The sequence below is a fragment of the Leptospira biflexa serovar Patoc strain 'Patoc 1 (Paris)' genome (genome assembly GCF_000017685.1).
Classification (GTDB): Bacteria; Spirochaetota; Leptospiria; order Leptospirales; family Leptospiraceae; genus Leptospira_A; species Leptospira_A biflexa.
In genome coordinates, this window is the sequence record NC_010602.1 from 1257501 (window position 1) to 1372843 (window position 115343).

General features: G+C 39.5%; 104 protein-coding genes (2 of these 104 cut by a window edge). 68 read left to right on the forward strand and 36 right to left on the reverse strand.

The genetic code is table 11. The features are described 5' to 3' along the window. The 6 genes from LEPBI_RS05910 to LEPBI_RS05935 form a co-directional block, all read right to left on the reverse strand. Positions 1–831, reverse strand: the 5' portion of a protein-coding gene (locus tag LEPBI_RS05910; protein ID WP_041769706.1) for a tyrosine-type recombinase/integrase. Its footprint begins 60 nt before the window's first position; the window shows 831 of its 891 coding nt (coding positions 1–831); the start codon lies at positions 829–831; the stop codon falls past the left edge of the window. A 78-nt stretch (positions 832–909) separates the two neighbouring features. Next, positions 910–2187 carry an ankyrin repeat domain-containing protein gene (locus tag LEPBI_RS05915; protein WP_012388201.1) on the reverse strand — a complete coding sequence of 426 codons (1278 nt, stop codon included), beginning with the start codon at positions 2185–2187 and terminating at the stop codon, positions 910–912. Between the two features lies 1 nt (position 2188). Continuing rightward, positions 2189–3715 carry a parallel beta-helix domain-containing protein gene (locus tag LEPBI_RS05920; protein ID WP_012388202.1) on the reverse strand — a complete coding sequence of 509 codons (1527 nt, stop codon included), beginning with the start codon at positions 3713–3715 and terminating at the stop codon, positions 2189–2191. Continuing rightward, the gene (locus LEPBI_RS05925; RefSeq protein ID WP_012388203.1) at positions 3715–4953 is read right to left on the reverse strand and encodes a cytochrome-c peroxidase; all 1239 of its coding nucleotides are present in this window, start codon (positions 4951–4953) and stop codon (positions 3715–3717) included. Before LEPBI_RS05925 ends, LEPBI_RS05920 begins: the two co-directional genes overlap by 1 nt. Positions 4954–5151: 198 nt before the next feature. Continuing rightward, positions 5152–5502, reverse strand: coding sequence for a hypothetical protein (locus LEPBI_RS05930; protein WP_012388204.1), 351 nt, complete (start codon positions 5500–5502; stop codon positions 5152–5154). Positions 5503–5508: 6 nt separating this feature from the next. After that, positions 5509–5955, reverse strand: a complete 447-nt coding sequence (locus LEPBI_RS05935) for a hypothetical protein (protein WP_226992894.1) — start codon at positions 5953–5955, stop codon at positions 5509–5511. 154 nt (positions 5956–6109) lie between these two features. Here LEPBI_RS05935 and LEPBI_RS05940 point away from each other — a divergent pair, with 154 nt between their 5' ends. After that, positions 6110–6784, forward strand: a complete 675-nt coding sequence (locus LEPBI_RS05940; RefSeq protein WP_012388206.1) for a TMEM175 family protein — start codon at positions 6110–6112, stop codon at positions 6782–6784. A gap of 157 nt (positions 6785–6941) precedes the next feature. Here the strand turns inward: LEPBI_RS05940 and LEPBI_RS19450 are convergent, their stop codons facing one another. Both LEPBI_RS19450 and LEPBI_RS05945 read right to left on the reverse strand, forming a co-directional pair. Next, positions 6942–7082, reverse strand: coding sequence for a type I restriction enzyme endonuclease domain-containing protein (locus LEPBI_RS19450; protein ID WP_012388207.1), 141 nt, complete (start codon positions 7080–7082; stop codon positions 6942–6944). A gap of 221 nt (positions 7083–7303) precedes the next feature. Then, positions 7304–8251 (reverse strand): DUF1554 domain-containing protein, encoded by a 948-nt coding sequence (locus LEPBI_RS05945; protein WP_012388208.1) that lies wholly within the window; start codon positions 8249–8251, stop codon positions 7304–7306. Positions 8252–8585: 334 nt separating this feature from the next. On the opposite strand from LEPBI_RS05945, the gene LEPBI_RS05950 reads away from it, so the two are divergent. Then, positions 8586–9149 carry a dihydrofolate reductase family protein gene (locus tag LEPBI_RS05950; protein WP_012388209.1) on the forward strand — a complete coding sequence of 188 codons (564 nt, stop codon included), beginning with the start codon at positions 8586–8588 and terminating at the stop codon, positions 9147–9149. 102 nt (positions 9150–9251) lie between these two features. Here LEPBI_RS05950 and LEPBI_RS05955 read toward each other — a convergent pair whose 3' ends face one another. After that, positions 9252–10535, reverse strand: a complete 1284-nt coding sequence (locus tag LEPBI_RS05955; protein WP_012476210.1) for a Kelch repeat-containing protein — start codon at positions 10533–10535, stop codon at positions 9252–9254. A gap of 308 nt (positions 10536–10843) precedes the next feature. On the opposite strand from LEPBI_RS05955, the gene LEPBI_RS05960 reads away from it, so the two are divergent. Together LEPBI_RS05960 and LEPBI_RS05965 are read left to right on the forward strand one after the other, a co-directional pair. Then, positions 10844–11110: a transposase gene (locus LEPBI_RS05960; protein WP_012388211.1), complete on the forward strand. Its 267-nt coding sequence runs from the start codon at positions 10844–10846 to the stop codon at positions 11108–11110. Positions 11111–11139: 29 nt separating this feature from the next. After that, the gene (locus LEPBI_RS05965) at positions 11140–11913 is read left to right on the forward strand and encodes an IS3 family transposase (protein ID WP_264365934.1); all 774 of its coding nucleotides are present in this window, start codon (positions 11140–11142) and stop codon (positions 11911–11913) included. Between the two features lie 15 nt (positions 11914–11928). Here LEPBI_RS05965 and LEPBI_RS05970 read toward each other — a convergent pair whose 3' ends face one another. Together LEPBI_RS05970 and LEPBI_RS05975 are read right to left on the reverse strand one after the other, a co-directional pair. Then, positions 11929–12492, reverse strand: coding sequence for a PAS domain-containing protein (locus LEPBI_RS05970; protein WP_012388213.1), 564 nt, complete (start codon positions 12490–12492; stop codon positions 11929–11931). An 87-nt stretch (positions 12493–12579) separates the two neighbouring features. Next, positions 12580–13626, reverse strand: a complete 1047-nt coding sequence (locus tag LEPBI_RS05975) for a PAS domain S-box protein (protein ID WP_012388214.1) — start codon at positions 13624–13626, stop codon at positions 12580–12582. A gap of 1258 nt (positions 13627–14884) precedes the next feature. Here LEPBI_RS05975 and LEPBI_RS05985 point away from each other — a divergent pair. After that, positions 14885–15982 carry a LamG-like jellyroll fold domain-containing protein gene (locus LEPBI_RS05985; protein WP_187148071.1) on the forward strand — a complete coding sequence of 366 codons (1098 nt, stop codon included), beginning with the start codon at positions 14885–14887 and terminating at the stop codon, positions 15980–15982. Positions 15983–15988: 6 nt separating this feature from the next. Here the strand turns inward: LEPBI_RS05985 and LEPBI_RS05990 are convergent, their stop codons facing one another. Together LEPBI_RS05990 and LEPBI_RS06005 are read right to left on the reverse strand one after the other, a co-directional pair. Continuing rightward, positions 15989–17413 (reverse strand): 7TM diverse intracellular signaling domain-containing protein, encoded by a 1425-nt coding sequence (locus LEPBI_RS05990; protein ID WP_012476211.1) that lies wholly within the window; start codon positions 17411–17413, stop codon positions 15989–15991. A 612-nt stretch (positions 17414–18025) separates the two neighbouring features. Then, positions 18026–19483: an HD-GYP domain-containing protein gene (locus tag LEPBI_RS06005; RefSeq protein WP_041769715.1), complete on the reverse strand. Its 1458-nt coding sequence runs from the start codon at positions 19481–19483 to the stop codon at positions 18026–18028. A 403-nt stretch (positions 19484–19886) separates the two neighbouring features. On the opposite strand from LEPBI_RS06005, the gene LEPBI_RS06010 reads away from it, so the two are divergent. After that, positions 19887–21206 (forward strand): LA_0442/LA_0875 N-terminal domain-containing protein, encoded by a 1320-nt coding sequence (locus LEPBI_RS06010; protein ID WP_012388222.1) that lies wholly within the window; start codon positions 19887–19889, stop codon positions 21204–21206. A 30-nt stretch (positions 21207–21236) separates the two neighbouring features. Here the strand turns inward: LEPBI_RS06010 and LEPBI_RS06015 are convergent, their stop codons facing one another. Then, positions 21237–22139: a LysR family transcriptional regulator gene (locus LEPBI_RS06015; protein WP_012388223.1), complete on the reverse strand. Its 903-nt coding sequence runs from the start codon at positions 22137–22139 to the stop codon at positions 21237–21239. A 91-nt stretch (positions 22140–22230) separates the two neighbouring features. Here LEPBI_RS06015 and leuC point away from each other — a divergent pair, with 91 nt between their 5' ends. Next, positions 22231–23634 (forward strand): 3-isopropylmalate dehydratase large subunit, encoded by a 1404-nt coding sequence (gene leuC / locus LEPBI_RS06020; RefSeq protein ID WP_012388224.1) that lies wholly within the window; start codon positions 22231–22233, stop codon positions 23632–23634. Beyond that, on the forward strand, positions 23631–24257 hold the full coding sequence (gene leuD, locus LEPBI_RS06025) for a 3-isopropylmalate dehydratase small subunit (RefSeq protein WP_012388225.1): 627 nt from the start codon (positions 23631–23633) through the stop codon (positions 24255–24257). The genes leuC and leuD overlap by 4 nt, the downstream gene beginning before the upstream one ends. Positions 24258–24299: 42 nt before the next feature. On the opposite strand, the gene LEPBI_RS06030 is transcribed toward leuD, so the two are convergent. From LEPBI_RS06030 to LEPBI_RS06045, 4 genes are all read right to left on the reverse strand, one after another. Beyond that, positions 24300–25187, reverse strand: coding sequence for a hypothetical protein (locus LEPBI_RS06030; RefSeq protein WP_012388226.1), 888 nt, complete (start codon positions 25185–25187; stop codon positions 24300–24302). Positions 25188–25306: 119 nt separating this feature from the next. Further along, positions 25307–26860, reverse strand: a complete 1554-nt coding sequence (locus LEPBI_RS06035; RefSeq protein ID WP_012388227.1) for a methyl-accepting chemotaxis protein — start codon at positions 26858–26860, stop codon at positions 25307–25309. A 157-nt stretch (positions 26861–27017) separates the two neighbouring features. Next, the gene (locus LEPBI_RS06040) at positions 27018–28484 is read right to left on the reverse strand and encodes an ankyrin repeat domain-containing protein (protein ID WP_226992896.1); all 1467 of its coding nucleotides are present in this window, start codon (positions 28482–28484) and stop codon (positions 27018–27020) included. Then, positions 28447–28872, reverse strand: coding sequence for a hypothetical protein (locus LEPBI_RS06045; protein ID WP_012388229.1), 426 nt, complete (start codon positions 28870–28872; stop codon positions 28447–28449). The genes LEPBI_RS06040 and LEPBI_RS06045 overlap by 38 nt, the downstream gene beginning before the upstream one ends. A 197-nt stretch (positions 28873–29069) precedes the next feature. Between LEPBI_RS06045 and LEPBI_RS06050 the strand changes: the two genes are divergently transcribed. The 4 genes from LEPBI_RS06050 (at position 29070) to LEPBI_RS06065 (ending at position 32382) form a co-directional block, all read left to right on the forward strand. Beyond that, a complete protein-coding gene (locus tag LEPBI_RS06050) occupies positions 29070–30062 on the forward strand; it encodes an alpha/beta hydrolase (protein WP_012388230.1) in 993 nt (330 codons plus the stop codon). Between the two features lie 11 nt (positions 30063–30073). Beyond that, entirely contained in the window at positions 30074–30430 is a 357-nt protein-coding gene (locus LEPBI_RS06055) for a YciI family protein (RefSeq protein ID WP_012388231.1), read from the forward strand. 26 nt (positions 30431–30456) lie between these two features. After that, positions 30457–31683, forward strand: coding sequence for an RNA polymerase sigma factor (locus tag LEPBI_RS06060; protein WP_012388232.1), 1227 nt, complete (start codon positions 30457–30459; stop codon positions 31681–31683). Positions 31684–32091: 408 nt separating this feature from the next. Continuing rightward, positions 32092–32382, forward strand: a complete 291-nt coding sequence (locus LEPBI_RS06065; protein ID WP_012388233.1) for a hypothetical protein — start codon at positions 32092–32094, stop codon at positions 32380–32382. Between the two features lie 88 nt (positions 32383–32470). On the opposite strand, the gene LEPBI_RS06070 is transcribed toward LEPBI_RS06065, so the two are convergent. Next, positions 32471–33025, reverse strand: a complete 555-nt coding sequence (locus LEPBI_RS06070; protein WP_012388234.1) for a dihydrofolate reductase family protein — start codon at positions 33023–33025, stop codon at positions 32471–32473. Positions 33026–33318: 293 nt separating this feature from the next. Then, on the reverse strand, positions 33319–33681 hold the full coding sequence (locus LEPBI_RS06075) for an ArsR/SmtB family transcription factor (protein WP_012388235.1): 363 nt from the start codon (positions 33679–33681) through the stop codon (positions 33319–33321). Positions 33682–33802: 121 nt separating this feature from the next. Here LEPBI_RS06075 and LEPBI_RS06080 point away from each other — a divergent pair, with 121 nt between their 5' ends. After that, on the forward strand, positions 33803–34354 hold the full coding sequence (locus tag LEPBI_RS06080) for a hypothetical protein (protein WP_012388236.1): 552 nt from the start codon (positions 33803–33805) through the stop codon (positions 34352–34354). 106 nt (positions 34355–34460) lie between these two features. Here the strand turns inward: LEPBI_RS06080 and LEPBI_RS06085 are convergent, their stop codons facing one another. The 5 genes from LEPBI_RS06085 to LEPBI_RS06110 form a co-directional block, all read right to left on the reverse strand. Continuing rightward, a complete protein-coding gene (locus tag LEPBI_RS06085) occupies positions 34461–34865 on the reverse strand; it encodes a TIGR04452 family lipoprotein (protein WP_012476214.1) in 405 nt (134 codons plus the stop codon). A gap of 270 nt (positions 34866–35135) precedes the next feature. Continuing rightward, positions 35136–35681, reverse strand: coding sequence for a hypothetical protein (locus LEPBI_RS06095; protein ID WP_012388238.1), 546 nt, complete (start codon positions 35679–35681; stop codon positions 35136–35138). A 5-nt stretch (positions 35682–35686) separates the two neighbouring features. Continuing rightward, positions 35687–36199: a hypothetical protein gene (locus LEPBI_RS06100; protein ID WP_012388239.1), complete on the reverse strand. Its 513-nt coding sequence runs from the start codon at positions 36197–36199 to the stop codon at positions 35687–35689. 34 nt (positions 36200–36233) lie between these two features. Then, on the reverse strand, positions 36234–36545 hold the full coding sequence (locus tag LEPBI_RS06105; protein ID WP_012476215.1) for a hypothetical protein: 312 nt from the start codon (positions 36543–36545) through the stop codon (positions 36234–36236). Beyond that, entirely contained in the window at positions 36546–36872 is a 327-nt protein-coding gene (locus LEPBI_RS06110; RefSeq protein WP_012388241.1) for a hypothetical protein, read from the reverse strand. It abuts the gene before it with no gap. Positions 36873–37213: 341 nt separating this feature from the next. Here LEPBI_RS06110 and LEPBI_RS06120 point away from each other — a divergent pair, with 341 nt between their 5' ends. The 6 genes from LEPBI_RS06120 (at position 37214) to LEPBI_RS06140 (ending at position 42966) form a co-directional block, all read left to right on the forward strand. Beyond that, a complete protein-coding gene (locus LEPBI_RS06120) occupies positions 37214–37795 on the forward strand; it encodes a hypothetical protein (RefSeq protein WP_012388242.1) in 582 nt (193 codons plus the stop codon). Between the two features lie 105 nt (positions 37796–37900). Beyond that, the gene (locus LEPBI_RS19030) at positions 37901–38137 is read left to right on the forward strand and encodes a hypothetical protein (protein ID WP_012388243.1); all 237 of its coding nucleotides are present in this window, start codon (positions 37901–37903) and stop codon (positions 38135–38137) included. 66 nt (positions 38138–38203) lie between these two features. Then, complete coding sequence (locus tag LEPBI_RS06125) at positions 38204–39094, forward strand: LBF_1199 family protein (RefSeq protein ID WP_041769721.1); 891 nt, start codon at positions 38204–38206, stop codon at positions 39092–39094. Positions 39095–39362: 268 nt separating this feature from the next. Beyond that, positions 39363–40628: an SGNH/GDSL hydrolase family protein gene (locus tag LEPBI_RS06130; RefSeq protein ID WP_012388245.1), complete on the forward strand. Its 1266-nt coding sequence runs from the start codon at positions 39363–39365 to the stop codon at positions 40626–40628. A 12-nt stretch (positions 40629–40640) separates the two neighbouring features. After that, positions 40641–41318, forward strand: a complete 678-nt coding sequence (locus LEPBI_RS06135) for a hypothetical protein (RefSeq protein WP_012388246.1) — start codon at positions 40641–40643, stop codon at positions 41316–41318. Positions 41319–41403: 85 nt separating this feature from the next. Next, on the forward strand, positions 41404–42966 hold the full coding sequence (locus LEPBI_RS06140; protein WP_012388247.1) for a HEAT repeat domain-containing protein: 1563 nt from the start codon (positions 41404–41406) through the stop codon (positions 42964–42966). Positions 42967–43055: 89 nt separating this feature from the next. Here the strand turns inward: LEPBI_RS06140 and LEPBI_RS06145 are convergent, their stop codons facing one another. Together LEPBI_RS06145 and zigA are read right to left on the reverse strand one after the other, a co-directional pair. Continuing rightward, entirely contained in the window at positions 43056–43583 is a 528-nt protein-coding gene (locus LEPBI_RS06145) for a hypothetical protein (protein ID WP_012388248.1), read from the reverse strand. After that, positions 43580–44830 carry a zinc metallochaperone GTPase ZigA gene (zigA, locus tag LEPBI_RS06150; protein ID WP_012476217.1) on the reverse strand — a complete coding sequence of 417 codons (1251 nt, stop codon included), beginning with the start codon at positions 44828–44830 and terminating at the stop codon, positions 43580–43582. The genes LEPBI_RS06145 and zigA overlap by 4 nt, the downstream gene beginning before the upstream one ends. 287 nt (positions 44831–45117) lie before the next feature. Here zigA and LEPBI_RS06160 point away from each other — a divergent pair, with 287 nt between their 5' ends. The 9 genes from LEPBI_RS06160 (at position 45118) to LEPBI_RS06200 (ending at position 55133) form a co-directional block, all read left to right on the forward strand. Continuing rightward, a complete protein-coding gene (locus LEPBI_RS06160) occupies positions 45118–46650 on the forward strand; it encodes a methyl-accepting chemotaxis protein (protein WP_041769726.1) in 1533 nt (510 codons plus the stop codon). Between the two features lie 128 nt (positions 46651–46778). Further along, positions 46779–48536: an acyl-CoA dehydrogenase family protein gene (locus LEPBI_RS06165; RefSeq protein ID WP_012388252.1), complete on the forward strand. Its 1758-nt coding sequence runs from the start codon at positions 46779–46781 to the stop codon at positions 48534–48536. 64 nt (positions 48537–48600) lie between these two features. Beyond that, complete coding sequence (locus LEPBI_RS06170) at positions 48601–49536, forward strand: amidohydrolase family protein (protein WP_041769984.1); 936 nt, start codon at positions 48601–48603, stop codon at positions 49534–49536. 53 nt (positions 49537–49589) lie between these two features. Next, complete coding sequence (locus LEPBI_RS06175) at positions 49590–50342, forward strand: hypothetical protein (protein ID WP_012388254.1); 753 nt, start codon at positions 49590–49592, stop codon at positions 50340–50342. A gap of 60 nt (positions 50343–50402) precedes the next feature. Then, a complete protein-coding gene (locus LEPBI_RS06180; protein WP_187148083.1) occupies positions 50403–51722 on the forward strand; it encodes a TonB-dependent receptor in 1320 nt (439 codons plus the stop codon). 15 nt (positions 51723–51737) lie between these two features. Next, positions 51738–52700 (forward strand): metal ABC transporter substrate-binding protein, encoded by a 963-nt coding sequence (locus LEPBI_RS06185; RefSeq protein WP_012388256.1) that lies wholly within the window; start codon positions 51738–51740, stop codon positions 52698–52700. After that, on the forward strand, positions 52678–53391 hold the full coding sequence (locus LEPBI_RS06190; protein ID WP_012476221.1) for a metal ABC transporter ATP-binding protein: 714 nt from the start codon (positions 52678–52680) through the stop codon (positions 53389–53391). The genes LEPBI_RS06185 and LEPBI_RS06190 overlap by 23 nt, the downstream gene beginning before the upstream one ends. Beyond that, positions 53384–54238, forward strand: a complete 855-nt coding sequence (locus tag LEPBI_RS06195; protein WP_012388258.1) for a metal ABC transporter permease — start codon at positions 53384–53386, stop codon at positions 54236–54238. The genes LEPBI_RS06190 and LEPBI_RS06195 overlap by 8 nt, the downstream gene beginning before the upstream one ends. A 7-nt stretch (positions 54239–54245) precedes the next feature. Beyond that, positions 54246–55133 carry a class I SAM-dependent methyltransferase gene (locus tag LEPBI_RS06200; protein WP_012388259.1) on the forward strand — a complete coding sequence of 296 codons (888 nt, stop codon included), beginning with the start codon at positions 54246–54248 and terminating at the stop codon, positions 55131–55133. Here LEPBI_RS06200 and tmk read toward each other — a convergent pair. After that, on the reverse strand, positions 55130–55741 hold the full coding sequence (tmk, locus tag LEPBI_RS06205; protein WP_012388260.1) for a dTMP kinase: 612 nt from the start codon (positions 55739–55741) through the stop codon (positions 55130–55132). The genes LEPBI_RS06200 and tmk overlap by 4 nt on opposite strands. 79 nt (positions 55742–55820) lie before the next feature. On the opposite strand from tmk, the gene LEPBI_RS19115 reads away from it, so the two are divergent. The 3 genes from LEPBI_RS19115 to LEPBI_RS06215 all read left to right on the forward strand — a co-directional run bounded on the left by LEPBI_RS19115 (position 55821) and on the right by LEPBI_RS06215 (position 59410). Further along, the gene (locus LEPBI_RS19115; RefSeq protein ID WP_167530795.1) at positions 55821–55991 is read left to right on the forward strand and encodes a hypothetical protein; all 171 of its coding nucleotides are present in this window, start codon (positions 55821–55823) and stop codon (positions 55989–55991) included. Between the two features lie 195 nt (positions 55992–56186). After that, positions 56187–57446 carry an EAL domain-containing protein gene (locus tag LEPBI_RS06210; protein WP_012476222.1) on the forward strand — a complete coding sequence of 420 codons (1260 nt, stop codon included), beginning with the start codon at positions 56187–56189 and terminating at the stop codon, positions 57444–57446. A gap of 44 nt (positions 57447–57490) precedes the next feature. After that, a complete protein-coding gene (locus tag LEPBI_RS06215) occupies positions 57491–59410 on the forward strand; it encodes a B12-binding domain-containing radical SAM protein (RefSeq protein ID WP_041769729.1) in 1920 nt (639 codons plus the stop codon). Between the two features lie 14 nt (positions 59411–59424). Here LEPBI_RS06215 and LEPBI_RS06220 read toward each other — a convergent pair whose 3' ends face one another. Beyond that, positions 59425–60582 (reverse strand): DUF1577 domain-containing protein, encoded by a 1158-nt coding sequence (locus LEPBI_RS06220; RefSeq protein ID WP_012388263.1) that lies wholly within the window; start codon positions 60580–60582, stop codon positions 59425–59427. Positions 60583–60679: 97 nt separating this feature from the next. On the opposite strand from LEPBI_RS06220, the gene guaB reads away from it, so the two are divergent. Genes guaB through LEPBI_RS06235 form a run of 3 tightly spaced genes read left to right on the forward strand, consistent with a single transcriptional unit; the run spans position 60680 to position 63679 of the window. Next, positions 60680–62206 carry an IMP dehydrogenase gene (gene guaB / locus LEPBI_RS06225; protein ID WP_012388264.1) on the forward strand — a complete coding sequence of 509 codons (1527 nt, stop codon included), beginning with the start codon at positions 60680–60682 and terminating at the stop codon, positions 62204–62206. A 9-nt stretch (positions 62207–62215) separates the two neighbouring features. Beyond that, positions 62216–62986: an outer membrane lipoprotein-sorting protein gene (locus LEPBI_RS06230; RefSeq protein WP_012388265.1), complete on the forward strand. Its 771-nt coding sequence runs from the start codon at positions 62216–62218 to the stop codon at positions 62984–62986. A gap of 12 nt (positions 62987–62998) precedes the next feature. Further along, positions 62999–63679, forward strand: a complete 681-nt coding sequence (locus LEPBI_RS06235) for a 16S rRNA (uracil(1498)-N(3))-methyltransferase (RefSeq protein ID WP_012388266.1) — start codon at positions 62999–63001, stop codon at positions 63677–63679. Between the two features lie 7 nt (positions 63680–63686). Here the strand turns inward: LEPBI_RS06235 and LEPBI_RS06240 are convergent, their stop codons facing one another. Next, the gene (locus LEPBI_RS06240; RefSeq protein ID WP_012476223.1) at positions 63687–63956 is read right to left on the reverse strand and encodes a hypothetical protein; all 270 of its coding nucleotides are present in this window, start codon (positions 63954–63956) and stop codon (positions 63687–63689) included. Positions 63957–64050: 94 nt separating this feature from the next. Here LEPBI_RS06240 and LEPBI_RS06245 point away from each other — a divergent pair, with 94 nt between their 5' ends. The 6 genes from LEPBI_RS06245 to carB all read left to right on the forward strand — a co-directional run bounded on the left by LEPBI_RS06245 (position 64051) and on the right by carB (position 78932). Next, on the forward strand, positions 64051–65526 hold the full coding sequence (locus tag LEPBI_RS06245; RefSeq protein ID WP_012388267.1) for a hypothetical protein: 1476 nt from the start codon (positions 64051–64053) through the stop codon (positions 65524–65526). Next, positions 65527–66711, forward strand: coding sequence for an LIC10775 family protein (locus LEPBI_RS06250; protein WP_012388268.1), 1185 nt, complete (start codon positions 65527–65529; stop codon positions 66709–66711). A gap of 12 nt (positions 66712–66723) precedes the next feature. After that, a complete protein-coding gene (locus tag LEPBI_RS06255) occupies positions 66724–67509 on the forward strand; it encodes a hypothetical protein (RefSeq protein ID WP_012388269.1) in 786 nt (261 codons plus the stop codon). Between the two features lie 187 nt (positions 67510–67696). Continuing rightward, positions 67697–73300: an alpha-2-macroglobulin family protein gene (locus LEPBI_RS06260; RefSeq protein WP_012388270.1), complete on the forward strand. Its 5604-nt coding sequence runs from the start codon at positions 67697–67699 to the stop codon at positions 73298–73300. 41 nt (positions 73301–73341) lie between these two features. Continuing rightward, positions 73342–75603 (forward strand): sulfatase-like hydrolase/transferase, encoded by a 2262-nt coding sequence (locus tag LEPBI_RS06265; protein ID WP_041769734.1) that lies wholly within the window; start codon positions 73342–73344, stop codon positions 75601–75603. A 17-nt stretch (positions 75604–75620) separates the two neighbouring features. Further along, positions 75621–78932, forward strand: coding sequence for a carbamoyl-phosphate synthase large subunit (gene carB, locus LEPBI_RS06270; protein ID WP_012388272.1), 3312 nt, complete (start codon positions 75621–75623; stop codon positions 78930–78932). A gap of 106 nt (positions 78933–79038) precedes the next feature. Here the strand turns inward: carB and LEPBI_RS06275 are convergent, their stop codons facing one another. From LEPBI_RS06275 to ispG, 4 genes are read right to left on the reverse strand one after another with little or no spacing between them, the layout of a single operon-like run. Beyond that, positions 79039–79494 carry a DUF1499 domain-containing protein gene (locus tag LEPBI_RS06275; protein WP_012388273.1) on the reverse strand — a complete coding sequence of 152 codons (456 nt, stop codon included), beginning with the start codon at positions 79492–79494 and terminating at the stop codon, positions 79039–79041. Positions 79495–79518: 24 nt separating this feature from the next. Then, positions 79519–80772 carry a hypothetical protein gene (locus tag LEPBI_RS06280; protein WP_012388274.1) on the reverse strand — a complete coding sequence of 418 codons (1254 nt, stop codon included), beginning with the start codon at positions 80770–80772 and terminating at the stop codon, positions 79519–79521. Beyond that, positions 80769–82457, reverse strand: a complete 1689-nt coding sequence (locus LEPBI_RS06285; RefSeq protein ID WP_012388275.1) for a DUF2339 domain-containing protein — start codon at positions 82455–82457, stop codon at positions 80769–80771. The genes LEPBI_RS06280 and LEPBI_RS06285 overlap by 4 nt, the downstream gene beginning before the upstream one ends. Positions 82458–82500: 43 nt before the next feature. Continuing rightward, complete coding sequence (gene ispG, locus LEPBI_RS06290; protein WP_012388276.1) at positions 82501–84528, reverse strand: (E)-4-hydroxy-3-methylbut-2-enyl-diphosphate synthase; 2028 nt, start codon at positions 84526–84528, stop codon at positions 82501–82503. Between the two features lie 140 nt (positions 84529–84668). On the opposite strand from ispG, the gene LEPBI_RS06295 reads away from it, so the two are divergent. The 23 genes from LEPBI_RS06295 to LEPBI_RS06405 all read left to right on the forward strand — a co-directional run bounded on the left by LEPBI_RS06295 (position 84669) and on the right by LEPBI_RS06405 (position 106009). Then, a complete protein-coding gene (locus LEPBI_RS06295; RefSeq protein WP_012476224.1) occupies positions 84669–84953 on the forward strand; it encodes a hypothetical protein in 285 nt (94 codons plus the stop codon). Then, a complete protein-coding gene (mutY, locus tag LEPBI_RS06300) occupies positions 84950–86011 on the forward strand; it encodes an A/G-specific adenine glycosylase (RefSeq protein WP_012388278.1) in 1062 nt (353 codons plus the stop codon). The genes LEPBI_RS06295 and mutY overlap by 4 nt, the downstream gene beginning before the upstream one ends. A gap of 30 nt (positions 86012–86041) precedes the next feature. Further along, entirely contained in the window at positions 86042–88747 is a 2706-nt protein-coding gene (locus LEPBI_RS06305) for a HAMP domain-containing sensor histidine kinase (RefSeq protein WP_012476225.1), read from the forward strand. A 15-nt stretch (positions 88748–88762) separates the two neighbouring features. Then, on the forward strand, positions 88763–89179 hold the full coding sequence (locus tag LEPBI_RS06310) for a response regulator (protein WP_012388280.1): 417 nt from the start codon (positions 88763–88765) through the stop codon (positions 89177–89179). A 21-nt stretch (positions 89180–89200) separates the two neighbouring features. After that, positions 89201–89476 (forward strand): Smr/MutS family protein, encoded by a 276-nt coding sequence (locus LEPBI_RS06315; protein ID WP_012388281.1) that lies wholly within the window; start codon positions 89201–89203, stop codon positions 89474–89476. Further along, positions 89473–91008, forward strand: a complete 1536-nt coding sequence (gene cimA / locus LEPBI_RS06320) for a (R)-citramalate synthase CimA (protein WP_012388282.1) — start codon at positions 89473–89475, stop codon at positions 91006–91008. Before LEPBI_RS06315 ends, cimA begins: the two co-directional genes overlap by 4 nt. Next, positions 91005–91571, forward strand: coding sequence for an aminoacyl-tRNA hydrolase (pth, locus tag LEPBI_RS06325; protein WP_012388283.1), 567 nt, complete (start codon positions 91005–91007; stop codon positions 91569–91571). Before cimA ends, pth begins: the two co-directional genes overlap by 4 nt. 65 nt (positions 91572–91636) lie before the next feature. Further along, positions 91637–92221 (forward strand): YqaA family protein, encoded by a 585-nt coding sequence (locus tag LEPBI_RS06330; protein ID WP_049755998.1) that lies wholly within the window; start codon positions 91637–91639, stop codon positions 92219–92221. 1 nt (position 92222) lies between these two features. After that, positions 92223–92444 (forward strand): hypothetical protein, encoded by a 222-nt coding sequence (locus tag LEPBI_RS06335; protein WP_012388285.1) that lies wholly within the window; start codon positions 92223–92225, stop codon positions 92442–92444. Position 92445: 1 nt separating this feature from the next. Then, a complete protein-coding gene (locus LEPBI_RS06340; RefSeq protein WP_012388286.1) occupies positions 92446–93705 on the forward strand; it encodes a replication-associated recombination protein A in 1260 nt (419 codons plus the stop codon). Between the two features lie 115 nt (positions 93706–93820). Next, entirely contained in the window at positions 93821–94198 is a 378-nt protein-coding gene (locus LEPBI_RS06345) for an NADH-quinone oxidoreductase subunit A (protein WP_012476226.1), read from the forward strand. After that, positions 94189–94749, forward strand: coding sequence for an NADH-quinone oxidoreductase subunit B (locus tag LEPBI_RS06350; RefSeq protein ID WP_012388288.1), 561 nt, complete (start codon positions 94189–94191; stop codon positions 94747–94749). Before LEPBI_RS06345 ends, LEPBI_RS06350 begins: the two co-directional genes overlap by 10 nt. After that, a complete protein-coding gene (locus LEPBI_RS06355; protein WP_012388289.1) occupies positions 94746–95267 on the forward strand; it encodes an NADH-quinone oxidoreductase subunit C in 522 nt (173 codons plus the stop codon). The genes LEPBI_RS06350 and LEPBI_RS06355 overlap by 4 nt, the downstream gene beginning before the upstream one ends. 16 nt (positions 95268–95283) lie before the next feature. Further along, complete coding sequence (locus LEPBI_RS06360; protein WP_012388290.1) at positions 95284–96504, forward strand: NADH-quinone oxidoreductase subunit D; 1221 nt, start codon at positions 95284–95286, stop codon at positions 96502–96504. Next, the gene (locus LEPBI_RS06365; protein WP_012476227.1) at positions 96504–96992 is read left to right on the forward strand and encodes an NADH-quinone oxidoreductase subunit NuoE family protein; all 489 of its coding nucleotides are present in this window, start codon (positions 96504–96506) and stop codon (positions 96990–96992) included. Before LEPBI_RS06360 ends, LEPBI_RS06365 begins: the two co-directional genes overlap by 1 nt. Position 96993: 1 nt before the next feature. Beyond that, on the forward strand, positions 96994–98265 hold the full coding sequence (gene nuoF / locus LEPBI_RS06370) for an NADH-quinone oxidoreductase subunit NuoF (RefSeq protein ID WP_012388292.1): 1272 nt from the start codon (positions 96994–96996) through the stop codon (positions 98263–98265). Between the two features lie 15 nt (positions 98266–98280). Beyond that, a complete protein-coding gene (nuoH, locus tag LEPBI_RS06375; RefSeq protein ID WP_012388293.1) occupies positions 98281–99351 on the forward strand; it encodes an NADH-quinone oxidoreductase subunit NuoH in 1071 nt (356 codons plus the stop codon). Continuing rightward, positions 99330–99947, forward strand: a complete 618-nt coding sequence (locus LEPBI_RS06380; RefSeq protein ID WP_041769742.1) for an NADH-quinone oxidoreductase subunit J family protein — start codon at positions 99330–99332, stop codon at positions 99945–99947. Before nuoH ends, LEPBI_RS06380 begins: the two co-directional genes overlap by 22 nt. Next, positions 99944–100264 carry an NADH-quinone oxidoreductase subunit NuoK gene (gene nuoK, locus LEPBI_RS06385; protein WP_012388295.1) on the forward strand — a complete coding sequence of 107 codons (321 nt, stop codon included), beginning with the start codon at positions 99944–99946 and terminating at the stop codon, positions 100262–100264. The genes LEPBI_RS06380 and nuoK overlap by 4 nt, the downstream gene beginning before the upstream one ends. A gap of 4 nt (positions 100265–100268) precedes the next feature. After that, complete coding sequence (gene nuoL / locus LEPBI_RS06390; RefSeq protein WP_012388296.1) at positions 100269–102197, forward strand: NADH-quinone oxidoreductase subunit L; 1929 nt, start codon at positions 100269–100271, stop codon at positions 102195–102197. 1 nt (position 102198) lies between these two features. Next, positions 102199–103938: a complex I subunit 4 family protein gene (locus LEPBI_RS06395; RefSeq protein ID WP_012388297.1), complete on the forward strand. Its 1740-nt coding sequence runs from the start codon at positions 102199–102201 to the stop codon at positions 103936–103938. A gap of 3 nt (positions 103939–103941) precedes the next feature. Beyond that, positions 103942–105384 (forward strand): NADH-quinone oxidoreductase subunit N, encoded by a 1443-nt coding sequence (locus tag LEPBI_RS06400; RefSeq protein WP_012388298.1) that lies wholly within the window; start codon positions 103942–103944, stop codon positions 105382–105384. Between the two features lie 91 nt (positions 105385–105475). Then, positions 105476–106009 (forward strand): cupin domain-containing protein, encoded by a 534-nt coding sequence (locus LEPBI_RS06405; protein ID WP_041769985.1) that lies wholly within the window; start codon positions 105476–105478, stop codon positions 106007–106009. Between the two features lie 71 nt (positions 106010–106080). Here the strand turns inward: LEPBI_RS06405 and recJ are convergent, their stop codons facing one another. Continuing rightward, a complete protein-coding gene (gene recJ, locus LEPBI_RS06410) occupies positions 106081–108102 on the reverse strand; it encodes a single-stranded-DNA-specific exonuclease RecJ (protein WP_049755978.1) in 2022 nt (673 codons plus the stop codon). After that, positions 108090–108410: a bactofilin family protein gene (locus tag LEPBI_RS06415; RefSeq protein ID WP_012388301.1), complete on the reverse strand. Its 321-nt coding sequence runs from the start codon at positions 108408–108410 to the stop codon at positions 108090–108092. Before LEPBI_RS06415 ends, recJ begins: the two co-directional genes overlap by 13 nt. Positions 108411–108563: 153 nt before the next feature. On the opposite strand from LEPBI_RS06415, the gene LEPBI_RS06420 reads away from it, so the two are divergent. The 5 genes from LEPBI_RS06420 to LEPBI_RS06440 form a co-directional block, all read left to right on the forward strand. Further along, positions 108564–108890, forward strand: a complete 327-nt coding sequence (locus tag LEPBI_RS06420) for a hypothetical protein (protein ID WP_012388302.1) — start codon at positions 108564–108566, stop codon at positions 108888–108890. Between the two features lie 73 nt (positions 108891–108963). Further along, complete coding sequence (locus LEPBI_RS06425; protein ID WP_012388303.1) at positions 108964–112254, forward strand: efflux RND transporter permease subunit; 3291 nt, start codon at positions 108964–108966, stop codon at positions 112252–112254. Continuing rightward, complete coding sequence (locus tag LEPBI_RS06430) at positions 112255–112878, forward strand: inorganic pyrophosphatase (protein WP_012388304.1); 624 nt, start codon at positions 112255–112257, stop codon at positions 112876–112878. After that, a complete protein-coding gene (locus LEPBI_RS06435) occupies positions 112875–114200 on the forward strand; it encodes a TolC family protein (protein ID WP_012388305.1) in 1326 nt (441 codons plus the stop codon). The genes LEPBI_RS06430 and LEPBI_RS06435 overlap by 4 nt, the downstream gene beginning before the upstream one ends. 6 nt (positions 114201–114206) lie before the next feature. Continuing rightward, on the forward strand, positions 114207–115343 hold the 5' portion of the coding sequence (locus LEPBI_RS06440; protein ID WP_012388306.1) for an efflux RND transporter periplasmic adaptor subunit. 45 nt of this gene lie beyond the right edge of the window; only the first 1137 of its 1182 coding nucleotides appear in the window; the start codon lies at positions 114207–114209; its stop codon lies off the right edge, out of view.

The following is a 115343-nucleotide window of genomic DNA, read 5'->3' on the forward strand; positions in this document are numbered from 1 at the left end:
TTTGATATTACCTATCTTTTCTAACGGACTTGTAATTTGCAAAAGAGAGTCTGGACTCACATGCAAATATATCATTGTACTTTTGATATCAGCATGACCTAATAGTTTTTGGATGTATACCAAACTATAACCATCCTCCAAAAGATGGGTAGCGAATGAATGCCTAAGAGTATGTACTGTAGCATATTTTTGTATTTTTGATAAGTTTCGAATTTTTTGAAAAGCAGCTTGGATCGTGCGAGGACTGATGGGAATATTTTTTCCCTTTTGTGAAAAGAATAAATACGATTTTGGATTATAAATTTCTAGGTATTGTCTTAAAAGCAAAGCTGTTTTATCGGCTAAAATTGCATACCTCCCGTGACCACCTTTCCCCGAACGAATAAAGATAGCCTTTCTTTCAAAATCTATATCACTTAACTGTAGGCTAAGCCCTTCTCCAATTCGAATCCCAGAAGAATAAAGTAAGGTAAAAATAGACTTTTCACACACAGACGTACAATTTCCGAGAAAGTTTGTAACTTCTGTTTGACTAAATACAGCAACAGCTTTGCGTTTTCGTTTTGGGAAGGGAACTAATTCCAACATATCTTTTCGATCACGAAGAGAATAAAAAAACAAAAAAGCACAATAAAAGAGCACTAAAGTAGAATCTGTTTTGTTTGATTGTCGTAAATTAAGAAAAAAATTATATATGTCAATTGGTTGCAAATCCAAAGGAGATTTTTGAAAGTATCTTACTAACCTAGACATACACAACGTATAACTTCGTATTGTCTTTTGTGCATAACCATGCACTATCATATCGGAAATCATTTTATCTTTTAACATACCCATAAGTACAAAGGACAGAATGTACAGGAGAATAAAAAGAATTTAAAATGATTTTATGGTATATCTAGGTTGTTATCATTTTTTTAGTAAATCGACAATTTTTTGATGTCCATTTTCTATAGCTAAACTTAAGGCAGTTTCTCCCTTTTTATTTTTGAGAAGGGGATTCGCCTTATTTTCTAATAAAATTTTTACTATTTCCAGACTTCCATCTCTTGCGGCTAAAATCAAGGGAGTTTGGCCTTCCATAGAATCTCCTCGATCGATGTCACATCCTAGTGAAATTAATTCTCTGACGATTGTTTCATTTTTGACTAAAACAGCCACAATCAAAGGAGTTTGGCCAAATTCATTGGATGCTTCTAAATTTGCTCCATTCTTTGTGATGGATTTTACAAAATCCAAAGACCCACCTTGGATTGCCCAAAAAAGTGGAGTATATTTATGTTCGTCTACTTCATTAACGTCCACACCCGTTAGGCGGAGTGCATCAAATAGAAAAATATGGTTTTCTCTTGCTGCGTAAATCCAAAGTAATTTTTTCCTTCGTGTATAATCTAAGAAGAATAAGGAAATCAAAAGAAATATTAATAAAAAAATAGTGAAGGCCCTTTTGGCAGCGTATTTTGTATCAGGATGGAAGAAAAAAGTAGAATTCTCTCCCAAAATACTGAGAACAGATTTGTATTTTTTAAGAATTAAATACACCAAAATCAAGTTAGTCGGTAGTGTAAATGCTATCAAATAAGGTATGTTTACAATTTTTCCATTCCCGGCATATAAAACAAAATAAATAGGGAAAAGTAAGATCAGAAATCCATAAATCGTTATACTCTGTGCAATGTATCCTTTTGTGGATCCACCTTTGGTAAGCAAAAGCCCTCTATGGAAACTCATTAGTTGCAACAATAAAGAGGAAAGGATAGCCCAAATGACCGAACTCAAAATTTGTAAAGAAGGAAGTGGTATGGGCATGTCCCAACGATTTTTAGTCATACCAACATAAAGACCCGCGAGGATGGCAACACCACCAACGAGCCAAAGAGAAAAGAAAACACGAATCGAATGTCTTGCCCTTCTCATTCTTAAGGTTTTATCTTCAACGATGTCTTCTTCGCCAAGGATATCTTCTACGGCAGAGGCAGCACGTAAGGTTCCAAAAACAGAGACCGCAATATAATAACAAAGAAACGAAGCGGCTAGGAGATTTCGTTTCCAAGAAACATCACCGGATATATAACGAACAAAAACGATCACAAGAAAAGCCAAAATTGGCGGAGTAAACAAACGAATGATGGAAATCAATCCGCCGCGAAATGGGTTCATCTCAGGAAGGTTTTTGTCTCTATTCATATTATTTTGCCACCCCTTTGGCACCTTCGTCTTTTAAATTCAAAATATAATTTGCAACAGCTGTTAGCTTTTCGTTACCCAAATACTTTTGAGAAGGCATTTCAATAAATCCTTCTCTTACTTTTTTGGGCATGGAAGCGAAAGAAACGACTCCATAAACATCCTTCTTATACTTTTCTTGAATTTCTTTGATTGGAGGACCCACGGTACGTAAAGTCATTGAGTGACAACCAGAGCAAACAGCTCCAAACACTTGTTTCCCGAGTTCGCGTTCATCCGATTTTGATTCTCCAAGCTTCGGGTCACCGATCATAGTTTTAATTTTTTCGGTAGTGTCTGTCGGCTTACAAATTCCGTAAGAACTTGTTCCAATTTTTGTAACAGAATCAGGAGAATTCAAACAATTGTCTTTACCTTTCCCCGAAGCCACAACATCGTATCCTTCCGGAAAAATCCCCACCTTCCCACCATTAGGTGATTCCGGAATCGGGTTCCCAGAAAAGACAACTCTAATCACATAAAAAAGCCAGGAGATAATATCATTCCACTTCCGTTTCCCATTATCGATAAAAACGTTTTCTAACACTTTATTTCGGTCTGGATTTGGTTCTACATCTGGATCCGGTGATTTTGAATTAGGAAGTAAGTTGTTATCACCAATTCCAATTCCGGCAAAACTATTTCTGCGAATGATATTTCCCTCAATCGTAACTTCGTCCCCTGCCATTACACCAATTCCGATTCCAGGAGGAACACCGGCAACAAGGGCACCCGGTTCCGCAAAATTTCTATGGTTGTTATCAAATATAAAGTTCTTTCGAATGATTACGTTTTCTACTTTTTTTAGTGGTAATCCTGGTAATGCAAAAGCAACAATTCCTGCTGAATTATCGTAAACAGTATTTCCTTCAATTAGCACATTCGTTGAGTTTTCGATTTCGATTCCAATGACACTTCCGTATACTTCATTTCGTCTAACATCAACATTGTGACACATCCCAATATAAATGGCCGCATCAGCAATTCCTAAACTAACCGTATCCTCCACAACTACATTCGTTCCCATTGTTGGATAAATTCCGTAAATACCAGTATTTTCTACGATGAGTTTTCGCATGGTAATATTACCGGCACCTTGGGTCATCACACCATTTGCTTTATAATTTTTAATATGGAAGTTTTCAATTAGAAAGTTGGCACCAGATCCAATCACACCATCATTTAACTTTCCTTCTCCATCTAACACAGGCCACTTGCCATTGAGAATCACACCGGATAAAGTAAAATGAGTTTTATCTACGAACAAAAATTCATTGTAAACGCCGGGATATACTTTGACAGTATCTCCTTTTTCTAGGGAATCGATTGCCTTCTGAATGGACTCTCCTTCATGAACTTCCAAAGTACGAGAAAAAACTTGTGTAGACAAAAAGAAGAAAAAGAGAATCACAAAGGAGAATGGCAAAGTATTCTTTTGATGAAAGATCTTAAAAACACTAAAGGATAGAAACTTTTTTTTAAAACTCATTATTTTATAGAACTCCGATTTTGAAATGATTCAAATTCTAGTGCAACTGGTAGACCCGAAGGGACCGACTTAGGAAATTTTGGCATACTAGTTTCATCAGTCAATGTATTCAGAAAAGAAATGATTGAGCTAATCTCTTTTTTACTGAGTCCCATTTTTCTGACATGCCAATGAATTCTGAGATCACTCGGTGCTCCGTTCCCTCTTCCCCCACCCTCATTATAAAAACGAATCACTTCTTCTAAAGTATTCAAATTTCCCGCATGCATATAAGGGGCCGTTTTAGCTATATTTCTCAAACTAGGAACCCGGAAGGCTCCTCTGAGTAAGTCTTGGCCAGTAATGGTTTCTCTTCCAAAGTCGCGTTCTTTCGAATCCAAAACACCAATCGTTGCAAAAACATTATTAGTAAACATAGGAGGAGGATGGCATTCGGCACAGCGGGCCACAAAAGACCGGAAAACATTATAACCCAACAACTCTTCTGTGTTCAATGCTTCTTTATCTCCTGTAGACCACTTGTCAAACCGACTACTGAAAGAGACTAGTGACCTCTCAAAAGTGGATAAAGCGTCAATCACAAGTGATGCTGAAATTTTTGATCCCTTTTCACCATAAGCTTGTCTAAACATTTTTTTATAATCAGAATTTTCGTTTAACCTTGATTCAATGATTTCTGGCGAACTCCCCATTTCATCAGGCGAATAAAGTGGTCCTTCTGCTTGGTCTTCTAAGTGGGAAGCTCTTCCCTCCCAAAACAAATTCTTCATATAAACCACATTCCACAAACTTGGGGCCGATCGTTTGAGTATAACTCCATTTTTTCGCATCGGTCCATAACCAATACCGCCTCTCCCTATACTTTGTTTCTGTCCGTCAGAGAGACTATAGGCTGGGTGGTGACAATGAGCACATGACAATTGTTTATCGCCAGAGAGAATGGGATCAAAAAATAAATACCTTCCCAAGTCAATGACTTTGGGATCTAACTTAACTAAGGGAAGAGTTTGACCAAGGCCCCCATTTTTTTCCAAAGAGGGAACATAGCGATAGTCAATCGCACAAAAACCTTTTTCAAGTTTTAGTCCCGAAGGGCAAACAGTCGAAAGGTGGAAATCTAAAGGAGGTTCCACTACTTCAAATTTGGATAACTCTGGAATGATTCTAGTCTCAGCCTTTGAACAATCATAAAGGATGAGGACAGAGGTTATGAATCCAAAAACAAACCAATACTTCACAAGACAAAGGAAACATAATGAGAAAAAGTGAAAAATCTTTTTAATTTAAGATCAAAAAAAGAAAATAAGACATTTTGCCATAATAAATATCAATATGCGGAGACACATTGATATTTATCAAGTGATCAAAACCCACTCCCTCTTTCCTATCCTCTACTCACCGACTCAAAGGATTCTCCCTCTAACTAAAATCAGATATTAGATTGTATTTTCTTCCATTTTTGCTTGGAACAAAAGAAAACCTAAAGTGGAGATGACTCCTCCAAAAAATATAAACAACTCTGGCCCAAAACCTTTTGTTTCCCAATTGGTTCCGGCAATTAACAAATAGATGACGGGAGCAATGTATTGGTTGATAAACAAAGCAGCAAAGGTCAATTGGTTAGCCAGTCCCCCTTTTAAAAATTTCCAAAGAAACAAGTTGGGATTTGATAAAATTGTAGAAAGAGCAAGAGTCGCCATAAAAACCATCTCGAGTGGGGATATGCCAACGCGAGGATCCATTGCCATACTGAGATACGTTGGATTTTGGAAGATATGTCCTATCAAACTAATTCATCCAGGAACAAGCGCTAGGTGGATCAAAATATCATCAAGAATCCAAATGCTTTTGGGAGTTTTGCGGAGATACAAAAGGATCTCATAAATACTAAAAAACACAAGACCAATGGATGTAAAAACAGAAGTCATCACTAGAGTAGACTTAGGATTGATATGAACCGCTGGAGCCGATAACAACATCAAAATGGAAGAAATATTGCCACCACCCACAATCATTAAAAAGGCAAGATTGGCTGTAAAAGGCCAGAGATGGAAATGTCTCGTGGAAAGTCGCAAACCCACAATCACGAGTAGCGAAATGGCTGTAAAAATAGACAATACGGGACCATCGGTTCTATAAAACAAAGGAACACCAAAAACCCAAGCACCTAACACAATTAAAGTCCCTATCAAAATCGTAATATCAAGAATTTCGGCCCAGGTCCCAAAACGTTTTTCCATACAGCTCTCCTTCTCCTCTAAACTGCATTGATTGGCCTTGGTTTTTCTTTTTTTGCAATTCAAATTTTGCCTTCAGAATCTTTGAAACAAAAGAAGGGAAAGATTTGAATTTCTTTCATAAGAATTTCATCGTAGAAAAACGCTTAGGTGGTCTATGACAACAAAGAAAAAGGTTCCGAAAATTCCTTCAAAAAATACAAACCCGACTCCCGTTCTCACTGAATCAGGAAGGATGGTGGCTTATAGCGACGCTACTTTTTCTATTGCTCTCACTCTCATGGCTTTAGAAATCAAAATCCCTCATCCCGAAGAAATTGGGGGAAGTAGTTTACTCTTTGCTCTTTTAGAAAGATGGCCAAGTTTTTTAAGTTTCTTTATTAGCTTTATGATCATCACTGTGGTCTGGACAAACCATCATACCATCTTTCGGCACATAAAATACGTAGATCATAACCTAATGATCTTAAATAACCTGCTTTTGTTAAACGTAATTTTCATTCCTTTCTGTTCCGAAATGCTCGGCGAATACATGTTACAAAACAATGCAAATGCAAAATTTGCAGTTTTTCTTTATGGAGCTTGGATTGCCATCGGAGGGATCCCGTTCAATCTAGTTTGGAGGTATGGAGTCAAAAAGAAAGAACTACTCAATCCCGAATCCAACCCAATCGAAATCAAAAAAATCACTTCGCATTTTATCAAAGGCCCTTATATCTACGCCTTCGTCACCATATTATCCTTTTTGAATATATGGCTTAGCATCATTGGATTCGGAATTCTCATTTTATTTTTTCTCGTCCCTACCGCTTGGTTATTGCGAAAGAAGTAAGAGAGCTGGCATGAGGGCGTTCCCAATGGGATTGGAGTTTCATTGATTGAAAGTTTAAGGGTCGGGCTACTCCGGGGTGCGCTGACGCTCCCGTCTCCCGCCATCTAACTATGGCAGGCGACCAAGCCCGCCGTATCCCTAACGCGGGGAGGGTGGATTATTTGTGACTGTATTTATCTGACACTAATTCGTTCGCGATACGCTCTGCTTGCTTCAGCACAGTTTCCGTTGCTAACATTTGCATATCGGGCGGATAACCATACTGCCTTAGAATTCTTTTATCACTTAGGAACTTCATAAGAGTTTTTCCAATACGAAGTCCCCATATCCAGAAACGATTCCTAATATTCGAGACAGATTCCCCATTATAGGAAGCCAGTGAGCTTAAAGGCGACTAAATTTACAACTCAAGCACGACCCCTTGTGCTAAATAATTAGATTGAAGGTGGAATAAACAATAAATCATTCTCCGATCAAATGATAAATAAAGATGGAAGAAATAAAATCCAAGATAAGGTATTATTGCTCAACGCAGATCAACTGTTGATTATACAAATTGCATGCATCAGGAGTCCAACCTGCTGTAATGTCGGCAATCAGAGTTGAATTACCTTGGCCCATACCTCCCGTAAAGGATCCAGAATTACTCCTCCATAAATCACAGGTATTGCTCGTATTGGTTGTCCAATTGCCATTCAATCCAGTCCAATACTTTGAATTGGCAGAAAATCTCAATGATAGTGCAGAAGTGAATAATCCGGTCGAATTTGTCGTTCCAATCACTCCTTCAAATTGGCGATATGTACGATTCGGCGCGAAAACCCAATCAATTTGTCCGTCACCGAGATTGGCACTAGTAGATGCGCTTCTCGTTACACCGTCCACAACCATTGCTTTATAGTTTCCTGTTCCAGGATAATTCCCATCAGCCATGCAGGAAGTATCAAAATTTTTCGCACTTCCTGGGTTCGGAGGGTATCCAGAATTTGTAAGAAAAAGATTACATGGATTACATGTGGGAGAACAAATAACGGAAACTGCATCCACATCAGAATTTTTTACGAAACCATCACCATTAGTGACAGAACAGAAAAAACCCGCAGGTTGATTGAAAACTTTTACGGAATACGAAGATCCACTCGTTAATATGTTCATAAAGTAAAAATTTTTACTGCCACTTTCAACAGATAACAGAACAATTCCATTGAGAGAAAGTTTCAATCCTGAACTGATTAAACCGGTGACAGAACCAGAGATTGAATAAAGGATAATCGTTGATATATAATCTTTACTACAAACAGGAGAAATATCTTTTGCAATGATCTTAGAAACCTGAACTTCTTTAAAGGCATCTGAACGTGGATCGCATATATTATTAATTTCTAATTTTTGGCAATCTATTAATATTAAGATCAATAAACAAAATACTGAGACAAAAATAAAAATCCGTTGTTTCTTTGCGTTCATTTCGAAGCCTCTTTTAGAAGATTTTTGAATTCCTATTTAGTAAGCAACAATTTATTGCTTACTAAATAGTGTAATTGATATGGATTTGTGTTGAATTTATCACTTAGGAACTTCATAAGAGTTTTTCCAATACGAAGTCCCCATATCCAGAAACGATTCCTAATATTCGAGACAGATTCCCCATTATAGGAAGCCAGTGGGCTTAAAGGCGACTAAATTTTTCCGTGCGCAGTGTTGATTCAACATCAAAAGTGAAACTGAAAATTTTCCAAAGTGACAAAATATCTGATCAAAATATTCTTTCACACTCAAACGAAATCCGTATAACAAGGCCATGAGAAAAGTTATTTTTGCAATCAATGCCACAGCTGATGGGTTTTATAGTCACACGGATATGGTGGCTGATGATGATTTACACCAATATTTCACCAACATATTAAAGAACGCAGATCAAATTCTCTATGGTAGAACCACCTACCAACTTATGGTTCCTTTTTGGCCGAATATTGCGAAAGATAAATCTATGTCAAAAGTCAGTAATGAATTCGCAAAAGTTTTCACTTCACTCGAAAAAATTTTATTCACAAGAACATTAAAACAAACAGAAGATCCCAATACCAGAATCGCCAAAGATCCGTTAATAGATGAGATCGTTGTATTAAAGGAAAAACAAGGAAAGGATATCTGTATAGGAAGTTTGAGTTTAGCCTCTCAACTTTCGGAAGCTAACCTCATCGATGAATACAGATTTGTCATCCATCCTGTTGTCGCAGGGAACGGACCAAGGTTATTCGAAAATCACAACTTGGAAAAATCAGTATCCTTACATTTTGTTAGTTCTGAAAAATTTCCTTCCGGTGCTATGGCACTTCACTACAAAAAACAAGGTAGATTATAGATATGGAACCATCTGACAAAGTTACAGTAATAATATATTCATTCTTTATAAAAAGTCATACAATTCTTTTAGCAAATAATTCAGACTTTTTAAATATCTGAATTAAAACTTATTCAAATATGAAGATTCTAAAATCGAAGGGCAAAATGAACCATTAGATTTTGGATCAAGTATCAAAACCGAATTTGTTGTCGTAGAAAATGGAATTCCATAGATTTTTCCATTCGGTGCAAGAGTTCCACCATTCCATTTATTAACTCCGACTAATCCGGTTATTGTTGTGGTGTCTACCGAATTATTCGATGGATCAATAATAAGGACTACATCACTCGATGCTGGAATCCCATAAATTTTCCCATTGGGAGCTAAAACTCCGCCAATCCATTTTGTGGTACCAGAGATAGTCGCAATAGACGTTGTCTCAGCAGTATTTTTTAATGGATCAATGATAAGGACATTTGTTGTATCATTAGGGATTCCGTATATTTTTCCATTGGGAGCTAATACACCAGATGACCAACGGTAAGACCCACTAAGTCCTGTAATTGTATTAGTGTTGGCGGTATTTGTAACCGGGTCAATGATGAGTACACTGTCAGTAACATTATAAGGTATCCCATAGATTTTTCCATTCGGTGCCAATACACCAGATGACCATTTATTCCCTCCCGCTCCTAAACCAGTAATTGTTGTCGTATTAGCTGTATTCGTAACTGGATCAATGATGAGAACACTATCGCTTTCCGAAGGAATCCCATAAATTTTCCCATTCGGTGCTAATACTCCACCATTCCATTTACTGCCAGTTCCTAAGCCCGTAATTGAAGTTGTATCAGCAGTATTTGTTTTTGGATCTATAATTAGCACACTCGTACTAGAAAAGGGCATACCATAGATCTTGCCATTCGGTGCCAATACACCACCATTCCATTTATTAGATCCAGTAAGACCAACAATAGAAGTAATATCAGCCGAATTGGTAACTGGATCGATGATAAGAACTGATGTTGCTTGATAGGGTATGGAATAAATTTTTCCATTCGGTGCAAGAACAGAACCTGACCACCTAAAAGAGGCTGCGGGTACAGAAATCGATGTAGAATCATAAGTTGGATTTGCTGAGGATCCTTGTTGAGATTGAAAATTTAATTCATGCAGAAATTGTTGTGAATTTTCAGTTTGGATCACGGAAGGAAAATCTAGATCGCAAATATTAGTTGTGATTTTTATTCCACAGTGCGGAGAAATATCACCTCTCATAGTTTTAACTACTAACGATTGTAAAAACAAATTTGAACTAATATCGCATGAATTTTCAAAATTAGAAGGTTTGCATGCAAGAAGAACCAAAAATATTCCAAACATTACTTTCATTGTTGCGATCATATAATTTAAACCAAACGAGTGCTACCTTTTTTCAAATTCCATTCAAAAAAATAATTTATAGAGTTTTTAAATTAGGATTTATTCTAATTTATAGTGGAAAGATTAAAATTGTATGTCCAAATATTTCTTGCTATCCAATAAAAATCATTCAAGATTGATTTTTATTTCTTAAACTATTGAACCATCTGACAAACATAACGAAAAAATGGCTCAAATGACTTTTGGCACAGTTTACCCACTGTTGACCTGCTCCCCAAAAATTGGACCACTTGATAAGTTAGTTTTCCTCCGATATTAAGGAGTAAAGCATGGCAAAGAAAAGAATCGAAGAATCTAAAATATTCCAAATTTTGAAGGAAGCAGAATCGGGTATTCCGATCAAAGAATTATCTAGAAAGTATGGAATCACGGAACAAACCTTTTATAGATGGCGTAACAAATACAATGGACTTGAGCTAAGTGACATCAAACAAATGAAGGAACTCGAGCGAGAGAATTCTGAATTAAAGAAGATCGTTGCAAACATGGCTCTGGAAATCCAGGCGATAAAAAATGTACTCGGAAAAAAGTTTTAGACAGACCGAGTAAATTAAGAGCGATCGATCTGTTAAACGAGGAAGGTATTTCAAAAAGGCGAGGCCTGAAGCTCTTAGATTTTCCGAAGTCTACGTACTACTTCAATCCGAAAAAAGAAGATGAGACAGTTGTAAATGAAATCCGTAGACTTGCCTTCAAACGCAAACGAGCAGGATATATAATGATTTATAAATCCATGCGTAAAGCTGGATGGAGAATTAATCATAAAAAAGTATGCAGATTATACTCGCAAGAAGGCTTAAAAATAAGGACAAAACCAAGGAAGAAACGGAAATTAGCTGATAGTAAACCTATTCCAATTCCAACTCGACCGAATGAAGTTTGGGCAATAGATTTTCTTCATGAACGAACTATAGATGGTAGGAAGGCACGAATTCTATCTGGGGTCGATCTATGCACCAGAGAAAATGTTGTTTTATCAGCAGACTATTCTATTTCTTCTGAAAGATTAATTCGATTCTTAGAATCATTGCCTGAACTTCCAAAATCGTTTATCACTGACAATGGTCCTGAATTCACTTCAAGAGTCTTTATTAATTGGTTATCCAAGAATAATATAGGAATATCCTATATTGACCCAGGTAAACCAACACAAAATGCATTCGTTGAAAGCTTCAATGGTAAGCTAAGATCTGAATGTTTGCAATTGAGCTTCTGTCGGGATTTGACTGAACTTAGAAATGAACTTTCTAAATTCCAAAAGGACTACAATGAAGAACGTCTACATTCTTCTTTAAATTATTTGACTCCCTTAGAGTTCAAAGCGAAGTATGGAAATTAAATTATGAGGATTTAACTAACTTAATATTTGGTCCAACAAACGGGGGCAGGTCATTTTATGTGCTTTGTCCTCTTGTGAATTTGCCTCTATTTTTAACAGACTATAAATTGTATTCATGTTGTTTTTGATTCGATGATGCACCTCGATTAAGATTAGAGCCTTTTCTTTTAAAAGTGATTTTATTTTCTCATCTGCTTCTTTAATTTCCGTTATATCGGTTCTTATTGAAAGATATTTCTCAATTTCTCCACGCGCATTTTTGATTGGAGCAATTGTTGTTGCTACCCAGTAGAAACTTCCATCCTTAGCTTTGTTTCTAATCTCTCCATGCCATGTTTTACTGGACTTGATCGTTTTGTACAAATTCTTAAAAAAATCAGCTGGATGGTATCCTGAATTGATTATGCGATGATTTTTTCCAATTAATTCATTTCGCGAATACTTACTGATTTCACAAAACTTTCGATTAGCATAAATTATATCTGCATTCAAATTCGTAATCGCAACAATTGCATGTTGATCGATTGCAAACTGTCTTTGTCCTAATTCAAAATAAATTTCCTCAAGTTTATTATCCAAGGTACGTTTGAAAGTAAAATCGTTGGCAGTACCATGGGAACCTATACAATCCCCTTTCTCATTAAAGATGGGCGTTGGGTAAAAAATTTAATATTTTCTATCTCCATTTTTTGCGAGAAACGATGTTTCGTATCCCATTTTCGCGATTTCACCATCTAAGCTGAACTTTCTGAAAGCTTTTTGATCACGAATGGAAATATCGCTAGGTTGAAAATCGGAAAAAGGTCGATTCACCATTTCCTCTTTTGAGTATCCAAGTGATTTTTCCCATGCTGGATTTAGAAAATTAAAATGTCCGTACTCATCTAAGCTCCAGACTAAGCTTGCTGTATTTTCCACCAGATTTGAATAATTTTTTTCACTCTCTTGGAGATGAATTTCCAACTCTTTTTGTTTGGTGATTTCTTGGCATGTACCGATGGATTTTATAGGTTGTTCGAATGGATCAAAAATCGAATAACATGTTTCTCTGACCCACTTTATGCGTCCGTCTCCCATGATAAGTCGATGTTCGATTTCATATTCTTGTTTGTCTATAAGGGACTTCGAGTATGCTTGATTTACATGTATACGATCTTCAGGGTGTATGACTGCTAAAAACGTCTCATAACTAGGTTGAAAATCTGCTGGATTCAATTCGAAAATTTCATAAATTTTATTAGACCAATTTAATTTTTCGGTGATAAGATCTAATTCCCATCGACCCACTTGGGCTACATTAGAGATGTCTTCAAATTCTTTTTTGTAAGAATAATTTGATTCTGTATCGGTTGAAGATTCGATAGCGATAAGCTGAATGTTTTCTTCATGAATCAAATATTTTCCATACAGTGACAATTTTTTAATAGAATCTTTGCTTGTGCATACATCTATCAAACAGGGTTGAGTTTGTCGTTCAAATTTTAAGCGATTTAAAAAATCATAAAAAATCTCTTTTGAGTTTTTATCTAGAATTAATTCAATTGGTTTCATCACTAGATCTGAATTGGTTATACCTAGTAATTTTTGGCCTTCTAAATTGATAAATTTGACAATTCCATCTGTGGAAATTCTAAATAACGCGACTGGTAACGAATCAAAGATTTCTGTAGGTAATTGATTCATTGCATTATCCAAATATTTAATTTGATTCATTTTGATTTAAATATTGTCGTTATATTATAAATTTCGAAACCAATTGATATTATTCCTGGATAAAAATGCTAGTAGAAATTAGAATTTAGCGATTAATTTTTTGGGTGAGTCATGAATCACTATGAATTTTTGCATTTATAATCGGGAGTTATTTGGAAGATAATTGATTTTTCTCGAATCATTAGAATTTCAATATTTGTAATTGTGATAGAGGAGAGGTTTGTTGGTTCCATTGTAAAGATTTGAATTATTATAATTCTAATATATTGGCACACGTATTCTTTATCACACTGCTTCTTTCCTTATCACTAAATTGTAAATAATTGCTTCCGGTATTTGATATTTTGTATCGATTGGATCAGAATCAACTCTTTCTAATCCTTCGCTGATCGGTGAATGTATTCATATTTGGAGACGGGTGAAAAGAATATAGTAAATGGATCGTAATTAAGAAGAATCCATTCGATTCAATGGCTAGAATGGAAATATTTTTTCGGAGGGGAATACATAAGAATCTACAATCCCTCACTCGAGTTAGGCCATTCGGAGATTGGTTTGTGGTTAGGAGCAACTCCTTCTCCTAACAAAAATCCTTCGTTCGATAAAGTGACTTTCTGAATTCACTGATTATATTTTTAAAATGTTCGCAGTTCTGATTAAAACATAGTCGTCTTGGATTCTGACTCATTTGGCATGTGAAAAAATCGTCTTTTTTCGCCTGGAGAAGAATCCATTTCCAGAAACGAAATGATTTTCGAATTTATTTATCCTCTGACACTGATTTCGCTTCACAATCAGGTTTATTCATGGTGAACCTTCAAAACCAAAAATTCATTGCCGTTGCCTTAAATTTCTTTTTTCCTCCTCTTGGCTTTTACTTTTTATGATCTATTCGGATTTTTGGGGGCTCGCCCAAAAAAGAAATTAGCTGTTAGTTGGGGTGATTTAAAGTGAGACCTCGTGAAGAGGGTGAAGTTACAGAATATTCTCAGTAAGAAAACATTCTAGAGGTCAAAGATTTTGATCTAGAAATTCTAGAAACTGTCCCGCGGTAAGTTTCTGTGGCTGGATCACCTCCTTTTACTAAGGAAACCAATCCTTTCGCTAAAGTTTGTTTTTCCTAATTGGAAAAATAGGAAACTTTTATACCATCCTTAGTTTCCTTTTTCCTGGTGTGGAATAAATTTTGATTCATTAAGTTCTGAAATATATATTGGAACGACTGCTTGGCACAAATCCTTTATACTCTTGTACCAAGATGAAAAAACAAATATGCGACCAAATTCATTTTTTTGCCCAGTTTAGTAAATTTATCAATACGATTCTATTCCTTTTGTTTTTTATTTTGAATTGTAACCCCTCCGATTTACAAAATCCTAGCGACGTTCATAGTCGTGAGTTCAACGAAACTCAAATACTTGCTTGTATTTTGAAAGGTAAGGACTGTTTACCTTGTCCCGGCAATACTTCCTTGTCTTATCCACAAAACACTTACCTGTTAGGTCAAAATTTTCCAGTTTCTATTAAAACAAATTTATGCGGTCAAATCATATCTTGTAAGGTATCACCGGCTCTGCCAACGGGACTAACGTTACAGAATGAAACATGCGAAATCAGTGGTTCCCCTACGACTATTTCAAGTTATACGGATTATTCGATCACTGCGACAACGAGTAGTGGGGACACTAATACGAATTTACGAATTGGTGTTGAGATCGGATCACTTGTTCATTTGAGATTTACGAATGGTTCTTTTGAGAATTCAGGAATCCAACCCTTAACACTAACAGCAGGTGCATCACTTACGATCATTGATGGATCGGAAGGAGACACAAACGGAGCAATCCATCTTAATAATACAGATATAAGTTCCCAAATTGGGGGAGATAGTATGTTGCCAAGCGGGACCTTACCTAGAACCATTTGTATTTGGTTAAAACCAGATGCTCTCCTTGGATCTGGAGTACAAGAATTGATTTTTAGTTATGGCACACTTTTTAGTAATGCTTGTGGGTTTGGTCTGCAAAATACAGCGGGAGTGACTGGGTTGTATTTTACTCGAGCCAATTTTAGTGCGAAACAAACTTATGCCCCGTCTGCGGGTGTATGGACCCATATCTGTATTGTTTTTGACGGAACCAATTCCTCCTTTTATGTCAATGGAAGTTTTCTCGGGACACCAGCTACAACTGGTTCAGGTGCAGTTGATACGATCTTACAAAGAATTACTTTTGGAAGTTGGGGCGGTGGGTATCCTTACCACGGCGGCATTGATGGATTTCGTGTTTTTGGCTCGGCTCTCAGCGCCACAGCGGTAAATCAAGTGTATCTTGGGTCACTAGTATTAGGCCCCTAATAGATGTTAGATTTTATTTTCACCACCGGATTGTCTATATTGTACGGGACTCTGACCTGTTGCTTTTTTAAATTCAACATTGAAAGCAGTTTTGGAGCCAAAACCTGTCGCATATGCAATCGAAAGGATAGACATATCCGGTTTGTCTTTTAAGATTTTTTTGGCATCGGCAATCCGAAATCCATTGAGATAACTGCGGAAACTAACTCCTAGTTTGGAATTGAGCAGTTCCGATGTTTGTTGGACAGTTAAACCAATGGCAAGTGAGGCAATTTCTAAATCTAACTTTTCATCCAAATAGGGTTTGGTTACTCGCATCCAGGATTCCAATTTCGCAAGCGATTCTTCGGTATTGACTGAGTTGAGTTTTGATTTCACATAACGAGCATTTTGTGTATTGTTTAAAGTGACAATCCGGTGAAGGATTTCATTTCTTTCGCCTTCAAGTGTTTCATATTTTTGTAAGAGGTTAAACAATAAGAAAAATAGATCGATAGGGAAAATGAATACTGCAGAATAGAGTAGGGGAGTGGAATATGGTAGGATTCCCAAAAAATAAAACATCGTATTGTAACTCACAATAAAATAAGATCCCCAGCTTAAGAGAAAGAAAAGGATTTGTTTTTCCCCTTTGATATAATTTTTTAAGGCAGTTCCCAGAATGATTGGAATGGAAATTAAATAAATATAGGTAGCGATCCTAGAAAAAATTTTAGTTGTATAGGATGTAAGAATCGCTGGGATACAAAACATTGCGATGATTCCCATAATCAGTAAAATTTTATCAATCCGAGGATTGTTTACTTTTGTATTTAAAAACATTCGCACAAATTGGAAGGAAAAAGGTATGCCAAGAGTAGAAAATACTAAGATCGCTTTGTTTTGCCACCAAGGAGATTCAGGCCATAATACATCATATGCGTTTCCATATTGTCCATTGTACCAGAGGACAGTGCAAACAACATAACCTGCATAAAAGAAAAATTCACTTAAGCCAAAAGCAAAAAAATAGAATAATGCAAATACAATCATAACTGCGCAGACTCCTATGATGAGCCAAGTGATCGCGGTTTCGACAATCATTCGTTTGTTAAGTGATCTTTCGCTTAGAGAGCGAATGGGAAAAGAAATTAAGGACTTTGATTGGATTCGGATATAGAAGTAATCTCCTGAATTTTGTTTTGGAATTGGAAAACTAGGATAAAGTGATTCTGGTAAAATCCATTTTGATTTAGGGATTGTGTCTCCTGTATCAATGAATTTGAATTCTTTACTTTGTTCTGAATAATACAATCTAGCAAAGTCTAGGGCTTTCCATTCCAAAGAAAGGATCCTTCCTTGTGCAAACCCATCGTCATTTGTTTTCCCTCGAAGCCAAATGACGTCATTTGTGAAAATAAAGATAGTTGGTTCTTTGAAATCGGATTCCAATTTTTTAATTTTCGAATTTGTTCAAAGGGAATTTCTGTAGATGGGTCTTGGATAAATTCGAAAAGATTAGTTACGTTTTGATCTTCATATCCGTTGGGTGCACAAGAGGTTACTATCATCAAAAGGATCCAAATATACATCCGGGAAATTTTTTGCATTAGACGTAATCATTACTCTCTGATTGTGGGACTGACAAGTCTTTTTGTGAAAATGGAGGGAATCAGTATGTGAAAATCAGAAATTGAATATAGTTCTCATACGGAACTATGTGAAAGAGTTTGCATAAGTTAAGTAATCACTTGATAGGGAGCCACTTTCAATCCGATTGTTTAAATTTGTTGTCAAATTGATGGAATGCAATCTGTAATTGGAAGAGTTAAGTTCGATAAAAAATGTCCAGGAATCAGGCATCTCGCTAATTTCAGTAGCAGTTACTGCGGAGGAAACTTTTGTCAAAGTTCCAAAAACTAACAGTTTATACCGGGTGTCAGAATCAGTATCAGCCCATCAGCTCTTCCATCCTATATTTTATGAGTCACATATAAGAGAGGAAAACTCTTCTTAGAAAATTTGAATGTCTGTATGGATGAATCAGTTTTTCGAAGGATTCGTTTAAGCTATGTCCATCTTCTTTACTGCATCGAATAGTGGGCCATTCATTTCTGGATCAATGATGTAAATGATCCTTTGGGTACTAGAAGTTTGTCCTGCAAGGTCAATCACTGCTTTCCGTTTGTCCATACGAATTTCGTTGATATCAAAATCGGCGATGCGATACTTAATGCCTTTTTTAAACAAAGGTTTGATGGTGCATAATCTTTGGATTTTGGGACGAGTTTGGAAGCGATCGACTTCTAAAATTTTACAGATATCAAAATGTACCTGTTTTTCTGAATCAATCGAGGCGGTGATGACGTAATCACCTACATTGATGATATTTTGATTATTGGTTAAACTGGCGCCTACATAATCGAGTAAGTGACGAATGTTTCGATTGCTATAAGAAAAGAAGGAATCATTCACGATCATTTTTAATGCTGTTGCTGAGCTGAATGCAGGGCGCCAAGGTTGGTTTGTTGTCAAACTTGCATACTCGCTGGCGAGTGACAAAATGGCGATATCCTCTTCAAAATTGACAGAGTTTACATTTGACTCTTGGATTCGAAGTTGTGCATCAATATCAGCCACAAACATTTTTTTACTTGGATCTTTAAGGAACTTATCCCGAATCACCATCAGCTTTCTAAATACGGTATTATTGTCAGGAAAGTTATTGTTAATTGAATTCCCACGAAAGGGTCTGTGGTGGTTCAGAACTAGTGTTCGAATCTCTTGCGTAATTTCTGGTGCTGCAAGAGTCATCAAATAACTGATGATGGGATGTTGTTGGATCGCGTTGTATTCTTCTTTTGTCAAATTCGGTTTGTCGGGGAGCACTAGTTTCGAATAACCGATATCCGCAAGAAAACTTGCTGTCATCACTGAGAGATGGTCTTTTTTATTCGGTTTGTTATCCTCACCGACACCTATCTTTTTGGTTCGGACTTTCATACCCATGGCAACTATCGTACGTTTGGTCATGAGTTCCGATTCCACTGGCACACCAGCATGATTCAAAATCTCTAAAATGTTAAATAATCCTGATTCAAAATCAGGATTGTTTGTGAAATCATCTAAAACTTTTCCAATGGATTTGTGTACTCGGAGAGCATGATCCGAATTGAATGCTTCTTTTTTTAGCTCTTGAATCAATGATTCTGTTTGTTTTGCAAATTCGGTCGTTTTGTCTGGATCAAAAAGTTTTGTTTGGCGAGGGTCTGCCATGTCTCCGGACATGACTCGCAGATGTTTTATATCAGAGTTTAGACAATAAGCACCTTGCAACTCGATCTTTAAAAGTTTACCAAAATCCTCTTCCGTCGCATTCTTTTTTTTTGACATGATGAGTTTGCCATTACGATCATAAAGATCGAGAGGAATATGTTTACTCTTTCGATAGCTACTGAGCAGATCATCATTGAATTCAAATTTTGTTAGTTGGTCAGTGGGAATTAAGGGAGTATCGCTCAAATTTTGTTGTCCGGTTATGGTATGCTTATCTATCGATATGAGACGAGAAAAATTTTCATTCTCCAACAAGAGACATCATTTTTTATTTTAAATACTGCTCCTATTTTAGCTAAAAAAGAGGCTGATTCAGAGCAAAAAAATTTCAGGCAAACAAATGAGAAAATTTTCCAAAATCATTACTGAACGTGTTTGTTTCACTTGGGGCCAATCTTTCTTTTAAAGATAAAATTCTAGGAAAAATCCAACGAATGTCTCAATACTCACATTATGAAATTTTTAAGAATCATTCTATATGTTTCCATTCATATTTTCTTTCGAATTGTATTTTTATCTGCTTAATCAGTTTGCAGTAGAATGCCATCCTGATAGGATACTCAAATTGCAGTGGTGAACAATTGAATTTATGAATAAAATAATACCTTACCTATGTGTTCTCTTTCTTTTTTTCAGTGGATCTCTCCGTAGTGAAACAATTCTTCTCAAGTCAGGAGAAAAATGGGAAGGTACAGTCCTCACTCAAGATAAGGATATAGTGACGATCAAACTCGCTGACGGTAATACAAAACGGATTCCAAAGTCAGCGATCCGTAAAGTTTCTTTTGCTAAAAAGGCTGAATCCAACCCTGTTAAAGTGGAACCTCAGATTTCGGAGAAGGAAAAGAAACTCAATGAAGAAAAAGAACTCGCTGAAAAACAAAAAAAGGAAGATGAAAATTTCAAATCCAAAGAAACAAATCAGAAAAAAAGAGAGGATGAACTTTCGAGTGCGAAACGACATTATCTAGAAGGTTCCTTTGGTATTGGAAGTGGTGAGAGCCAATCAGAGCTCCGTCCTTTTTATCAAACCATACAAGTGGCTGGACTTCTTTTTAACAGTGGTGGTCAAGCTGAGATACAATCCACGCCATACAAAACGAAAAATCAAAGTGCAACAACGCGTTTGTTTTACGCTTGGAACCGCCTCACCATTGAGATTCGCGGAACTGAAGCAAAAGGAAATTTTGATGTGAGTGGCATTCAGACACTTACTTATGGGGGAGGTGGCTCGTCATTTGCTACTGACAGTAATACCAATGTTCTTTTTGGAAACGGAGAGTCAAAGTTTCAAAAACTGTCTTCTCGGGTAGGTTTTTCTCCTTACCCACATCCGGTATTTGACCTTCAAATATTGGGAGGGCTAGAAAGAATTTGGTCCAAGAGCAATCATGAAGTTGATAGTCTCGGAGGGAATACTGCCACTGGTATCAATCCCAACCGAGTGAGTTATCGAGAAACAAACAATTCGTTTAAAGGTTATAGTTTTGGAATCGGATTTGAATGGAAATTTTGGGAACGATTCACTTTACAAGGACAGGTTTTGCATTTGGATATGAAAGGTCCATCATCCTTTCGAAGTAACGAATTTCGATTGGATAGCTCTCCGTTTCGATACGATCACTATCGTTTAGATTACCAGTGGAAGTCGACTGGAACCGAAGTGAATGTAAAATTCACAACAAGGGTCCATGGTGACTTTAGTTTATTTATGGAAGCAAGCAATATGACCCTGAATAACAAATTACAGTCTGGTTATATCACAGAAAGCGATAGTGGTGGGGATAGTGATCCAGCACAAATATTACTAAGAGTCTATGGACCACAGAAATTAATTCCAATGTTATATGATTCAAAGACAATATTGTCTTACGTTCAAGTCGGTGCAAACTATCGTTTTCATTTTTGAACAGGATTAAAAATGATGGTCCAACCATTCCTAGGAAAGGGAGGAGTTTTCTTTTTTGGATTTCCAAAGTTCAGTGGATCTTAAAATTTCTTCTGCAAGCATCGTAAGTCCGGGTCCAGATTTTTTACGATAACAAAGATAAAATTTTCTTTCCACATTCCAGTCTTCGAAATTAATTTTTTGTAGTTTTTGATTCATCGAATATTTGGATAAAAAACCGATTCCTAATCCGGCTTCCAAAGATTTGATAACGGATTCTACACTCCTCAGTTCCATTGTGATATTGGGGCCAAATTCTTTAGAGAACGATTTAATCTTCTTCTCCACTGCCTTTCTAAGAGCAGAACCCGGATGAAAAAAGACAACGGATTGTTTTTTTAAGTCCTCGATTCTAATTTTCTTTTTTAAAAAAATTGGATGGTCCTTTGTTGCGACAGGATAAATCTGATCGGATAAAAATTCGATTACATTCAGACTAGGTTCTGCAATGGGACCTGTCAAAATCCCAAGATCTACTTCTCCTTTTAACACTGAGTTTTTTGTTTCACTAGCATCTCCTTCACGGACTGAAAGCGATAGTCCTTTTCTTTTTGTTAGGATTTCCTTTAAGATTTGAGGTAAGATCCATGCAGAAACGGTACCTCCCGCTGAAATGGAAAAGTTTCCTTTGAGTTCGTTTTCTTTTGCAAAACCATTTTGTATCTCTTCCCATAATTCTTTCATTCGAATTGAATACTGATAGAACTTTTCACCTTCGTGTGTTAGTCGAACAGACCTTCCTCCTCTTTCCAATACTATGACTCCTAATTCCTTTTCTAAAAGAAAAATTTGTCTAGAGAGTGCCGGTTGTGTTAATCCTAGTTGCGTTGCCGCTTTTTGGAATGTGCCTGTGTTAGCGATTTCAAGAAAATAAACGATCTGTCTGAATTCCATACTACATATAACAATTAGTTATATATATTATAAAACCAATTTATTTGCATTATATCAATTATTTTGATACTCTTATTACCAAGAGGAAAATATGGGACAAACTCTATATGATAAAATTTGGGAACGTCATCGGATCTTGGAGAATTCAGACTCTGAATCGATTTTATATGTGGATCGACATATCCTGCATGAAGTGACTTCTGCCCAAGCATTCGAAGGATTAAGAACGAAAAAAAGAGATGTTCGAAGGAAGGATCTCACCTTCGGAGTTGTGGATCATAATGTTTCTACAAAAGATCGTAAAAACAGAGATGCTGCAGGACCAGTCTCCCGACTACAAATTGAGACAATGGAGAAAAACTGTTTTGATTTTGGAATTCGTTTGTTCGGTCCAGACGATCCAAATCAAGGGATTGTACATGTGGTGGGTCCTGAGTTAGGATTTACAACTCCAGGATCTGTGATCGTTTGTGGAGATTCTCATACAGCAACTCATGGAGCCTTTGGTGCATTGGCCTTTGGAATAGGGACAAGTGAAGTCGAACATGTGTTAGCGACTCAAAGTCTCAAACAGTCGAAAACAAAATCTATGCTCGTCCAATTCCATGGGAAACCTGGATTTGGAATCACATCTAAAGATATCATACTTGCGCTCATTAAAAAGATGGGAACATCCGGAGGAAGGGGTTTCACAATCGAATATGGAGGTGAATGGGTACGTTCACTATCTATGGAAGGCAGAATGACTCTTTGTAATATGAGTATCGAAGCGGGAGCAAGGGCAAGCCTCATCGCTCCGGACCAAATGACATTTAATTATCTGAAAGATAAAAAACTAGTTCCCCAAGGTGAGAGATTTAAAGAAGCAATCGAATATTGGAAAACTTTTTTCACAGATAAAGATGCCGTTTTTGATGAGATAATTGAATTCGATATTTCTAATATAAAACCGCAGGTCACATGGGGAACCAATCCATCACAGACGATATCCATTGATGAAATGATCCCGAATCCTGAAGATTTCATTGAGGGACGAGCAAGAGAAACAGCAGCCAATGCCTTGGCGTATATGGATTTAAAACCAGGAACTCCAATTTCGGAGATTCAGATCGATAAGGTGTTCATTGGCTCTTGTACAAATGCAAGGATAGAAGATTTACGTTTTGCGGCAGAAGTAACAAAAGGAAAAAAAGTCCATCCAAGAGTGCAAGCCTTGGTCGTTCCAGGTTCAGGATCAGTGAAAGCACAGGCTGAATCAGAAGGTTTGGATACAATTTTCAAAGATGCTGGATTCGAATGGAGAGAACCTGGTTGTTCCCTTTGTCTTGCAATGAACGACGATGTATTACTACCAGGAGAAAGGTGTGCCTCCACTTCTAACCGCAACTTTGAAGGAAGACAAGGTCGAGGAGGGAGGACACATTTAGTCAGTCCTTCCATGGCAGCTGCCGCAGCAGTGACTGGTAAATTGACAGATGTGAGGGAATTAGCATGAGTGTAAAAAGTTGGACAGTCCATACGGGAGTGGCGGTATCCATGCCCAGAGAAGATATTGATACGGACCAAATACTTCCAAAACAATTTATGAAATTAATTGATAAGAAAGGTTTTGGAAACCATTTGTTTCATGATTGGCGGTATTTAGACTGGGCGGGAAAGATTCCTAATCCCGAATTCATTTTGAACCAAGAAACATTTCAGAATGCGAGTGTGCTCATTGCTGGAAAAAATTTCGGATGCGGCTCGAGTCGAGAACATGCACCTTGGGCCCTTTCTGATTTCGGATTCCGAGTGATCATCGCTCCTTCTTTTGCCGACATCTTTTCCATCAATTCTGCGAAGAATGGGATTGCTCTTGTTCGATTGAAAGATGAAGAGGTTTCTTCTCTTCATCACTGGGTTAGGAATCATTCTGGATCCCCAATTAGGATCAATTTGGAATCATTTGAAGTAAAAGCAGGTGAGCAAACCTACTCTTTTTATTTGGATTCTGGTTCCACCAATCGGATCCGAAATGGTTGGGATGATATCGATACCACGCTAAACAATGAGAGAGAGATATTGGAATTCGAAAGGAAACAAAAAATGGAAACTCCATTTTTAGAAGTGCATTGGTAATTTGTTTGAAAGTCCAAATATTAGATCCTATGAACCTTTCTCTTACCTTGCGGAAAGTTTGCTAGGATTTTCTATAGGAATACTCCTTTTTACAGAGAGGTTCTGAAAGATAGCCCATAACGCAAAACCAGTCACCAGAAATTGAATGGGAAGGAATACCATGTCCCATTGGTATTCCTGTAGGTTTGGAAAATAGGGACCCTTCGATGGGAATGGAGGCAAAACCGGATACCGAGCGAGTACTGTTAAGGTAGTGACAGCAATCGTGTCTGCAAATCCGAAATAATAATATAGAGGGTAACGTTTGTTATGCCAATGGTAGAGGACGACCATAGCGATCAGGCTAAAAGGTTCCAGAAGAATGAATCGTATACTAGCAAAGGTTGGCAATGATAGAAGTGCCATTCGATAAGCAGCGTGACAATAAATCCAATGTAAGGGTGAGGATCGGAACAAAAACATTTTGGAATCCATGTGAGTTGTCTGAAAGTTCACTTTTGCCATCTCTTGGACTAGCCAAATGAGAAGAGTGAAACATGTGATACGGCTAAAGACTCCTCGATATGTGTCTCCACTGGGAGCAAACATCATGGCAAAGATATTTGCCAATACAGCAAAATTAATATATAGGGTAAACAAAGGTAAAAATCTTTTTTGTATACTTTCAGAGAAAAGTCCAAAACCCAAGATGACACCCAAACCTAGGGGTAGTAGTAACATAAGTTTGCTGAAACCCATGATGGAAATAGAATCAAAGGAAGGTTGGAAACTGAATTGAACAGTAACTAACAAAGATAATGTGATAGTTAAGGTAAAAAGAACAGTTTGGCGAAAAGTTGCCAAATAACAAACAAATGAAAATACTAAAATGGAAATGGAACTGTTCCAAATCAGTAAACTAAGATCCGCGCCTTGTCCGTTAAGCATCATATCAGTCTATGGATTCCTTATTTTCCTTCTGCCATTGTGGTTTGGTAAGACCACCAATTGAGTTTCAATCTTTTCATTTTTTGATTGGATACATCGGCAAACTTCTAACAAAAGAATCCTCAATTCGTCATCTCTTTCGCCATCGAATCGAGTTTAGAAATGATCCCCCCTGTAGATTTGCTACTTTCCGAAATTTGTTTGGAAATTTGCACAATGTTCGTTGCATACTCAGAGATGTTTGCAGTAATTTTTGTTGACTCTTCTGTTGCTACTTTTTGGAAGTTTGTGGAGGTTTCAATGGTCCTACTCGTTTCATAAATTCGTGTATTTAAGTTGTCAATGGTTTGGATTGCTTTATCAATTTCTACGATTTTAGAACCAACTCCCGTGATTTCATTTTTAATGATACCAATGGATGTGTCTAGTTTTCCCATCATCTCCGAGGACCGGTTGATGAGTTCACTACTTTCACCAATCAATGAAAGGTTTTCTTTGATGATTTTAGAAATTTCCTTGGAGTTTTTTGTCGTGGCAAGAGCCAACTTGGAGATTTCTTCTGCAACAACCGCAAAACCTCGTCCATGTTCTCCGGCTCTTGCCGCCTCGATCGCAGCATTCAAAGATAACAAGTTTACTTTGTCAGCAATGTCATTGATGACAGAGACAAATTCAGAAATTTCCCTACTTTTTTCCTGAAGGATATTGAACTTATCAATGGAAAGGTGAATGTGTTTTGAAGTGTCGTTTGAATATTCTGTAACCACATCTAAATTTTTATAGATACTACCTGTTCCGGTTTGTACGGTTTCGTTGATGGCTTTTAAGTCATTCACAGATTGAATTGAAGTTTCCGACTCTTGGTATAAAGATTTTGCAATTTTATTATTGGAATCAGCTTTAGAAGATAATTCTTGTAAAGATGTTGAAATTTCAAATAAGGATGATGCTTGGTGTTCTGAAATTTGTTTCAGTTCTTCTGAAATTGTATCTTGGTTCTTAATTTGTTGTTTCATCAAATCAATCGTGTTAAGAATGGTTTTGGCCATTTCTAATAGATTGTCCAAAACTTTCTTTGCTTCTTTTTGTTTTTCTACAGCCAAGTTTAGAAGAATTCTTGTTGCAGTTGCTCCGACAGTCGCACCAATACCGACCCAAACAAAAATCAAAAACCTTACGATGATATTACTTTTTGGACCACCTGGAATTAATTCAGGTCTTAAAACAAATAAAACAATTTCGGATACAATGATTAAGATAAAGTTATAAATGGATGCGTTACGATTGAAATACAATACGCTTAAAACAAAAGAGATATAAAATGTTGCAGATAGTTCGGTTGCCCCATAAATTACGTATTGGAATACCAATAAACATAATGTAACACCTGTAATGGAGATATAACTTGAAACCCAATGTGTTTTTAATCTAGAAGATAATAAAAAACCAACAATCAATATAGACGTAGCTAAAATAAACTCGATGAAGATACTTTCGTAGGTCAAGTAATCTGAGCCTTTGCCGGCAATTTTAATGGCAAGTGTTGCCACGTTGGCAAGAGCTAAGATCGAAAGAAATGACAAGAACATTCGTTTGTTGTTTCGTATCATTACTTCCGTGAAAAGGTCATCGGAAATTGTCATGGCTTTCTTCGGGGAAAAAAATTTAGCAAACAAACTGTACCTTCTTGAAAATGGGTATGGGTTTAAGTCATTTTTATCAGACGGAATCTTTTGGCAAGAAACGTCCTAAAACCCGACAGTTGTTTGGAAACTAGAGATTTTGCTAAAAAAAATACCATTGGCTGCCTTTCCAAAGGGCAAACCAACCCAATCACTTGCTTCTTTTTTGGATGAGTTCCGCAATTTGTTTGTGGCCATTCACTCTTGCGACACCGATGGGAGAACTGGTTCCTGGGACGTCCGTTAACGCTCCCCCATTGAGTAAGGCCTCTACCACTTCCATATGCCCCTCGGATGCCGCGGAATACAGGGCAGTGGTTTTATACTCTGTGATTGCATTCAAGTCTACTTTTTGTTCGATCAGTAATTGAACCATTTTTAAATGACCAGCACTGCTTGCGGTAATGATTGGAGTCCAACCTTGTCGAGATCGAATTTCTTTGTTAGCCTTAAATTCTAACAATATTTTTAAAATTTCTAAATAACCTTCATTACATGCTTTGTGGATAGCGGCTCTACCATCGTTTCCTTGCAAATTAGGATCGGCATGATTTTCCAATAAAATCCTTGCGATATCAGCATGGCCTTCTTGTGCCGCTACAAAAATCGGACTATAACCATCAATTGTTCGGAGATTCGGATTTGCTTTTTTCCGTAGAAGTGTTGTCACCAATTCCAGATCTCCTTCTTTCACAGCATAGTGTAATGCTGTATAACCTGTTTCATCTTGGATGTCTGGATTTGCCCCGCGTGCCAACAGATATTGGACAAATTCTAGATGTCCATTCATCGTAGCAAAGTGAAGAGGGGAAACATTTCCTTTTTCAATGACTTTGTTTGGATTTGCACCTAACTCGATTAAAATTTTTAATAATTCTGTATGACCCTTTAATGCTAGCAAATGTAATAAACTGAATCCTTTTTTGTCTACCACATCGATCGATGCTCGATTAGAAATTAGGAATTTTGCGAATTGATAATTTTTCCTACGAATCGCAATGAGTAATGGAGTTTCTCCTTTTTTGTCTTTCGGATCAAGAAGAGACCCATATTTTACCAAGAGTTTTAAAACAGTGATATTACTAGAGGAATTGGTAACTGCATAGTGGATTGGCAATTTGTCTATTTGATCTTTTTCGTTCGGCAAGGCGCCAGCATCTAACAATACTTTTGCGCAATCAGCATACCCTTCCGAACTGACAATGTGTAATGCTGTCATACCTTGAAGGTTCTTTGCATTGACATTGGCTTTGAACTTGATTAATATTTTTAATTGTTTCGAATCGCCTAAGTTAGCTGCAGCGTGGATGGCTCGCTCGCCACTTTCGTTTATCGATTCGACGCTATCAGGATTTTTTGTTAGGAATTCTTGTGTTTCAAACCAATCACCCGCTTTTACCATTTGGATTAAATTTGGTTTCAGTTTTGCCTTTGGTTCGGGCGGAGTCACACAATTCAAAATAAGGGTCAAAAAGAAAACCGGGAGTAAAATACCCTTTGAGGTATTGTAACACTGTCTCAAATCGATCCCAAGGATAGGAAAATAGTTCAGAAAACTGAAAAAAAGAATCAAAACCTTTTTATTTGACGCAACGAACTGAGGATCTAGTTTCATCATTCCCATTTAAGGCATTCCCTCCATATACAAAAATATTTTTTTCATTTGTCCAATAGGAAGAATTTTCGTACCCATCTCCAGGGAAATACTTTTGTAAATGGTAGACGGCTAGAAGTTGTTCTCTACTAGGAAGTTTTAAGTTTTGGCTCAGGCAGAAAGATTGTGCATCCGTCCATGGGCGGTATAAAAATTTTTGGCTGAATTCGATACCTGCTACCACTTCAAACTCTGGATTTGGGTTTGAAATTGCATCTGCTTTTTTATCTGCATCTTGCGTGACACAGGATACAAATAGAAAACTCAAACTGATACTAAGATAAACCAGAATTAAAGTCTTATCGATGATTTGTATCAAAAATTTATGGGCCATCATTATAGAATAGATCATTTATTGAAATTCGTCAAGACAGCTAACGGTGAAAACGAGTAAAAATGGCGACCATTTCATTCCATTCCCTGAAGAATGTCCAAATGATTTGATTTAACCCTTTGCATTCTAAAAATTTCTCCAAAATTGAACTTTTTTCGAACCGTTTGTCCCATTTACAAGAATTCGATGGATATAGAGATAGAAAGGAGTACGGAATGGACAAAAAAAATGATCGAGAGCTGGAACAAAATCTAAGGAAATCAATTTATCGTTTTGGATTGTATCTTGGCCTAATTGTTGTTATGGCGTTGATAGTCGTGTTTCTAGGTTTGTGGAAGGCAAGCAATCAGATTTTATTTCCTGCCCTTGCTGGGATTAGTAAAGATTTTAAAGAATGTAATTCTGATGCTGAGACTAACTTTGGGAAATTCTGCGGAAATATTCGATTATCAAAACAATACAAATATCAAGAAATCAAGATACCATCAATCAATGGGTATGAATTACCTGGATGGCTGATTCCGGCTCGCGAGAATGGCAAATCGGTTCACAAAGGTGTTGTTATATTTGTTCATGGAGGAGGGTCTGACAGGAGAGAGTTTTCTCGATTCATTCCATTTTATCTCCACCAAGGTTTTGATATAATCAGTTTCGACCTTTCTTGTCATGGTGAAGCTCCTTGTTTGTTTCCTGGTTTGAGTTTTGGTAGTAGAGAATTTAGAGATGTACTGTCGGCGTATCTCTATACCGAAAAAAAATATCAGAATATTATAATGGTTGGTTCTTCCGTTGGAGCCTCTTCACTATTGATATCTCTCCCATTTTTGAAGGCTGTGAAGGGATTGGTTTTAGAAAACCCTATGCTTGATTTTAAAAGTTTAATTTTAGAATCTCCTGAATCTGCTAATTTACCTAACTGGATGCTTCAATCCCTGATAGAAATTGTATACATTCGTGGAAATTTTGATTTTTTACTGAGCCCTAAAAATTCTTTGTCATTTGTCAATGATGTGCCTTTATTCATCATTCATAGTAAAGAAGATTCAGTTGTGACTTTCCACCATTCAGAGTCTCTTGTGAATCTTTACAAAGGACCGGTAGATTTTTGGTTCCCAAATTTTGGATCTCACGGAAAAGTTTGGGATACAAATCAAATTGAATACGAATCGAAAGTGCAAAATTTCATTCAAAAAAATATAACACACTGAAGAGAGAAAAAATGGAAGAATACTTAATTTTAATGCGACTCGATCTACTGACCAAAGAAGCCCAACCATCACCGGAACAGTTACAAATTTACATGCAACAGTATAGGGAATGGGTAAATTCGATTGTAACAAAAAATAAGTTTTTATCAGGTACAGCTTTGTCTACCGAGGGAAGAGTCATCCAACACAATACGATTGTTACTGATGGACCATTTGTGGAAACCAAAGAGTCTTTAGCAGGTTTTATAACAATTTTAGCCGAGAGTTTTGAAGAAGCATTGGGTATTGCGAAACAATGCCCCATTCTTTTGGGTGAAGGGAATAGCGTCGAAATCCGAAAGATAATGGGCATTCATAAGGAAGAATAAAGGCTTGTTCTGGATTTTTAAATTGTATGGATGAATTAGCTGTTTTGCCTCATTTGTTCCGATTGGAATATTCCAAAATTGTATCTGTACTGTGCAAACGGTATGGATTCCATCAAATTGAAACGGCTGAGGATATCGCCAGTGAAACATTTTTAGTCGCGTCCCAGGCATGGGGTAACAATGGGATTCCCGAGAAACCCGTTGCTTGGTTGTATGCAGTAGCAAAAAATAAGGCTAAAAATTTAATCCAAAGAGATTCACTTTATCAGAATAAAATCCTACCACGTTACCAAATTGAAAATTATGTAGAGGATCATGATTTTGATCTCTCAGAAGAAAATGTAAAGGATAGTCAATTGAGAATGCTTTTTGCCCTTTCTCATCCTTTGATTCCTTTAGAATCTCAGATTGGTATATCACTTAAGATTTTATGCGGTTTTGGGATAGAAGAAATAGCAAAAGTATTTCTTTCAAATAAGGAAACGATAAATAAAAGATTGTCCCGAGCCAAGGAAAAACTAAGGGAAAACAATATTTCTCTCGAATTACCATCATCAGATGATCTAAAGTCTAGATTAACGTCCGTTCTTCGAACGATATATTTAATATTCAATGAAGGTTATGCCTCTCATAACCAGGATAAAATTTTGAGAAAAGATTTCTGTTTGGAAGCAATTCGTCTTTGTACTTTTTTATTGGAAAATGAGAAAACGAATACACCTGAAGTAAATGCTCTCCTGTCACTATTTTGTTTTCATATATCAAGATTTGATGCAAGAATGAATGATGCTGGTGAAATCGTTTTATTCGAAGATCAGAATCGTAATCTTTGGAATCAAGAATTCATTCAAAAAGGTGAGTATTTTTTTATACAGTCAAACAAGGATCGGAACATTTCTAAATATCATTTAGAAGCTGCAATTGCATATTGGCATACTTTGTCTGAAGACAAGGTGGATAAATGGGAAACAATTTATACTCTTTATACTGGTCTTTTAGAATTTGAATCTTCTCAAATTTTATTATTAAATCGTGCTTATGCGCTTTTTCGTTTTAAGGGTAGGGACGAAGCTCTGGAAGAGCTGGGACGATTAGATTTCCCTTCAAATCGTTATTATTTTTCTTTATTAGGTGAGATATATTGTGAGTTCGATCGAAAAAAAGCGAAAGATTGTTTTCGCAAAGCGTATTCGATGGCAGAGAAACCAAGTGATCGGTTGGCAATTCAAAAGAGAATGAATCTAATGGAGTAAGATTTTGAAAATGGATCCGAAAGTGATTCAATTGATGATTCGCTTACTATTTTTTACTTTTCAAAGTGCAACGACTCAGTAGTGGGATTGCCAACACATTTAGAAGTTAGGATCATCCCTTTGTTTCGGGTGAAATGAATTTTAGATAGCTGTCATTTTTTGAAAGAATAGGGATTCGATTCATTTGCCAAGGAAGTTGGAGAGGGTTTTAGAGACATAATAAAACTGCAATTCCACAAACCCCCCCCGAGTTAGGGTGGAGGGGAGTGGCTCGTGGGCAGCTAACAATTTCCCTCTAACACATATCGCATTCCTTGGAAAGAGTTTCCTATATTTCATTCATTTTATTTCCAAAGATTTCGCGTTTTCACAATTGCTTCCCAGTGGAAGCAGAGAGAATCTGTTGACTTGTCCCAAATTCGGTTATATCGTTCTCAAACCATGGATGCTTACCGAAATGCGTCGTATTTAGGATTTGTTTTGTACTTCATAGGGATTGTTTTGTTTCTTTATGGATTCTATCATCTTTCCATTGAAAAGGATTTGGATGCGAAAGGGATAAAAACTACTGGGGAAGTGTATGCCTTAACAGCACCTTGGTGGCCAGTCATCCTTGGGGTGATTGTTACTTTTGTTGGGTATATACTTCGTAAAATTATGAAACGAAAGGCCATTGCACTAGACTCTCAAACGAGATGATTCCCGTTTCGCATTTGTGGGAATCTTCGTTAAGATGCTAAGCGAATGGCCAATCCTTAATGAAACAAAGAAATATAAATCGATTGCATTAAGTAAAATCGAGCCTCTTCCTTTGGTATTCCAATAAAATCACACCAGATTCGAATTGTTTAAGTTTCACAAATTCTAATTTCGTTTCCGTATCAATCTGTTCAAATAAATGGATGCCATTCGAAAGAATGATAGGATTTACCTTAAGAAATAAACGATCGATTTCATCCAATTGCCAAAGTAGTCCTGCCAGATTACCACCACCGCAAAGATAAATATTTTTGTTTGTTTCCATCTTGCGGAGTTTCTGAATCGTACTTTTGACTTCGAATGGTCTAACAATGGTAATTTCTTGTTCAGAGTATTTTAAATTTGGATCATCACTGATCAGATAATGATCCATCCACGGATAGGCCTTTTTCCCCGCGATTAGACCAAATTCAAAACCATATTCATATGTTTTCCGACCTAGTAGTACATCAGAATATTCTTCCAAATCTTTGAAATATTCATTTACATGGTCTCCTTCATTAAGAAAAAGATTGGTTTGGGATTTTTGGCTTTCAATAAAGCCATTGATAGAAGTCGCAACGTAATAATGGATCTCTCTCATATGTGTCACCTATTGAGATATTAAAATGTAATCGCTTAGAAAGTTTAAGCTTCGGTTTGGATTTTAAGGTTAGGTGTTAGAGATTGCCATTGTCTTGTATCAATTAAAATTACTTTTATTTGCCTCAGTTGCAAATGTATAGTGGAATTAGAAATTAAATCTTTTGTAAACAATTATTTTTTGAATGAATACACATTTTGAAAAGAAACAAAGACATATGTTCCAAAGCGAAAAATTGATCCTAAAATTGAAATCCGATTGGGAACGAGGCTCAAATTTCTATTTTGAACTTTTTAATTCGAAGGAGGGCAACAAATGGCAACCATCTCTTCTAGATGGTTCAAGATCGCTTTAAATTTTTGAATCGCTTGGTTTGGTTCCAATTGGTAATATACATGTTTGCCTTGTTTGTCGCGTACTAGGATTCCCGCTTCTTGTAAGGTGAGTAGATGTCTTGAGATTACCGAACGATCTAAGGACAATCCTTCGGATAGTTCTGAGATATCTGCCTTACCATGGCGGATCACTTGTTTGAGTACTTCAATTCGGCTCGGTTCCGCAAGTGCTGTTAAAAATTTGGAATCTAAGACTAGGTTCAACGCTTCGATCGCTGTTTCTTTTCTCTTCTCCGATGGGGATTTCACTTTTACAGCCATCTACCCAATCATTTTGTAGGATTTTTTGCGAGTCTAGCTTTTTTCCATTTGAAGTTGACCGATTTCACAACCAGGAAAAATATGTGCAATAAGGTGCATATATGCACACGAGGAGTTTTGTATGAATTTGTTGGATTTGAGCTTAGTGTTTTTGGTGGTTTTTTCAGGATTGGCTTTTTGGGATGGAATTGTTTTGCATCTATGGAAATACAAACTCTATCGTTATGAAGATACGATTTATGAACATCAATTACATACTGTAAGAGCTGTCCTTTTTCCTTTGATCCTTGTTGGGTTATTCCTTTTTGAGATCAAAGGTTGGTTGTATGTGGTGATTCTTGTGATCACGTTTTTGGATTTGGTGATCCAGATTATGGATATGTGGGAAGAAAAAGGAGCTAGGATTCGTTTTGGAGGTTTGAGTTCCAATGAATATATCTTACATGTAGTACTGACCTCATTACATTCATCAATGTTGTTATTGTATTTACTATCAAAGCCGGATGGTTCTTTTTCCTTACAAACTGCAGAGATCGTTTTTTCTAACAGTCTCGCATATCTTGTCGCGATCAATCTTTTGCCGGGTGCAATTTTGATTGCAACCTTACATTTGGCCCTATGCCATCCTTTTTTTCGTAGAGAAAAGACCGTCAGAACCATTTCGCCAATGTAAAATCTTCATTTCGAGGATACATTGCATCATGAAAATGAATGTTAACGATTTACTTGCAATGGGAAACTTCATCAAACATTGCAAGTAAGGAGTTCGTATTGATTGTTTATGGTAATCCAAGCACAGGCGCAGGTTTGATATCGCAACTGAGTCCTACAGTTACGAAATTTTCCAAAATCAGACCAAGTGCATAAATATTGGTCACACATTTGTCGACACCATCTTTTAAATAGTATTTGTCATCTTCGATTCCTGCGGCAACAGGAACTAAAGCTCCATTTAACAAAGATGCAAGCAATGTAGCAGAAGAAATCGTAGATGAGGAAACGGACGAACCTGCAATGGATCGGATGTAAATCGTATCAATTTGGGTAGCAGCATCGACTAGTTTTTTAATGGCATCTTTACCGGTGATGTTTTTGGAACTGAGGCCACCTATCACAGGTTGGTTGCAATTGAGTGACATTCCAAGTAAAATGGTTACGAATAAGAAGGGAATGAGTTTTTTCATATGGTGTAAATTCGAATATTGGAATGGATTTGTCAAAGAAAAAATGCCACCAAATGCGAATCAGCTGAGAAAAAACAACGGTTAACCGAAGAAGTTTCCATCAATTCAATTTTTAGGGAAAACGTAAAACAAATTGGTAGTGGATTTTATGACTGTGTTAGTCGACATTTGGAATCATTCAATGAAATGCAGAAATAAATGATCGAACATAACGGAGGCTAGGATTGAAACCTTTCTAAATTCTATGATTTCAGTGAATTGATTCTTACTTCAATCTTGCCGTAAGGTGATATTGGGATCACCAGAGATGAGTTCGACGGAATAAATGTTTTGGATTTGCCAAGAAGGTTGGAAGTTTTGGTTATAAGATAAAGTATAATTCTCTTCAGTGGCACTTGTTGTCGTCGGTGTGACCGTTGAGAAACTTACACCAGATCGATTACAATTGGAATTTTCTTTGTATACCAATGTCGTTCCACTTTGTTTTGTAATTTTAAATGTATAGGTTCTTACTTCTTCTTGTGGTTTGGCATTATCCAAATAATGGTAATGAAAATAGTATGGTTGTCCTACTGTCAATGTAATAGGCGAATCTGTATTTTTACGAAGGATTTGGTTCGGCTTAGGACAGTAATTGGCATTTTGCGATTGGTTCAGTAGGATGAGATAAGAAAACATAAAGTTATTTGAAAAATTGTTTCCGTCTGTATCGTTATCACTTTTGTTTGGGACCGGCAAGATACAAGTAAAGGAAAGGGATAATGATAGAAAAAGTAAGGTCAATTTAAATTTGTAGTGAGTGTAATTGAAATTCATAATCTTTAATATTGCCTGATGGTGATGTTTGGATTGCCAGAAAGGAATTCAAGGTAATAACCGTTTTCGGACGCACGAAATGTTGAATACGATTCAAAATCGGATTTGTAGAGTCGATAAGTATCTTCTGTAGGAGTGGTTGCCATAGGCAATCGTTTGTAAGCAGAATCAGAATACGTAAGGCAGTTGTTATTTGTAAAAAACTGTACATCGGTGCCTGATTCCTTTGTGATTTTAAAATAAAAATCGGTGACCCCCGTTCCCTGTGCTTTGTAATCCTCATAAGAAAAACGAAACCATGACTTTTCGTTTGGTTTTAAAGTCAAAGTTTGGTTTGTGTTTTTCCTTAAAATTAAGTTGGGGTGTTTGCAGGAATTGGAATAGTATTCATTTGTAAAATTGATGACAAAGAGTTGGACAAGTGGATCGGCCTCCACCTCTTTTTGGTAAGAACAATGAGAAAAGAAAATCAAAAGAAAACAAAGGAGAAAGATAGAAATCTTATGTCCAATTTCCATACGGTTATACCTAACCATTTGGATTGAGTGACAATCAATTTTCATTCGTCGCATACCCCTTCACAACAGTACAACGAATGATGGGTGAAAACATGTAGAACACATCGATAATCTCTGGATTTTTGATTCCCTTTTTCCCTGGCGCCTTTGCCAGTGCATCGGTGATCGCATCATGAAGATTGGGATAGAGTGGTATCAAAATAAAACGGCAACTCCTTCCTTCCACAAATACATCCTCCTGACTGATGGTGCGAGGAGCGAGATCGATCCGATTGTATTTCCCCCAACTTTGGCATTGGGATAATAGGAATAAGATACCAAGGAGAGATAGTTTCTGTAGTTTCATTTATTTCGTCTCATAGTAGATGTGAATGCATTGTAAAATCAAATAACTGTGGCTAAACTCAATTTCGATATCATCAAATCTACTTTTTTTGGTTTTCATTTCAAATTGGTTGAGTGCATTTTCCAAACTGCGAGGATAAATCCCGACACAATGTTCGAATTTATTGGAACGAGGGTGGGGTTTCTCGGTACGATTGGGTTCGATGTAACCAATATTGGTTGCCAATTTGGTCGTAATGCATGAAGTGAATGTGAATGCAGTGATTAAGAATATAAGTAATAGATACCAATTTCTTATATATGCTAAAGATTGAATTTTATGATTCATTTAAATGATTAAACTTCCCCGGCCTTAAATTTTCTGATTGGAATCCTATGATTTGGTAAAAGGAATCGTAAATAACAAAGGTTTGGTTTCTTCCACCGAACGTATAGGATGGGAAAGAAATTGTCATTCGGAATTGTTTGAAGAAAAAAATAAAATTCAAATTTTCCGCTCATTCTGTTCTGAAACCGAGGAAAAACCGTTCTTTCTGGTTTCGGCGAACAATTGTTGTTCAAAAGTTGTGGGATGAACATGGGTAAAGACACTCCTTCGGTTGGTTCGGTAAGGGAAATCTGCCTTGTTCCCATTGCGAAGAAATACGCAATTTAGGAAATTTCGTTCATTTGACAGATTCCTTAGGCAATGGGATTCCTTACTCTGATTGGGTATGCGGATTGAAGTTTCAAATTCATTTAGTTCCTAAATCGATCCTCCTCATTTGTTTCTCTTTTGGCATCCAAGCCTGCCAGTCCCCAGAATTAGGGAATGCTTGTGACCCAGGTTCGGAATCCTTCCGTTCCTTTTACTTAGCTCGGATTTTGTTTGATGATGACCGCGAGGTTTGCGGGTCTGTGGCACCCAATAAATCCATTTGTGATATGGACCCACTTTCCATCATCCAACCACGACGTTGGAAGTATGTATCGGCTGAAATGAGAAAACAAGCCGCCTTTGGAACCGATCCCATGAGTTTCGAAACCATTGTCCAACCAAACGCTGGTGCGGCGAAGTGGTTGGGTGGAGTTCTTACGGATCAAGAGAAAATTTATTCCATCCCTTACAATCGTTCTGACATTCTTACAATTGATCCTTCCGAGAATTCATTTTCTAATTTTGAATCAGGAGCGAGTGGGGCGGCATTATGGGAAGGGGCAGTCCTTGCTCCCAATGGCAAAATATATGCAATCCCGAGAGACTCTTCCTAAATTTTAGTCCTGAACCCAGTCAACAATTCTACCTACTTCCTTCCTTCACCAGAAACTGGTGCCAATAAATGGAGGGGCGGAGTTTATACCGCTGACGGACGTATTGTGACCATTCCAGCTGACAGTATGGATATCATTGCTTGGAACCCCGTTACATTTACCTATACCACTCTCAGCACGGCGATTGCTACAGGGAATAAATGGGGAGATGGGGTTCTCACACCTAACGGAAAGATATATGGCATACCGCATACAAATGATTTAATCCTATCCATCAATCCAGGATCAAAAGGTAGGATTTGCAAAAATCTTTTGCTAAGTTCGTATTGGAATGTATATTAATATACTAAAAATAGAAACGATTTAATTTTCATTTGACTTGGTTCGTTTTTGCCATGAAGAATGATTATGCGATGGAAAGCTTCACAGTTCTGGAAAAACGCATCCCCCAATGAACTACTGTCTTTCTTTTTAACCATCGATAAAGGTGAAGACCTCAGATCGTTAGCAGAACATATGCTTGTCGATTCTGAATTTTGTGATTTGGTATTTGAATACTTATGGCTGTTAAGGTCAGAAGATGCCACTAAAAAATTTTTAAACGATGAGAGTATCACTCCAGAACTTCTGATGCGATTTATCTACTTTGGATATGGTAAACAATTTTTATTAGAAACATTTGATTCCAATTCTTATTTCCTTCAAATCCGAGACTTGTTCAACTCAGCACAAAGTTTGCGAATCCTTTCATTAGGCGAAGAGATGGATCGTGATCCCACTTTAAAAATCCACTTACTTTCCAATCTTGATCCTCAAACTTGGGAAGCATACTTTGATCTTCTGGAAGAAAAGAATATGACGATGCAAACTCTTCTCGGAATCTTTGCCAACCTTCGTGAAAATGAAATTCGAAAAATATTATTAAATAGTCATACTTTATATTATTATTTACGAATGATGATGGTTTCAGGAAAACAAAACACAGAAGTCACAGAAGGCAAAGAAATGGAAAACCGGAACCGATTGGAATCCATTTTGGACTCCATTCATATTTGGGAAACATTTTGTTTGCATTTAAAAGACCAATATGACCTAAAACAACAATCAGTACTCACACCCAAGGAACGAGATTCCAAACGATTGTCCCTCGTTTTGAAAGAATTGACCAAAATTCCAAGTACTGACCGGCAGGACGTGCTCGTTTATTTACGAGGGAATGGGGTGGTTCTGGATCTTTGGGAGGAGACCACTGTCATTTCGGCTCTTTCGAATTTTGACCGAGTGGGTAAGTATTTTTAACACCGATCACTACATTTGCCTCGTTCCCATTGATAAATTTTTTCTGAACAGCCAACGCGGAATCTTTCAAAATCAGACAAAACGTTCTGTTTTGTCCTAAACTCTCTGACAAAATGAATGATAAAGTCCTAAGGAATCTTAAAAAATTGAACTTGGTTCAAAAATTCTCATTGGTTCGGAAATAAATTATTTGACACTCGTTCAAAAAAGACACCAAAATGTCTCAATTGTTCAAAGTATGTTAAAAATGTTCCGATTGGGAGGAAATATGAACACAAAAAAAGCATTCGGATTGGTGCTCGCTTTGGTATTGGCAGGTTCTTTGTCTGCACAAACACAAAGCCAGATGTTCCAAAAAGTAGGTGTCATCGGGGATTCCTTGAGCCAAGGTTTCTTTGGGGTCACTGTTGAGAAAAAAACACAAGATTGGGCTTACCCAGTCCTTGTATCGAAACAAGCAGGCGCTTCCGTTTCGTACAATGTTCTGAAAGGGCCATTCGTAAACTTAGAAGATGTACTCAAGTGGGATTGTGGTATTTTTTGCATCGCAGAAAGTATCATCGGTGGAAACAAATCCACAGTGTCCTTACCAACTCACGCTGGGATCACGGGTGCTGAATACACGACTGTTCTCAGAACCTCTGGTAAATGTGAGGACGTCAATGCCACCAAACAAGCGAAAGAATGGTATTGGGCAAAATGGTATTGGTACACTTACCGTTGGGTGACCGTTGCTGATTGTAAAGAACCAGACAAATTCCACCGTTTTGGTTTGCGTGATGCGGGAACACAAGCCCAAGTCATGGAAAAAGTAAAACCAACTTTCCTTTTTGGATCCGCAGGTGCGAACCACGTACTTTGTACGGCACTCCATACCTCCACTGATTGTTTAGATGAAACTCGTTTCAAAAGAGACATTCGTGAATTTTTCCGCAGAATGGCTGGTATGGGAAGTTTAAAAGGTGGTGTGTTGTTTACTGTTCCAAACGTAACAGCAATCGCATTCCTTGAGACTTACAGAGATCCCAATGGACGTGCAAACTACTCTGGACTCAAAGCTTTCTTTAGAAATTCTGTTTCCAACCCGAACCAAGTTTTGGATGCAACGGAAGTCGCAACCATTTCAACATTCTTAAACATGTTGAACAATGAAATCAAAGCCCAAGCTGCAACGATGCGTTTTGCTGTGGCTGACCTTCGTGTGATCTTTGATGACCTCAAAGAAAATGGACGACCAATTCGAAGTGCTTCTGGATGGTCTCCAGGTAATGCGCGTGCCAATTGGCCACTTCCTAACCAACCAGGTGTGTTTGGTTTAGATGGTGTTCACCCGAATATGTATGGTCATTCCTTGTTTGCAAATGAGTTAATTAAAGCAATTAACACTCGTTACGGATATTCTATCCCGCAAGTGAGTGAATACACTGCATGGTATTACGATACACTCAACAGAAACCCAGTGGATCTGAAAAAATTCTTAACTGAGAATATTTTTGGTCAGGCTATTTCTTGGGTAGTATCCATCTTTACGTAAGAGGTTAGGACGATGAGTAAACGGTTTATTGGAATTATTTCGATTTGTGGTTTTTTCTTAGTATTGTTTGGTATCACCATTTGGAAGTTTACTTCTGAAAAAAACAAACAAACGACTGTTGTGTCAAATTCCGATTTTGGCAGTTCAGAAAAACATGCAAATTCGTTATTTGATGATCCAGAATTTGCAGATGCTCCCAATCCAGAAGAATTGGAATTGGCACAAGCCGAAGTACTTTGGCCGTTTGCTCTCGAAAAAAAACCAAATCGTAAGGAAGAAGTCAAAGAGGAATGGAGGGATTTTGCGGCGAAATATCCCAACAATTTCTACATCCCTCGTGAAATTCGTGCACCTATGACAGAAAAACAAGAAAAGGAACAACTGGAAATGTTGGATTCTTTCACTGCCATGGATGCAACGTTTTCTGCAAATCAATCAAAGGAAAAATGGTCTGACAAACCATCCGCAGAAGAACCAAGTACTGCTGAACGTCCTTCGCCCAATACGCAGAAAGCCTATTTCGATTTCAAAATCAACGAATTGGAATCTAGGATCCAAATGGTTGAGTATTGGTTGGAAAATAAAAAACCGGACAGTGATGTCAAAGGTTCTGCAGAGAAAGACTTACAAATTTGGAAAAAAGAACTCGCAACACTCCGAGAAGTGAGAAGCCAAGTTCCGAATACATAAGTTTATATAAAATACTAAAAAAAGCCTCTTTTTGTTAAGAGGCTTTTTGTTTTACAATTCCCATTCCATTTGATTTCATACACCCATGCACAAATTCCATACATTATTCATTTTTCTCATACTAATTTCGTTTCACCAAAATTGTTTTGGTGGTCCAAGCGAACCAGAAACTCCGGAGGTTTTGCCTGTGGAAGAAGAGATCCCAACAGACGTTCTTTTGAAAACTTTAGATTCTGGTTCCAATTTTGATAAAGGACAAGCCGCCATCCAACTTGGCAATCGAGGGGTAACAAAGGCAATTCCTATCTTACGAAAGATGTTAAGTGATAAAGATCCAGGCCTTAGGGCAGGGGCCGCCATTGCACTTGGGGATTTAAAAGATAAACCTTCGTCAACGAACATTGCCAATTTAATGTGGACTGATACAGAAAATCCAAAGGATGTATATTTGGATGCCTTGACTCGAATGAAAGATACATCGATTGTGGGGCGCATTTATCCTTTGTTAAATGACAATAATGCAACACTTCGATTGCAAACGGTTGATTCCTTAGTTCAGATTGGTGCTAACTCCGTAGGTTCTCAAATTTTGGCGATGGCACAAAAAAACAAAGATCGAGAAAAAGACAAAACCTTTGCGATGGCTCTTGGCAAATTAAAAGTTGCTTCGGCTGAGTCGTATTTACTTGGTTTGACGAAACTCCAAGATGAATCACCAACACTTGCAGCTTCTTACCTGGCTCTAGGAAGGATCAAGGCAAAAAATGCAAATGATGTTTTGGTGAGAGCACTCACTTTGCCTTATGACAAAGGAAAGGAAAATGCTTCGATGGCATTGATCGAAATCGCAAATCCAAAGATTGTCCCGCAGGTATTCGCTGTTTTAAAATCTGACAATTTAGAATCAAAAATGTATGCTACAGACGTATTATGTGCGATCCCATCAAAAGAAGCATCCAAATTAGCCTTCGGATTATTAAATTCAACTGATGCGAAAAACTGGGGTTATGCGGCAAAAATTGTTGGCCGGCAAAAGTACAAAGAAGCAAAAAATCGTTTGGAAGAATTACTAGTAAAACCAAACACACCAGAACGTGACAATTTTGCGGAAGCACTTGGATGGATTGGTGACCCAAGTTCCGTTCCAGTCTTACGAAAGGTGTTACTCTCTGGTGAAACAGACGGGCCATATGGTTCGGCTTGGGCACTCGGTGTGATGGGTGCAAAGGAAGCTGTTCCAGATCTTCTCCTTGCCTTAGACAAAGGGGATGCAAAACTTTTAGGGTATGCACTTGAGGCTCTTGGTTCGATTGCTGATCCGAGTAGTTTGCCAAAACTAAAAGAACTTTTAGCTGAAAGACCGAAAATGGCTCCGCAAATTTTATCCACAGTGGCACTGATCCCAAGCGATGAAGCAAGACTTCTCATCGAAGAGGCGACTCGTTCTAAAAATGCAGAAGTGTATCGCCCAGCCATGGAAGAAATCGCCAAACGGAAAGATAAAAAATCCATTCCAGTCCTTCTACAGTTTGCCAATGGAGATGATGCCGAAAAACGAAAGTTAAGTTATTATGCTCTCACTGCTATCACTGGTGAAAAATTTAGAACCGCAAAAGAATGGAATCTTTGGGTGAAGGCAAATCCTTAGATTGAAACGAATCTCTTCTGGTGGATTTCAGTGATCCTTCTTTCTTTTTGGAAAATCTGAAACCCCAGAAGAATACTGTCAAATTTGTCTTAAGAATGCAAACTTCTCTCCAATCGATTGAGAAATCGTTTGATGTTTGGCACACCATACTGTTGTTTGGGGATATAACTAGCGATGAATTTCCCATTTTTTAATACAAAAAGTCCATGTGCTAAACGATTTGAATTGGACACTCCTACACCTAATTTATGTTTAAAGCGATTCACATCATTGGTGTTACAATTTTGAAGGGAATATCCATGTGCTTTTAATTGTGGGTGGAGATTTTTGATCTCAGACCAAGATTCTTTTCCACAAGAAGCAAGATGGAAAATTTTGGCAGGTATTTTTCGTTTGATCACTTCTTCTTCTAAATCTAGGACTTGTGTCGAACAAGCAAACGATCTGACATTTGGTAAGGTGGAAAGAAAAACGATCCCCTTCACGTTTCCCAAACAAGGGAAATTGGCCTTCGTGTTGAGCACCGGTCTAAAACCAAACTTACCATCGATAGGTTCGCCTGTTTTTGGTCTTTTGCCAATGAGTTCCACTGGCAGGTCACCTAAATACACTTTCATTTCGTGACCCTCAGAGGATCCAACTCAGATTCTGTTAGTTGTTCAGAGGATTCCATCATCTCATCCCAATTGGGAAATGGATCTTCTAAGGTTTCCCAAAATTCTGGGCCCTGTTTGATTTCATCCTCAGTTAACAAACATGCATTCAATGAAGACCTTAGTTTTTTTTCATTCAGATCCCGACCGATGAGGACAATTTCTTGCCTCCGATCTCCCCACGGTTCCAACCAATGTTGTTTTAAATTCTCTTGGACATCAGGATCATCAGGAATGTCTTCTGAAGCGATACTTGCCCACCAATACCCTTCCGGTTTGTAAGAAGATAAATTCCCTGCTTGTGAATACAGAAGAACCCAATCCATTTTGGAGGCAAGCCATACGAAACCTTTTGCTCTGATCAAACCTGGTTTTTCGGAATCTAACCATTCATAAAAACGTTTTGGATGCATTGGCCTTCTGTTACCATACACGAAACTTTTGATTCCATATTCTTCTGTTTCCGGGATATGTTCCCCTCTTAGTTCTTTTAGCCATAAGGGAAATTGTTTTGCCTTTTCAAAATCAAACTTCCCCGTTTGGAATACCTTATCAAAGGGAACCTGTCCATAATCGGTTGTAATGATTTCTGCCTGAGCATTTAAGGAACGTAAAATGGTAAGGAGTTTTTGTTTTTTTGATTCTGATAAGAGGCTAATTTTATTGACGACCAACGTGTTGGAGAATTCTACTTGGTCTACAAGTAAGTCCACTATATCTCTATCATCTTCTTCTCCAGCACCTAATTCTCGTTCTTTCAGTGAATCCAAACTTTCAAAATCATTTAAAAAATTGACTGCATCCACAACGGTAATCATTGAATCCAATGTCACGAGGTCAGATAAACTCACTCCGTTTTCATCTGCAAAGGTAAACGTCTCTGCGATGGGTAATGGTTCAGAGATCCCAGTGGATTCAATCAGAATAAAATCAAATACATTCTCTTTAGCAAGTTTTGTGATTTCAATGAGAAGGTCTTCTCTTAAGGTGCAGCAGATACAACCATTGGACATTTCGACGAGAGATTCGTTAGTCCGGCTGAGTTTCCCCCCATTCGCAACTAACTTTGCATCAATGTTCACATCGCTCATATCATTGACGATGACTGCAACGCGAAGCCCTTCTCGATTGGAAAGAACGTGATTGAGTAGGGTTGTTTTGCCAGCACCTAAAAATCCAGATAAGACTGTGACGGGTATTTTTTTGTCCATAGGGTTTACCACTTTTTGCAATTAAGTTGCATTTAAAAGCAGTGGCTAATTCTGTCAATCACAAATGCAACAATGTTGCAAAATGTTCGATCGGAGTTGGGAAGGGGATCGTAGTTGGATCCAAGTCATACCATGTCCATCGTATGTATTTCTTTCCATAGAAAATGATGGTTCGGCATCTTACATTTGCATTCGTGCCGAGTTGAAGCGGATTGATTTTTTGCCAAAGGAATGTTTTCAGTAATTCCTTGCAATCTTTCCGAATGCAAAAGACGATAAAGAAAGATATGGACGAGTATACATTAAAATCCGCAAAAACCATCAATACGATTCGTTTTATTTTATTTGGCATTTACGTTTTAGGGATTTTGGGAAGTTTGGGTTCCATTCGCCCAGACCAATTGATCGTGATGGTGATGTCAACTTCCTTGTATGGAGTCCTTGCGTTTACCCAATTGTATCTCTTCCGAAAACATAAAAATCCTTATCCCTTTTTGTTTGTGGTAGGTGATGTGATCCTTGTTGGTTTATCCACTTGGGGGCAATCTATGATCACATTGGATTTATCCGCTGCTGCTTTAAAACTTGGAATCAATTATACGATTTGTTTTTTTGTGATTCTATACTCTGGTTTTTTATTTTCTGCAGGACAAACTATCATTATAGGAACTCTTCTCATCATCATTCACATTGGCTCCTTATTTTTTTCCTATTTGGAAGGAGTGAGTTTTGTCGACCGCAATGATGTACACCATTTGGCCCATTCGGTTTCGTTACCGATTGAAATTGTAAAAGTGGTGTTTTTGATTCTCTCCACATACTTTATGAGTCAGATGGTACGACTACTCAACGCAATTAGGGAAGAGGCAATGGAAGGGAAAAAAACAGCGGATTCCCATGCCAAAATAGTATCAGAACAAAAAGAAGCAATGGTCGATACGGGAGAAAACTTAAATCAATCTGTTGCCGCCTTAAAGGTGTTTACCGATGATTTGAATGGGCTTGTCCAAAACCAAGCGGCATCCATTGAAGAGATTTCAGCATCTCTCACAGAAATTGCTCAATCCACAGAAAATTCCTTTCATTTTGTAAAGGACCAATATTCTCGCATCGAATCCCTCAATGAAGAAAGCCAAACCTTAGAAGGCATCGTTGCTTCCGTTAGAAACGAAATTGAACTCATTTCCAATCAAATCAAAGAATCTTCCAAATTTAGTAATTTAGTCACAAGTTCCATGGAAAACTTAAACAATGTTCTCTCTGAGGTAAGTTCGAGTTTTCAGAAAGTAGAAGATGTAAACCAAATCATGAAAGAAATTGCTGATCAAACCAACTTACTTGCGTTAAATGCCTCAATTGAAGCGGCTAGGGCTGGGGAACATGGGCGTGGTTTTGCTGTTGTCGCACAAGAAGTTGCCAAGTTAGCAGAAAGTTCAGCATCCAATGCGAGTATCATCTCTAAAACCATTCTAAAATCGAAATCGGATCTCATCAAAGGGAATCTTTCGGCAAAGGAAGCTACTTCGATGGCAAGTAACCAAGAAAAAGAAATGTTGAACATCCAATCCAAAGTGATCAATTTCAACGAAAAAATCATCGATATGCAAAAGTTAAACGCCCGAGTTGTAGAATCTCAAAAACAATTGAAGGAGATTTCCTCCCAACTCGAAACTATCGCCAACGAACAGTCCATTGGAAACCAAGAAGTCATGCGTGCGGCTCAAAACATTGAAGATGCTGTGCAAGTGGTGGCAGAAAATACTAGGATTCTTGCCGAACACATTGAGGACATCCAAGTGCTTGCCAATCGGATCAAATGATCCTTGTTTAACACTATTAACTTAACGGATTTGACGTTTGTTCAGAAATCAACAAGGGAAAATTATTTGTAATTCTTTTCCCTATATTGAATGGTGAGTGAAAGTCCTGGTCTGGAGCCAATAATTGTATGATATCTAATAACTATTTTAATGATAATGATGACTTAATTGATCATTTCGATTCTCTCACACCTTGGAATGCGGTGATCGACCAATACGAACAAGGGTTCGAAGATTTTGCCGAATTCCAAAAATCAGGGAAAGAGGAATTAACCTTTGCACCTGGAAATTACGAAGATGCCATCGAATTTTACCGTTCCACGTTGGAAGCGGGTGGGGACATTGCAGGAAACGACATCTCTCAAATTGCCAAACAAATGGATGAAGAGGGACTCAAATACAAAGACGGACAAGTTGGATTCCCTAAATCAATGTTAGATGTTACGGAAAAAATCAAATCAGCAGGTTTATTACCGTATGGAATCCACAGGCATTACGGTGGACTAGGATTACCTTCTGTCGTACAATCGATGTTATCTGAATGTGTTTCTCGTGGAGACGGATCTCTTGCGATCACTCTTGGTTGTATGAACCTTGCCGAAACTGTTGAACGTTTTGGAACAGAGGAAATGATCCATGAATTTGTTCCCAAAATGGCCGCAGGAGAACTTTGTGGGGCAATGGCTCTCACAGAACCTAATTACGGTTCTGACCTTCCGAACTTACAAACAAAAGCTGTGAAAGGGGAAGATGGAGTGTGGCGGATCACTGGGACAAAACGTTTCATCACCCATGCATGTGGATTTGGTGATGCACCATCCATCATCTTAACTTTGGCACGAACTGGTTCCACAACCAGTGGCGCTCGTGGTCTCTCTTTCTTCTTAGTTCATTCCAAAGATGTGTTTGTCGCATCCATCGAAAAGAAAATGGGTCTTCATTGTTCTCCTACTTGCGAAGTGGTATTTGAAAATGCACCAGGCATTCTCATCGGTGAAGAGGGCAAAGGACTCGTGAAGTATTCCATGGCGATGATGAACCAAGCTCGTCTAAACATTGCCGCACAGGCCATGGGAATTGCAACCGCAGCGTATTTCGAAGGAAAGAAGTATGCAGAAGAACGAGTCCAATTTGGAAAAACCATTAGTAACATCACCGCAGTGAAAAAAATGTTGGAGCGGATGGAACGAGAAGTGGCGGCTATGCGTTGTATTCTTTATGAAGCAAGTTTTGCTGTGGACCAATACCGTTGGAAAGAAGAACGAGGCAAGATGAAAGGCCTCACCGAAAAGGACATCAAAAAAGATGAAACTTTTAAAAAATGGGAAAAACTTGCCTCACTATTCACTCCACTTTCCAAGTATTACATCACGGAAATGGCAAACGTTGTCGCATACGACGCTCTGCAAATCCATGGTGGGTCGGGTTACACTGAAGATTATGATGTGGCACGTTTGTATCGAGATGTTCGGATCACAAACATCTATGAAGGTACCACACAACTCCAAACGGTAGCTTGTATCGGTGGTATTGTTTCCGGAATGACAGAAACTGGAATTTATCGTGAATACCTAAAATCGGAAATGGCCGGATTTGTTTCATCCTCCGAGCTAAACGATCTATTCAAACAATTCGAAACAGTTGTGGCGGAATTTGCAGAAATTGATTCGACTCCGCTTCGCGAAGAGTTGGCATTTGAAGTGGTGGAATCGGCAGCTAGATTTCATAACAGTATGTTACTCGAAAGAAGTGTGGGAAGGTCCAAAGTCGAAAGAAGGGCACATAGAAAGTCTCTGACTGAAAGTTATATTTTAGACAGTGCGGCTGTTCTTGCAGCCAACCTAACCAAAATACGTGGAAAGAAAAAAACTCCAGTCACTGCATAACGATCTTCTGGATGAACCTCTTCTTCCCTGTTACGCTTGTTTTGCGGGGAAAGGAGAGGTTGAAATTTCTGCCAATTTAATCGATACTCGAATTTCCTCTCCCTTTTCTTGGAGGGGAGACCAGTTCCCACCCATTCTAGACAAAGAAATCCCTGACCACTTAGAACGAATTTCAGAGTTAGGAATCCCTTATGTTTTTGATATCCACACACATTTTTTTCCAGAAACCATCATGAAGTTGATTTGGCGTTGGTTTGACAATGTGAACTGGGCCATTGGATATCGGTTGCCAGAAATGGAACGAGTGAAACGTCTGCACCATAATGGAATCAAAAACTTTACCACTCTCAATTATGCACACAAAAAGAATATGGCAAAGTCGCTCAATGATTGGACGTATGCCAATTTCCGAAACTGGGAAGGGGCCATACCGTTTGGAACCTTTTATCCCGAAGAGGGAGTGTTAAACTATGTGAAACAGGCAGTCGAGGAATATGGATTTTTAGGATTCAAACTCCACTGTGAAGTATCCAAACTCAATTTAAATGATCCAGAACTCAGAGATTGTTTTTTGTATTTGGAAACAAAACAAATCCCCATTGTGGTTCATACAGGAACAGCTCCACTTCCTGGTGAATTTACAGGGATTCATTTTTTTAAACCCTTCATTCAAACCTATCCCAAGTTACACGTTATTGTTGCTCATATGGGTGCCCATGAAATTTCCGCCTATGCCTCGTTACTTGGTGATTATCCTCAATTGGCACTTGATACAACCATGGTGTTTGTGGACTTTCTTGCGACAGGAAACGCTTCTGATGTGGATTCTGCCATCCCATTGCTTGAAACATTCCAAGACCAAATTTACTTTGGATCCGACTTTCCGAATCTCCCTTACAATCTAAACCACCCCATTTCGAAAATTCTCGACTTACCGATCTCAGACAAAGCCAAACAAAAAATCCTCTACCAAAACGCAAAAAACCGATTTTTCAAATGAAACGTGGTTGCATTTGCAACAGCGTTGCAAATGATAGGCAAACAGAGGTAGTGATGAAATTCTTACAACCAATCATAATTTTTTCGATTCTTTTGACTCTGGGTAATTGTGCGGAGTTATTTTCTTCTAAGGATAAGGACAATAATAACGATGCGATCCTTGCGGCCCTTTTGTCAAATAGTGGGACTTGTGGGCAATCGGCACGGTCTGGTGCGGCAGGAACAGGAACGCGTTATAATTTTTTCGGTTGTTCCGGGGATGCAACAACTACTTTATTAGGTTTAGGATTTACTGCCCAAAACATAACCTTCAATGGTGGACTTTCCGGAACAAGTGATGCATCCACAATTGTGACTCGTGGTAGCAGTTTGTCTTCTTCTGGAGGATCAAAGAAAGCTGGGATTGAAATCACTTATGTTTTGAACAATGCTTCATCGATTTTAAAAGCAAATTTACCAAGTGAAGCTAGTATCAATGGACCAGGATTTTCTATCTTTGCTACTGGTGCGAATAAACTTGTCAATGATGCTGCAAGTGCATTTGATGATAAACCTGCCAGTTGGAGTTCCTCGGTCGGTGTTGAAAAAATTTTGTGTCTAGAAGTTCACGAAGAAGGGACTGGAGCGCATATTTTTGGTTGGGAAGGTTCCTGTGATACTGTAAATAGGAATTCGTATCAATTTGAACAAGAAGATGTCGCATTAGCTGTCTCTGGCGATCGAGTGGCACTGAAACTAAATAATGTTGTCGTAAAATCAATGACGATATACTCATCTGTTATTGGTCTAGGCGCAATGATTCGATAAGGAAAATCTTTCAATACAGTGAAACTCGGATTCCTAAAATCTTTTTCTTATCCGCGACTGGTGGTACTCCTACTGCCAGTCTTTTTGTCGTTCTTTGTGTATGCTGATACCAATGATTGGGAAAAAGAATTAGAAGAAACCAAACCAACCAAATCGAATGCCTTCACTAGAACAACTGAAAAGGGAAGTGGAACTGATGATTGGGAAGCCGAACTCGATAAAGACTTAAAAGACCAAGAAACACGTAGTAAGGTCACAGAGGGAAGTCGCGGTGTGACGTCGAATGCCCAACAACCAAACCAAATCAATCGCTCTGCTCAAAATCTAATGATGGATGTCTCTGCTGCCATTGACATAGTAGGCGCTTGGGACAGAAATAAACCGAGAGGCACAGGCGAACGGATTGATAACAAACTGGATGTACGATCCGCCGAGTTTGGGTTCACGGCAGCTGTTGACCAATGGATGCGTGCCAATTTCCTCGGGGCCGCACACGGGGAAAATGGAAAGTATAACTTTGAAGTACACGAAGCCAATGTGTTATTCCCTTTTTTACCGTTTAACACCTCTTTGAAGGTGGGCCAGATGTTCGTTGATATTGGACGTTTGAATCGAATACACCTACACGACCGGCCCTTCACCATGAATCCCATTGTCCATGAAAAATTCATAGGGTTTGAATCGGCAATGGATACGGGAGCGGAATTTAGTGTATTACTTCCTTGGAAATGGATTACCCAGGAACTGGTATTAGGTGCTACAAATGGAAAACGATGGGGTCATTCCCATTCCGAAGGCCAACAAAAAAATAACCCAATGGGATATGCCCACCTCAAACATTTTTATTACTTTGGAAACAATTGGGGGACCCAATTTGGATTCTCTGGTGTCCGGTTTGAACCCACAACAGACCGTCGCAACCAAAGGTATTTGTATGGAATGGATGCCGTTTTACGATGGAACCGTTCCAACCTTCGAGAACTCATGATCATGTCGGAAGGTTGGTACCAACAAGAAATTTTCCCCGAACAAATGGACCCAAGTACCTTTCAAAAATCAAAAGCTCCTTCACGAGACCAATGGGGGTATTACTTTTTTGTGGATTATAAATTCCATCAACTTTGGTCCCTTGGGTATCGTTATGATTATTTTACCGATAAATCCCTGGTCGACAAATATGGAAAACTTGCAGACAATGCAATTGAAGCCCATTCCGCACAAATCACCTTTCATAGCTCTGAGTTTGGAAGGATCCGAGGATCAGTGGAAAGGCGTTACATCCAGGATTTTTCCAAAACCGAATTCCAAGAACAAAGGGAATGGAGATTTTATGTGCAAGCGGTTGCCATTTTAGGATCTCACCCTGCCCATAGTTATTAAGAGGAAAGAACGTATATGTGTGAAAACAAAATAAAAACCGGAAAAAATGTTAGATGCAATCTTCTTTCTTTGACTACCAAAGTTTCCCTTTTGGTTGTATTCTTATTTACATCACCTGTCTTTGCAAAGGTTTCTTTGGTAGCAAGTATCTCAGACATTAAATACATCGCCGAACAGATTGCAGGTGAAAGGGCTGATGTTTATGGAATGATTCGAGGTGTGGACGATCCCCATTTTGTGATGACTCGTCCTGATTTTTTAGTGAAACTGAGCGAAGCTGATGTCTTATGTGTGATCGGACTTGATTTGGAAGTAGGGTGGATCCCATACCTCCAACAACAATCAAGGAATATGAAAATCCAAAAAGGACAACCAGGGTATTGTGACACTTCTTTTGGAGTGAAGATCCTGGGAGAACCAACGGTGATGATGGATCGTTCCATGGGAGACATGCATATTTATGGAAACCCGCACTACTGGAATGATCCCATCAATGCCATCCAAATGGCACAAAATATCAAAAATGCCCTCACTCGTGTTGACCCATTGAACGGAGAATACTACGAAGGGAATTTTAACTCTTTTAAAAAACGCCTGATCCAGGTCACGAAAGAGGAAATGAAAAAAATGGAACCATACTTTGGCTTAAAAGTGGCGGTTTTCCATGACCAATTTGTGTATCTTGCTTCTCGGTTCAAATTCAATGCGAACTTAACCATAGAAGAACGACCAGGTGTTCCACCTTCGGTTCGTTATATGGACCAAGTTATTAGTTATATGATCGCAGAAAAGATAAAAATTATCTTGATTGGACCTTATCACAATCCAAAGTATGCAGAGTATGTTTCTTCGAAAGTTCCTGGGTCAGTTGTTGTGACTCTCCCAATCTCTGTGGGAGCCCTTGATACCACAAGTTATGAAGATGCCTTACGGATGAGTTTACAAAAAATACGTGATGCAAGCGACAAAACCAAATAGTCTTTCCACTCCTTCCACCTTCATCCATGCGGACCATTTGTCCGTGGGTTACAGGAAAGAATTCCCGGTTGTGACTGACATCCACCTTCATATTGAGGCGGGCAAAACCTACGCTCTCGTGGGTGGCAATGGAGCAGGGAAAACCACACTCTTTCGCACACTTACCGATTTACTCCCACCACTTTCGGGTTCCATTCAGTTTTCCAATGAAATCTCTACTTCCTATGTGCCTCAGGCAAAAAAAATGGCACTCGATTTCCCCTTACGTGTGGAAGATGTCCTCCTCATGCCAAAAAATATTGGATTTAGTTTTTTACCCAAAAAAAGATTTTCCGAAGAGGATCTGGCACTCATTGAAAAAACAGGTGTTAGTTCTTACTTAAAAAAACAAATCTCCCTATGTAGCGGGGGGCAGTTACAAAAGGTTCTGATTTTACGATCTCTACTCACGAAAGCCAATTTGATATTTTTAGATGAACCAATGGATTCTTTGGACCATAATGCCAGAGAACTCTTCCAATCCATTTTATCAGAATACCTCAAACTAGGGAACCGGTCCTTGTTTTTTATCACCCATAGCCTCGAACACGATTGGGGGTTTGGATTTGATGAAGTGTTTGAGATTGATGAAGGAAAGTTGTACAACATCACGAGAGGAGAAAGGCCACCAAACTGCCACCACCATGACTAGTCTCCTCTCCAGTTGGAATTTATTTTTACCACAAGTGTTAGTGGGTAGCCTTGTCGGGGCATTACTCTCAGTACTTGGGATCCTCATTGTACTCAGAGGGATGACTTTTTTTGGAGTGACCCTCTCACAAGCCGTTACGTTTTCTGTGGCATTATCCCTTTTTATGGAATGGCCCGGAGAAATATTTCCCATTTTGTTTTCTTGTATTTTGGTGTTTCCACTTCTCTATGTTCGAAAACTTCCGGGCATGAAAGAAGAGGTGATCCTCGGGATTTTATTTGTATTTTTTTCGGCTGCCTCTCAGTTCATGCTTGCCCTCGGTGGGAATGTCCAAAACCATTTGATGGCGGCTTTTTTTGGGGACATCCTCACGTCTCAAGTGAGAGCTGATTCGCTCGGGATCTATGTGGCGGTTTTCTTTTTTTTCCTCTATCTCAGTTTCTTTCGAAGGTTTTTGTTCATTAGTTTTGATCGAGACGAATACAAAATCCAAGTGGGAAACCCTCTGCCTTTTGATTTACTCTTTTACATCATCCTTGCCGCATCTCTCACTGTAGCAGTGAATTTGCTTGGAACGTTTTATAGCATTGCGCATCTTTTGCTCCCTGTGTTTGCCTTACTACCGATCATTCGTTCCTTAAAAATTTTAACCATTGTTTGTGTTTTGTTTTCCGTACTCTCCACTTGTCTTGGATTTATGTTGTCCCTAGTTGGTTTGGAACGGAACGGAGAAATGATTTATTTTCCCACTTCTTCAAGTATCATTCTCGTGCTTTGTTTTTTTGCATTTTTCCTTCACCTCTCGCGGTATCTAATCACTTCGTTTTTTTCCAAAAACGGCCGATAGGTAATCTGTGGAAACCATTCCTTGTAATACTTGTGGTCATAGATCCTTTTCTCCATTGTACGTCAAAAAAAGCCCTCTAGAGGAAACCTTTTCCATTGTGAGTTGTCAGACTTGTGGGCTTGTGCAAGTGAACCCGCAACCTAGTTTCAGTGAGGTAAAAAAATACTACGACGATTCTTATTTCACGAATCGTACGGAACGTGGGTATGATAATTATTACTCGAGTGATCTGCGAAAGGAAATCTCCCGAGTGTTCCAATTGAACTTAAGTGATTTGGATTTTTTCACTTGGGAAGAAACGCGAAAAAAACAATCCTCTCTCCCAGGTAAAAAACTATCATCCCTTGATATTGGTTGTGCTGCCGGATACTTTGTCGCCTATATGGCCGAGCGAGGGTATGAGGCAAAAGGGATCGAAATTGCAGATGGGCCAGTTCAGTTTGCGCGGGAAAGTCTTGGACTCAATATCTTCCAGGAGAATTTTTTAGAATGGGATTTGGACATTCAGAACCAATTTGATGTGATTACCCTTTGGGCCACGATCGAACACTTACACAAACCCAAAGAGACCTTAGAAAAGATCAAGAAACACTTGTTACCTGGTGGGATTCTCATTTTGTCCACGTGTCGGTATGGCCTACTTGCCAAATGGAATGGGCTGAACTGGAGGTATCTCAATGTACCGGAACATTTGTATTATTATTCATTTTCAGGATTGAAACAATTGTTGGTCTCACTCGGTTATCATTCTCCTAAGGCGTTTACCTACGGGAGCGGGCTTACGGGTCGTGCGGGGGCGAGTTTTTTTTATCGCTTACGGAAAGCATTTTTGGACCGTTTTGTGAAATGGTTCCAAATGGGAGACATGATGGTCTTCTCCGTTTTGAAAGATTAAGTTTTCAAAGAAAGGGAGAGTAAAATATCTTCCACACAAAAATTGACTACTTCCTCTAAATCGGCAGTGGCATCCACAAAAATCGTCGATTCCGGTAGGATTGCCAAATAATTTTGATAGATTCGGGTTTGTTCCTTCTCATCATCAAATGCTTCTTTGTTCCCACCGCGAGTATTCCTTCGTTCCAATGCTTCCTCTGGCGAAAGGTCTAAAAAGTAAACACGGTTTGGTTCCGGAAAACCCTTGTCTTCATTCATGTACAAAATGTCCGCCGCATGTTCTTCGTCTCTTCCTTGGTAGGCAGCAGTCGAAAAATAGTATCTGTCCTGAACCAAACAAGTATCACTCTTTAACGTTGGTAAGATGGTCTCATTCACGGAGAATTCCCGATCGAGTAAAAAAAGTTTTAATTGTTCATCTGGCGTGAGTTTGATTTTCCCTTGGAGGAATTCACGGATTTTTTGGCCATGAATGCTGTCCGTTGGCTCTCTGTGCCATAGGTTTGAGATGGATTTTGTACTAAGGATTTCGGAAACTTTCTTCGAGACTGTCGTTTTCCCTGAACCATCGATCCCTTCGAAGACAAAAAATTGCGACTTGAATGGCATATCTCTTCCATCTTCAGAATCATCGTTTTTTCCTCGACTTATTTATGAATTTCGACAGTTTAGTCTAAGGAGCAAATACATGAAAAAAATTTCGTCTATGCTAATCATTGCTTTTTTGGCTGTATTTATGATCAACTGTGCCTCTGAAGAAGTAAAACAACCGACTCAGCCAGTAGTAGAAGAACCAAAACCTTCTAAAAAGCCAAAATTGGATGAATCATTCAAAACAAGAGCAAGAGACATCAAGTAATTGGTGCTTACGCTAGGAAGCCACTCAGGGTAACTTGAGTGGCTTTTTTTTTACCATTTTGCTAAGTTATTCTACAAAATTCAAAAAATTTCCGCATTCCCGTTCTTTAATGTCTAAATAATGAGCATGATGCAGTGAACTTCACTACAATGCCCATTGGTACCGATCTTGCAATGAGTTTGTATGTATCCCTCTATGCAAATAGAAAGCGAAAGTCACAAACTAGTTCGAGAATGGAAAGAGTGGCTTTCCCATGGGGAAATTATCCCCGTGTTCCAACCCATTTTATCATCCGAATCCACTGGTATTTACGGGTATGAACTTCTTGGTCGTTTGTCCACACCACAAGGCCTACTCAGTTTAGGAGAATTTTTTTTAACTCATACCTTAGGTTATGATGAATTATTTTTTTTGAAAAAACAAGTCGATGAGGAAATCCGATTTTCCGCCTTACAAAAGTTTGCAAAAGAAGCTCCTCCTGAAACAAAATTATTCCTGAATATTTCTCCGAACATTTTATACCATGCCTTGCTGAATTTAGAAACTACCTTACCACAAACCATACGGATGGTAAGAGAGGTGGGACTTGACCCCACTCGGATCGTCATTGAAATCACAGAAGAACGATTCCCTCATAATTTAGAATTATTAAAACCGGTTTTGAATTTATATCGAAAAGAAGGATTCTCCATTGCTGTGGATGACGCAGGCTCTGAGGCAAGTAACCTGGATCGCATCGGGTTATTCCATCCCGAGATCATCAAAGTGGATTTACAGATGTTACGTAGATCCACATTCTCTCGAAATTTCAAAGAGATATTACTCAATTTATCAAAGTTAGGTGAGTCTCTTGGGAGTAGTTTGTTATTTGAAGGTATTGAATCAGAGGATGAACTCTATAATGCCTTAAATTACGGAGCTCGTTACATCCAAGGGTATTATTTCGCCAAACCAGAACTACATTTTGCCAATCGATTTGAATACAGGTCAGAGATGCAGTCTTCCTTGGAATACTTTCATGCAAGGAAACAAAAAGAAATGAACCTTCAGATTGAATGGGAAACCATTTGGAAAAATAAACTATCTGAAATTGTGATGGGATTTGGACAAGAGGATGGGATTTGGGAATGGAAAGAAAACTTCTCCACCACTGTGTTTGGTGATGGTGATTTTTTTCGGATGTACATCACAAACCATATGGGTTTCCAGGTCTCTCCCAATTATGCACGAACCGATTTAGGGGATATGAAACCTGATTATTCCTTTTTGGGAAAAAACTGGTCTTTTCGGCCTTATTTTTTTGAACACCTTCATAAATCAAAAACGAGCCGGGACGCATGGACCCTCTCTCAGATGTACCATGATATTTCAGAGAGTATGATGTTGCGTACATTTGCGAGAAACCTTTCCGAAAATTTGATATTATTTATCGATGTGGTCGTGTCTCGTAGCTGAAAGTTTTTGCAGTCTGGTTCGAACCATGAATCTTGGTAAGAGATATGGCAAAAATCCAGTTTTTGCAATTACCCGTGCCACCCCCAAGTTATTTTGCGGCCACTGGCAATGTTCCCCTAGCAGCTGCTAGTTTAGCAAGTTGTTTAGAATCCAAGCAAGATCCTATCCTTGGGATTTCACCGATTGTCATTCCACCGGAAGATACTGATTCCCTTGGGGATTTAGATTTAATCGATCGGATTTGTAAAGAAGGTCCCGATTTTTTGGGTTTGTCTTTGTACTTATGGAATACGGAACGAAGTTTATACATCGCAAAAGAAGTCAAAAAAAGAAATCCAGACATTCAAATCCTCATTGGAGGACCCGAGGTCAATGAAGACAATCCCTATGTTTTAGGCGAAACTGGTTTTGATATCGCCGTTTCTGGGGAAGCGGAACATAGCTTTCGAAGTCTCATGAAGGGATTATTAAACAAGGAATCGCTTGAAAATTTTGAAAATGTAGCTCACCGAAAATCAGATGGGACTTTGAGTCCATTTGGAGTCTCCGTCCCTGCTAACTTTCCTTTGACGGATTTCCCGTCGCCTTATACAACAGGGCACTTACAAGTGAATCCAAAACGTTCTACCTATTTGGAAACTGTGAGAGGTTGTAAGTCACAGTGTACGTATTGTTTTTATCCAAAATCATCACAAAGTTTACGAACATTGGATATCAAAGAAACCATCCATTTGATTTCCAACTTAAAAGGAAAAGGGGCAAAGGAACTTGTATTTTTAGACCCAACCTTTAACCATCGCCCTGGTTTTGAATCCTTTTTAGATGCCATTGCAGAAGTGAATGCTGATGGCCAAATGACGATGTTTGCAGAACTTCGGTCAGAAGGTGTCACTCCTAAACTTGCCACCAAACTTCGAAAAGCTGGATTCAATCGGATCGAACTTGGACTACAATCGGTCAATGAAGAAACATTAAAACGTGTCAAACGTTATGGCAGTCCCCATAAGGTGGCAGAAGTAGCAAAGATGCTTGCGGGTGAAGGGATTGATTTACTCCTTGATCTCATCATTGGACTTCCTGGGGACACACCGGATGATGTCGAACGAGGGATTCATTTTTTCTTAGAACATGGGCTTGGGGAATGGGTGCAGGCCTTTCCCCTTTCTGTACTACCTGGCACGAGTATGCGTAAAGATGCTAAAAAAGAAGGCCTGATTTTTATGCCAACGCCACCGTACCGTATTTTAGAAACTCCAACCTTTAGCCAAGAGGCCTTACGTGATTCGGTGTACTTTGCTGAGGACCTCCTTGAACGCAGGTTAGACGAATTTCCGAGACCATTTTTATGTGAATGGAATCCGAAGGTTTCAGACCGGTTTGATTGGTATCCAGAGAATTCGACTGAAAAGAGAAAACTGGCATCCTTTCAATCGATGGAACGCGGGACAAGGCACCAAAGTATTTGGTTCCATCCAGAAACTCTTTCAAAAAACTTGGCTCAAATCCTAAACTCCATGGGAGAAAAAATTGAAAAGGAACCTTTTTGTACCATTGATTTTGTGATCGAACTAGTTGAAGTTCCAAATACAAAGGACATCCAATCGATCGAAACCTTTCTTGATTCCAAACGGAAATCCTATCTTTCCCGAACACTTGCCTATCGGGGGGAAAACTTACAACACCGTTTGGTATTTGTGATTCCAAGAGAAATGGAACCACTCAGGAATTGGCGTAACTCTTTGGATGGCAGTGAATCATTTCTTGTATACGAAACCATACCAGCTGAAAGCATCCAATCCTTAGACCCAGAAGAATCCCATTTTTATCTGGTAGAAGGGGAGAGGATCACACCAAAGGACTGGGCGCATTTGAAAGATACGATGGATCCCGAGACCATTAACTTTGTGTCCCGAAAATGGGAAGAACGATGGTCGATCGAAGTATTAGGATACGGGGAAATTTAAAGCGAAACGGCCGTTTAATTTTTTTGAAGCTGTTTTCGAAAGAATTCTACGTTTTCGAGAAATCTTTTTTTCTCACCAGAACGGGAAGAGTGGCCCGCAATCGCTAGACCTACTGTTAGGTGGCCTTCTTCATTTTTGGTTATGGTTTTGATTTGTCCAAACGCAGTTAAGGGTGACTGCATCTTAAAAAAGATATCAAACTGAAAACCTTTGAGTTTGGGTAGGCTTTGGATGAGATCGGGGTGGTCCACGATGACTTTGAGTCCACCTTCCGAAATATCGATCACCGGAAATTTTCCATCCGACTTAATCATATTGGAGTGGCGGATTCGGTCCACCATTTCAAAACATAATGTTTTCATCTCCATGGCTTTCAAGAGATCAAAATTTTCGGATTTACTTTGCATGTGGATGTAACCGATGGGAATCGATTCTTCCTCATCATTTAAATACAAAATAGGGAGGATGAGTTCCGATTTGATTTTGAGATTTCTTCGGTTATTGATTTCCTTTGCAATGTCTTCTTCAATTTCATCTGCAAAGACCAAAAAGTCCTCGTTAGGTGATGTTACATAACATTCTTTGTTGTTCACATCCTCCAAAAGTAATCCTTTTTTGGTTTTTTTAATTTGGCGGATCACTTCATTGTCTTCGCGGGAATTGAAGGTGGAAATTTTAATAAAATCCACTGAGTTTTTCAATTTGGTTTCAAAATCTTGGAAGTTAACTTTCACTGCAGTAGGGACATGGAACATATCCGTTTCAATTTTTGCTTTGCTTGAAACCACATTGGTGATCCAGGCAGAACCGGGAGGGACTGGGATTCTCGAACTTTCCCTGTCTTTTTTGGCAATGGCAATTTTATTCAATTGTAAGACGTATTGTGATTCGCCCTTTTCTTGTTCCACAGTGCATTCCAGGTGGAGGTAACGACCAAGGATTTTGTAGAGAGTGATTTTTTGGCCGACCGAAAGTGTGATGGTGGGTCTCACACTGACTAAAATTTTGTTTCCGTCTTGGGAAACTTTTTTGAGATAACAACTTTCTCCTGAATGGATATCATCCTTCAGGTTCAATTCCTGGTTTAATAAAAATTTGGTCAAAACATGCAGTTTTTTTTCCGTGTCGGAAAAAACATCCAAGGAACGTTTGTTTCTTTCTACTGTTTCCATAAAAGGTCGTGGTACTCACTATTATCGGTCAATTTTCTCCTGAAATTCTCTTGCACGCAGAGTTTTCTTACCTAAAGTAGAAAAAGGAAGGATAATTATGTCAAATCACCCCCTACCAGGAACTGAGCTTCTCGACGGAGTCAGTGGACAAGAGCTCTTCTCGGTCAACATGGGACTCACGTATCGAGATTTTTTAGTACTACCTGGCTATATAGACTTCAATCCAAGCGATGTGGAACTAGAAACAAAACTTTCCAAAAATATTTCACTCAAAAGACCACTCATGAGTTCTCCCATGGACACTGTGACTGAGTCTGAAATGGCGATTGCACAGGCGCTTATGGGTGGAATTGGAATCATACATTATAATAATACGATAGAGGAACAAGTGGATCTCGTTCGTAAGGTGAAACGATTCGAAAACGGATTCATCAAAGATCCTATCTTACTTTCTCCAGAACATACGGTTGCTGATTTAGATGCAGTCAAAGAAAAATATGGATTCAGTGGGATTCCCATTACCGAAAACGGAACCGCTAATTCCAAGTTAGTTGGGATAGTTACAAACCGTGATGTGGACTTTGAAAAAGACAGAAATATCAAACTCGGTAAGGTGATGACGACAGAACTTATTACTGCCAATGTGGGGATCAGTTTACTCGAAGCGAATGATATCCTTCGCACAAGTAAAAAAGGTAAACTCCCCATCGTAGACAAACAAGGAAAACTTGTGGCACTCATTTGCCGTAGTGACCTGAAAAAAAATAAAGAATTCCCTCAATCATCCAAAGATGACCAAAAAAGATTACGTGTTGGTGCAGCCCTTTCCACCTTACCTGAGTCACGCGATCGTATGGCAGCTCTTGCAGGAGTCGGCGTTGATGCCATCATCATCGATTCTGCCCAAGGGAATTCCAGTTACCAAATTGAAATGATCCAATGGATCAAATCCAATTTTCCTAATATTGATGTGATTGGGGGAAATGTTGTCACTAAAGCACAAGCTGCCAATCTCATAGGGGCCGGTGCCGATGGCCTTCGCATTGGAATGGGACCTGGTTCCATTTGTATCACCCAAGATACGATGGCTGTGGGACGAGCGCAAGCCACAGCTGTTTTTAAAACAGCGGAGTATGCACAAGCGCATGGAGTGCCAGTGATTGCTGATGGAGGTATCTCCAATATCGGGGACATTGCTAACGCACTCGCCATTGGAGCTTCGATGTGTATGATGGGTTCCATGTTTGCTGGAACAAAAGAAGCACCAGGTGAGTATTTTTATGAAAATGGAATTCGTCTAAAGAAGTATAGAGGAATGGCAAGTTTAGAAGCGATGAGCAAAGGTGGAGACAAACGGTACTTCTCTGAATCACAAAAGATCAAAGTGGCACAAGGTGTCTCTGGTTATGTGGTTGATAAAGGATCTGTTCTGAACCTCATTCCTTATCTCGTGCAAGGACTCAGACAAAGTTTCCAAGATATGGGATACCGTAATATCCCAGATTTACACAAAGCGTTACGAGAAGGGAAACTTCGGTTTGAACGTAGGACAGAGTCAGCACAAGCGCAAGGGAGTGTTCACGGATTGTATTCCTATACCAAACCTTCTATGAGGGCAGAATAAAGAAATTACATGCGAAAACTTTGGATTTTATTTTTATTCATTTCGTTTGTGTCGTTAGAGGCACAAACGCCTGAAGCAAGTTTGTCGGCACAAGAACTTCTAGCAAGGCTTGACCGAGAGATGGATTTTGGCAAAGGCCTTGTGAAAGGAACCTATGTCCTCATTCGAAGGAATGGAACGTCTGAAACTTGGAAAATCAATCGGTTTTTTAATGGGGAAGATGCACTTCTACTTTTTGACAGAAAGGGACGAGGGCTTGAATCGAAACTTCTCACAAAGGATGAAGGGGAAAATGTATTTTTCTTCAATGTCTTAAGTGCCAAACTCTTTCGCAAAACGGATGATGAGAAATACGAATCCCTAATGGGCACTGGATTTTTTTATGTGGATTTGTCTGGTTATTCGTATCAGGCAAATTACAATCCACTTGTGAATGGAGATTTGGAAATTGGTGGAGAGATGTACTATCGTGTTTCGCTCAAACCCATCCTACCTTACTTCTATAAAAAACTTGTTTTACTTGTCGGGAAAAAAGACTTAAAACCCTATCGTGTGGACTTTCATGACCGCGATGGAATTTTATTCAAAACATTAAACCTAAAGTATGGGCCAGTCAAAATCAAGGATGCAACTGGAAAAGTGGAAGAAGTCCAAAAGGCATCCCGTTTGGAAATGTTAGATTTGAATACTGGTAGCATTACGGTTTGGGAAATCCAAGAAGTGGACAAAACAGTGAACCCAGACACATCTTTGTTTAACGTGGACAACTTAAGCAGATAAAGTAGATCCACCTTGACGGAACCAGGTCTGATACTTTTCCGAAAACCTTTTTTTAAAAAAGAGTCCATTCAACTCACCAAAGAAGAGTTAAACCACCTAAGGGCTCTTCGCTTACAATCCGAAAACAATATCATACAAATTCGAGATGGGGAAGGTGGTCTATATAATTACCTATACACTCCCAATTCTAAAGATCTTGTCTTCCAAAATGAAGAGTTTGTTCCAAGAAAAACAAACCGAAAAAAGATTGCGATCGCATTACCCAAAGGGAATCGTCTCGACTTTTTTTTACAAAAAGTAACAGAGATTGGTTTAGATGAAGTGATCTTTTTGGTGTTTCGCCATTCCATTCGTAAGGAATTTAATTTGGAACGAGCGGAAAAAATCGTAAAGGAAGCAGCAGCCCAATCCAAACAAACGGAAATTTTAAATCTATCGATAGAACCAGCCAAAGATTGGATGGAAACACATAAAGAAAGTTTGGTGGTGTTCCATCCTTTTGGAAAGGACATATTTCAAATCCAAAGTTTAGCCGGGAAAATTCCGGTGATTGGACCAGAAGGTGGTTACCATGCAGACGAAGAGGAATGGATGGAAAAAAATCAAATCCCAAAACTCACACTGCCGGGTGGGGTGCTTCGGACAGAAACCTGCGGCATCGTCGCCGCGAGTTTTTTGGTGTACGGAACTTAAAAAAAGATTACTGGTTTGTTAAAAGTAAAAGAGTTCCAGATAGGTTGCAGTTGGTGGAACAATTGCTGAAACAAGTAGATGCTGCCGTGTAATTTTCCCCAGTGATGTCTGGATACTTTGCTGCACAATCAGCATTACAGGCAGTAAGACTTCCTCCCGTGCAGGAAACAAGGAAGGTGAACAAGTTTCTCTCCAAGGTTTTGTCTTCTCGCTTTTGGCAAGATGTAGAAAAGAACACGACAAAACTAAGCACAATCAGTAAAAAAAAACGTTTCATAACACTAAGACTGGTCTCTCCTAGCATTTCGTCAATCGGTTCGTAAAAATCTTGACCCTTGTGACTTTTCCTATGCATTGGATGAGATTCCCGTATGGCAGAAACTTCCAAAAAAGTATTAGAGAAAAAAGGACAGGGCGAATACGAATTCACCGCTTATGGGGAATTTTTGTCCTATTTCCATGCCCATATTGATATTTTCAAACGCCTTCTGAAGGCCAAAAAAATGGACCCGACCAAAGTGGAAGAGGTCGCAAAACAAATCAAATCCTACATGACGGGAAATATCAAAAAGACGGATCAGTTTTTTGAACACCTGCCTCAATTTGCGACTTTGTTAGGTGTTTCGAAAGAAGAAGTTTCATCGTATCTCAATTCCAATTTCATCGATGTTTTGACGAAAGTCCAAGACAAACTCAAAACCCAAGAATTAGAAAAACTCACCAATGCGCCGGCCCCTACTTATTCCTCCATCACGGAAGAAATTGTAGAAGGACTCCAAGTCACTCATCCTAAGGATTATGTGTTTGCCCAAAAAGGAATTCTGATGGTTTTGGAAAATCCGATCACAGGGGAAATCATTGAACCACAGGGTCTCATGGCAGCTTCCGCCAAAGCCGCGTTAGCCATGCCCGCAGGAAGTGATTCCGAAAAAGAGCCAGTTTCCTTAACAGAAGCACTTGCGGTTGCCAATGCTCCTCCGACTCCCATTGTCAAAAAACAATCGATCATTCCTGAAAAAGAAAAGTCCATCTTACAAGAAATCACAGAGACCTTTGCTGATATTTTAACTGGAGAACAGTTAGAAATCAAAATTGGTCCTGAAGTGACAGAAACATCCCACCAAGAACCAAGTGCCAATACGAGCACAACAAAATCAGACGATGAGTATGAAATAGAAGATTTAGAGTTTGATGATTCTTCCGATTCCAAAAACGGAAATAGTAATCCTTCTGAAACTGCGGACGAACATGATGATTTTTCGGATGACTTGGGCATTGAATACGAAGAAGAGTCTCCTCCACCTCCACCACAAGTTAACCTCAACTTAATAAGACTCGGTAATTTTTCGATCAAAGAATTTATGGATTTGGTACAAACAATTACCACCTACCAAACGAAGGCGGACCAAGTAGGATACCAAAATTGGTTACGCACCTTGTCTGAATTTGACAAAGCAGTGGTCTCTTTGAGAACACAAGTTCTAAAAGAACAAAAAAATGAAGTCGTGGATTGGAATGCACTTTTCCAAATGATGAGCACTAAGTCAGAATTAAAACCTGATGTTTTGAAAGGCATTGTCAAAAAAATCAAAAATTTTCAAATCGTCAAACTGACGTTAGATCGTATGATTCAAGAATTCAAAAAAGGAAGTCCTGAATTTATGCAAATCGTCAAAATGGCTTGGCCACACATCCAAAAATCATTTTATGAAGTACCCAATTATGGGCAGGTGCAAACCTTACTGAAAGGGATCTTGTCCCGAGTGAATGATGAATCTCACAAAAAAGAATTTATGAAGATTTTTACCATGGCACTCAATTTCATCCAATCCAAATTTTTGGTGTAAGTGATGGAGCGAGAGAACCGTTCTCTCACCGGTTACCAAAAGAAAGAGAATTCTTTCCGTTGGTCTATGCGTTTGGGAATTGGGTTTGTTACGCTTTATTTGTTCTTTTGTATCCAAAATGGTTCTCTGTTAGGACAAAACAAAACGGATGTCATCGTTGACCCACTCTTACAAAAACCTTGGATCCCGGATGCGGAAGAAGAGGAATTCAGAAGTTACCATCGGTTTTTATCTGAGTTCAAAAACAAACAAACTTCTGTGAAAAAAAAAGATCGGTTTGGACGGAACTACCTCATGTCCCCGTCGGGAAAAATTTCGTTTTTAATCGATGATGAATACTACAAAGAATTTCCCATTCAAATGGAAGCAGACATTGCCTCAAAGGAGTTAGTGGCATTGTATGATGTTCGCAAAGAAAAGGATGTTGTTTTCCTTGGAAAGGGAATCCACCTTTGTTACCGACTCAAAAAAGAAAAAGAACCGGGGTTTTTTCCAGAATGGTTAAAAAGTTCAAACGAACTCACAAATAGAGCTGCCAATGAATGGTCTGACCAAACAATTCCCTTGGATTTGGTGAGTGATCCTTATGGCTGTTATGTGGATGAAATTTCTCCTATGGACTTTTTGTATTTGGAATCTGAATCCTTCCGGTATCGTATAAAAATTCCAACTTCCCTAAGGTATGAAGGACTTTTTGGAAATAGACTTGGATTGTATGGAGAAAACCGAGATACCATCTACAGGCTTGTACGGTTTGTTCAGTTTTTGTCCAATTACCTTCCCGAAGGGCAAACAGAGTGGGATGAAGCTCTCAAACTCCAAACATCTGGAAAAAAAAAGAAAACATTACCCAAAATCATTTTGTCAATTGGTTCTAGTTTTGATAAAGTAAGACCACTGCGTAATACCAAAAATTATTTTGTGTTTTGGGATTCGGTTCGATCCTTAACCAAAAGTCAAATGAAACAGCTCCAATTCAAACGATTAGAGGTTAATAATGAGTATGTGAGTGAATGGGTGGAAGTAGATGATATTGGAAATCCCATTCCCATGGAGATGAAAGAGTATTATCTGTACAATGCACCTAGGGGTTACTTTTTATCACTTTCGTATCCCAAACGAGAAAAACCAATTGCTGAAAGGTATTGGAATACGGTTCGGAAAAGTTTTACTGTGAAGGATTGATGGGTTTTTTAGATGTTTGCCACCTTTGTTGAAAATAAATACCGAAAAAAAAGAGAACCAAATGATGATTCACCCTCACCACTCATCCTACTTTGGATTGGACTTATTTTTATTTTTGTATTTTCCATCATCTTACTTCCGTTCGGTGTGTATTGGCCGTTATCCTATTCCATCTGGGTATTCATTATCTTTTTTTTGCCTCTCGTATTTTTGGGCATTCAATTTTCAAAAACCTATGGGTATAAAATCCTAATTGCCGTTTTTTTATCATTACTGGCAGGTGGGAATGTATTATTGTTTTTAGGAGATGCCATCGGTTACAAGTCTGGCCTTACTTCCAAGTTTGATGTTTTGCCAGAAGAGGCCCATGGATACCTCAGGTATCGGTATCTATATTTAAAAGATTATCGTTTGGATGATTCCGATTCAGGAAGATTCCAATCTCCTCTCCTTGTCAGACGTCGTCCTGGCGGGGCAGTGTATGGACCCATCATCACATTCCATTACAAACGCATTCGATCCGTCTCAGGTAAGGAAACTAAATTTCCATTCTATGCTCTTTGTTATACAAAGGACAAAGGAAACTGCCAAATTCCAAGCCTCTATTCAGGTGGAGTTGTGATCCGCGATTCCAATTGGGAAACATCGGAATCAAAATTTGAAACAGGATCCGTCTTTATTGTTTGGAAAGATCGTTTGGATTCGGAGTATGAAACGAAAGGAATTTTTTCGTTTTTGTTTTTAGTGATTTTGATGCTCTCTTGGGGAATTGTAGTGTATGTTTCGACAAAATCTTAGCGGTAAATCTGATAATCCACGCAAGAAAATCAATTGGGCAGGTAAGAATTTGAAAACTAAAATCAAATTCAATCTGTCTAAAATTCGTTCATAGATGTTTCTCCTTATGAGACCCGCAGGGAGGGGCCAATATCCCTGATTTTCTTTTTTTTCTTTCCAATCCCATTCCTCTTTCTAACTTCCTTCCATGCCCTCTCGTATCCGAGCACTTGTTTTACTTTTCCTTTCCCTCGTTTTGGTGGAGTCTGATTTTTCACAAAACGTAGCTCCCTCCATCGAATTTTTCACTCCGAATGGTTTTGTCAAAGCTCCCAAACAAATCACAGCACGGTTTACAAAACCGATGGTGGCCCTTGGCGACATCCGTCCCAATACCGAAATTTTCCAAGTGAAATGTCCTTTTTCAGGGACAAGTCGTTTTATCGATTCCACAACTTGGGTGTATGAATTTGAATCGTCACTTCCCGGTGGAGTTACTTGTTCTTTTGTATTGAATGATGGGATTAAAACTCTGAGTGGGGAACGGATCCAAGGGGAGAAGAATTTTTCATTTCATACAGGTGGACCTTCGGTAAAGTATTCATCACCATATAACGGTAGTTCGATATCGGAAGACCAGGTCTTCTTATTAAAGTTAGATGGTAAGCCAGACCTTGTAAGTTTTCAAAAATTTGCTTATTTTCGCTCAGAAGAATTAGGAAATCGTATCCCTGTGGTTCTCATTTCAGGGAACGAACGAAAAAATTTGTTACAATCAGTTGGGAAAAAGGACAAAGAGGAAACCGTTGTCCTAAAATCCAAACAAACCTTTTTACCCGATCGGCAAATCCAACTTGTACTAGGTAAGGGAATCAAATCGATCTGGGGAGGGGAGATTCCAGAAGACGAAGTATTGTCGTTTACCGTGAGGCCAGTATTCTCTGCCAGATTTAGTTGTGAAAGGACCACTGCCGATGCCAATTGTATCCCCATCCTTCCAGTCAATTTGTCTTTTAATTCACCCGTATCACAATCGTTACTGGATGAGATCAAACTAATCGGAAAGGATGGAAAGGAATATCCAAAACAAAAAGAAACGAGCAAAGGGAATGAATTTTCAGATTGGGTGAGTTTTCCTGGACCATTTCCCGAAAATTCCGAGTTCACTATCAAAATTCCAGAGATAGTGGATGATGCTAATAGAAGTTTGGCGAACAGTGCCGCCTTCCCTTTACAGTTCAAAACAGACGAATTCCCTCCGCTTGCCAAGTTCAGTGCTAAGTTTGGTATCTTAGAATCAAAAGCAAATCCTGCCCTACCTGTCACCTTACGGAACTTAGAGGCAAACCTCCCCATCAAAACGACTTCCCTTGGGATGGATGGGAAAAGCCAAAAGACATTGGACATATTGGAAATTCAAAAATGGTTCCAAACCCTTTCACGAGTCGAACGTAACCAATCCGTTTTTCAAACCCCATCTTCGCATACAAAAGTAAATTCCTTCCAACTTCCCAAACCAAATGGAAAAAAACCAATGGAAGTAGTCGGCATTCCGTTGGAAACACCTGGATTTTATGTTGTGGAGATCGCAAGTGAAGTCCTTGCAAACCATCTTTTTGCACAAGGGGAAGGGAAAAAAATGTATGTTTCGAGTGCCGCCCTAGTGACGAATCTTTCCCCTCATTTCAAATGGGGAAAAGATACAAGCCTTGTTTGGGTCACAAGTATGAGCACGGGTCTACCTGAGTCAGGTGTGCAAATCAAAATTTTAGATTGCCAAGGCAATGTTAAGGGAGCAGGGATCACGGGTAAAGATGGAACTATGCTTTTTGGAAATATCAATTTCCAGGAAATACCTTACTGTGGTTATCATGAGTTAGGTTCTGGTCTTACCGTTTTTGCCCAAAAAAATGATGATATCAGTTTTACATCAAGCACCTGGGAGAAAGGGATCGAAAGTTGGCGTTACCAATTGCCACAAGCAAATACGGGTTATGCTAACTATTTAGAGTCCATTGTCCTAGATCGAACTCTTTTGAAAAAAGGGGAAACAGTCCACCTGAAACATGTTCGGCGTAGTTTTGGAAACAAAGGTTTGTTACCTGCCGATTCGAAGGAGTATCCTTCGACTGTTGTGATCAAACATGAGGGATCGGGAGAAAGTTTTTCCACTCCACTCGTTTGGTCGTTTCCGGGACATGCGGAATCAGAATTCAAAATTCCAAAAAATGCAAAACATGGTGTGTATCTCGTTACCTATCCATATAACAATGAAGATACAAGTTACGGACGTACAGTCACACAATTTCGAGTGGAAGAATTTCGTCTTCCTGTTCTCAAAGGGAACATACAACTTGCTGGTGGTTCTCAAAGTTTAGTTTCGCCTAAAGAGGCAAAAGTCCTTTTTGGATTGGAATACCTATCCGGTGGTGGGGCATCCCAGGTACCAGTCAAAGTCCGTTCACAAGTGGTCCCTAGTTTTTATTCACCCAAAGAAGAATATTCAAGCTTTAGTTTTTCGCAAGAAACCATCAAAGAAGGGAAATGGAAAGTCAGCGGGTATGAAGAAGAAGAGGTAGAAGAAACAAAACCAAAAGTAGTTTCGACAAATGCCAAAACGGATGCCAAAGGATTTTTGGAACATCACTTCCAAGACTTAAAATCCATTCCTGGTTATGGGAATTTCCAAGTAGAGATGGAATATGCAGACCCTACAGGTGAGATCCATACAATCTCTCGCAGTTTCCCCGTCTCTCCCGCCGAACTCCATTTAGGTGTGTTACCAGACGGATGGTACTTTACGGAAGACAAGGTGAAACTCCAACTCGTTGTGCTTGATCCAAATGACAAACCAGTGTCTTCCCAAAAAATCAAAGTGAATGCGTATAAAAAAGAATTTTATTCCAATCGAAAACGCCTCGTAGGTGGGTTTTATGCCTATGAACATTATGAAGAGGTCAGCAAACTTGGTGAGTTCTGTGAAGGGAAAACAGATTCTAAAGGGATTCTCATCTGTGAAGGGAAGTCTCCAGGAACGGGCGACTTAACCTTTGTTGCGGAAACAAAAGATAAAAATGGGAATCGTACGAATTCAAGTTATCACGTATGGGTCAGTGCCAAAGAGGAAGTTTGGTTTGATGTGAGTGATCACAACCGTATGGACATCTTACCGGAAAAACGTTCTGTGAAAGTTGGTGAGACCATCAAGGTGCAAGTTCGTTCTCCCTTCCGAGAGGGAACGGCTCTTGTCAGTATGGAACGAGAAGGTGTCATTGATTACTTTGTCACTGCAGTGAATGGAAAGGATCCTTTCATCAGTATACCTATCAAAAAAGAATATGCTCCCAATGTTTACATCTCGGTTTTTCTCGTACGTGGGCGGATGGGAGATCCAAAACCCACTGGCCTTGTGGATTTAGCCAAACCAAGTTACCGTTTGGGACTCTCGATGCTCAAAGTGGGATACAAACCGTACAGTTTGTCCGTATCGGTCACACCCAACCAAAAACAATACCAAGTCAGGGAAATGGCGGAAGTGGCAATCGAAATCAAAACATCCGATGGTAAGATCCCAACCGAAGGGACGGAAGTGACACTTGCAGTTGTTGACGAGGCACTCCTTGAATTATCGCCTAATCCCACCTGGAATCTGTTAGATGCCATGATGGGAACAAGGCCCCACCAAGTGGTTACCTCCACAGCCCAATCCCAAATCATCGGAAAACGTCATTTTGGATTAAAGGCAAAACCAGAAGGAGGAGGGGGAGGGAAACAATCCACACGTTCCTTATTTGAAACTTTACTCTATTGGAAAGGGAAGGCGATAGTCGGAAAAGATGGAAAGTTTAAATTTAGTTTTCCTTTGAATGACTCCCTCACTACCTTTCGGATTGTTGCAGTTGCGACTTCCGGTTCTAAAGAGTTCGGAACAGGGATGGCAAAAATCCAAACTTCTCAAAAAATCCAAACATTTTCGGGAATCCCACCAATCGTTAGGTTAGGTGATATATTGCAGCATGAAGTGAACCTACGTAATGCCGGAGACTCAAAAGAACAACTCCGCGTTCGATTGAGTGTCGTGGATACCCTGAACGAAAAAGAAATCAAATCCGAATTGGAAACCAAATCGGCAATGATTGCTCCTGGTGAAACCAAACAAATCACATGGGACATCGCTGTTCCCGAAGACACCACCAAACGGAAATTCACAATCGAAGTCTCCTCTCCGAACGGAACGATCCTTGATAGTCTCAGTGTCGAACAAACGGTCATCCCTGCCTTTACAGAACGGGTGTACCAAGCAGGACTATTTTTATATGAGGCAGCTTTTAAGGAAACAATCCAAACTCCTCCAGGTTCCTTACCGAATTCAGGAAAAATGGTTTGGAAAGCATCTCCTACCATCCTCACAAGTACAGGTGGGATTCAAAAGTACTTCCAAACCTATCCATATTCGTGTATGGAACAACGAGTTTCAAAAGCCATTGGTTTACGTTCCGACGTTTTATGGAATGATGTATTCAGCGATTTGAATTCCTTTTTGGATTCAGATGGACTTGTGAAATACTTTGCTAGAATGGAACACGGTAGTGAAATCCTCTCTTCCTATGTATTAACATCGGCTAGGTTGTCAAATAAAACCATCCCAGAGGAATCTCTTAATCGGATCATGGCGGGTTTACAAGGGTTTTTGGAAGGAAGGGTGTATGGAGAGAGATACCGATTTGGGGCTGACCTTGTTGTTAGAAAAATCATTGTTTGGGAAGCCCTCACTCGTTACCAAACCTATGATTGGGAACAGGTAAGACCTATCTTTGAGGGAATCGAATTTTTACCAACAGCTTCCCTCATCGATTTATCAGAAATTTTGAATCGGGTGAATGGTGCCGATCCAAAAATCAAAAATCGTCTTTATAGTGTTTTGCGATCAAAACTGAACCTTCAGGGAACGGAACTCATCATTGCGGATTCTGGTTTTACGAATCCATGGTGGATTTTGGGCAGTCGGGATTATACAATGGCTAAGTTTTTACTTTGGTCCTTATCGGAACCGGCCCTTCAGAAAGACCTACCTCGTATCATCAAAGGATATGTCAAAATGCAAAAACAAGGAAGGTATGATAGTACTTTAGGAAATGCGTATTCTATTTTTGTATTTGATCGAGTGAGTAAACTCTTAGAAGGAGAAAAAGTGACGGGTGGAAAGGTAAAAGTCAAAACAGAAAAAGAGAATTTACTTCTCGAACCAAATGGCAAACAAACTGTCACACAAACTCTCGGCACAAGTCCTGAATCTGTTTTGGTCACATATGAGGGGAAAGGCAAACCATGGGTGGAATGGTCGGTGCAAAGTATCCTTCCTCTGAAAGAACCCATTGCGAGTGGGTATCGGATCAAACGATCCATCGAACCTGTGCAAGTGGCAAAGTCGGGAGTGTATTCGAAAGGTGATATCATCAAAGTCAAAATCGAAATCGATGCGGATTCGGATAAAACTTGGGTGGTCGTAGAAGATCCGATCCCTCCAGGCTCCCTCCCTCTCGGACGTGGGTTTGGGCGAGAATCCCAAATTGGGCAGGACAAACCGGGGGATACTTCGTTTTACCTCAGTTTTGAGGAAAAAACCTTGTCCCTCTACCGAGCCTATTTTGAATATTTGCCGAAAGGGAAACATGTGTTGGAACACAGTTACCGCCTAAACCATGTCGGGAATTTTGTGATGCCTTCCACTCGGGTGGAGGCGATGTATTCTCCCGAAACCCATGCGGAATGGCCGAACGAAATCGTGAGGATTTCAGAAAATAAGGACTAGGAAAAGTTTACGGATAAAGAGGGTTTGGAATGATGACTCTAATGGGTCCGAACCAAGTCCCTCTTTTCCCAATCCGAGTTTTTAAAATTTCCCTTTCTTATTCAGTTTTTTTTTATCTATTCTTTCTCATCTTTAATACTAGTTTTACCATTATGGGAGTTGATGTTGGTGACTTCCTAAAACAATACTTAGGTGCTTTTTTTGGGGTATACCTATCTACCACCTTTAAGGTATTTGCCGTATCTTTTTATCTCCATACCAGTATTTTTTCCCTCGTGTATTTGGTGTTTTATTTTTGGAAACAACTAAACCCCAAATGGTATGTGTTAGCTGGGATTGTCTTTTGTATCGAATGTTTGGCGCTTTTTCAGTCGATGGTCAAGTTCCCACAAATTTACGGTGAGTTTTTTTTCTTTCGATATCCTGGTTTTGCACCTTTTCTTTATTTTTTAACCGATTTTGTTTCTCCAGTTCTACCTAGCGTTTGTTTAGTGGTGATCGTTGGTATTCTTTTGGGGACATTGGTTTGGCAGACTTACCTTCACAAAAACAAAGAAAGTTTTTTTGCCATCTTACATGTTTTGGTTTTGGGTTTGATTCACATTCATGGATTGTATCCAGTTGGGATTGTCTACTTCATCCTTGTTCTGTGGCAAGGCAAAAGATACCAAAACATTCATTTGAGAACCTATGGATTGTTACTGGTTTTACTTTTGTTTTTGTATCTCATTCCGAGTGTTTGGTCTCAAATTTCCTCGTTGCGGTATTCTAGTACCAGAGGAAAACCTCCTATCTTTATTTTATCAGCGGACTCTCTTCGTTATGACAAAATTGGTAATATGGTAAATGGAAAAACCATGACACCAAACATCGATTTGTTTCGGAAAGATGCCTTCCAATTCCATGACCACCACACTACAATTCCTCGCACCTTTCCTAGTTGGGCCGACACACTCACAGGGAAATATGCGATGGAACATAAGGTTCGTGATATGTTCCCTTCACCGGAGGAAAAACAAAGGATTGGTTCTTCGTCATTTCCCACCCTGCAACAATTTTTAAAGAAATTGGGATATGATCATTTTGCGATTGGTAGTTTTGCGGCGGATATTTTTCCGCGAGCCAATTTTGGTTTTGATGCCGTATTTGCACCTAACTTCAATGCACGGATCATGACGGTCCAACGAACAGCGGAAACACAAATCTTGGTTTTACCTTTCCTCGTTGGATCATGGTTTTCTGGTGGGATGTATTTAGAAGAAATGGATGGGTTATCGACTTGGGGAGATGGGGAACGTCTGTTGAAACGATTTGAATCCCTTGTGAAGGAACGAAAAAATTCTCCTTATTCCATTACCTATTTTTCGAGTGTCATCCACTTTCCCTATACACCTGCCTATCCTCATTACAAACAGTTCACAGATCCCAACTATTATGGGAAATATAAGTATCTCAAGTTTGTGGATCCAACAGATGCAAACCTTCCGAATGCGGAGGAAATCTCTCAAATTCGTAGCTTATTTGATAGCGCCATTTATGCCTTCGATCAAGAATTTGGTGAAATGGTTGGTTATCTAAAAGAAAAGGAACTTTATGATGAGGCAATCATCATCCTCACAGCGGATCATGGAGAAGCTCTGTATGAAGATGTTCATGGACAAGGCCATGGAGAACACTTACGTGGGGAAGCTGTCACTCATGTTCCTTTTATGATCAAGTTTCCAAAGTCCTACCAAACTTCTAGTTTGGATCAGAATTTTTATGGGATCACTTCAAGTGTGGACTTAGTTCCTACCTTGTTGGATTATTTTGAAATTCCACTGCCTTCCGAATACCCAGGCAAATCCTTGTTAGCTGTTATGAACGAGGGAGATTGGAAAGAGGATCGATTTGTATATTCTGAAACAGGGATTTGGTTTTCCGACGTTGGGGATCATTTTTTCCAAAAACAAAGAATCCCTTATCCGAATATTTTATCACTCCACCAAGTGGTTCCCGAAGAAGACTACCAAATTATGATCACAGATCCAATTTATCGGGAAACGATTGCCTTCTCCAAACACAGGAGCATTCAAAATTCCAAGTACAAACTCATTTATATCCCTACCCGCGAGGGAGTGAAGTTTGAGCTGTATGACAGGATCAAAGATCCATACAACAAAAACAATTTATATCCAAATCATCCAATGGCTTCCAAAATGAGAGAAGCCTTATACCAAACTGTAGTGAGGTGGGAAAATGCCTCCCTTGCAGGTGAATATTTAATCCCGAGTTCTTTATCAGACATCAATGAAAACTTATAAACAAAAAAGAGGAAACTATGCCGCAACGTAACGACTTAAAATCAATTTTAATCATCGGATCAGGACCTATCGTCATCGGGCAGGCATGTGAATTTGACTATTCTGGAACCCAGGCTACCAAAGCACTTCGGGAGAAGGGAATTCGAGTCATATTAGTGAACTCAAATCCCGCCACAATTATGACGGACCCAGATCTTGCCGATGCCACTTACATCGAACCTCTTACCGTTCCCGTCCTTGAAAAAATCATTAAAAAAGAAAAACCGGATGCCATCTTACCGACGGTAGGTGGTCAAACTGCGCTCAACTTAGCCCTCGCCCTCCATAGAGAAGGGGTTTTGGAAAAATACAATGTGGAACTGATTGGTGCAAAGGTAGATGCGATTCGGAAAGCAGAAGATCGCGAACTTTTTAAACTTGCGATGGAAAAACTTGGAATCCGTGTCGCGAAGTCCTTTATGGTTTCCGACATGGAAGCCGCAAGAAAAGCAAAAGATGAAATTGGATTTCCCATCATCATTCGCCCGGCCTTTACCTTAGGAGGAACGGGTGGCGGAACTTGTTACGAAGAATCCGAGTTTGAGGAAATTGCTCAAAAAGGATTATCTGCTTCCCCAATTTCTCAAATCCTCGTAGAAGAATCCGTAATGGGATGGAAGGAATTTGAATTAGAGGTGATGCGGGATCTAAATGACAATGTCGTCATCATCTGTTCCATCGAAAACTTAGATCCAATGGGAGTCCACACAGGTGATTCCATTACAGTTGCCCCACAACAAACGTTAAGTGATAAAGAATACCAAAGGTTACGTGATATGTCGATCGACATCATCCGTGAAATCGGAGTGGAAACAGGTGGATCTAATATCCAATTTGCAGTGAACCCAGAAAATGGGGATGTGATTGTGATCGAAATGAACCCAAGGGTTTCTCGCTCCTCAGCTCTTGCTTCCAAGGCCACAGGATTTCCTATCGCAAAAATTGCAGCACTTCTTTCGATTGGATACACTCTAGATGAAATTCGAAATGATATCACCCGTGTAACGCCCGCAAGTTTTGAACCATCCATTGATTATGTAGTCACAAAAATCCCTAGGTTTGCGTTTGAAAAATTCCCTGGTTCTGATAATACCTTGGGTGTCCAAATGAAAGCAGTCGGAGAAGCGATGGCAATTGGTCGTAACTTCAAAGAAAGTTTCCAAAAGGCCTTACGTTCATTGGAAACTGACAGATTCGGATTTGGAAGTGATGGGTATTTAAAGGAACTGATGGAATGGGAAACCGTTCCCAAAGAACAAAGACATGAATGGCTCACAGCAAGAGTCAAACGCCCAACTGACAAACGAATTTTTTATGTAAAGATGGCGTTTGATTTTGGAATGAGTGTGGAAGAAATCCATGAAATTTGTAAAATTGATCCTTGGTTTTTATACCAATTTGAAGAGCTTTTCCAATTAGAAAACAAATACCGAAAAGATGGGAATACAATCATTGAAGAGATGAAACAAGCAGGGTTTTCGAATCGACAGCTTGCTTTTTTATCCAAGGAAGAACAAATTTTAGCACAAGTGAGAAGTGGTGCGGCCATTGAAATCACAAAAGCGAAAGTGGAAAAAACCTTACGAGAGGAAGAAGAAAAAATCGAATCTTATTTGGAAGAAAAAAACATTCATCCCGTTTACAAACGGATTGATACTTGTGCGGGAGAATTTGAAGCCTTCACACCTTATATGTATTCCACTTATGATGAAGAAGACGAGTCGGATGTCACATCCAAGAAAAAAGTGATGATTCTCGGCGGAGGACCAAACCGCATTGGACAAGGGATTGAATTTGACTATTGTTGTTGTCATGCTTCCTTTTCATTACAAGAAGCAGGTGTGGAATCCATCATGGTTAATTCCAATCCTGAAACAGTTTCTACAGATTATGATACCTCGGACCGATTGTATTTTGAGCCTCTCAGCTTAGAAGATGTTATGGCGATTTTCAAAAAAGAAAGGCCAGATGGAGTCATTGTTCAGTTAGGTGGACAAACTCCACTCAAACTGGCAAAGTCTTTGGAAAAAAGAGGAGTTCCTATCCTTGGCACGAGTCCTGATTCAATCGACCGCGCAGAAGACAGAAAACGGTTTGCAGAAGTACTAGAAAAGTTAAACCTAAAGTCTCCAGAAAATGGCATTGCTTCTTCCAAAGACAAAGCAAGAGAAATCGCTCGTAAAATTGGATACCCTGTCCTTGTTCGGCCTTCCTATGTGCTCGGAGGTCGTGCGATGCTCATTGTGAATGAAGAAACAGAATTAGACAAATATATGGAAGAAGCAGAAGAGGTTTCAGAAGACAGACCCCTTCTTGTGGATTCCTTTTTACAAGATGCAACGGAAGTGGATGTGGATGCACTCTGTGATGGAAAGGATGTTTTCATTGCGGGAGTTATGGAACACATCGAAGAAGCTGGGATTCACTCAGGGGATTCTGCTTGTGTATTACCTCCGCAAAGTATCTCACAACGAATGATCCAAGAAATTGAGGAAGCCACACTTCGCCTAGCTTTGGAACTCGATGTAAAGGGACTTATCAATGTACAATATGCAATTAAAGATGAAACCCTTTATGTCTTAGAAGTGAACCCAAGAGCATCAAGAACAGTTCCTTTTGTTGCCAAATCGATTGGAATTCCGATCGTAAAAATTGCCGTAAGACTTATGTTAGGTGAGTCTCTCGCCTCTTTTAAATTGGGAAAACGTTTTTCTGCGCCAATGATCACTGTAAAAGAGGCGGTACTTCCATTCAGCAAATTTCCTGGTGTGGATACCATCCTTGGTCCTGAAATGAGATCTACTGGAGAAGTGATGGGAGTTGCTGCTACCAAAGGGGAAGCCTTTGTGAAAGCACAGATCATGGCAGGGGAAGAACCTCCGAAACATGGAACGGTGTTTGTGACGATCAATGACAAAACGAAAAAAGAACTTTTGGAATCAGTGAGGTCACTTTCGAACCTTGGTTACAACATCATTGCAACGGAAGGGACACATAAGTTTTTATCGGACAATGGGATTTTATCGAGTAAAATAAATAAAATCTACGATGGTTACTTCCCGAATGTAATTGATTACATCAAAGAGAAAAAAATCCATCTTATCATCAACACTCCACTCTCACGTGTGACTCGTGAAAACGCGTTTACGATCAGGCAAGCTGCGATCAAATATAAGGTACCGTGCCTCACAACAGCGCAAGCAGCCAAGGCACTCATCCATGGACTTGTGGAAATGAAAGACAAAGGATTTTCTGTGAACTCTTTACAAGAAATTCACAAAAAGAAATAAATTTAGGAATTCGCGACGATTCATCGCGAATGGTTCCTTGGATACTGGTTGTATCCAAGGAATTTGGGTGTTCCATCGGATTTTAAAAAAAGGTCCTCGTCTTTTTCTAAATTTCGATTTCTTTTAAGAGGGTTTCAATCCGTTTGCGGTTCACTCCCAAGTCGGATTTACCGAGTCGTGAAGCCGATCGGAAATGTAACAGTTTTGATTTTTCATCAAAATAAAATTCTACATCATCCACATAACGCATGAGAAGTGAAGTGAATTCTACATAAAGATAATTGTTTTCTTCTTTGATGATTTTGGTTCTTGGAAAACTTAAAATCCTTTGTTTTAGAATGCCCATCGCCTCACTTGTTGGTTTTTTATATGGTTCAGGATTTCGGAAATGTTCTTTGTCGCTTGGATCTGAAAAACTATTGATACAATTGGGTGTTTTGGGACAGTCCAAAAGTTTGCCCGTGCGGATTCCTAAATTGTCTGGTCTTGTGCCCGTACAGTTTGTGAGTAACATTACGACGAACGACAGTGTTATGGCTGTTGTAGATTTGTGATTTCTCATTGTTTCCTTCTCATTTTTTTACTTTCAATTAGACAGTTCGACGGATGCAGTTTCCTTCACCACAAGGCGTTTTGACTTTAAGATGGAAAAAATAAAAAAGAGTAGGGTCAAAATTCCTAAGTAAAACAAGGTTGTTGTGATATAACCAGATATAGGTGGGTAGATCAAACTATATCCAAATTCAGGATTTTGAATTTCATTTCCTAATTTTCCCGAAATTGGTGTTTTTTCTCGTAGGTCTTCCTCGGAAGGGTAGGTATAGGGGTCAAAATTTGCCGCCCATTGGTAAGGATTTCCATAATACAATGTGTAAAGAGAATCTTTTGAGACATTGTCAGCAAAGAATAAAATTTCCTCTAACGGTTGTACGGTGATCACTTCCTTTAGATGGAGGGTTTCATTTTCTCCGTCTTCAATTTGAATGGTAAATTCTGAACTTAGTGGTGAAGAAACTGGAATTTCGGTGAAGTTTCCGTCTTTTTCTGTATGGTTGATGGTTCCCTGGAATACGGTCTCCCATTCCTTTTTATTGATTTTTCCGCGAATGGTGACGTAACGTTCCCAATTTTTTTCTTCGAAGGAAAGTTTGACTGTCTGAAAACTACTCTGGTTTTGATTTGGAAAGGAGAATAGGACAGAATTTTCTTCGAGGATGGGACTTGGGATTTGGTGTGTCCTTTCAAAATATAAGTTCTTATTTTCTTTGGACCTGGTAACCGATGGAAATTTGAGATTGGAACCTGTTTCTACTTCTAGGCGAAGATATCGGTATTTCGTATTTCCTAAATCAATTTCACCAGAGGATTGGGAACCATATTTATATAAAAAAACATTTTTAGTCTCAGAAAATTTGTCTGGATTGTCACCTAACTTAAGTGTGATGGATGTTTCATAATCGTAAGCGCTTGATACAGTCAATTTAGAATAACTCATTCCTTCGGGAAGTTTCGGAAGTTCTAAAACGTAAATTTCCAATTCATCCTTTTTGGTAAAAAGTAATTCGGGTTTGAGTTTTTCTGTGAACTTACTGATTTCTTCCGCATTTTGAATCTTATAGGGAATGATCTCTCCTCCTTTTGTCAATCGAAGGTCTCCATAATACGAATGTTTATAAAACTCTTCATCTAATAATACTTTTATGATTTGGTTTTCTCCGTTTTTGTTAGAAATGGAGATTTCTTTTTTATACTTAAAGTTTTCGACTGGAAGTGGTCTTGCAAAAACCGTCGACTGAGAAAATAGAATCACGATAAAAGTGAAGGAGTAAAATTGGTTCATGTGGTTTCCTTTTTGATTCGATTGTAAAATGTTCCTGTAACGATGAGTGTGATTCCTAAAAACAAACCCGCTAGGATGCGGTATCCAAGGGATAGGTTCCAAAAATCGTACAAATAGAATTTGGCGACAACAAGTGCCAGGGAAACAAATCCCGCCACTTTTAAGGATTGGATCTGTTTTTGGAATCCAAAGACTAGAGTGATGAGTCCATAGAAGATCAAACTAATGGAGTATAAAAAGAGTCTTTTTTCGGGAGCAAATCCTAAATAAATTTCCACAAAGTTTCCTAACAAAAAGTAAGGATAGGCAGAATATAAAAAGAATTTGGAAAAAGGTGAAAACTTTCTGCTATAAAAATAGGAAAGTAGAAGATACAAACTTCCTGTAAAAAAGATAAAAAACCTTCCGTTGAGAAAAGGGATTTCATTAAACGAACGATAGGTGAATGCAAAAATATAAAACAAGGCAAAAAACCAAACAGGAAAGGTTGCCAAATACATATAGAGTTGTTTGGAATAGGTGGCAGCCATTGTCACAACAAAAGCAAAACTAATGAGGCTAAATGCTAACGTTTTTCCAGTCAGTCCCATTACGATCACACTGATGATCAGTGGTAAACCAAATAGGCCTATGATATCGTAGAGTTTCTTTTTGTTAGTGGTGAGTGAGTTGTCTTCAATTGATCTTTGGTAGATGGCATAAAAAACAATCAGAACTAAGGTGAGTAAAAATGGTTTGAGTGTGGGGTAAAAGATTCCAAAAATCCAAAACGCCTGTAAAAATCCAAGTCCTAATGTAAAACCAATGCTTACGAGTGTTAGGATGGGGTTTTCTTCGATTGTGTTTTTTAAGATTTGGAATTCACGAATCAAAAAGAGGAGATACACGCCTATCTGAAACACCAATGGGAAAAATACCTTGGCTTCATTTAAATTCCCATCTGCCCATGCGGCAAAAATGAGATGGTTTGCCAATAGGATGATGAGGGGAACAGCCTTCCAAGGCATTTCCTTTCGGATCCAAAAAAATAATGCATTCCAAATGAGTAGATACGTGAATAAAAATGGATAAGAGTTTTGGCCAGTGGAAACTAAAATGGGAGCAAGGAACACTCCTAAACTCGCAAATCCAAATAACACTTCACTTTTTTCCGAGTAGGACAATCCAACAGCAGTTAGGCTAAGCAGGATGAGACCCACAAAACAGGTTTCTGTGCCATACAAATCATACCAAACATAACCGGAATAATAGGCTGAAAATAGAACCGCGATTCCGAGACCAAGTAAACTCGGGGAAAGGTAGGGACGAGTTTCTTTTGTTTTATGACCATACCATAAAATGGGTAGGGAAGATATAATTCCGATCCAAATGCGCACGGATTCATTGATCCAATACTCTTCAATGGCCAAATAGAAAAACCAAACGGAAGCAAGGATGAGTGAAAACACACCTAGTTTGACAAATAGATTTTGGCCTATCCATTGGATGAACCAATTGGGACCTTCTTCTAATGATACCGTATCTTTTTCTTCTATAACGGGTGTTTGTTTTGGTAAACCAAGTGTGACACTAGAAGAAGTGGCCTTTGATTCTCCAAATGAAAGGACTTTTTCTTTTAAGAAAAAAAGTTCTTTCTCCATGGATTGGATTTTAGATAAAATTTCTTTTTTTTCTTTTTCTTCCACCTGGATGAGATTACAGATAGAAGAATCGAATGGATACTATTTTTTATGCTGGATCGTTCCACATTCCATTTTCACGGATGAGTTCGATGAGTAAATCGGGAGCTTCTGTTTCCGAGACTCCTTTTTTGACAATTTCCTTTCCTTTGTAGAGGTGAACCTTACCGACCCCGGCCCCCACATAACCAAAATCAGCATCTGCCATCTCACCTGGTCCATTCACAATGCAACCCATGACAGCAATTTTTACGCCTTTTAAGTGGCCGGTTTTTTCTTTGATTTTTGCCGTTGTGGATTGTAAGTCAAACATCGTCCGCCCACAAGAAGGACAAGAAATGTATTCTGTTTTGGTCAATCGAAGGCGCGTGGCTTGTAAAATATCAAAACTCAAATGCAAACACTCTTCGGCCTCTCCATCACCAAAAGAAAGTCTGATGACATCTCCAATCCCATCGAGTAAACTTCCTCCGGCTTTAATGGAGGCATCATACATCAATTGGTCTTTGTTTTTTGCAGAAACATTCAATACAATAGGGTAATCTGATTCTTGCAAAAGGCAGGCAAGTTTTCGTAATGAGAGAAGGTCTCCATCACTCACAGAAAATAAAATATTTTCGATTTTTCGTTTTTTACATTCTTTTAAAACTACAGTCGCCTGTTCTATGTGAGTGGATGAAAAAGTCCATTCCACCGAACGTTTGTCTTTAGCAAATCGGGACACAAACTGTAAAAGGTCATCCCAAGATTCTTCAGACTCTTTCAAAAATAGAGATGGTGAAATTACCCATTTTTGGAATCGGTACAAGTCTTCTGCAAGGGCATCATATTGGTAGAGAAGCTCCTCGGAAAGTGAAACAGAAACCGGCAAAGGAAAAGAACCTCTTCTTGTCATCGTCCCAAGAGAGAGTAAATCCAATTCGGAATTGATCTGGAAATGCATGAGTTCAGGAACACGGCCTGATTTGGCGCCCCTTTGGATGAGATGGAGGACTTCTTCTTCGGTTCCCTCGCCAAAAAAAGGAAAACAAGATTCGATTCGCACCGGATTTGAGTCTCCGATTTTACTTTCGCCAATCATAAGTTCTTTGGAATAAAAGCGTGAGTATTGGTAAGGGTCTCTGAACTCAGTATAAATGATTTCCCTTTCTTTTGGGATAGAATTTTCTTTTGTCGTAAGCGATGCAAAAAAGAGATCATTGTATTTGCGGACCAGTTCCTTGGCAACGGGGATTTCATGGATGGCATCTTCTGTGAGAGACACTCGAACCGTATCACCAAGTCCATCTTCAAGTAAACTTCCAATCCCAATGGCAGACTTAATCCTTCCGTCTTTTCCATCCCCTGCTTCCGTCACACCTAAATGTAAGGGATAATCCATTCCTAAATCATAAAAACGAGCCACTAACATACGATAGGCTTGGATCATCACTTGGGGATTGGATGCCTTCATGGAAACAACAATGTCACGATAAGAATTTTTTTCGGCAATCCGAATGAATTCTAAAGCAGACTCCACCATCCCAAGGGGAGTGTCTCCAAATCGGTTCATGATCCGGTCGGATAAACTTCCATGGTTGGTTCCAATCCGCATCGCCACTCCCAATTCTTTGGCTCGGAGGACTAGGGGAGTGAATACTTCTTCTATCCTTGCCAGTTCTTCGTGATAGTCATTGTCTGTGTATTCGATGATTTCAAATTTTTTTTTGTCAGCAAAGTTTCCTGGGTTGATTCGCACCTTTTCTACCCATTCCACACATTTTAAGGCAACTTGTGGTGTGAAGTGAATGTCTGCCACAAGAGGGACTTTTAATCCGAGTTCTTTCATCTTTTTTCGAATATTGGGCAAATTATCTGCGTCGGCTTGGCTGGGAACTGTTAGGCGAACAATCTCTGAACCAGCTCTTTCCAAATCCATAATTTGTTGGATACTTGCATCCGTATCTCTTGTGTTAGATGTGATCATGGATTGGACACGGATGGGGTTTTTCCCTCCGATTCCAACGTCTCCCACTTTCACTTCCCGAGTGGGACGCCTTCTGTAGAAAAATGGTGATTCGTTATATTTGGTGCTCATTTGAATCTTATGTTCTCATTATCTAGAAAATTAAATTCGAAATTTTGGGCAAGCAGTATGAAAAAAATCTGAGACTTTCAATTTCACTCCCTCCCAAACCGAAAATCTATTTAGGAAGAAACCCTGGGCTTTTTTAACCAATGAACACGGAAGTAAAACAAGGATTACAACGCAAATACCAAGTACAGGTGACTGTGGCAATTTACCGTGAGGGAAATTTGTCCTATAAAAGTGAAATTTTATCCCCTGCCTATTATGATAAAAGACAAGAAGCTCGCGACCATATCCGTCAAGAAATCCGCGAACGTTTGGCCCATTCCAAATTCTTCCGTTCTACACGTTTGGACTATGATTTAGTTCGATACACGGAAGAGGGAAGTTGTAATACCTACCTCCGTTATAGCATCCAAGATTCGGACACTTGAACCCACAAAAGAAACTCCGCGATTGGTATCTTTTACACAAACGGGATTTACCTTTTCGTAAAAAGAAACAAGCTTATCCCATTTGGATTTCGGAAGTGATGTTGCAACAAACGAGGGTAGCCGCGATGTTACCTCTCTTTGAAAATTTTGTAAACCGATTCCCAAACCCAGAAAGCCTTGCAAAAGCGACTGAAGAAGAAGTCCTTTCTTTTTGGAAAGGACTAGGGTATTATAGTCGTGCTCGTAATATTAGAAAGGCTGCAATCCAAATTGTCCAACAATACAACGGCTCTTTTCCCAAAGACTTAGATTCTGTATTAAAACTTCCAGGCATTGGTAACTATACAGCACGTGCGATTTTATCAATCTCCTATGATTTACCTTTGGCAGTTCTAGATGGAAACGTAAAACGTGTTTTGTCACGTTATTATGGTTATACGAAAAATATTCTCGGACCTCAAGCGGAGAAAGAATTACAACTGAAGGCAGATGGGTTTTTGAACCTAGACTTTCCTGGAGACCATAACCAAGCGGTGATGGAACTTGGAGCTACCATCTGTTTGCCAGAGTCTCCCAAATGTTTGGTTTGTCCTTTGATGGATGGCTGTTATGCAAGGATCCATGGAAAAACAAAAGAGATCCCCCTTCGAGAAAAAAAACAAAAACAAGTGCTCCTAACTGGTGAGATTTGGGTCATCCAACAAAAAAATTTGATCCTTCTCATCAAAGAAAAAAAGAACCGGTTTTTAAAAGGGATGTTCCATCTCCCCTCTGGTTTTTTAGGTGAAATTCCAAACAGTGATTACGCGCCGTCTCCTTTTTTTCATTCCGTGCAATCGGAATACAAGGAAACTCCATCCAAAGGAAAGTTCAAACACACGATCACTTATCATAAATTAGAATATTCGGTTCATCTCGTGAATTTAAAAGAACCAAATCAGATCCAATCGTTATTAGCTGGAAATGATCTCGAATCCAAATGGGTAGAAGTATCGGATTTAGAATCTGAGTTCCCATCTTCCCTCGCAAAGAAAGTAAAAAAGATTTTGCTTTACTAATTCAAAAATACCTCTTACGATTTTTTGGCTATGGCAGAGATCATCATTTGGTTAGAGTTATTCATTTCCAAAATCCCTTTGCCAATCTTAGAAGTCTGGGGAAGGTTTTCGTTTTTACTCGGTTCGATGATTGCCATTTTTGCCTTTACCGGTTTTACCTTTCGGAATGGAAAACAGTTCCGAATTTCCAGAGAGGTTTGGACTTGGAACCTCAAAAGTTTTTATTTTTTTCTCATCACCTTTGTTTCCATTTTTGTGACAGGGTATCTTGGTAGTTCCATTGTACTCATCCCTGGTGCACAAACCTTAGAAAGCTTAAAAGACTTATCAGTCTTCCTATGTTTGAATTTTTTTGGTTACCCTGCTTTACTCGCCGTTCCCTTTGCCTACGGACTTTCTGATTTGATCGAAGGAGTTCCTCCTGAATTTTTATGGGACTGGTTACCTGGATACTTTATCAATCCATCTCTTTTTTGGATCTCTTACCAAATGATCGGAAAATCACCAAACTTTCGTAATGTGAGAATTTGGGTGTATTACCTTATCTTTGTTTTTCTATTTTTGTTATTAGAACCATTTTTATGGGGATTCCTTTGTTCCAAACAATTTGGCCCGGAAATTTCCTATCATACCATTAGTTCTGCTTTGATTTTTACTACGGGCATCACTTGGATCCTTGCACCTTTGGTTACGTTTTTACTGTTTCCAATTGTCAAACGTTTTGGATACTTCTGGGCTAAAATTCCATTACAGGTAAAAGAGGTGAGTATCACCGAACCAAGACTCATTTGGTTATCTTCTTCAGAAAATTTGAATCCAACAGATTCGTTGGCAAATGATCGCACGGGGATTTCATTACAATTATTTATCGTTGCACCGTTTGTATGTTTGGTTTTGTTTTTGGTGGGGATTACATCCTATGTGACCTTAAAGAATGCGGAATTGTCTGCCTACCAAATGGTAGAAATCTTACACAAACAATGGTCAAAAAACATCCGATTACAATTAGCCGAATTGGAAACAAACACGGGAGAGATCACTTCCCAAAAAGAGGCACTCTCTCAAATATTAGAAACATCCGTAGTGAATCCGCAAGGAAGAATTTTTTTACTCGATTCACAACTATCTCTCATATCCAGCTTATCGAACGAACCAAAATCCTCGCGACTTCTGGAAACCCTACGAGTCGAATTAAAAAAACAAGCAAGTGATATCCTATACCCCGAAACACGATTGAGTTTTTCTGTTGTCACCAAAAAACCACTTTCCAGAGAAAATTGGAATGCGAATGTCTCACGTTATGCGGTCTCCAAAACAAAGGAAACGATTTACCTTGTGACTCTTTTCCCCTATTCGTTTTATCTGAGTGGGGTGTATACGGGGAATAGTGAGTCAGCGATGGTATTTGCTTGGGCGATTTTACTCAGTTTGATCCTTGCTGTGATGCTTGCCGAACTTGTGACAAGGCCCATTTTGCGATTTTCCAGTGCTTCCAAGTCATTGGCAAAAGGAGACTGGGACTTTCCTGTGGGCGAAAGTATGATTGCGGAACTACGTGGCCTTTCGGATGCCTTTCGGTTTATGTCGAGAGAACTTAAGTTCAGTTTTGAAAGGGTGAGTGCAAGCCAAAGGATGGTGATGGAAACAAACACAAATTTAGAAAAAATTGTGAATGATCGCACCTTGGCTCTTATGGAAAGCAATCGAAACCTACTTGATACCATTGAAACGAAAGAGCGGATCTTACTCGACCTTCACAATACACAAAACCAATTATTACTCAGTGAAAAATTGGCGGCTCTTGGACAATTTGCCGCAGGGATCACACACGAATTGAATACACCACTTGGTGCCATCTCCTCCAGTGTTCGCGCCATGTCCGAGATTTTAAAGAAAGATGTCTCAAATCTACCTTTATTTTTAGAAACATTAGACCATGACCAATTAAATGATTTTCAAACCTTACTCATGTTAAGTGTCAATTTTGGAGATCGAAGCTCAGGTCTTATGAGCCGTGCAGAAAAAAAAGAAAGATTGGCCTTACTCCAATCAAAGAATATCGAATACCCTGATGAGATTTTAGACCATTTAACATCGATTGGAGTCACAATCTGGGATTCCCAAATTTATGAAATCATCCAAAAACCAGGAGCTCATCTCATCCTTTCAAATGTTGTCACATTGGGAAGTTTGTATCGATTGGTGTATGTGGTCCAATCAGCTACGGAAAAAGCCTCACATGTGGTGAATGCCCTCAAACATTATCTCTATACAGACCAATTGGTGGGGGATTCTAACACACAACATGTAAACATTCCTTCCGAACTTGATTCGATTTTGACACTTTACCAAGCCAAAATCAAAAAAGATGTGGAAATCATTAAGAACTATTTTACATCTGATTCTTGTTTGGCGGATCGCGATAAACTCAATCAAGTATGGATTAATTTGATCAATAATGCTTTACAAGCAATGGACTATAAGGGTAAAATCAAAATCTCTGTAACCTCAGAATCAGATTTTATATTAACATCGATTAAGGATAATGGGAAAGGGATCGATCCAGAAATCCAAGATAAGATTTTTTTGCCATTTTTTACGACAAAAAAACATGGGGAAGGGATCGGGCTTGGGCTTGACATTTGTAAACAAATCGTGGAAAAAATGAATGGAAAAATTGATTTTATTTCGGATCCTTCTGGAACTGAATTTCGTGTCTACATACCAAGAGTCTAAAGAAGGGGAAAACGTTTGAATTTATCACAGATCAAAAATGAGAAAAATGCCATTCTATGTGTTGATGACGAACCCATCTTACTTCTTTCTCTCGTACAAGAACTAAAACGAGAAATTGGAGGCAGTTACACTTATGAAACTGCCCAAAACCCAGAAGAAGCAATGGAAGTGATCGATGATCTCTGCCAATCAGGAGTGGAAGTCATCCTGATTTTGTCCGATTGGCTCATGCCAGGCATGCGTGGGGATGAATTTCTCATCAAAGTCCACCAAAAATACCCTCATATCAAGTCCATTTTGATTTCGGGTCATGCCGATCGGGACGCCATCAACCGCGTCAAAGAAGAAGCCAAAACCTACGCCATTTTTTCCAAACCTTGGAACACCAAGGAACTTTTGGATGCAGTTCGTTTCTGTTGCAATTTGACCTAAGTCCATTTTTTTGGACTTAAGGTGCGTACCATCTACATCCGCAAACTCCGATTCGAAGAAGCTCGGATCAAACTCGAAAGGGAACTCCATGATGCCTTTATGGATGGGGAAACCTATGTCGAAATCCTTCATGGAATCGGGGAAGGTGTATTACGCCGGATGGCGATTGACTACGTAACCACTTGTGGGTTTCTGAAACTAGTGGAATCTGATCCTATGTTTCGACAAAATCCTGGGAGTACCCTTGTGGAAATCCTTGCTCCTTCTAAAGAATACATCAACCGATTGAAAGCATGACAGAACCAAATTCCAAAATTCAAATTTTAGACGTAACATTACGTGATGGGGAACAAACCAATGGTGTGTCATTTTCTTGGCAACAGAAGTTAAACATCACGAAACACCTATTAAAAGATCTAAAGACGGACCGAGTCGAAATTGCCAGTGCTCGAGTGTCTCCTGGTGAATTTGAGGCAGTCCAAAAAATCATCGAATGGGCAAAAGTTGAGGGACTCACTGATCGAATTGAAATTTTGGGATTTGTTGACTTTGACAAAACCGTTGAGTGGATGAAGGGAACTGGTGTCAAAGTATTAAACCTCTTAACAAAAGGGTCACTTAACCACCTAACAAATCAACTTCGGAAAACTCCTGAAGAACATTTTAATGATATCAAACAAACTGTCGAAGTTGCTGTAAAGGCAGGGATCACTGTGAATGTTTATTTGGAAGACTGGTCAAATGGATACTTACATTCCAGAGACTATGTCATCCAATATCTAAAAACAGTTTCAGAATTTCCTATCAAACGTTTTTATCTCGCAGACACACTTGGTGTCATGTCACCAGAAGAAGTGAAAAAGGCTGTCACTGATTTAGTATCACTCTTTCCAAACTTATGGTTTGAATTCCATGGCCATAACGATTATGATTTGGCGGTGGCCAATTGTTTGGAAGCCGTGAAGGCTGGGGCGCGAGGCCTCCATGTTGCTGTCAATGGTCTTGGAGAAAGGGCTGGCAATTCTCCATTGGAAGCAGTGGTGACTTCCCTCCATGACAAAACCAAATTTAGAACCTCCATCGTAGAAAAAGAAATCACCAATGCCTCTAGGCTTGTCGAAGTGTTTTCAGGAAAACGTATTTCAGACAACAGGCCGATTGTGGGAGAAGATGTGTTTACCCAAACCGCGGGTGTCCATGCCGATGGAGATAAAAAAGGAAATTTATATGCCAATCCCATCCTCCCGGAACGGTTTGGACGCAGTCGTGTCTACGCATTAGGGAAGTTAGCTGGGAAAGCAAGCATCACTGAAAATCTAAAACAACTCGGAATGGTACTCTCTCCTGAAATCGAAAAGAAAGTGTTGGAACGTGTGATTGAACTCGGTGACCAAAACAAAACCGTCACAAAAGAAGATTTGCCATACATCATCTCCGATATCTCTGGTGAAAATTTAGAATCCAGTTTCCGCATTGAGTTTTGTACTGTGACAAGTGGGATCGGTGTGAAACCCACAGCCGATGTAAAAGTCAAATTCCAAGGAAAACTTTTGGAAGCAAAAGGGGAAGGGGATGGCGGTTATGATGCCTTTATGAATGCACTGGGAAAAATCTTAGAAACTCTAAAGATCCAAATTCCAAAACTCTACGATTATGAGGTAAGGATCCCTCCCGGTGGGAATACCAATGCCCTTGTGGAAACTGTCATCACTTGGAAAAAAGATGCGGACATCCATCCGATTCGCACCATAGGCATTGACTCCGACCAACAAGTGGCTGCTGTAAAGGCAACCGAACGAATGTTACATATTGTGCTTGGGAATTTATGATTCACTTTTTAATCGTAGGGCTTGGAAACCCTGGAGACAAATACAAACATACCCGCCATAACATCGGATTTATGATCTTGGATCGTTTGGCTACTGAGTTTGGTGTGTCTTTTAAGGACGCTAAAAAATACGCTGAAACCACCTACTCTTGGGAAGGGGATAAAATCCATTTACTCAAACCCTTGGAATTTATGAATCTTTCTGGCAAAGCAACCCAAACCCTTGCCAATTTGTATAAAATCCCACCCTCTCAAATCCTAGTGGTCCAAGACGAAGTGGACCTACCCTTTGGGAAAATCAAAAATAAAATAGGTGGGGGAACCGCAGGTCATAATGGTCTAAAAGACATCGTGGCAAAACTTGGTTCACAAGACTTCCATCGGTTGCGTTTCGGGGTTGGCAAACCGGAAAAGGGAGGAATGGAAGTGGCAGATTTTGTATTGCAAAATTTTAATGCAGAGGAACGGAATACCCTTGATTCCCTCATCACGGAATCCGTTTCCAAACTACAAGATTGGATCCGAACAAACCGCACCCTCATCCAAAAGGAATCCCGGTCATAAATGAAATTTGTTATTTTGGTGCGATCGAATGCTAACTTAGGATCATTCCAATGGGGACGAAACCGATGACGAAAGAAAATGATCCATCGATCAATTTAAAACGTCTCATCCTCCAAACGGTAGGATCGATAGTCTTAGTACTTGTGATTGTGTTTGGTCTCGCCTATTTTTTTCGGCAAGAGTTACTCGGGTTTAGTGAACACTTCGTACGGATGTTTGGGTTTGTCGGACTATTTTTTGGTATGGTACTATCCGATAGTTTACCTGCTTTTGTCCCACCCGATGCCTTTCTTATGCTTGCGATCACAGGTGAGATGGATCCATTAAAAACCATCTTATTTATGTCAGTTGGTAGTATCATCGGTGGAAGTATCGCCTATTGGATTGGACTTTACCTCATCCCACGTTTCCATTTGGGAAGGCAGATGGTTTTACACTATGAAGACAAACTCCTCCCATACATTCGCAAATACGGATTTGGTGCTGTCGTTCTCAGTGCCCTCACACCCATTCCTTATTCCTGGATGGCCTATACAGTGGGCACATTTAAGATGCCATTTCGATTGTTTTTTTTAGGTTCTCTCTTTCGGTTTGTGCGAATCTCTGTTTATTTTTATGCGATGTACATTGGTTGGATTACGGGAGGGTAAAATGTCCGAGGATCGTTTGTTTCCTAGATCAGTGGATGAAGTGATTTTGGAAAAGGTGAGGTTTTTCTTTTTACCGGATCGGACTGCTGCCTTTGTGAAAAATTTGGTCGAGGGGAAGGTTTCAGAGAGATCACTCATCTGTTGTAATTCCGGTTGTGATGTTTGTAATGAAACCATATACAATTGTTATGTGGCAGTGAAAAAAGAATTGGGAATACATTAAATTGGATTCACTTTTTTCAAATTCAAAACAGGTGCCACTCGCCCATTTGGTGCGACCCAAAACATGGTCGGAATTTGTGGGCCAAACCAAAGTGGTGGCGGCACTTCGTTCCATCACAAAACCCACCTCTATTTTGTTTTACGGTCCACCGGGGACAGGGAAAACAACTCTCGCACACCTCCTTGCTGAGTCTTGGAAATTAGAAAAACGGTATTTGAGTTGTGTGACAAGTGGAGTGAAAGAAGTTCGCGAAGTTTTAGAAGAGGGAAAACGCCTCGGAACCATTGTCCTATTTTTAGATGAAATCCATCGTTTCTCTTCTTCCCAACAAGATGCCTTGTTGTCGGCTGTGGAAGAAGGGGAGATCATCCTCATTGCCGCCACAACTGAAAATCCTAGTTTTCGAGTGAACAAAGCCCTCCTCTCAAGGATGCTTGTTTACCGACTGACAACTCTTACTGAAGAGGAAGAGGACCAAATCTTTTTGTCATGTTTAGAAAAACAAAACACAAACCGAACCATCTCGGAAACGGTAAAACAGGAACTCTTTCGAAGGAGTGCGGGGGATGCAAGAAAACTCCTTGGGTATTTGGAACGGATCCTTTTTGCCACAAAGGAAGGAGAGGCCATTACTGATGAAAGGCTTTCTGAAATTTTAGGTGATACCCTTGTCACTTATGATAAAAATAGTGAAAGCCATTACGACATCATTTCCGCCTTCATCAAGTCCTTACGAGGCAGTGACCCAGATGCCGCATTATTCTATTTGGCACTCATGCTCGAAGGAGGAGAAGACCCACTTTTTATTGCCCGGAGGCTTGTGATTTTTGCAAGCGAAGATGTGGGGAATGCGAGTGTGCATGCCCTCCCTCTTGCCATCGCTACTTGGCAGGCTGTCGAACGAGTGGGAATGCCCGAAGGTAGGATCCCCCTTGGCCAATGTACCACCTTTTTGGCTTCCGCACCTAAATCTAATGCGAGTTATGTGGCAATCAACCAGGCCTTGTCCTATGTGAAACAAAGGAACCGTTCCTTCCAAATCCCAAATCACTTAAGGAACGCACCCACCGTGACGCATAAAAACGAAGGAGCGGGAGTCGGATACAAATACCCACATGATTTCCCAGGACATTTCCTGAAAGAACGATACTTCCCGGAGTCCTTTTATCCAAACCCTCCTTCCTTTTATGAACCCACAAACCAAGGGATGGAAAAAAATCTGAAAGAACAATTGGAGCGTTTGTGGGGGGACCGTTATTGAGAGTTTATCTCAAAAATTGGACTTCTCCCTACAAATCTCGAAAAATACACGAAAACAAAGGGGAAATTCTTTCTCATCTTGACAACTAACCCCTTTCATGAGAGCATTTTCATACATGGGATCCGCACCGGATAGTTTTGCACCAATCCTCTTACAACTTTTGCTCGGAGTCGGTTTCTCCGCTCTGATCTTATCTCTGGCCTTTCTTTTAAACCCAAAGAAAAAATCGAAACCCCAAGATACATTCGAATGTGGTGTGACGTATTATGGAGATGCGAGGGGACTGTTTAATATCAAGTTTTATCTTGTGGCAGTTCTTTTCATCCTCTTTGATATTGAGGCTGTGTTCTTATACCCGTGGGCCGTCAATTTGATTGGTTTCAAAGAAGCGGGTTTGGGTACGTTTTTTCTTTTCGAAATGTTTTTCTTTTTACTCATCTTAGTTGTGGGTCTATATTATATCTGGAAAAAAGGAGCACTGGAATGGGATTAACAGAAACACTATCCAAACCAGGCGAGATGTTTGGTGATATGTTCCAAGTTGCCACACTCGACAATGTCGTGCAGTGGGGGCAAAGTTTTTCTTTATGGCCTTATCCTTTTGCCACAGCTTGTTGTGGGATTGAATACATGAGTACGGCTTGTGCCGATTATGATATTGCTCGGTTTGGAGCCGAAAGACCATCTTTTTCTCCACGCCAGGCCGATATGATCTTAGTGCTTGGGACCATCACTTATAAGATGGCTCCCGTATTACGCCAGATATACGACCAACTTGCAGAACCCAAATTTGTGATCTCTGTGGGAGCCTGTGCCTCATCCGGTGGAATGTTTCACACCTATGGTGTGTTACAAGGTGTTGATCGAATATTACCCGTGGATGTGTATGTTCCAGGTTGCCCTCCAAGACCAGAAGCCATTCTTGATGCACTCGTAAAGCTACAAAAAAAAGTACAAAGCCAAGGATTGGAAGCACGTCGCCAAGAAGTCATGAGAAAGATCGAAGAGATCAATGAACGTAACAAACCCCTCGTAGTGGCATGAAAGAAAAACTTACCGAATTCATCACAACCCGATTTGTGGATTGTTTACTCCCGCAAAGGGACATAAACACGAATCTTTTGTACTTCAGCATCCAAAAAGAAAAACTCCCTGAAGTCGTTCGCACTTTAAAAGACCACCCTGAGTTTGCGTTTTCTTTTTTGAATGACCTCACTTCCATTGACTGGCTCGGAAAACGAGAACCTAGGTTTGAAGTGATTTACCTCCTTCGCTCCCCAAAACTTGGTCACTTTCGTTTGCAACTCAGAGTGCCCGTAGGGGAAGGGGAATCGGTTCCAAGCCTTTCCGAAATTTTCCCTGCTGCCAATTGGCCTGAAAGGGAAGTATTTGATCTTATGGGAATTCCATTTTCAGGTCATCCTAGAATGGAAAGACTCATCATGCCTGATAATTTTGTAGGCCACCCACTTCGAAAGGATTATCCATTAGAAGGCCCTGGCCAAGACTATCTCATTGAAGACCTACTGACCATTCACGTAAAAGAGGATATTACCGGTTAGGCGGTAAACAATCATTATGGTAATGTACGAAAAAACAGCCGAACACTTCGGCCAAAAATTCAAAGACCTACCAGAAGGTCATTTACTTGTCAACTTAGGGCCAAGCCATCCTGCCACACATGGAATATTACAAAACGTAATCCAAATTGATGGAGAACGAGTGGTGGATACAGAATCCGTCATTGGGTATGTGCACCGTTGTTTTGAAAAGTTAGGCGAACGTTATGACTACAACCAGTTTTTGGTTTGTACTGATCGCATGAACTACGTATCCACTCCACTCAATAATATTGGATGGATCCTCACTGTCGAAAAGATGATGCAAATCCAAGTGCCCGATCGTGTGACCTATGTTCGGATGATCATCTCGGAACTTTCTCGGATCATGGACCATATCATCTGTAATGGAATTATGGGTGTGGATCTTGGTGCCTTTTCTGGACTTTTACATCTTTTTCATCATAGAGAGAACATTTATCAAATTTTAGAAAAACTCACTGGGGCACGCCTCACCACAACCTTTTGCCGAGTGGGAGGAATGGAACGAGATATTTATCCGGAATTCCAAACAGAGATCAAACTCATTTTAAAGGGCTTAAAACCAGCGTTAGACGAATTTGAAGAACTCCTCATTCGTAACAAAATTTTTAACGAAAGGACAAAGGGCATTGGCGGGATTTCCGCAGACAGGGCCATTGCTTATGGATTTTCGGGTCCTAATTTACGGGCAGCAGGTGTTCCTTGGGACGTGAGAAAAGATGACCCTTATATGTTTTATGATAAGGTAAATTTTGACATCCCTGTGGGAGAAGATGGTTCTGCTCTTGACCGAACCTTGGTTCGTATGGAAGAAATGCGTCAATCCATGAAGATCATCGAACAGCTGATTGACGGGATCCCTGAGGGACCTTATCATGCCGATGTCCCTCATAGTTTCCTTCCACCAAAAGACCGAGTGTACCATAATATGGAAGAACTCATTTATCATTTTAAAATCATCATGCATGGTGTAAAAGTCCCACCAGGAGAATACTATCATGCCACTGAAGCGGCCAATGGAGAGCTTGGATTTTATGTAGTGTCCGAAGGGGATAAATCACCTTGGCGAGTGCATGTAAGACGGCCTTGTTTTTGGTACTACCAGGCATTTCCGGAAATGGTGAAAGGTGGTTTACTGGCGGATACTATCGCCACCATGTCATCGCTCAATGTCATCGCAGGGGAGCTTGATTGTTAATGGCGTATCAATTTTCACAAGAATCCGAAACAAGGTTCCAAAGGCTCATCCCACAATTCCCAAGCAAACGTTCTCTCATTTTGCCCTGTTTATTTTTGTTACAAGCTGACAAGGGTTTTGTGGACACAGAAGGCATGCAGTACATTGCCGATCGAATCGGCGAACCAGTGTCCTTAGCACACGTTCACGGTGTGGCAACCTTTTACACCATGTACAATAAAAAACCAGTTGGGAAGTTCCACATCCAAATTTGTGCCAATATTTCCTGTTACCTGGCTGGTTCCGATTCCATCACAGAACATGTATGTTCCAAATTGGGAATGAAGAAGGGTGAAACCACAAAAGACAAAAAATACACCGTGGATGAAGTGCAGTGCCTCGGTGCTTGTGGATTTGGTCCTGTTGCCCAAATCAATGACAAATATTATGAAAATTTAACTCCAGAATCCATCGAAAAGATTCTTTCTGAATTGGAAAAAGAAGGATAACATGGGACTAAAAACCTTACTTACAACTCATATTGATGCTTCTGATTCGCATACTTTGAAACACTACCAGTCGGTCGGCGGATATGAAAGTCTAAAAAAGGCACTTTCTGAAATGACCGCCGAACAGATTGTAAACGATGTAAAGAACTCAGGACTCCGTGGTCGCGGTGGTGCTGGTTTTCCTACGGGAAACAAATGGGGATTCATTCCCAAAACAGACAAACCGAAATACTTAATTTGTAATGGCGATGAAGGTGAACCTGGAACCTTTAAAGATAGGATGCTCATTGAACGTTTCCCTCATATGCTCATTGAAGGGATGGCCATTGCCGCAAAAGCAATCGATTCTCACCAAGGGTATATCTACATCCGAGGTGAATTTCACAAGGGCATTCGCATTGTAGAAACTGCTGTGGAAGAAGCATACAAAGCAGGCCTACTTGGAAAAAATATCTTTGGCCTAGGTTATGATTTTGATTTAGCTGTGTATTCAGGAGCAGGTGCTTATATCTGTGGAGAAGAGTCAGCTCTTATCAATTCACTCGAAGGCCGGAGGGGCCACCCACGTTTGAAACCTCCGTTTCCAGCAGTTTCAGGGCTTTATGCGTGCCCAACGGTTGTGAACAATGTCGAAACATTTTGTAATGTGCCACATATCATCCGTATGACGGGCGAGGAATACAAAAAAATTGGAACCGAAAAATCTCCTGGCACTCGTCTCTTTGCGGTGAGTGGTCACGTCAAAAAACCAGGGATTTATGAAGTGGAAATGGGTACTCCGATGAAGGAACTCATTTTCGATATTTGTGGTGGGATCAAAAACGATAAGGATCTCAAGGCTGTGATCCCAGGGGGAAGCTCTTCTCCCATCCTAACAAAAGACGAAGCGATGACTGCCACGATGGATTATGAATCCATTGCTTCTCTCAAATCGATGTTAGGATCTGGGGCAGTGATCATTTTGTCGGAAGAAGCAGACCTTGTGGAAACCACATACCGATTGGCAGAATTTTATTCACATGAATCTTGTGGCCAATGTACACCATGCCGCGAAGGAACCCATTGGGTCAAAGATCTACTTCATAAAATCAAAAAGGGAGAAGGGACTGAAAAAGATGTGGAACTCATCTTCTCTCTTTCAAGGAATATGGAAGGTGGCACCACCATTTGTCCGTTAGCGGATGCGTGTGTGATGGCAGTTCGACCAACCATGACAAAATTTAAGGAAGAGTTTTCTCTTCGATTGAAAAAGGAAGTGAGTGTTTCTCACTAAAGGTCACCAAATACGATGGACTGGGCTTTAATTCTTGCTTGGGGGATCAAAATCCTCTCATTATTTTTTGTAATCCTTACTGGTGTTGCGTATTATACCCTCGCTGAACGTAAGTTTGCTGGTTTTATCCAAGATAGGCCAGGCCCAAACAGGGCAGGTCCTTTTGGAATTTTCCAACCTTTGGCGGATGGGATTAAGTTTATCGCCAAAGAAGAAATTTTTCCAAAGAATGTATCCAAAGGGATGTATCTGCTTGCTCCGACCATCTCCATGACTTGTGCGATTATGGCTTGGGCCGTGATTCCATTCGGGGGAACACTCCCTGCACCAGAATGGCTTACGACGCTTACGGGTGTAGCCACAATCGACTTACAAATTGCAAACCCAGATTCTGGTGTTTTGTACATGCTTGCCATTTCATCCCTTTCTGTTTATGGAATCATGATTGCGGGTTGGTCGAGTAACAACAAATATTCGTTACTCGGTGGAGTTCGCTCGACAGCACAGATGATCAGTTATGAACTTCCGATGGGCCTATCCATAGTCGCCATTGTGATCATGACGGGTTCACTCAAACTCACCGACATCAGTGACTCTCAAAAAGATATGTGGAATATCCTCTCTCCGCCTGGTTTTGTTGCCTTTTTTATTTATGTGACTGCGATGTTTGCCGAAACCAATCGTCTGCCATTTGACCTTGCGGAAGCGGAGTCAGAGCTTGTGGTGGGTTTTCATACAGAGTATGGCGCTTTTAAATTTGCACTCTTTTTTCTTGCGGAATACATGAATATGATCACCATGTCGTGCCTCACCACCTTACTGTTCTTTGGTGGATATAATGTACCGTTTCAGCTCGGGGCAGGGTCAGAATACCAAGCCTTCATCGGACTTGGGTTTTTTATTCTAAAAGTATTGTTTTTTGCCTTTTTGTTCATTTGGGTGCGATGGACCTTACCTCGCTTCCGTTATGACCAACTCATGAAACTCGGTTGGAAAAAGATGATCCCTTGGGGCCTCTTTGTTGTGATGTTTGCCTCCATTTACACTGTGTATTGGAAGGAAGGATGGATGAAATTATTTATATGAACCTAGAAACCTCTCCTTCCCTTTTGTTATTTGTATTTTTTGGCACAGTGACTGTGGTTACGGCCTTAAGTGTGGTCTTTCAAAAAAATCCAGTGGTATCGGCTGTATCTCTTGTGTTTACTTTTTTCGCTTTGGCTGGAATTTATGGAATCATGGGGGCATTGTTCATTGCCACCATGCAAGTGTTAGTGTATGCAGGTGCCATTATGGTGCTTGTGGTGTTTGTTCTGATGTTACTTTCCCAAAGAGCAGAAACACTTTCACGATACCGTAAACACCCGATTCGATTGGTGCTTTTGAGTGTATTTGTTCTTGGATTTTTTTTCCTATTGTATTCGGCGCTAACGACTGGAGTTCCACATTCGGAACAAATGGGAAAGGGATATGAAAATGCAGAATACAACTTTCCCATCCAAGGCACATCCACAGTGAATGCAAAAGGAAATGTGGCAACTGTTGGTGCATCCACTTATTTAGACTATCTATTGCCATTTGAAATGATCTCCATTTTACTTTTGGTGGCAGTCCTTGGGGCAGTAATCCTTGCCAAAAAGAAACTCACTGAAGCCGATCAAACAAAGGATACAGTTTTATGAATCAGATCATTAATGGGATTCCTGTTACCTACATCCTTGGACTTGCTGGAATTCTTTTTTCCATTGGTGTCCTTGGGGTCCTCATCCGACGAAACATTGTCATCATCTTTATGTCTGTGGAACTCATCCTAAACTCAGTGAATTTAGTGTTTGTTACCTTTTCCAAAGCACTTTCCCACATCAATGGCGAAACCATTGTGTTTTTTGTGATGGCAATCGCTGCTGCGGAAGCGGCGGTGGGTCTTGCACTCGTCATCGCTATTTTCCGGCATAAAAAATCCACAAACGTGGATGAACTCCAATCGATGAAATGGTAATCCTATGTTAGATTTATTTCCAATTGTTGTCCTACTCCCACTCCTTGGTTTTTTACATAATGGCCTATTAAAGGACAAAATCCCACATCGTTTTGCAGGTGCGATCGGAACGTTAGCAGTATTCATTCCTTTTCTCATCACCTTAGGTGCGTTTAACGAATTTAATCCAATGGAAAGAACGGCTCCTCATTTGGTCTCTGTCTTTGATTGGATTGTGATTGGAAATTTTAAGTCTTCATTTGGATACCAAATTGACCAACTTTCATTGTATATGACACTTATCATCACAGGCATTGGGTCACTCATCCATTTGTATTCGATGGGGTACATGAAAGGGAATAAAGGTTACAACAGATTTTTTGCATATTTAAATCTTTTTATCTTTTGTATGTTAAACCTAGTGCTAAGCGACAACTTAGTTTTAACCTTCCTTGGATGGGAAGGTGTAGGACTTGCTTCTTATTTACTCATTGGGTTTGATTATGATAAAGTTTCCGCGGCCGAAGCGGGGATGAAAGCCTTTATCCTCAATCGAATTGGAGATGTGGGTTTTATCTTAGGGACTGGATTTCTTTTTTGGTTAGGTGGAAGTTTAGAATACCTAACTTTACAAACCAATTTGAGTGGGCATTCGAATCTTTCTGAGTATGCCAACATCATTGCCCTCTTTTTCTTTATTGCCGCTATGGGGAAATCAGCTCAAATTCCACTTTATGTTTGGTTACCCGATGCGATGGCAGGTCCTACGCCCGTATCAGCTCTCATCCATGCGGCAACCATGGTGACGGCAGGGGTTTTTCTCATTGTCCGGCTCAATTTTGTGTTTTACCTCGCACCCGAGACTTCTTTTTTCATCGCTTGCATTGGAGCTTTAACAGCACTTTTTGCTGCGACCATTGGTATCCTACAAAACGATATCAAAAAGATCCTTGCATACTCCACCGTATCACAGTTAGGTTTTATGTTCCTTGCAATGGGTAGCATGAGTTATGTGGCGGGACTTTTTCACTTGATGACGCATGCGTTTTTCAAAGCCTTACTTTTCCTGGGAGCAGGTTCTGTGATCCATGCCCTTCATCATGAACAAAACATCAAACACATGGGGAAATTATTCGGAAAAATCAAAATCACTTCGATCACGTTTTTACTAGGAACTTTGGCGATTGCTGGATTTTTTCCCTTTTCTGGATTTTTTTCAAAAGACTTAATTTTGGAAAAAGCATACACATACGGGGCCTATGGTTCTATCCTTTGGACCATGGGAGTGGTTGCCGCTTTTTTTACTTCGTTTTATATGTTCCGGCTCGTGTTTGTTGTGTTTTTCGGAAAAGACAATACAGACTCACACCACAAAATCCATGAATCTCCTTGGACCATGACCTTACCTCTCATGATCCTTGCCATCGGTGCTGTTTTCGCTGGTTTTTTACAAACCCCACATTTCTTTTTGCAGATTGATACTTTGGAACGTTATTTTGCTCCTGTGTTAACAAGTGGATACCAACTGGCAATAGGGAAGGGAACACTTGCCAAACACATTGAGTTATCTCATAACATTGAATTTTCACTCGCAATGTTTTCTGTCATCATCGCAAGTATCGGATTTCTATTGGCATACTTTTTATACCAACGAAATCAAAATCCTATCCTCGAAGAACATACAGGTTTTCGAAAGATCCTATTTCATAAATACTACATTGATGAAATCTATGAAGTTCTTTTTGTGAAGCCCTTCGTGTTTGTTTCCAAAGCCATTGCCTATTATTTTGATACCAAAATCCTCGATCGTTTTTTTATCGGGATTGGTGGAAGTTTTGGCGTGATTGCAAATGGACTCCGTCGATTACAATCCGGGTTCATTGGTGATTATGCGTTGTATGTTGTCCTTGGTACATTTTGTATCTTGGCCTATCTTTTGACAAGGGGGGTGTAAGGTGCCGGATCAAATTTTATCCATCATTATCTTTTTACCAATTGTTTCCACATTTCTCATCGTAATCCAAAAACGCGTGGGGGCTGTGGTCGTGATCTCGGCTCTGTCTTCTGCCTTTACGACAATTTTGTCTCTTGGTTTATTCTTCTTTTATGATGCTTCCAAAGCAGGATTACAATTTGTCCATTGGATTCCGGATTGGATTCTTTCTGGCAAACTCAGCGTAGATTACCATGTGGGACTTGATGGAGTATCGCTCCTTTTATTTGCTCTCACCACCTTTATGTTTTTTCTTTCGAGTATTGCCTCTTGGTCCAATATTCCTAAAAAAATCAAAGAATTCCATATCTGTTTGCTTGTCCTAGAAACGGCGGTTCTCGGTGTTTTTGCGTCTGGGAATCTTGTCTTATTTTATGTGTTTTGGGAACTCATGGTACTTCCCATGGTCCTCATGATTGGAATTTGGGGTGGAGAAGAAAGAACAAAAGCCGCACTCAAATACTTTCTATTTTCCATGGCTGGTTCTTTGTTTATGTTAGGTGGAATCCTGACTTTGTATTTCAAAACAGGGAAAACATCCATTGAGTCATTATCAACCGCAAGCCTTGCTTTGTATTCGGAACCCTTACAATGGTTTTTGTTTTTTAGCTTTTTTCTTGCCTTTGCGATCAAAATCCCACTTTTTCCTTTCCACACTTGGATGCCGGATGTCCATACCCAAGCACCTACTGTTGGTTCGGTGGACCTTGCTGGTGTTTTATTAAAAATTGGTGCTTATGGATTCATTCGATTTTGTATCCCATTTTTTCCCGAACAAAGTTTACTCTCTCAAAATGGAATCCAGATCCTTGCCGTGATTGGGATTGTGTATGGGTCTATGGCTGCCCTTGTCCAAACTGATATCAAACGGATCATTGCGTATAGTTCTTTGTCTCACCTTGGGTTTTGTATCCTTGGGATTTTTTCTTTTACCACAGAAGGAGTTGTGGGAGGGATGTTACAAATGGTTTCCCATGGAATTTCCACTGGTATGATCTTTCTTATGATCGGGATGATTTATGAACGTGCCCACACAAGAAACATTTCCGAATTTGGTGGCCTAGCAGGGCAGATGCCAGTGTTTTCTACCTTCTTTTTAATCGCCGTACTTTCTTCCATCGGACTTCCTGGAACGAATGGGTTTGTTGGTGAGTTTCTGATTCTCATCGGTGCCATCAAATCCAATGTTTGGCTTGGTGGGATTGCAGCCACGGGTGTTGTTCTTGGTGCCTTATATCTATTATGGTTTGTAAAACGATTCCTATTTGGGGTCAGTAAAACAATCCAAGCAAAACCTTATAAAGACTTAAGTTTTCGTGAAATTGGAATTTTAAGTCCACTCGTAGTGTTGATTTTTTGGATTGGATTGTATCCAAAACCTTTCCTTTCCATATTAAATTCCTCTTCGAATGTGTTTTTGAATTCCGCATCGGTTGTGACCATTGAAGAAAGAAAACACATCCAAAAAGATTTTTTAAGCCAAAACGACCAGAGGTTATTTCCTGATTATCTCAGTTTGGGAATGGAACCGAAGTCCTATGAAGAACGATTAGGCAAATTCCAATCAAAATTTGTCCTACCAAATTTTGGTTCCGCACAGTTGCCTCTTCCCAAAGTGGAAGAGGATTTAGAGAATTTAGAAAATTCCATCGAGTCAGATTTTGATTTGGAATTAGAACCGAACGAGAAAAAAGGAAACTAACAAATGTCATATACTCCTTCCTCGAATGACTTAATAGCGATTTCACCCATGCTCATATTGTGTGGGGTAGCTTTACTTTCCCTAGTTGTCCAATTTTTAATCCCAGAAGAAGATGAAGGGAAACCACTTTGGGTTCTTTCTATTTTAGGAATCCTTGTGGCTATGTATGCTTTGTATCATACAACCAATTCACCAGGATATGGAAAGTTTTTTGGTTCTCAAATTTCGATTAGCCCACTGACGGTTTGGTTAAGTGCTATCTATTTAATAGCAGGTCTCATCACCTTACTCGTTGCACCTCCCTTTTTATCACAACACAAAACATTATTCCCTGAGTTTTTCCCCTTAATGCTCTTTTGTTTGTCTGGTATGATGTTTTTGACATCTGGGTATGACCTCATTGTCATCTTTGTAGGATTGGAAATCCTTTCCTTATCACTTTATGTGATGATAGGTATGGCTCGGACATCTGTTTCCGCATTGGAAAGTGCGATGAAGTATTTTTTACTCGGAACATTTAGTTCTGGTTTTATGTTACTAGGGATTGCATTTTTATACGGCGGATCGGGGACAACGAACTTGGACGGAGCCCTTCGAGGATTATCCTTAAAAGGATATGAGGCGAATTTTTCGAAACTAGGTCTTGGATTGTTTTTTGTGGGTGTGTCCTTTAAAGCTGCCCTTGTTCCATTCCACTCCTGGACACCCGATGTGTATGAAGGAGCACAAACTCCTATCACTGGTTTTATGGCGAGTGCGGGAAAGGCATCCGCCCTTGGACTTGTTATCATTTTGTTCAACCATATCCCAATGGGTGAGATGGGAAATGTTTGGAAGTATCTTATGGGAACCATTGCCCTGATTTCTATGACTTGGGGGAATATCGTTGCTTTAAAACAAGATAACCTAAAACGGATGTTAGCCTATTCTTCGATTTCCCATGCCGGTTATATTGTAGCAGGGATTGCTTGTGGGGCAGGTCTTGAAGCACTGTATTATCTTTTTTCTTATTCCTTACTGAACCTTGCTGCCTTTGCCATCATTTCCTATTTGGAACAAGGAAAACATGAGGTGACTGTGAATGGAATCTCTCACTTAAGTGGTGAACATCCATTCACAGCTCTTGCTTTGAGTCTCGTGTTTTTGTCCTTTGCTGGGTTTCCACCCCTCATCGGTTTTTGGACCAAACTTTTCCTTTTGCAAAAAATGGCGGAATCGGATTTATTCTTCCACCGGGTTTTGTTATTTGGAGCTGTTGCCAATTCTTGTATCGCATTTTATTATTATATGAAGATCACCATCCAGTCCTATATGAAACAAGAGACTGGGGTTGTGGCCGGGGCACGGGATCTGCCGAGTTTGCCAACACTCGGATTTTTAATCTTTTTGCTCTGTGTTTTCTTTACGGCAGGTTGGATTTTTTTCCAGCCAGGATCCCTTTTGTAATTCTGTTATAGCAGAATTACATCCAGGATAGCGAAAAACAAGTTGCTTCCCAATCCCAGGGGAAAAGGCTTGCCTAAGTAGGTAAATGGAAATGGCAACGATAGTCAAAAAACAAGAAACGATCCAGGACAAAGACCAAGTGAAAGCATACCTGACCCAAAAAGGGCTTGTGTATGAATCTTACAAAACTCCTGAATCTTTGGATTTGATCCTCGGCCAAAAAGGTTTATCCGATGCGGAAAAAGAAGAAGTCCTTTCTGGTCTGGAATACCGATTTGACCAATTGAAAAAACAACATGGCTACAAAGCAAACGACCTTGTGGTCCTTCATGACGAAGTGCCAGGGATCAGTGACATGTTAGCTAAATTTGACAAACTTCACATCCATACAGATGAAGAAGTTCGTTACATCATTGATGGGAGTGGGATTTTTGGCTTCATCATTGACGGAGAACGATTTGAAGTCCATGTTGGGAAAGGTGATTTTATCTCCATCCCTGCCAATACAAACCACTGGTTCACATTGGACCAAACAATGCGGATCAAAGCCGTTCGATACTTTAAGGACAACTCAGGTTGGACACCCGTTTATGTGGATGAATCGAAAGTCCTCATCAATGCATAATTGTATTTGAACACTTCTTTTCTTGTATAAGAACCAAATCCTTCATTCGCCTGTTAGGCGGGTGATGGATTTTAGGATTCTGCTTTTCCAAACCATTCCACAATGAATTGTAGTGTGCTCCTTCCTTGGTAAAAGTTTTCTTCTAAACTCCCTACCAAATCAAAGCTACCATGATTGGACATAAAGCTTTGGAATTCTTCCCCTTTGTTCCAAATCATATATTTTAAAGAACCACTCCCAATGATATGGAAACGAACATGTTTTCCACCGCTGAGAGGCGTTAGGTGGATAGCTTTGGCATTCCTGATCCCAAGTTTGATATCAGGATTTCCTTGGCCAAAGGGTTCTAAGTCTTTCCATTCCTTTAAGAGTTTTTCACCCATTTCTTCAGGTAAAACGGTAAAATCGGTATTGATCAAATGTTCTTTCGGTCTTTCTTCATCTTCCGCTAACCAAAGTTTTGCTTTTTCGTAGAGGGCGGCTTCCAATTTCGGAATTTGATCGATGGAAATAGAAAAACCACCTGCTTCGGGATGGCCACCAAAATGTAAAAAATGTTCAGATAAGGATTCGAGTAAGGTGAGGACATTTTCTTGTCCATACGAACGGACACTTCCTCTCGCATCACCGTTGTCAGGTGCAATAAAGATGGCAGGTTTTTTGTAGGTATCTACCATCCTTGTGGCAACGATCCCACTCACTCCAGGTTCCATATCAGGTTCGTAACAATAAATCGCATCATGCGTGGTTCGTTCCGGTTTCCGTGCAAAGTATCGTTCTACACGGTCCATGTTTCGTTTTGTTCTTTCTTTTCGTTCTTCATTGATGGAAAGAAGGAGTTTTGCCCTTGTTTTCGCTTCCAATTCATTTTCGGAGAGAAGTAGGTTTACTGCTTCTTCTGTTTTTCCCATTCGACCTGCAGCATTGATCACAGGTCCAATGGACCAACCCAAGTCTTTTGTGGTGATCCCAAGGGGATTGAGTTTCAGTTCTTTTAATAGTTCTTTGAGACCTTTCCTTTTTTTGTCACCTACATAAAGTTTGGTGAGAGAAGTGAGTGCCAGTTTGACAAAATGGCGGTTTTCTCCGACAAGAGGCATCATATCAGTGATGGTACCGATCCCAGCAAGATCCGTTTCTTCTTCCAATTGTTCAAAAAATTCCGGGATTTTTTGGCATTGGTAAAAAAACAGTTTTCGTTCATCATCTAACGGGATATTGGTGGAAAACTCTTCTGGGAAGGGAAGTGCACTCGATAGATCGATGGGGGCCGATTCTGAATTTTTGTCTCCGATGGGAATTTGATTCTCCATTTTGGATGGGTTTTCCCTTGGATTTTGAATCAAATCTAACTGGTCTTTGGAAAGTTTGATTCCATTTCGGAAATACAAAACTTCTTTCGTCCCATCTTCATTTGTTACTGTTTTTGTATACAACTGGTTCCATTCTTTACTAGTCCGAAATAAAATGGCAGAGACAAGTTTGAAGGATAAGGCAGCAGTGCAGATTTTTTTTTCTGGGTATTCGGAATCCGTTCGTCTTGGGTTCACTAAGGCGCAGTTTTTAGGGATACGAACGGGAACTTCATGATGGTCAAGGACAATCACTTGGATTCCCAATGCAGTTAAGGAATCGATTTCATCCGCTTGGCTTGAACCAAAGTCTAAAGTGACAAGTAAGTCTGGTTTGGCTTTTTGGATTTTACTCACAGCTTCTTTACAAAGACCATACGGATCACTTTCTGAAGAGACCATTACTTCCAAGTTGGCTGTCAAAAATTCAGGATGAGATTTCAAAAAGAAAGCAAGTAAACAGGTAGAACTCACTCCATCGGAGTCGCGGTCTCCATATAATAAGATTTTTTTATTAGATTTGGCAAAGGAAAGGAGGAGAGATACCGCGTCTTCGATGTCCGGAAGGGAGAAGGGGGAATGAAGACAAGAAAAATCAGAGAATAGGAGTTCTTTCGGGGAAGTGTTTTTTAGACCTTCTCTTCGATCCACTAAGTATCGAAGTAAAGGCCTTTTGGATTCAACTTTGGTTCGAACTTCAGACAACAAAGGTCCGAAGTGAACCTTTGTTACATGATGCAATTGCCAATAATTTTGGAACCAAATTCCACTTCGAGTCCAGGAGTTTTGATATCTCCTACAACTTTTCCATTCTTTTTTAATTCCACTTTTTCTTTGGCATCTACATTTCCTTTCAGATTACCAAGCACAACCAAACTCCCCACTTCCACATCTGCTTCCACATCACCTGTTTCATCGATGATGAGTTTGCCATGAGAGGTAATGGTTCCTTTGAATTGGCCTTTGATTTTTAATGTTTGGTTAAAAGAAAGTGTTCCGCGAAACGTGATGTCATCGCTAATAATTGTGTCAATCGATTCGTCTTTCATCAGTAGGGATAGTGTTGTCCCCTTATCGTGTTTTGGCAACTCTATCGTTTTCTGTAATTTGGAATAAAAGAAAAAAAGTTCATATTTTGTAGGGAATTCTCTTGTCGCATCCCTTCCATCTCTGAAACTGGGTCTCAAGAATAGGAAATAGTCGTGAAAATTAGGCGCTTCTGGAAGTCAGGGTTTATCCTCCTTCTAGCGGTTTTCATCAATCTAAATCTGGTCGACGACCGATTTGTATCTCCTCTCGAAGATTTGGACTTCCAATACCAATCCTACGAGTTGGAAGAAACGACTCGTGCTCTCTCTTCGACTAAGGAATCCAATCAGGTTCTAAAACTCGTTCCCACCAAACGAGAGCACTCCCTTGTCAAAATTTCCGTGAATCGATTTTCGATTCTGACAACGGAAACTGAATTTTTTACTGAAATCTCGATTTTATTTTTCTTTCTCTACCTCCCTCCGCCTATTTTGGCGTAATCGTTGCATATAGTTTACGTTTATTCCCTACCAAACCAAACTGTAGGGTGAAATTTAATTTGAAATAGGTATTATGTTAGAAAAAATCATTCAATTTTCCATTCACAAAAGGGCCACAGTTCTTGTGATCACCGCAGCCCTTACCATTGTGGGTTTTTATAATGCACTCAATTTATCAATTGATGCGATCCCGGATGTGACAAATGTCCAAGTATCTGCTGTCACATCCGTTCCTGGATTATCCCCTTTAGAAGTAGAACAGTTTATCACTTATCCCATCGAACTTGAGTTCAACGGGATGCCCAAAGTGACTGAAATTCGTTCCATATCAAGAACTGGCGTGAGTTCAGTCACTGTCATTTTTGAAGATGGAACAGACATTTATTTCGCAAGGCAACTTGTGAATGAAAGGTTAAAACAAGCCGAAAACTTCATTCCCAAGTCATATGGAAAACCAGAACTTTCACCGATTGCTACAGGTCTTGGTGACATTTATGAATTTGCATTGGTTTCCGAAAGCCATACCCCAGAAGAGTTACGAACGGTTATGGAATGGGAAGTGGCAAGGCAACTTCGTTCTGTCAAAGGGATCATAGATGTAAACGTTGTGGGAGGAGATGCCAAACAATTCCAAATCAAAATAGACCCCAAACGGCTGTTATCTCATAATTTAACACTTTCACATATCACGGAAGCATTACAAGGTGCCAATGTAAACTTGGGTGGTGGTTATATTCAAAAAGGAGAGGAACAATTTGTCATCAGAGGGGAAAGCCAATTCAAATCCATTGATGACATTGCACGCCTTTCAGTTCGAACCTCAAAAGATGGAATCCCTCTCACGCTTGGCCAAATTGCTCGGGTAGAAACAGGACCTGCCCTTCGGTTTGGTTTGAGTACAATGAATGGTAAACGTGAAGTGGTGGGTGGAACTGCCATGATGTTACTCGGAAGTAACTCACTGCAGGTAGTCGGCCGAGTGAAAGAAAAGATGAAAGAGATTGAATCAAGACTCCCGCAAGGGATGAAGATTCAAGTCTATTACGACCGGTCTGAATTCATTGGTCGCACACTTTCCACCGTATTTACCAACTTAGTGGAAGCTGCCATCATCGTTCTTGTGTGTTTGATCCTAACACTTGGCACCGTCAAAGGGGCGTTTGCTGTGGCTCTTGCCATCCCTGTTTCCATGATGATCGCCACAATCCTAATGAATGCCTTTGGAATTGTTGGTAACCTCATGTCATTAGGAGCTCTCGACTTTGGTCTCCTTGTTGACGGTTCCATTGTGATGTTAGAGTCAACACTTCATGGATTTTTGATCCGAAAAAGTTTCCTACTTTCTAAAACGTCCGCCCAAGACATGGAAGATGGAATGGAAGAAGTGATCATGGAATCCTGTATCAAAGTAGTGCGGGCTTCTGCTTTTAGTGTGGGGATCATATTACTCGTGTATCTCCCTCTGATGACTTTGGAAGGTGTGGAAGGGCGTATGTTTCGTCCGATGGCAATTACCGTCGCATTTGCATTAGGTGCTGCATTATTGTATTCCATCACAACTTTCCCTGCTCTCATGTCATATATTTACAAAAAACCAATTTTACATGAGTCTGCATTTTGGGAAAAATTCCAAAACAAATATGCTGAAATTTTAACCTATGGAATGAAATTCAAACGCCAGTTTACATATGCTGGGATTGGTGTTGTGGTTTTGTCTTTTATGTTGGCCTCCACTCTCGGATCTGAATTTTTACCAAGGATTGATGAAGGGGAGATTGCCATTGATATCAAACGCCTTCCTTCCACGGCCATCAACCATTCTCGAGATCTCAATTTGGAAATGGAAAAGGTCATCTTAAAATTTCCGGAAGCCATGAGTGTTGTTTCCAGACAAGGACGTGGTGAGTCTGCGGCAGAACCCATTGGTTCGGAAGAAGGGGAGATGATGGTGAAGTTGAAACCCAAAAAAGAATGGGTCACCGCCAAAGACCGTGAAGAGCTCATGGAAAAGATGAAAAACTCAATCAACCAAAATGTGCCTTCGTCTTATATTAGTTTGTCTCAGCCAATCGAAAACCGCGTCAATGCCTTGTTATCTGGTTCGAAAGCCGATATCGTCATCAAAATCTATGGTGATGATTTAAAATCGTTAAAAGCAATTGCTGACAATTATGCATCCAAAATCAAAAAGATCCAAGGGGCAGCTGACTTACGAGTCCAAAAACTCCTAGGCCTTCCTCTTTTGGAAATCAAAATGAACCGTGGAAATATGGCTCGGTATGGTGTGAGAGCAGAAGAAGTACTCACAACGATCGAAACCTTACGTGTCGGATTCAATGCAGGTAAGGTGTATGAAGGTTACAAACGATTTGATCTCATTGTGCGTTTGGATGCTGATGTTACTGATTTGGGAGTCATTTCCAATGTTCCCGTAATGACTGAGTTAGGTGGAACGGTTCCCCTCGGCCAGGTCACAGACATCGTGATGACAGAAGGTCCTGCCGCCCTTTACCATGAAGGACTCAAACGTAGGATCCTTGTGGAAGTAAACGTCCGCGGGCGGGACATGATTGGATTTGTGGATGATGTACAAGCGGCCACTGAATCCATTGAAGCTGGATTACCACAAGGTTATTATGTGGATTGGGGTGGACAGTTTGAGAACTTTACACGAGCAAAAAACCGATTGGCGATTGTGATCCCAATTGCTGGAGCCATTATCTTTGGAATGTTATTCATTGCTTTTGGTAGCGCCTACTATGCATTAGGTGTATTTATTCTAGTTCCATTATCCCTTTCGGGTGGAATTTTATCACTTGTGTTGCGGGGACTTCCTTTTTCGATTCCTGCTGGTGTAGGATTCATTGCGGCTGCTGGTATTTCTGTCTTAAACGGAGTGGTGTATGCTTCTGCCTTAAAAGACCAATTAAAAATCACAAGGGATCCATCGATTGCTGTTGTGGATGCGGCCGTTTATACACTTCGTGCTGTGGCCACGACTGAACTTGTGGCCATCATTGGATTTTTGCCGATGGCGATTGCATCGAGTGCTGGAGCTGAAGTGCAAAGGCCACTTGCCACTGTGGTGATGGGTGGTGTTTTGGTGGCTACCATATTGTCACGATTCTTATTACCGATTGCTTTTGAATTTCTTGTGACACTTGCACAAAAACAAGAAATCCGCCAAATGGAAAGAGAACGAAAGATGAATGAATACTTTGTGGAAGAAATGAAACAATACAAAACTTCCGATTTGGTTCATACATCTTCCCATGGTCATGGACATACGCATGACGAAGAAACAAGTTTTCATGAAGAAGATAGAAAACAAACAAAACAAAAATCAAAACGTAAGAGGACTTAGATGAAACCGAATTATTATGTAGCACACCCTTGGCATGGATTAGAACTAGGACCAAAGGCACCAGATGAACTAGATGTATTCATTGAGCTCACACCACAAGATACTGTGAAGTATGAGATTGATAAAGCATCTGGTTTCATCCGAGTGGATAGACCACAGAAATATAGCAATCGTTCTCCGACTTTATATGGATTCATTCCTAGGACATTTTCTGGAGAAGCTTCTGGGAAACATTGTTCGGAAGTAGTGGGAAGGCCAGATATCCTTGGTGATGGAGACCCAATTGATATTTGTGTATTGAGTGTCAATCCGATCACACATGGCAATATGATCCTCACTGTGATACCCATTGGTGGACTTCGGATGATCGATAAGGGTGAGGCCGATGACAAAATTGTCGCAGTGCTCAAAGGGGATGAAGTGTTTGGGCAAATGAAAGATATTTCTGAAGTTCCAAAGGCTCTTATCAACAAACTCCATCATTATTTTCTCACTTATAAATTAGATCCAAACTCTCCATCCACTGGAACAGTCGAAATTACAGAAGTGTATGACAGAGTGGAAGCAATTAAGGTCATTCAATTTGGAATTGAGGATTATATCAAAAAGTTTGTAACTGTATGAAGTATATATTAAGATATCTATTCATCCTTAGTTTGGGTTTCATCACAACGAACATTTCTTCAAAAGAAAAAGCAGTGTATGAACTCCATTCTAAAGATGAGTTACTGTTTTTAGGTGAAGATTCCCGGGCGCAGGATGCAAAAGAAAAGTGGAATTTGGATGAATTAGAAGAGTTTGCCGTCACAAGTAATCCTCTGTATTTGCGTGAAAAACAAAATATTGGAATGGCACGCGGGGATGTGATCACAGCGAGTTTGTATTACAATCCAATTGTGAATATGCAACAGCAGTTTATGGGTGCCTCTTCAAAAGCGGCCACTGGTTTACCGGAAACCTCTTTTATTTACAACCAACCATTTGATATGAGTGGTGTGATCCCTCAAAGGGAAAAAGTCGCCAAACAAGAGTTTTTGGCAACCATTGCAAGTTTTCGAGATTTTGATCGACTATTCCGATTACGTCTGAGACAAAATTTTTGGACTTATTTGTATGTAACCGAACAAATTAACTACCAACAAGAGTTTTTGGAAAATTACCAGGACTTACTGGATTTAACCAAATTACGTGCTGAAAAAGGGGACATTTCTTTTTTGGAATACGATCGACTTGCCTTGGAACGAGTGCAGATCGAAAGAGAATACAGGAATGCACGGATCCTGAGGGCGCAGGTAGTAAAAAACCTAAGAGTATTGATTGGAATCTCTGATATCAATTCACCTCTAAGTATCAAAGGAAGATTGGAATTTATTTCCACGAAAGACTTTGGAATTGATCTGAATGATTTTGATATCGAAGAAAGACCTGACCTTGTGGCTCTTAAAATCAGACAACAAAGAGAAAGAATGAATATCGAACTAAAAAAACGAGAAGTCATTCCTCCGCTCACCCTTGGGGTAGAATTCCTAAACAAAGGGAATGAAAATGTAACAGGGATCTATGCGGCAACTCCTCTTCCAATTTTTGATCGTAAACAAGGGGAGATATTAAAATCAGAAGAATCTTATAAAAAATTAGGATTTGATGTAGATGCGAAACGGAACGAAATTTTGTCAGAAATTTCTGCGGCAATTAAAGAATTACAAGCCAGGGAGTCACAACTCTTGGATTACCAAAAAATGGGGCTCTTAGATAAAAACAAAGAAGTCCAAGAGAAGTCTAGACTTGCTTACATTCGCGGTGCTTCCAATTTGGTTACGTTTTTGGAAGCAGAAAAAAACTATCTTAGTGTATTAAGGAGTTATTATGAAATCATATACCTCTATTACAACGCTTTGGAAAGTTATAAGGCATCCATTGGGAAAATGGACAACTCGGAGTTATAGGCCAATATGCAAAATGAATTGAATTTAAAAAAAATTAGAAATATAAGTATCCTTGTATTACTTGGAAGTTTGTTGTATTTCGGATATACCAAGTTTTTTGGAGCTGGAAAAAAAACAGAAGCTCTTACCGAAGATAAATCAAAATTTATCATCTCGAATGAAATCCAAAAAAACCATCCTTTCTCAGTCGTTTATCTGCAAGAAAAGGCATTGGAAGAGGAATTACAACTACCTGGCACTGTCTCGTATGACATGAATAATGTGGCAAAAGTTGGATCTCGTGTGAATGGCCGAATTTTACAAGTATTTGTAAAAGAAGGGCAATATGTAAAAAAAGGAACTGCCATAGCTTCCATCCAATCCGTGGATTTAGGAACGACAGAAGCCAACTACTTAAAAGCCAGAGCTAGGTTGGAGGCACTCAAAGTACAAGCAGATCGTGCAAAAGACTTATACGAGAGGAAAGTGACATCTGCAAAAGATTACGAAATGTCATTAATGGATTATAAGTCTGTCAAAGCAGAGATGGAAACATCACGAAATGCCTTGGAAAACTTAGGCCTCAATGAAGCTGAAATTGCAAACCTAGAAGCTGGAAAATACAATTCTAAAAACCTATTCATCAGAACTCCCATTTCAGGCACCGTAACAGAAAGGGAAGCGATCATTGGACAAGCGGTGAATGCTCGTGATAATTTATTCACTGTCGCCGATTTGTCTGTTTTGTGGATCAATTTAGAAGTGTATGAAAAAGATTTGGCATCGATCCGTATGGGAAATGAAGCAAAAGTAATTCCCATTGGTTCCAAGGATGAATCTCTAAAAGCAGTTGTTTCCCATGTTGGTGATATCATTGATCCTGTGAAAAAAACAGCTGAAATCCGTTTGGAAGTTCGTAATTCCAAAGGAAGGCTTCGCCCTGGTCAAAGTGTAACAGCAACAGTAGTCGGTGCGATGGTCGCATCATCGGTAAACAAAGCAAAGGTGATCCCTGCAGGATGTATTCATAAAATTGAAGGTGAAAACTATATCTTTGTTCGTAACGGCGACGGTTCATTCTCAGCCAAAAAAATTGGTTTGGGAAAACTCTACGATAATTGGGTGGAAGTCACAGAAGGTGTGGCTTCGGGAGAAGCCATTGTG

Coding starts and splice junctions, on each gene's coding strand:
- LEPBI_RS05915 (WP_012388201.1), bottom strand. CDS start 2,187: ATGAATAGAGACAAAAACCTTCCTGAGATGAACCCATTTCGCGGCGGA.
- LEPBI_RS05920 (WP_012388202.1), bottom strand. CDS start 3,715: ATGAGTTTTAAAAAAAAGTTTCTATCCTTTAGTGTTTTTAAGATCTTT.
- LEPBI_RS05935 (WP_226992894.1), bottom strand. CDS start 5,955: ATGGAAAAACGTTTTGGGACCTGGGCCGAAATTCTTGATATTACGATT.
- LEPBI_RS05940 (WP_012388206.1), top strand. CDS start 6,110: ATGACAACAAAGAAAAAGGTTCCGAAAATTCCTTCAAAAAATACAAAC.
- LEPBI_RS19450 (WP_012388207.1), bottom strand. CDS start 7,082: ATGAAGTTCCTAAGTGATAAAAGAATTCTAAGGCAGTATGGTTATCCG.
- LEPBI_RS05945 (WP_012388208.1), bottom strand. CDS start 8,251: ATGAACGCAAAGAAACAACGGATTTTTATTTTTGTCTCAGTATTTTGT.
- LEPBI_RS05950 (WP_012388209.1), top strand. CDS start 8,586: ATGAGAAAAGTTATTTTTGCAATCAATGCCACAGCTGATGGGTTTTAT.
- LEPBI_RS05955 (WP_012476210.1), bottom strand. CDS start 10,535: ATGATCGCAACAATGAAAGTAATGTTTGGAATATTTTTGGTTCTTCTT.
- LEPBI_RS05960 (WP_012388211.1), top strand. CDS start 10,844: ATGGCAAAGAAAAGAATCGAAGAATCTAAAATATTCCAAATTTTGAAG.
- LEPBI_RS05975 (WP_012388214.1), bottom strand. CDS start 13,626: ATGAATCAAATTAAATATTTGGATAATGCAATGAATCAATTACCTACA.
- LEPBI_RS05985 (WP_187148071.1), top strand. CDS start 14,885: ATGAAAAAACAAATATGCGACCAAATTCATTTTTTTGCCCAGTTTAGT.
- LEPBI_RS06010 (WP_012388222.1), top strand. CDS start 19,887: ATGAATAAAATAATACCTTACCTATGTGTTCTCTTTCTTTTTTTCAGT.
- LEPBI_RS06015 (WP_012388223.1), bottom strand. CDS start 22,139: ATGGAATTCAGACAGATCGTTTATTTTCTTGAAATCGCTAACACAGGC.
- leuC (WP_012388224.1), top strand. CDS start 22,231: ATGGGACAAACTCTATATGATAAAATTTGGGAACGTCATCGGATCTTG.
- leuD (WP_012388225.1), top strand. CDS start 23,631: ATGAGTGTAAAAAGTTGGACAGTCCATACGGGAGTGGCGGTATCCATG.
- LEPBI_RS06030 (WP_012388226.1), bottom strand. CDS start 25,187: ATGATGCTTAACGGACAAGGCGCGGATCTTAGTTTACTGATTTGGAAC.
- LEPBI_RS06040 (WP_226992896.1), bottom strand. CDS start 28,484: ATGATGAAACTAGATCCTCAGTTCGTTGCGTCAAATAAAAAGGTTTTG.
- LEPBI_RS06045 (WP_012388229.1), bottom strand. CDS start 28,872: ATGATCTATTCTATAATGATGGCCCATAAATTTTTGATACAAATCATC.
- LEPBI_RS06050 (WP_012388230.1), top strand. CDS start 29,070: ATGGACAAAAAAAATGATCGAGAGCTGGAACAAAATCTAAGGAAATCA.
- LEPBI_RS06055 (WP_012388231.1), top strand. CDS start 30,074: ATGGAAGAATACTTAATTTTAATGCGACTCGATCTACTGACCAAAGAA.
- LEPBI_RS06060 (WP_012388232.1), top strand. CDS start 30,457: ATGGATGAATTAGCTGTTTTGCCTCATTTGTTCCGATTGGAATATTCC.
- LEPBI_RS06070 (WP_012388234.1), bottom strand. CDS start 33,025: ATGAGAGAGATCCATTATTACGTTGCGACTTCTATCAATGGCTTTATT.
- LEPBI_RS06075 (WP_012388235.1), bottom strand. CDS start 33,681: ATGGCTGTAAAAGTGAAATCCCCATCGGAGAAGAGAAAAGAAACAGCG.
- LEPBI_RS06080 (WP_012388236.1), top strand. CDS start 33,803: ATGAATTTGTTGGATTTGAGCTTAGTGTTTTTGGTGGTTTTTTCAGGA.
- LEPBI_RS06085 (WP_012476214.1), bottom strand. CDS start 34,865: ATGAAAAAACTCATTCCCTTCTTATTCGTAACCATTTTACTTGGAATG.
- LEPBI_RS06095 (WP_012388238.1), bottom strand. CDS start 35,681: ATGAATTTCAATTACACTCACTACAAATTTAAATTGACCTTACTTTTT.
- LEPBI_RS06100 (WP_012388239.1), bottom strand. CDS start 36,199: ATGGAAATTGGACATAAGATTTCTATCTTTCTCCTTTGTTTTCTTTTG.
- LEPBI_RS06105 (WP_012476215.1), bottom strand. CDS start 36,545: ATGAAACTACAGAAACTATCTCTCCTTGGTATCTTATTCCTATTATCC.
- LEPBI_RS06110 (WP_012388241.1), bottom strand. CDS start 36,872: ATGAATCATAAAATTCAATCTTTAGCATATATAAGAAATTGGTATCTA.
- LEPBI_RS06125 (WP_041769721.1), top strand. CDS start 38,204: ATGCGATGGAAAGCTTCACAGTTCTGGAAAAACGCATCCCCCAATGAA.
- LEPBI_RS06130 (WP_012388245.1), top strand. CDS start 39,363: ATGAACACAAAAAAAGCATTCGGATTGGTGCTCGCTTTGGTATTGGCA.
- LEPBI_RS06135 (WP_012388246.1), top strand. CDS start 40,641: ATGAGTAAACGGTTTATTGGAATTATTTCGATTTGTGGTTTTTTCTTA.
- LEPBI_RS06140 (WP_012388247.1), top strand. CDS start 41,404: ATGCACAAATTCCATACATTATTCATTTTTCTCATACTAATTTCGTTT.
- LEPBI_RS06145 (WP_012388248.1), bottom strand. CDS start 43,583: ATGAAAGTGTATTTAGGTGACCTGCCAGTGGAACTCATTGGCAAAAGA.
- zigA (WP_012476217.1), bottom strand. CDS start 44,830: ATGGACAAAAAAATACCCGTCACAGTCTTATCTGGATTTTTAGGTGCT.
- LEPBI_RS06160 (WP_041769726.1), top strand. CDS start 45,118: ATGGACGAGTATACATTAAAATCCGCAAAAACCATCAATACGATTCGT.
- LEPBI_RS06165 (WP_012388252.1), top strand. CDS start 46,779: ATGATATCTAATAACTATTTTAATGATAATGATGACTTAATTGATCAT.
- LEPBI_RS06175 (WP_012388254.1), top strand. CDS start 49,590: ATGAAATTCTTACAACCAATCATAATTTTTTCGATTCTTTTGACTCTG.
- LEPBI_RS06185 (WP_012388256.1), top strand. CDS start 51,738: ATGTGTGAAAACAAAATAAAAACCGGAAAAAATGTTAGATGCAATCTT.
- LEPBI_RS06190 (WP_012476221.1), top strand. CDS start 52,678: ATGCAAGCGACAAAACCAAATAGTCTTTCCACTCCTTCCACCTTCATC.
- LEPBI_RS06195 (WP_012388258.1), top strand. CDS start 53,384: ATGACTAGTCTCCTCTCCAGTTGGAATTTATTTTTACCACAAGTGTTA.
- tmk (WP_012388260.1), bottom strand. CDS start 55,741: ATGCCATTCAAGTCGCAATTTTTTGTCTTCGAAGGGATCGATGGTTCA.
- LEPBI_RS19115 (WP_167530795.1), top strand. CDS start 55,821: ATGAAAAAAATTTCGTCTATGCTAATCATTGCTTTTTTGGCTGTATTT.
- LEPBI_RS06210 (WP_012476222.1), top strand. CDS start 56,187: ATGCAAATAGAAAGCGAAAGTCACAAACTAGTTCGAGAATGGAAAGAG.
- LEPBI_RS06215 (WP_041769729.1), top strand. CDS start 57,491: ATGGCAAAAATCCAGTTTTTGCAATTACCCGTGCCACCCCCAAGTTAT.
- LEPBI_RS06220 (WP_012388263.1), bottom strand. CDS start 60,582: ATGGAAACAGTAGAAAGAAACAAACGTTCCTTGGATGTTTTTTCCGAC.
- guaB (WP_012388264.1), top strand. CDS start 60,680: ATGTCAAATCACCCCCTACCAGGAACTGAGCTTCTCGACGGAGTCAGT.
- LEPBI_RS06230 (WP_012388265.1), top strand. CDS start 62,216: ATGCGAAAACTTTGGATTTTATTTTTATTCATTTCGTTTGTGTCGTTA.
- LEPBI_RS06240 (WP_012476223.1), bottom strand. CDS start 63,956: ATGAAACGTTTTTTTTTACTGATTGTGCTTAGTTTTGTCGTGTTCTTT.
- LEPBI_RS06245 (WP_012388267.1), top strand. CDS start 64,051: ATGGCAGAAACTTCCAAAAAAGTATTAGAGAAAAAAGGACAGGGCGAA.
- LEPBI_RS06255 (WP_012388269.1), top strand. CDS start 66,724: ATGTTTGCCACCTTTGTTGAAAATAAATACCGAAAAAAAAGAGAACCA.
- LEPBI_RS06260 (WP_012388270.1), top strand. CDS start 67,697: ATGCCCTCTCGTATCCGAGCACTTGTTTTACTTTTCCTTTCCCTCGTT.
- LEPBI_RS06265 (WP_041769734.1), top strand. CDS start 73,342: ATGGGTCCGAACCAAGTCCCTCTTTTCCCAATCCGAGTTTTTAAAATT.
- carB (WP_012388272.1), top strand. CDS start 75,621: ATGCCGCAACGTAACGACTTAAAATCAATTTTAATCATCGGATCAGGA.
- LEPBI_RS06275 (WP_012388273.1), bottom strand. CDS start 79,494: ATGAGAAATCACAAATCTACAACAGCCATAACACTGTCGTTCGTCGTA.
- LEPBI_RS06280 (WP_012388274.1), bottom strand. CDS start 80,772: ATGAACCAATTTTACTCCTTCACTTTTATCGTGATTCTATTTTCTCAG.
- ispG (WP_012388276.1), bottom strand. CDS start 84,528: ATGAGCACCAAATATAACGAATCACCATTTTTCTACAGAAGGCGTCCC.
- LEPBI_RS06295 (WP_012476224.1), top strand. CDS start 84,669: ATGAACACGGAAGTAAAACAAGGATTACAACGCAAATACCAAGTACAG.
- LEPBI_RS06305 (WP_012476225.1), top strand. CDS start 86,042: ATGGCAGAGATCATCATTTGGTTAGAGTTATTCATTTCCAAAATCCCT.
- cimA (WP_012388282.1), top strand. CDS start 89,473: ATGACAGAACCAAATTCCAAAATTCAAATTTTAGACGTAACATTACGT.
- pth (WP_012388283.1), top strand. CDS start 91,005: ATGATTCACTTTTTAATCGTAGGGCTTGGAAACCCTGGAGACAAATAC.
- LEPBI_RS06330 (WP_049755998.1), top strand. CDS start 91,637: ATGACGAAAGAAAATGATCCATCGATCAATTTAAAACGTCTCATCCTC.
- LEPBI_RS06335 (WP_012388285.1), top strand. CDS start 92,223: ATGTCCGAGGATCGTTTGTTTCCTAGATCAGTGGATGAAGTGATTTTG.
- LEPBI_RS06345 (WP_012476226.1), top strand. CDS start 93,821: ATGGGATCCGCACCGGATAGTTTTGCACCAATCCTCTTACAACTTTTG.
- LEPBI_RS06350 (WP_012388288.1), top strand. CDS start 94,189: ATGGGATTAACAGAAACACTATCCAAACCAGGCGAGATGTTTGGTGAT.
- LEPBI_RS06355 (WP_012388289.1), top strand. CDS start 94,746: ATGAAAGAAAAACTTACCGAATTCATCACAACCCGATTTGTGGATTGT.
- LEPBI_RS06360 (WP_012388290.1), top strand. CDS start 95,284: ATGGTAATGTACGAAAAAACAGCCGAACACTTCGGCCAAAAATTCAAA.
- LEPBI_RS06365 (WP_012476227.1), top strand. CDS start 96,504: ATGGCGTATCAATTTTCACAAGAATCCGAAACAAGGTTCCAAAGGCTC.
- nuoF (WP_012388292.1), top strand. CDS start 96,994: ATGGGACTAAAAACCTTACTTACAACTCATATTGATGCTTCTGATTCG.
- nuoH (WP_012388293.1), top strand. CDS start 98,281: ATGGACTGGGCTTTAATTCTTGCTTGGGGGATCAAAATCCTCTCATTA.
- LEPBI_RS06380 (WP_041769742.1), top strand. CDS start 99,330: ATGGATGAAATTATTTATATGAACCTAGAAACCTCTCCTTCCCTTTTG.
- nuoK (WP_012388295.1), top strand. CDS start 99,944: ATGAATCAGATCATTAATGGGATTCCTGTTACCTACATCCTTGGACTT.
- nuoL (WP_012388296.1), top strand. CDS start 100,269: ATGTTAGATTTATTTCCAATTGTTGTCCTACTCCCACTCCTTGGTTTT.
- LEPBI_RS06400 (WP_012388298.1), top strand. CDS start 103,942: ATGTCATATACTCCTTCCTCGAATGACTTAATAGCGATTTCACCCATG.
- LEPBI_RS06405 (WP_041769985.1), top strand. CDS start 105,476: ATGGCAACGATAGTCAAAAAACAAGAAACGATCCAGGACAAAGACCAA.
- LEPBI_RS06415 (WP_012388301.1), bottom strand. CDS start 108,410: ATGAAAGACGAATCGATTGACACAATTATTAGCGATGACATCACGTTT.
- LEPBI_RS06425 (WP_012388303.1), top strand. CDS start 108,964: ATGTTAGAAAAAATCATTCAATTTTCCATTCACAAAAGGGCCACAGTT.
- LEPBI_RS06430 (WP_012388304.1), top strand. CDS start 112,255: ATGAAACCGAATTATTATGTAGCACACCCTTGGCATGGATTAGAACTA.
- LEPBI_RS06435 (WP_012388305.1), top strand. CDS start 112,875: ATGAAGTATATATTAAGATATCTATTCATCCTTAGTTTGGGTTTCATC.